Annotated in this window: 83 protein-coding genes and 1 other RNA gene (2 of these 84 only partly in view); 36 read left to right on the top strand and 48 right to left on the bottom strand. The window is 62.5% G+C overall.

Going from position 1 to position 115343, the window contains the following annotated elements; translation table 11 throughout:
• The 4 genes from F7R20_RS05605 to F7R20_RS05590 all read right to left on the bottom strand — a co-directional run.
• On the bottom strand, positions 1–1404 hold the 5' portion of the coding sequence (locus F7R20_RS05605) for an acetyl/propionyl/methylcrotonyl-CoA carboxylase subunit alpha (protein ID WP_003199479.1). 567 nt of this gene lie to the left of the window's left edge; 1404 of the gene's 1971 nt are visible here — the first part of the coding sequence; its start codon is at positions 1402–1404; its stop codon lies beyond the left edge, outside the window.
• A 134-nt stretch (positions 1405–1538) separates the two neighbouring features.
• On the bottom strand, positions 1539–2696 hold the full coding sequence (atuD, locus tag F7R20_RS05600; RefSeq protein ID WP_003199481.1) for a citronellyl-CoA dehydrogenase: 1158 nt from the start codon (positions 2694–2696) through the stop codon (positions 1539–1541).
• A gap of 33 nt (positions 2697–2729) precedes the next feature.
• Positions 2730–4346: a geranyl-CoA carboxylase subunit beta gene (gene atuC, locus F7R20_RS05595; protein ID WP_003199483.1), complete on the bottom strand. Its 1617-nt coding sequence runs from the start codon at positions 4344–4346 to the stop codon at positions 2730–2732.
• A gap of 13 nt (positions 4347–4359) precedes the next feature.
• The gene (locus F7R20_RS05590) at positions 4360–6150 is read right to left on the bottom strand and encodes an acyclic terpene utilization AtuA family protein (protein ID WP_003199485.1); all 1791 of its coding nucleotides are present in this window, start codon (positions 6148–6150) and stop codon (positions 4360–4362) included.
• 180 nt (positions 6151–6330) lie between these two features.
• On the opposite strand from F7R20_RS05590, the gene F7R20_RS05585 reads away from it, so the two are divergent.
• From F7R20_RS05585 to F7R20_RS05575, 3 genes are all read left to right on the top strand, one after another.
• Entirely contained in the window at positions 6331–6957 is a 627-nt protein-coding gene (locus tag F7R20_RS05585; RefSeq protein WP_003199486.1) for a TetR/AcrR family transcriptional regulator, read from the top strand.
• Between the two features lie 115 nt (positions 6958–7072).
• A complete protein-coding gene (locus F7R20_RS05580) occupies positions 7073–7849 on the top strand; it encodes a substrate-binding periplasmic protein (RefSeq protein ID WP_027912685.1) in 777 nt (258 codons plus the stop codon).
• Positions 7850–7919: 70 nt separating this feature from the next.
• Complete coding sequence (locus tag F7R20_RS05575; protein ID WP_003199490.1) at positions 7920–8933, top strand: GNAT family N-acetyltransferase; 1014 nt, start codon at positions 7920–7922, stop codon at positions 8931–8933.
• A 665-nt stretch (positions 8934–9598) separates the two neighbouring features.
• On the opposite strand, the gene F7R20_RS05570 is transcribed toward F7R20_RS05575, so the two are convergent.
• On the bottom strand, positions 9599–10147 hold the full coding sequence (locus F7R20_RS05570; protein ID WP_003199492.1) for an RNA polymerase factor sigma-70: 549 nt from the start codon (positions 10145–10147) through the stop codon (positions 9599–9601).
• 283 nt (positions 10148–10430) lie between these two features.
• On the opposite strand from F7R20_RS05570, the gene F7R20_RS05565 reads away from it, so the two are divergent.
• Complete coding sequence (locus tag F7R20_RS05565) at positions 10431–23417, top strand: non-ribosomal peptide synthetase (protein ID WP_003199494.1); 12987 nt, start codon at positions 10431–10433, stop codon at positions 23415–23417.
• A gap of 215 nt (positions 23418–23632) precedes the next feature.
• Positions 23633–24439, top strand: coding sequence for an alpha/beta fold hydrolase (locus tag F7R20_RS05560; protein WP_003199496.1), 807 nt, complete (start codon positions 23633–23635; stop codon positions 24437–24439).
• Positions 24440–24596: 157 nt separating this feature from the next.
• Here the strand turns inward: F7R20_RS05560 and dsbG are convergent, their stop codons facing one another.
• From dsbG to dsbD, 3 genes are read right to left on the bottom strand one after another with little or no spacing between them, the layout of a single operon-like run.
• On the bottom strand, positions 24597–25364 hold the full coding sequence (gene dsbG, locus F7R20_RS05550) for a thiol:disulfide interchange protein DsbG (RefSeq protein ID WP_003199498.1): 768 nt from the start codon (positions 25362–25364) through the stop codon (positions 24597–24599).
• On the bottom strand, positions 25340–26209 hold the full coding sequence (locus F7R20_RS05545; RefSeq protein ID WP_003199499.1) for a TlpA disulfide reductase family protein: 870 nt from the start codon (positions 26207–26209) through the stop codon (positions 25340–25342). The genes dsbG and F7R20_RS05545 overlap by 25 nt, the downstream gene beginning before the upstream one ends.
• Complete coding sequence (gene dsbD, locus F7R20_RS05540; RefSeq protein ID WP_003199501.1) at positions 26209–27936, bottom strand: protein-disulfide reductase DsbD; 1728 nt, start codon at positions 27934–27936, stop codon at positions 26209–26211. The genes F7R20_RS05545 and dsbD overlap by 1 nt, the downstream gene beginning before the upstream one ends.
• 175 nt (positions 27937–28111) lie before the next feature.
• Between dsbD and F7R20_RS05535 the strand changes: the two genes are divergently transcribed.
• From F7R20_RS05535 to F7R20_RS05520, 4 genes are all read left to right on the top strand, one after another.
• Positions 28112–28792 carry a response regulator gene (locus F7R20_RS05535; RefSeq protein ID WP_003199502.1) on the top strand — a complete coding sequence of 227 codons (681 nt, stop codon included), beginning with the start codon at positions 28112–28114 and terminating at the stop codon, positions 28790–28792.
• A complete protein-coding gene (locus F7R20_RS05530; RefSeq protein WP_013692603.1) occupies positions 28789–30120 on the top strand; it encodes an ATP-binding protein in 1332 nt (443 codons plus the stop codon). Before F7R20_RS05535 ends, F7R20_RS05530 begins: the two co-directional genes overlap by 4 nt.
• A 292-nt stretch (positions 30121–30412) precedes the next feature.
• Complete coding sequence (locus tag F7R20_RS05525; protein ID WP_003199506.1) at positions 30413–31825, top strand: aspartate aminotransferase family protein; 1413 nt, start codon at positions 30413–30415, stop codon at positions 31823–31825.
• A gap of 84 nt (positions 31826–31909) precedes the next feature.
• Positions 31910–32137, top strand: a complete 228-nt coding sequence (locus tag F7R20_RS05520) for an MbtH family protein (RefSeq protein ID WP_003199508.1) — start codon at positions 31910–31912, stop codon at positions 32135–32137.
• Between the two features lie 188 nt (positions 32138–32325).
• On the opposite strand, the gene ppsR is transcribed toward F7R20_RS05520, so the two are convergent.
• Positions 32326–33144: a posphoenolpyruvate synthetase regulatory kinase/phosphorylase PpsR gene (gene ppsR / locus F7R20_RS05510; protein ID WP_003199510.1), complete on the bottom strand. Its 819-nt coding sequence runs from the start codon at positions 33142–33144 to the stop codon at positions 32326–32328.
• A 184-nt stretch (positions 33145–33328) separates the two neighbouring features.
• On the opposite strand from ppsR, the gene ppsA reads away from it, so the two are divergent.
• The 8 genes from ppsA to F7R20_RS05465 all read left to right on the top strand — a co-directional run bounded on the left by ppsA (position 33329) and on the right by F7R20_RS05465 (position 41452).
• Positions 33329–35704, top strand: a complete 2376-nt coding sequence (ppsA, locus tag F7R20_RS05500) for a phosphoenolpyruvate synthase (protein WP_003199513.1) — start codon at positions 33329–33331, stop codon at positions 35702–35704.
• Between the two features lie 158 nt (positions 35705–35862).
• A complete protein-coding gene (locus tag F7R20_RS05495; RefSeq protein ID WP_003199516.1) occupies positions 35863–36852 on the top strand; it encodes an alpha/beta fold hydrolase in 990 nt (329 codons plus the stop codon).
• A gap of 126 nt (positions 36853–36978) precedes the next feature.
• A complete protein-coding gene (gene rraA, locus F7R20_RS05490) occupies positions 36979–37470 on the top strand; it encodes a ribonuclease E activity regulator RraA (RefSeq protein ID WP_003199517.1) in 492 nt (163 codons plus the stop codon).
• Positions 37471–37495: 25 nt separating this feature from the next.
• The gene (locus tag F7R20_RS05485) at positions 37496–38491 is read left to right on the top strand and encodes a zinc transporter ZntB (RefSeq protein WP_003199519.1); all 996 of its coding nucleotides are present in this window, start codon (positions 37496–37498) and stop codon (positions 38489–38491) included.
• Positions 38492–38554: 63 nt separating this feature from the next.
• Positions 38555–38800, top strand: coding sequence for a hypothetical protein (locus tag F7R20_RS05480; RefSeq protein ID WP_003199521.1), 246 nt, complete (start codon positions 38555–38557; stop codon positions 38798–38800).
• A 2-nt stretch (positions 38801–38802) separates the two neighbouring features.
• On the top strand, positions 38803–39627 hold the full coding sequence (locus tag F7R20_RS05475; protein WP_003199523.1) for a mechanosensitive ion channel family protein: 825 nt from the start codon (positions 38803–38805) through the stop codon (positions 39625–39627).
• Positions 39628–39718: 91 nt separating this feature from the next.
• Complete coding sequence (gene sigX, locus F7R20_RS05470) at positions 39719–40309, top strand: RNA polymerase sigma factor SigX (RefSeq protein WP_003183614.1); 591 nt, start codon at positions 39719–39721, stop codon at positions 40307–40309.
• Between the two features lie 108 nt (positions 40310–40417).
• Entirely contained in the window at positions 40418–41452 is a 1035-nt protein-coding gene (locus tag F7R20_RS05465; protein ID WP_003199525.1) for an OmpA family protein, read from the top strand.
• A gap of 587 nt (positions 41453–42039) precedes the next feature.
• Here the strand turns inward: F7R20_RS05465 and cobA are convergent.
• The 8 genes from cobA to F7R20_RS05415 form a co-directional block, all read right to left on the bottom strand.
• Complete coding sequence (cobA, locus tag F7R20_RS05455) at positions 42040–42795, bottom strand: uroporphyrinogen-III C-methyltransferase (RefSeq protein ID WP_003199527.1); 756 nt, start codon at positions 42793–42795, stop codon at positions 42040–42042.
• 10 nt (positions 42796–42805) lie between these two features.
• Positions 42806–45523 carry a nitrate reductase gene (locus F7R20_RS05450; protein ID WP_003199529.1) on the bottom strand — a complete coding sequence of 906 codons (2718 nt, stop codon included), beginning with the start codon at positions 45521–45523 and terminating at the stop codon, positions 42806–42808.
• Complete coding sequence (nirD, locus tag F7R20_RS05445) at positions 45523–45840, bottom strand: nitrite reductase small subunit NirD (protein WP_003199531.1); 318 nt, start codon at positions 45838–45840, stop codon at positions 45523–45525. The genes F7R20_RS05450 and nirD overlap by 1 nt, the downstream gene beginning before the upstream one ends.
• A complete protein-coding gene (gene nirB, locus F7R20_RS05440) occupies positions 45837–48290 on the bottom strand; it encodes a nitrite reductase large subunit NirB (protein ID WP_003199533.1) in 2454 nt (817 codons plus the stop codon). Before nirB ends, nirD begins: the two co-directional genes overlap by 4 nt.
• Positions 48291–48841: 551 nt before the next feature.
• Positions 48842–50512 carry a bifunctional protein-serine/threonine kinase/phosphatase gene (locus tag F7R20_RS05435; RefSeq protein ID WP_003199535.1) on the bottom strand — a complete coding sequence of 557 codons (1671 nt, stop codon included), beginning with the start codon at positions 50510–50512 and terminating at the stop codon, positions 48842–48844.
• Between the two features lie 9 nt (positions 50513–50521).
• Positions 50522–51733 (bottom strand): nitrate/nitrite transporter, encoded by a 1212-nt coding sequence (locus tag F7R20_RS05430; protein ID WP_003199537.1) that lies wholly within the window; start codon positions 51731–51733, stop codon positions 50522–50524.
• A 367-nt stretch (positions 51734–52100) separates the two neighbouring features.
• On the bottom strand, positions 52101–52676 hold the full coding sequence (locus tag F7R20_RS05420; protein ID WP_003199539.1) for an ANTAR domain-containing response regulator: 576 nt from the start codon (positions 52674–52676) through the stop codon (positions 52101–52103).
• A 14-nt stretch (positions 52677–52690) separates the two neighbouring features.
• A complete protein-coding gene (locus F7R20_RS05415) occupies positions 52691–53902 on the bottom strand; it encodes a CmpA/NrtA family ABC transporter substrate-binding protein (RefSeq protein ID WP_003199541.1) in 1212 nt (403 codons plus the stop codon).
• Positions 53903–54134: 232 nt separating this feature from the next.
• On the opposite strand from F7R20_RS05415, the gene F7R20_RS05410 reads away from it, so the two are divergent.
• Positions 54135–55154, top strand: coding sequence for a quinone-dependent dihydroorotate dehydrogenase (locus F7R20_RS05410; protein WP_003199543.1), 1020 nt, complete (start codon positions 54135–54137; stop codon positions 55152–55154).
• A 289-nt stretch (positions 55155–55443) separates the two neighbouring features.
• Here F7R20_RS05410 and rmf read toward each other — a convergent pair whose 3' ends face one another.
• On the bottom strand, positions 55444–55659 hold the full coding sequence (gene rmf / locus F7R20_RS05405) for a ribosome modulation factor (protein ID WP_003223300.1): 216 nt from the start codon (positions 55657–55659) through the stop codon (positions 55444–55446).
• Between the two features lie 531 nt (positions 55660–56190).
• Between rmf and rlmKL the strand changes: the two genes are divergently transcribed.
• Together rlmKL and F7R20_RS05395 are read left to right on the top strand one after the other, a co-directional pair.
• Entirely contained in the window at positions 56191–58461 is a 2271-nt protein-coding gene (gene rlmKL / locus F7R20_RS05400; protein WP_003199545.1) for a bifunctional 23S rRNA (guanine(2069)-N(7))-methyltransferase RlmK/23S rRNA (guanine(2445)-N(2))-methyltransferase RlmL, read from the top strand.
• A 143-nt stretch (positions 58462–58604) separates the two neighbouring features.
• A complete protein-coding gene (locus tag F7R20_RS05395) occupies positions 58605–60989 on the top strand; it encodes a sensor domain-containing diguanylate cyclase (RefSeq protein WP_003199548.1) in 2385 nt (794 codons plus the stop codon).
• 233 nt (positions 60990–61222) lie between these two features.
• Here F7R20_RS05395 and dacB read toward each other — a convergent pair whose 3' ends face one another.
• The gene (dacB, locus tag F7R20_RS05390; RefSeq protein WP_003199550.1) at positions 61223–62689 is read right to left on the bottom strand and encodes a D-alanyl-D-alanine carboxypeptidase/D-alanyl-D-alanine endopeptidase; all 1467 of its coding nucleotides are present in this window, start codon (positions 62687–62689) and stop codon (positions 61223–61225) included.
• A 231-nt stretch (positions 62690–62920) separates the two neighbouring features.
• On the opposite strand from dacB, the gene F7R20_RS05385 reads away from it, so the two are divergent.
• Positions 62921–63265 carry a YggL family protein gene (locus F7R20_RS05385; RefSeq protein WP_003199553.1) on the top strand — a complete coding sequence of 115 codons (345 nt, stop codon included), beginning with the start codon at positions 62921–62923 and terminating at the stop codon, positions 63263–63265.
• Positions 63266–63423: 158 nt separating this feature from the next.
• Here F7R20_RS05385 and F7R20_RS05380 read toward each other — a convergent pair whose 3' ends face one another.
• On the bottom strand, positions 63424–64614 hold the full coding sequence (locus F7R20_RS05380; protein WP_003199555.1) for a benzoate/H(+) symporter BenE family transporter: 1191 nt from the start codon (positions 64612–64614) through the stop codon (positions 63424–63426).
• Positions 64615–64858: 244 nt separating this feature from the next.
• On the opposite strand from F7R20_RS05380, the gene F7R20_RS05375 reads away from it, so the two are divergent.
• A complete protein-coding gene (locus tag F7R20_RS05375) occupies positions 64859–65623 on the top strand; it encodes a GntR family transcriptional regulator (protein WP_003183531.1) in 765 nt (254 codons plus the stop codon).
• Positions 65624–65750: 127 nt separating this feature from the next.
• Here the strand turns inward: F7R20_RS05375 and guaD are convergent, their stop codons facing one another.
• The 4 genes from guaD to xdhA form a co-directional block, all read right to left on the bottom strand.
• A complete protein-coding gene (gene guaD, locus F7R20_RS05370; RefSeq protein WP_003199558.1) occupies positions 65751–67055 on the bottom strand; it encodes a guanine deaminase in 1305 nt (434 codons plus the stop codon).
• Between the two features lie 19 nt (positions 67056–67074).
• Positions 67075–67917, bottom strand: coding sequence for a xanthine dehydrogenase accessory protein XdhC (gene xdhC / locus F7R20_RS05365; RefSeq protein WP_003199560.1), 843 nt, complete (start codon positions 67915–67917; stop codon positions 67075–67077).
• A 123-nt stretch (positions 67918–68040) separates the two neighbouring features.
• Complete coding sequence (gene xdhB / locus F7R20_RS05355) at positions 68041–70440, bottom strand: xanthine dehydrogenase molybdopterin binding subunit (protein WP_003199562.1); 2400 nt, start codon at positions 70438–70440, stop codon at positions 68041–68043.
• Entirely contained in the window at positions 70433–71887 is a 1455-nt protein-coding gene (gene xdhA, locus F7R20_RS05350; protein ID WP_003199564.1) for a xanthine dehydrogenase small subunit, read from the bottom strand. The genes xdhB and xdhA overlap by 8 nt, the downstream gene beginning before the upstream one ends.
• A gap of 382 nt (positions 71888–72269) precedes the next feature.
• Between xdhA and F7R20_RS05345 the strand changes: the two genes are divergently transcribed.
• From F7R20_RS05345 to F7R20_RS05325, 5 genes are all read left to right on the top strand, one after another.
• Complete coding sequence (locus F7R20_RS05345; protein WP_003199566.1) at positions 72270–72929, top strand: GntR family transcriptional regulator; 660 nt, start codon at positions 72270–72272, stop codon at positions 72927–72929.
• A 2-nt stretch (positions 72930–72931) separates the two neighbouring features.
• Positions 72932–76420 (top strand): chromosome segregation protein SMC, encoded by a 3489-nt coding sequence (gene smc, locus F7R20_RS05340; RefSeq protein WP_003199568.1) that lies wholly within the window; start codon positions 72932–72934, stop codon positions 76418–76420.
• 258 nt (positions 76421–76678) lie between these two features.
• Positions 76679–77524: a cell division protein ZipA gene (gene zipA / locus F7R20_RS05335; RefSeq protein ID WP_003199570.1), complete on the top strand. Its 846-nt coding sequence runs from the start codon at positions 76679–76681 to the stop codon at positions 77522–77524.
• Between the two features lie 109 nt (positions 77525–77633).
• The gene (ligA, locus tag F7R20_RS05330) at positions 77634–79991 is read left to right on the top strand and encodes an NAD-dependent DNA ligase LigA (RefSeq protein ID WP_003199572.1); all 2358 of its coding nucleotides are present in this window, start codon (positions 77634–77636) and stop codon (positions 79989–79991) included.
• Positions 79992–80119: 128 nt separating this feature from the next.
• Positions 80120–81280: a zinc-binding metallopeptidase family protein gene (locus F7R20_RS05325; protein ID WP_003199574.1), complete on the top strand. Its 1161-nt coding sequence runs from the start codon at positions 80120–80122 to the stop codon at positions 81278–81280.
• Positions 81281–81349: 69 nt separating this feature from the next.
• Here the strand turns inward: F7R20_RS05325 and F7R20_RS05320 are convergent, their stop codons facing one another.
• Complete coding sequence (locus F7R20_RS05320; RefSeq protein ID WP_145902434.1) at positions 81350–81745, bottom strand: hypothetical protein; 396 nt, start codon at positions 81743–81745, stop codon at positions 81350–81352.
• 482 nt (positions 81746–82227) lie between these two features.
• Between F7R20_RS05320 and ffs the strand changes: the two genes are divergently transcribed.
• Positions 82228–82324, top strand: an RNA gene (gene ffs / locus F7R20_RS05315) — signal recognition particle sRNA small type.
• Between the two features lie 193 nt (positions 82325–82517).
• Here the strand turns inward: ffs and F7R20_RS05310 are convergent.
• A complete protein-coding gene (locus F7R20_RS05310) occupies positions 82518–83024 on the bottom strand; it encodes a DUF4823 domain-containing protein (RefSeq protein WP_003199576.1) in 507 nt (168 codons plus the stop codon).
• Between the two features lie 210 nt (positions 83025–83234).
• Entirely contained in the window at positions 83235–83549 is a 315-nt protein-coding gene (locus tag F7R20_RS05305; protein WP_003199578.1) for a helix-turn-helix domain-containing protein, read from the bottom strand.
• A gap of 338 nt (positions 83550–83887) precedes the next feature.
• Here F7R20_RS05305 and F7R20_RS05300 point away from each other — a divergent pair, with 338 nt between their 5' ends.
• Positions 83888–85636: a putative bifunctional diguanylate cyclase/phosphodiesterase gene (locus F7R20_RS05300; protein ID WP_003199579.1), complete on the top strand. Its 1749-nt coding sequence runs from the start codon at positions 83888–83890 to the stop codon at positions 85634–85636.
• On the opposite strand, the gene F7R20_RS05295 is transcribed toward F7R20_RS05300, so the two are convergent.
• Entirely contained in the window at positions 85582–86352 is a 771-nt protein-coding gene (locus tag F7R20_RS05295; RefSeq protein WP_013692613.1) for a substrate-binding periplasmic protein, read from the bottom strand. The genes F7R20_RS05300 and F7R20_RS05295 overlap by 55 nt on opposite strands.
• A gap of 143 nt (positions 86353–86495) precedes the next feature.
• Here F7R20_RS05295 and dnaX point away from each other — a divergent pair, with 143 nt between their 5' ends.
• The 4 genes from dnaX (at position 86496) to recR (ending at position 90961) form a co-directional block, all read left to right on the top strand.
• The gene (dnaX, locus tag F7R20_RS05290) at positions 86496–88571 is read left to right on the top strand and encodes a DNA polymerase III subunit gamma/tau (protein ID WP_003199582.1); all 2076 of its coding nucleotides are present in this window, start codon (positions 86496–86498) and stop codon (positions 88569–88571) included.
• 64 nt (positions 88572–88635) lie between these two features.
• Entirely contained in the window at positions 88636–88974 is a 339-nt protein-coding gene (locus F7R20_RS05285) for a YbaB/EbfC family nucleoid-associated protein (RefSeq protein ID WP_003183512.1), read from the top strand.
• Between the two features lie 283 nt (positions 88975–89257).
• Positions 89258–90292, top strand: coding sequence for an NADP-dependent oxidoreductase (locus tag F7R20_RS05280; protein WP_003199583.1), 1035 nt, complete (start codon positions 89258–89260; stop codon positions 90290–90292).
• A 66-nt stretch (positions 90293–90358) separates the two neighbouring features.
• Positions 90359–90961: a recombination mediator RecR gene (gene recR / locus F7R20_RS05275; RefSeq protein ID WP_003199585.1), complete on the top strand. Its 603-nt coding sequence runs from the start codon at positions 90359–90361 to the stop codon at positions 90959–90961.
• Positions 90962–91090: 129 nt separating this feature from the next.
• On the opposite strand, the gene F7R20_RS05270 is transcribed toward recR, so the two are convergent.
• The 16 genes from F7R20_RS05270 to ccoN (F7R20_RS05195) form a co-directional block, all read right to left on the bottom strand.
• A complete protein-coding gene (locus F7R20_RS05270; RefSeq protein ID WP_003199587.1) occupies positions 91091–91639 on the bottom strand; it encodes an adenine phosphoribosyltransferase in 549 nt (182 codons plus the stop codon).
• 76 nt (positions 91640–91715) lie between these two features.
• The gene (gene fnr / locus F7R20_RS05265; protein WP_003199588.1) at positions 91716–92450 is read right to left on the bottom strand and encodes a fumarate/nitrate reduction transcriptional regulator Fnr; all 735 of its coding nucleotides are present in this window, start codon (positions 92448–92450) and stop codon (positions 91716–91718) included.
• A 94-nt stretch (positions 92451–92544) separates the two neighbouring features.
• Positions 92545–93927, bottom strand: a complete 1383-nt coding sequence (gene hemN / locus F7R20_RS05260; RefSeq protein ID WP_003199590.1) for an oxygen-independent coproporphyrinogen III oxidase — start codon at positions 93925–93927, stop codon at positions 92545–92547.
• Between the two features lie 178 nt (positions 93928–94105).
• Positions 94106–94789, bottom strand: coding sequence for a sulfite exporter TauE/SafE family protein (locus F7R20_RS05255; protein ID WP_003199592.1), 684 nt, complete (start codon positions 94787–94789; stop codon positions 94106–94108).
• The gene (ccoS, locus tag F7R20_RS05250; protein ID WP_003199594.1) at positions 94782–95000 is read right to left on the bottom strand and encodes a cbb3-type cytochrome oxidase assembly protein CcoS; all 219 of its coding nucleotides are present in this window, start codon (positions 94998–95000) and stop codon (positions 94782–94784) included. The genes F7R20_RS05255 and ccoS overlap by 8 nt, the downstream gene beginning before the upstream one ends.
• A gap of 24 nt (positions 95001–95024) precedes the next feature.
• Positions 95025–97475: a heavy metal translocating P-type ATPase gene (locus tag F7R20_RS05245; RefSeq protein WP_003199596.1), complete on the bottom strand. Its 2451-nt coding sequence runs from the start codon at positions 97473–97475 to the stop codon at positions 95025–95027.
• A 150-nt stretch (positions 97476–97625) separates the two neighbouring features.
• Positions 97626–98165 (bottom strand): FixH family protein, encoded by a 540-nt coding sequence (locus F7R20_RS05240; protein ID WP_003199599.1) that lies wholly within the window; start codon positions 98163–98165, stop codon positions 97626–97628.
• 11 nt (positions 98166–98176) lie between these two features.
• Positions 98177–99592, bottom strand: coding sequence for a cytochrome c oxidase accessory protein CcoG (gene ccoG / locus F7R20_RS05235; protein WP_003199601.1), 1416 nt, complete (start codon positions 99590–99592; stop codon positions 98177–98179).
• Positions 99593–99999: 407 nt separating this feature from the next.
• Positions 100000–100983, bottom strand: coding sequence for a cytochrome-c oxidase, cbb3-type subunit III (gene ccoP / locus F7R20_RS05230; protein ID WP_003199603.1), 984 nt, complete (start codon positions 100981–100983; stop codon positions 100000–100002).
• Complete coding sequence (locus tag F7R20_RS05225) at positions 100980–101165, bottom strand: CcoQ/FixQ family Cbb3-type cytochrome c oxidase assembly chaperone (protein ID WP_003183474.1); 186 nt, start codon at positions 101163–101165, stop codon at positions 100980–100982. The genes ccoP (F7R20_RS05230) and F7R20_RS05225 overlap by 4 nt, the downstream gene beginning before the upstream one ends.
• Positions 101166–101171: 6 nt before the next feature.
• Positions 101172–101780, bottom strand: a complete 609-nt coding sequence (ccoO, locus tag F7R20_RS05220; RefSeq protein WP_003199605.1) for a cytochrome-c oxidase, cbb3-type subunit II — start codon at positions 101778–101780, stop codon at positions 101172–101174.
• Positions 101780–103222 (bottom strand): cytochrome-c oxidase, cbb3-type subunit I, encoded by a 1443-nt coding sequence (gene ccoN / locus F7R20_RS05215; RefSeq protein ID WP_003199607.1) that lies wholly within the window; start codon positions 103220–103222, stop codon positions 101780–101782. Before ccoN (F7R20_RS05215) ends, ccoO (F7R20_RS05220) begins: the two co-directional genes overlap by 1 nt.
• Before the next feature lie 481 nt (positions 103223–103703).
• Positions 103704–104657, bottom strand: coding sequence for a cytochrome-c oxidase, cbb3-type subunit III (gene ccoP, locus F7R20_RS05210; protein ID WP_003199609.1), 954 nt, complete (start codon positions 104655–104657; stop codon positions 103704–103706).
• Positions 104654–104857: a cbb3-type cytochrome oxidase subunit 3 gene (locus F7R20_RS05205; protein ID WP_003199610.1), complete on the bottom strand. Its 204-nt coding sequence runs from the start codon at positions 104855–104857 to the stop codon at positions 104654–104656. The genes ccoP (F7R20_RS05210) and F7R20_RS05205 overlap by 4 nt, the downstream gene beginning before the upstream one ends.
• Positions 104858–104860: 3 nt before the next feature.
• A complete protein-coding gene (ccoO, locus tag F7R20_RS05200) occupies positions 104861–105469 on the bottom strand; it encodes a cytochrome-c oxidase, cbb3-type subunit II (RefSeq protein WP_003199612.1) in 609 nt (202 codons plus the stop codon).
• Between the two features lie 10 nt (positions 105470–105479).
• Complete coding sequence (gene ccoN, locus F7R20_RS05195) at positions 105480–106904, bottom strand: cytochrome-c oxidase, cbb3-type subunit I (RefSeq protein ID WP_003199614.1); 1425 nt, start codon at positions 106902–106904, stop codon at positions 105480–105482.
• Positions 106905–107000: 96 nt separating this feature from the next.
• Between ccoN (F7R20_RS05195) and F7R20_RS05190 the strand changes: the two genes are divergently transcribed.
• Positions 107001–107693, top strand: a complete 693-nt coding sequence (locus tag F7R20_RS05190; RefSeq protein ID WP_003199616.1) for an alpha/beta family hydrolase — start codon at positions 107001–107003, stop codon at positions 107691–107693.
• Positions 107694–107802: 109 nt separating this feature from the next.
• Here the strand turns inward: F7R20_RS05190 and F7R20_RS05185 are convergent, their stop codons facing one another.
• From F7R20_RS05185 to acnA, 3 genes are all read right to left on the bottom strand, one after another.
• Complete coding sequence (locus F7R20_RS05185) at positions 107803–109368, bottom strand: methyl-accepting chemotaxis protein (RefSeq protein ID WP_003199618.1); 1566 nt, start codon at positions 109366–109368, stop codon at positions 107803–107805.
• A gap of 86 nt (positions 109369–109454) precedes the next feature.
• Positions 109455–110243: a CPBP family intramembrane glutamic endopeptidase gene (locus F7R20_RS05180; RefSeq protein ID WP_003199620.1), complete on the bottom strand. Its 789-nt coding sequence runs from the start codon at positions 110241–110243 to the stop codon at positions 109455–109457.
• A 327-nt stretch (positions 110244–110570) separates the two neighbouring features.
• Positions 110571–113312 carry an aconitate hydratase AcnA gene (acnA, locus tag F7R20_RS05175; RefSeq protein WP_003199621.1) on the bottom strand — a complete coding sequence of 914 codons (2742 nt, stop codon included), beginning with the start codon at positions 113310–113312 and terminating at the stop codon, positions 110571–110573.
• A gap of 172 nt (positions 113313–113484) precedes the next feature.
• Between acnA and rlmM the strand changes: the two genes are divergently transcribed.
• Both rlmM and tusA read left to right on the top strand, forming a co-directional pair.
• Positions 113485–114573 carry a 23S rRNA (cytidine(2498)-2'-O)-methyltransferase RlmM gene (rlmM, locus tag F7R20_RS05170; protein WP_003199623.1) on the top strand — a complete coding sequence of 363 codons (1089 nt, stop codon included), beginning with the start codon at positions 113485–113487 and terminating at the stop codon, positions 114571–114573.
• 144 nt (positions 114574–114717) lie between these two features.
• Positions 114718–114969: a sulfurtransferase TusA gene (gene tusA / locus F7R20_RS05165; protein WP_003183455.1), complete on the top strand. Its 252-nt coding sequence runs from the start codon at positions 114718–114720 to the stop codon at positions 114967–114969.
• On the opposite strand, the gene F7R20_RS05160 is transcribed toward tusA, so the two are convergent.
• Positions 114966–115343, bottom strand: the end of a protein-coding gene (locus F7R20_RS05160) for an MATE family efflux transporter (RefSeq protein ID WP_003199625.1). The gene runs 1026 nt beyond the window's last position; only the last 378 of its 1404 coding nucleotides appear in the window; its start codon lies off the right edge, out of view; its stop codon occupies positions 114966–114968. The genes tusA and F7R20_RS05160 overlap by 4 nt on opposite strands.

Here is a 115343-nt window from a genome sequence, read left to right as displayed (position 1 = left end):
CGCCGTGGCGATGGCGAGTTGTTCGGCAGAGGGATCGAGGGGCTGGAGCGCCCCATGATTGGCAAAGTGCTGCCCGATGAATCCGTTGCCGAAGTCGCCGTCGATGAACCGCGGGTGTGCCAGCAACCCGACGAGCAATCGCTGGTTGCTCTGCACGCCAAGCAGTACGCAATCTTCCACCGCTCGCAACAATTTGCGTCGGGCCTCCTCGCGAGTGGCGCCGTGGACGATGAGCTTGCCCAGCATCGAATCGTAGAACGGCGTGATGGCCTGGCCCTCCAGCAGGCCGTGGTCAATTCGCACGCCGTCCCGTATGGGCGGCTCCCAACCGATCAACTGCCCGGTCTGAGGCAGGAAATCGGCCGCCGGGTCCTCGGCGTACAGCCGCACTTGCATGGCATGGCCGCTGAGCGTCACCTGCTCCTGGCGCAGGGGCAGCGGCCTGCCGGCGGCGACGTCCAATTGCCAGGCCACCAGATCCAGGCCGGTGATCAACTCGGTGACCGGGTGTTCGACCTGCAGGCGCGTGTTCATCTCCAGGAAGTAAAACCGACCGTCCGCAGCGAGCAGGAACTCCACGGTCCCGGCCCCGACATATTTCACTGCGCGCCCCACCTTGAGTGCCGCATCGCCCATGGCCTGGCGCAGGTCGGCGGTCATGACCGGGCAGGGCGCTTCCTCGATGACTTTCTGGTGGCGCCGCTGGATCGAGCAGTCCCGTTCGCCCAGATGGATCAGCTGACCGTGGTGGTCGCCGAAAATCTGCACTTCCACATGCCGCGGATCGATCAGGGCCTGTTCGAGGATCAACTCGTCGCTGCCAAAACCGTGCAGGGCTTCCGAGCGCGCGCTGCGCAACTGCTCCAGCAGGTCCTCGGCCCTCTGGACCAGGCGCATGCCTCGGCCCCCGCCACCGGCGCTGGCCTTTATCATCAACGGGTAGCCGATGCGCCCGGCTTCGCGCTGCAGCGTGTCGTCGTCCTGGGCGGCGCCCTGGTAACCGGCGATGCAGGGAACGCCGGCTTCAATCATGGCGATTTTTGCCCGGCGCTTGCTGCCCATCAGGTCGATGGCCTCGGGGCTGGGGCCGATGAACACGATGCTGGCCGCTTCGCAGGCCTTGGCGAACCCGGCATTTTCCGAAAGAAAGCCGTAGCCGGGATGGATCGCATCGGCACCGCAGCGCCGGGCTGCATCGAGAATCGCCGAGGGGTTGAGGTAGGACTGCTGCACCGCGGCCGGGCCGATCGGCACGGCTTCATCGGACATGCGCACGTGCAGTGCATCGGCGTCGGCCTCGCTGAACACCGCCACCGTGCGATAGCCCAGGGCCTGGGCGGTGCGCTGGATCCGGCAGGCGATTTCGCCACGGTTGGCGATGAGGATTTTGCTGAAGGCGGGCATGGGGTCATTCCTGGGTTTTTGCGGTGTCTGTCTGGGCCTCATCGCGAGCAAGCTTTGCTCCCACAATGCCCGGTGAGTGCATTCAGCTGTGGGAGCAAAGCTTGCTCGCGATGGCGGTCTGGCAGGCGATGTACTCAGTTTTTCTTCCCCGGCAAAATCCCCATGAGCTTGCAGATGATGCCCAGCATGATCTCGTCCGCACCGGCACCTATGGACACCAGCCGCACGTCGCGATACGCCCGGGCGACCGGGTTGTCCCACATGAAGCCCATGCCACCCCAGTATTGCAGGCAACTGTCGGTGGTTTCCCGGGCCAGGCGTCCGGCCTTGAGCTTGGCCATCGACGCCAGCCGCGTGACGTCCTGGCCGTTGATGTACTGCTCGGTGGCCTGGTAGACCAGCGCCCGCAGACATTCGATCTCGCTGGCCAGTTCCGCCAGGCGAAAGTGGATCACCTGGTTGTCGATCAGGGCCGTGCCGAAGGTCTTGCGTTCCTTGCAGTACGCGATGGTGCTGGCGATGCAATGCTCCAGGCCCTTGAGCATGTTGGCCGCGCCGAACAGGCGTTCTTCCTGGAACTGCAGCATCTGCATCATGAACCCGGCGCCTTCCTGGCCGATGCGATTGCGTTGTGGCACCCGCACGTCGTCGAAAAACACCTGGGCGGTTTCCGAGCTGCGCATGCCGAGTTTGTCCAGGTGCTGGCCGAGGCTGATGCCGGGGCTGTGCATCGGCACCATGATCAGCGATTTGTTGACGTGGGGCTTGTCGTCCGAGGTGTTGGCCAGCAGGCAAATGAAATCGGCGCTGGGTGCATTGGTGATCCACATCTTGCTGCCGTTGATGACGTAGTCGTCGCCGTCCTTGCGCGCCGTGGTCTTGAGGCCGGCGACGTCGGAGCCGGCGCCGACCTCCGAGACGCCGATGCAGCCGACCTGTTCGCCGCGGATGGCCGGGCGCAGGAATGCTTCACGCAACTCATCGGAGCCGAAGCGGGCCAGGGCCGGGGTGCACATGTCGGTCTGGACGCCGATGGACATGGGCACGCCGCCGCAATGAATGGTGCCGAATTCCTCGGCCGCGACGATCGAATAGCTGTAGTCCAGGCCCATGCCGCCGAAGGCAGCTGGTTTGGAAATGCCCAGCAGGCCCAGCTCGCCGGCCTTGCGGAAAACCTCGTGGATGGGGAAACGCCCGGCCTTCTCCCATTCGTCGACGTAGGGGTTGATATCATGCTCGACAAACTGGCGGACGGTGCGCCGCAGTGCTTCGTGTTCCTGGGTGAAGATCATTTCTAGTGTTCTCCTGTGAGCCGTGGAGCGTCCTCAGAAACGGGCCACGCCGAAGCTGTTGGCTTGCAGTGGCCGCTGCTCGGCCTCGTGACAGATGTCTAGCAGATAGCCCAGCAGTGTGCGGGTGTCGCGCGGGTCGATGAGCCCGTCGTCCCACAGGCTGGCGCTGCCGTAGAGAGCGGTGGACTGGCTGTCGAGTTTCTGCGCGGTGGTTTGCTCGAGCAGGTCCAGCATCTTCGGGTCGGGGGTCAGGCCGTTCTTGATCTGCGTGGCCTCGGTGACCATGCGCAGGACCTTGCCGGCCTGGGCGCCGCCCATCACTGCCGTATGGCTGTTGGGCCAGGCGAAGATGAAACGTGGGTCCAGCCCACGCCCGCACATGGCGTAATTGCCGGCGCCGTAGGAGCCGCCCACCACGACGGTCAGCTTGGGCACTCGGGCATTGGCCACGGCCTGGATCATCTTGGCGCCGTGCTTGATCACCCCTTGTCGCTCCGACTCGGTGCCGACCATGAACCCGGTGGTGTTGTGCAAAAACAGCAACGGCGTGCGGCTCTGGTCGCACAGCTGGATGAACTGCGCGGCCTTGCTGGCGCCTTGCGGCGTGATCGGTCCGTTGTTGCCGATCAGGCCGCAGGCGTGGCCGCGAATGTGCAAGTGGCCGCAAATCGTCTGGGCGTCGAACTCGCTTTTGAAGGCCAGGAAATTCGAGCCGTCGGCGATGCGGGCGATGATTTCCTGCACGTCATAGGGTTTCTTCGGGTCGTCGGGGACCAGTCCCAATAATTCGTCGGCGGGGTAGAGCGGCTCCGTCCACGTCCGTTCGAGCTGTGGCGGTAGTTGCGCATTCCAGGGCAGCAGGCTGAGGATCTCCCGGGCCAGGCGCACGCCGTCGGCGTCGTTCTCGGCCAGGTATTCGGCGGTGCCGGCCACCTGCGCATGCATCTGTGCACCGCCCAGTTCCTCCTCGCTGGCCACTTCGCCGGTCGCGGCCTTGAGCAACGGCGGCCCGGCCAGGAACAACCGCGCCTTGTCGCGTACCACCACCACGTAATCCGACAGCCCTGGCTGATAAGCCCCGCCTGCGGTGGCCGAGCCATGCACCACGGTGATCTGTGGCAGGCCCATGGCCGACATGCGTGCCTGGTTGGCGAAGCAGCGCGCGCCTTCGACGAAAATCTGCGCCGCGTAATTGAGATTGGCGCCGCCACTTTCGGCGAGGGTGATGACCGGCAGTTTGTTCTCCATGGCGATCTGTTGCAGGCGCAGGGTCTTGTACAAGCCGCTGGGGGAAATCGTGCCGCCCTTGATTGCGCTGTTGTTGGCCACCACCAGCGCCCGCACCCCGGACACGTAGCCGATCCCGGCGATCAGGCCGCCGCCGGCCTGGCTGCCGTCCTTGTCGTCATGGAGTTTGTAGCCGGCCAGGCTCGCCAGTTCGAGGAACGGCGCGCCAGGGTCCAGCAGCAGGTTCAGGCGCTGGCGCGGCAACAACTGGCCGCGCTGGTCGAACTTGCCCTGGGCCTGGGCGGCTTTCTCCAGCACGGCCTGTTCGAGGTGGCGCAGCTGTTCGACACCAGCCAGCATCGCCGCGTGGTTGCGTGTGAAATCAGTACTGTGAGGATCAAGGTGCGATTCGATGACTGGCATTGGCGACCGTCCCTTAGTTGACCTGGTCGGCGATGCCTTGCGGCACCGGAATCTGAATCTCCAGCAACTGCTGGGCGAACGCCTTGCCCTGGGGATCGATGCGCAGGCTGGCGACACCGCCGCCGCCGAGGGCGTTTTCCAGCAGGAAATTCAAACTGTGGGTGCCCGGCAGGTACCAGCGTTCGACCCGGCCCAAGCGCGGGTCGAGCACGTGGCTCATCCAGTCGACCATCACCTCCGGTGTCAGCGCTTCGGCGATCCAGGGCAGGTATTCGGGTTCTCGGGCGATCACGCCAATGTTGCTGTGGTTGCCCTTGTCGCCGGAGCGCGCCACCGCCAGTTTGACCAACGGCACGCTGGCATCGGCCCGGCCCTGGGGTTTTGGCAGGTCCGGGGCAACGGGCAGATCGACGGTGTGCAACGGTTCGAACGCGGGCAGGGGGCAAGGGTGACGCTGGCCGTCGAGTTCGATGTCGAGCCGGCAAGTGGTTTTGTCGATCAGGAACGAGAACAGGCGAATCAACGGCGACACCGCCGGCCGGCCACCGACCAGCCCCGTCAGCCCTGGCGCCATGCCGGTGGCGGCTTGGGCGATCTCCCTGGAAAACAGCACCAGCGGCTGTTTGTCCGAGTGCCGTACCGCCAGCTTGATCACCACCTCACGGCTGTCCTGGCGTTGGCCGTGCTGGCCGTAAGTGGCTTCGCTGCCCAGCAGTTCGATGTCCACTTCGCTGTAGGGCGCCCAGCCACGCTGGCTGAACATCTGTGAGGTCTTGGCGACGATTGCCTGGCTGACCCGTTCAGCCTTGGCCACCGCATCAATGCCGGCGATCAGGCAGGTGGCGGTGCAGCGCCAGCCGTCCAGCCAGGTGGCGCTGACCTTGTATTGATCGGTGGGTGGCAAGCCCTTGGCGCCGTGGACGCGCACGGCGTGCTTGCCTTGCTGGATCAACCTGACCTGGCTGAAGTCACAGACCACGTCCGGCAACAGATAGCCTTGCGGGTCGCCGATTTCGTAGAGCAACTGCTCGCCGACGGTCAATGGCGTGACCAACCCGCCGCTGCCTTCGGCTTTGGTGACCGTGAACTGGCCGTCGGCGCTGACCTCGACGATGGGAAAGCCGATGTGCTCGTAATCCGGCACTTGCTGCCAGTCGGTGAAGTTGCCGCCCGTGCACTGGGCGCCGCACTCGATCAGGTGCCCAGCCAGTGCGGCCTGGGCCAATCGGTCGTAATCGTCCCAGGCCCAGCCGAATTCATGCACCAAGGCGGCGCTGACCACGGCGCTGTCCACTACGCGGCCGGTGATCACGATATCGGCCCCCAGGCGCAACGCCTCGACGATGCCGGGCGCGCCAAGGTAGGCGTTGATGGACACGCACGCGCAGGGCATTGGTTCGCCACTGAACATTTCGCGAATGCCCTGGGCGGCGAGTCGATCGAATTGCGGTTGCAGGTCATCGCCCAGCAGCACGGCGATCCTCAACGGCACGCCGGCCTGATCGCAGGCCGCTTGCAGGGCCTTCGCACAGGCTTGGGGGTTGACCCCGCCGGCGTTGCTGATGACACGGATGCCGTGGTCATGCAAACGCCGTAGCAGCGGTGTGAGGACCTCAATGAAGTCCGTGGCATAACCGCTCGAAGAATCCTTCAGGCGCGCCCCGGCCATGATCGATGTCGTCACCTCGGCCAGGTAGTCGAACACCAGGTAATCCAGCGCCCCGCCCTCGACCAGTTGCGCTGCCGCTGTACAGGTATCGCCCCAGAAGGCGCTGGCGCAACCGATACGGATCGTTTTTGGCATGGCGTTCCCTCCGGCAAAGGTGGTTCGAGACTACCAAGCAAGCGCTTGGTTTGTAAACGACCGCTGGTTCTTCTGGCCGAGCGCTTGCTTGGCTGCCTCGGTCAGCTTAAATTGCCCGCGCCACTGATGGTTTGGTGTGCAATGCTCGCGCGTGGGTTGATCGACTGTAGGAGAGAATGGGTGGACGAGCAAAAAGCCCTGGGCGTGATGCGGGAGCTGGTCGACAACGGGCAACTGACCGACCCGGACAGTGCTCGCGGTAAACTGCTCCAGACCGCCGCCCACCTGTTTCGCAACAAAGGCTTCGAGCGCACCACGGTGCGTGACCTGGCCAGTGCCGTGGGCATTCAGTCGGGCAGCATCTTTCACCATTTCAAGAGCAAGGACGAAATCCTGCGGGCGGTGATGGAAGAAACCATCCGCTACAACACCGCATTGATGCGCGCCGCCCTGGCCGAGGCCGACAGCGTGCGTGAGCGGGTATTGGCGCTGATCCGCTGCGAATTGCAGTCGATCATGGGCGGCACCGGCGAGGCCATGGCGGTGCTGGTCTATGAATGGCGTTCGCTATCGCAGGATGGGCAGCGGCATGTGCTGGCCCTGCGTGATATTTATGAGGACTTGTGGCTCGAGGTCCTGGGCCAGGCCAAGGAGGCCGGGTATATTCGTGGAGACGTGTTCATTACCCGGCGGTTCCTCACGGGAGCGCTGTCCTGGACCACCACCTGGTTTCGCGCCGAAGGCAGCCTGAGCCTCGATGAGCTGGCCGAGCAAGCCCTGATCCTGGTGCTTGAAGAAAAACAATAATCGAGCAGTGCCTTGAATGACCGAGTGGCTGGCTAAGTGGCTGAAACCGCCTAGCTTGATTGTTATTGATGGGACTTTTGGGGAGTGGGTTATCTTGACGTTTTCGCCGATGGGGATGACCTCGCGTCTGGTGCTGGCTGCTCTGGCCGTTTTGCTGGCGTTGCCGACCGAGGCAGCGCAACTGGTACGGATCGGCGCGGCGCATTTTCCGCCTTATACCGTTCGTCCCGAGAACGGCGCCGACACCGGCCTGCTGCCGCAAATGGTGGAGGCCTTGAACCAGGCGCAAACCGACTATCAGTTCGTGCTGGTGCCGACATCGATCCCGCGCCGCTTCAATGATTTCAAGCAGGGCCGGGTCGACATGGCGATCTTCGAGAACCCGGCCTGGGGCTGGCAGGACGTGCCGCACACCTCGGTAGACATGGGGCTGGAGGATGCGGAAGTCTTCGTCGCCCAGCGCGAGCCGGATCGACAGCAAAGTTATTTCACCGACCTCAGGGGCAAGCGCCTGGCACTGTTCAGCGGTTATCACTATGCCTTTGCCGAATTCAACGCCGATCCCAAGTTCCTTACCGGCCAATACAACGCCACGCTGACGTACTCCCACGACAGCAACCTGCTGATGGTCTTGCGCGGGCGCGCGGATATCGCCCTGGTGACCCGTTCGTACCTCAACGATTACGTGTTGCGCAACCCCGAAGTCGGCCCGCAATTGCTGGTGTCTGAACGCATCGATCAGGTCTACCACCATTACGCGCTGATCCGCCCACAGGCGCCCATTTCCAGTGAGGCGTTTGCGCAGTTGCTGCAAATGTTGCGGGATAACGGTCAGTTGCTGAAGATTTTCCAGCCCTACCAGATTCATCTGGTGCCCATGCATTCCCATTGAATGCGCCACTAAATTTCCCTTCCTGGCTCACGTCCCACGTTGACTACCGACGAATACGCGAGCCCCTCCCATGTCCAACCTCAACCCCCCGACGACGTTGCCCTTGCCCGGCGGCCGTCGCCTCGGCGCCGATGAAACCGAACGCCACCTGAGCCTGATGCTCGAAGGTGCGCCGCTGATCCGGCTGCGCCTTGCGCGCGGTCCCGAGCTGCACGTGCACTTGCAGGAACTCGACGATCGACCGGTGGGCCCGGCGCTGTGGGCGGCCTGCTATTGGCTGTTTGCTCGCGACTCCGACTGCCAGCGCCTGACCTGGCACCTCGACGAGCGCCCAGGCGAAGCCTTGCTCAGCGGTTTGTTGACAGCCACTGAACGTGCCGGTGAATACATTTGCGAGCGCACGATGTTCTGGCAATTGCCGCAGCCCTGGCTGGGAGTGTCGTTCAACGGCAGTTATCCACAACACATGATCATCACCGATGGCCAGCGCCATCCACGCCGGCCCATCAAGCCTCGTGGCGAGGTGTACCGGCGTTTCGATGCGCGGCTGGGCGCCTGGGTGTCCTTGCGCACCTTGGAAATCGAGCAGGACCTTACGCGTTTCAACCGCTGGCAGAACAGCCCGCGAGTGGCGAGCTTCTGGCAGGAGGAGGGGAGCCTGGAACAGCATCGCGAGTACCTGGGCAAGCTGCAGGCCGATCCCCGGGTCTTGACCCTGATCGGCTGCTTCGATGACCAGCCGTTCGCTTATTTCGAAACCTATTGGGCCAAGGAAGATCGGATCGCGCCGTTCTATGACGCCGGCAACTACGATCGCGGCATCCACATGCTGGTGGGCGAAGAGCAACACCGGGGGCCGCACAAGGTGGCGAGCTGGTTGTCGGCGCTGGTGCATTACCTGTTCCTGGACGACCCGCGCACCCAGCGCGTGGTCGCCGAGCCCCGGGCCGACAATGCCCGGATGATCGGGCACCTGCACAACCAGTGCTTCCATTGTGAAAAGGAATTCGATTTCCCCCACAAGCGCGCGGCGCTGATGATCCTGGGGCGTGAGCGGTTTTTTGATCGGTGTGGATTGATGTGAGGTTTGGCATGGGGCAGGTAGTGGTCATCAGGCCGCCATCGCGGGCAAGCCTTGCTCCCACAGGCTCCGGGCTTCACACACTATTTGCCCGCCAGAAAAACCAGTGGGAGCAAGGCTGCTCCCACAGGCTCCGGGCTTCACACACTATTTGCCTGCCAGAAAAACCAGTGGGAGCAAGGCTGCTCCCACAGGCTCCGGGCTTCACACACTATTTGCCCGCCAGAAAAACCAGTGGGAGCAAGGCTTGCTCCCACAGGCTCCGGGCTTCACACACTATTTGCCCGCCAGAAAAACCAGTGGGAGCAAGGCTTGCTCCCACAGGCTCCGGGCTTCACACTCTATTTGCCCGCCAGAAAAACCAGTGGGAGCAAGGCTGCTCCCACAGGCTTCGGGCTTCACACACTATTTGCCCGCTAGAAAAACCAGTGGGAGCAAGGCTTGCTCCCACAGGCTCCGGGCTTCACACACTATTTGCCCGCCAGAAAAACCAGTGGGAGCAAGGCTGCTCCCACAGGCTTCGGGCTTCACACACTATTTGCCCGCTAGAAAAACCAGTGGGAGCAAGGCTGCTCCCACTGGCTCCGGGCTTCACACACTATTTGCCTGCCAGAAAAACCTGTGGGAGCAAGGCTTGCCCGCGATGGGGCCGGAACTGACACCTCATATCACCGCCGGGCGAAGGTATCCCCCCGAACCCCCGACACCTTGCGGCAATGCACCAGGGCATCGCGGATCATGAAGTTCACCAGGGTCGGCGAGACACCCAGCTCCTTGGCGATGTCCTTCTGCGGCACGCCATGCAGGCGATACATCTCGAAGGCATAGCGGGTGCGGCTGGGCAGTTCGGTCAGCGCGTCGGCGATGTGCTCCAGCGTGGAAAAGTTGATATGGGAGGTTTCTGGCGAAGCACCCTGGATCACCACGTTCAACCCTTCCTCTTCCGGCCCCGAGTATTTCAGTTCCAGCGCCTGCTTGCGGTAGTGGTCGATCGCCAGGTTGCGCACGATCTGGAACAGATAGCTGAGCTGCGCCTTGAACGAGGAGGTGATCTGGGGCGCCGATTGCAGCCGGAAAAACGCGTCCTGCACCACATCTTCGGCACGGGATCGGCAGCCGGTAATGCGTGCCGCGATCTTGACCAGGATCAATCGGTTGTCCACGAATGCCTGGAGTAACGGTGAGTCGCACCTGCTTGTGGATACTTGTTCCGTCATGGAATTCACCTTGCTGCAAAAAGTTAGCAGGACGTCCGGATGCCGCACTCGTCCTACACATCGAGCGCCAAATTAGGCTTAATGATAATGATTGTCAATTGAGAAGAAGAATTATTGATGATGCAGCGTCCAGCCTTGATGCTGCGACTCATTGCCGCGGCGCGTGGCTGGCGGATGCTTCGGTTCGATGCCTCGGTGAGTAGGCTCCTCGACTAATTATTTGTCGGGACTATCCGTTCCCATGGGTGACAACTTGCAAGCCGAATCCAGGCAGGAAACCCCCATGACCGACGCGTTCGAACTCCCCATCACCCTGGCTCATGCCCTCCAGCGCCGCGCCGCGTTGACGCCGGACCGGGTGGCCCTGCGCTTCCTCGCCGACACCCCAGGGCAGGGTGTGGTATTGAGTTATCGCGACCTGGACCTGCGTGCCCGGACCATCGCCGCCACCTTGCAGGCCGAGGCCGCGCTGGGGGATCGCGCCGTGCTGCTGTTCCCCAGCGGCCCGGATTACGTCGCGGCGTTCTTTGGCTGCCTCTATGCCGGGGTGATTGCCGTGCCGGCCTATCCGCCGGAGTCCGCTCGTCGCCATCATCAAGAGCGCTTGCTGTCGATCCTCAAAGACGCCGAACCGCGCCTGCTGCTCACCAGCAGCGATCTGCGCGAGCCGTTGCAAGCCATCGAATCGGCGCCGCCAGTGTTGTGCGTTGATACCCTCGACCCGGCCCGCGCCGGACAATGGCGGATGCCGACGCTGCAGGACGATGACATTGCCTTCCTGCAATACACCTCCGGCTCCACCGCGTTGCCCAAGGGCGTGCAGGTCAGCCACGGCAACCTGGTCGCTAACGAACTGCTGATCCGTCATGGCTTCGGCATCGACCTGAACCCCGATGACGTCATCGTCAGCTGGCTGCCGCTGTACCACGACATGGGGCTGATTGGCGGCTTGCTGCAGCCGGTGTTCAGCGGCGTCCCCTGCGTATTGATGTCGCCGGCCTACTTCCTGGCCCGGCCCCTGCGTTGGCTCGAAGCAATCAGCGAATACGGCGGCACTATCAGCGGTGGCCCGGATTTCGCCTATCGGCTGTGCAGCGAACGGGTCAGTGACTCGGCCCTGCAGCGTCTCGACCTGAGCGGCTGGCGCGTGGCCTATTCCGGTTCCGAGCCGATCCGTCTCGACACGCTGGAGCGGTTTGCCGAGAAGTTCGCCCCGTGCGGCTTCACGCCGGACAATTTCATGGCCTCCTACGGCCTGGCAGAAGCGACCCTGTTCGTCGCCGGTACGCCACGCCGCCACGGCATTCCTTCGCTACGGGTGGATGATGCGGCACTGACGCAAAACCGTGCCGAGCCGGGGCAGGGCAGTGCGGTGATGAGTTGCGGTGTCAGCCAGCCCGGGCACGCGGTGCTGATCGTCGAGCCCGCCACGTTGCAGCCGCTGGCCGACAATCAGGTCGGTGAAGTCTGGGCTGCTGGCCCGAGCATCGCCCTGGGTTACTGGCGCAACCCTGAAGCCAGCGCCAAGACCTTTGTCCAGCACGACGGGCGGACCTGGCTGCGTACCGGTGACCTGGGTTTCCTGCGCGGCGGCGAACTGTTCATCACCGGCCGCCTGAAAGACCTGCTGATCGTGCGCGGGCATAACCTCTATCCCCAGGACATCGAGCAAACCATCGAGCGCGAAGTGGAGGTGGTGCGCAAGGGCCGCGTGGCCGCGTTCGCGGTCAACGATGGCGGCGAGGAAGGCATCGGTATCGCTGCGGAAATCAGCCGCAGCGTGCAGAAAATCCTCCCGCCCGAAGCCTTGATCAAAGCCATTCGCCAGGCCGTGGCCGAGGCCTGCCAGCAAGCCCCGAGCGTGGTGGTGCTGCTCAATCCCGGCGCGTTGCCCAAGACCTCCAGCGGCAAGTTGCAGCGCTCGGCGTGCCGCAGTCGATTGGCCGACGGCAGCTTGGACAGTTATGCACAGTTCCCGTCAGCCGAGGCAGAAGTCGCTGACGAATCTGCGCCGTCATCCGAGCTGCAAACGCTCATCGGCCAAATCTGGCGCGAGCAACTGCAGGTCGAACAGGTCCAGGCTGACGATCATTTCTTCCTGCTGGGCGGTAATTCCATCGCCGCCACCCAGGTGATCGCACGACTACGGGAAACCCTGGGGCTGGAACTGAACCTGCGCCTGCTGTTCGAAGCGCCAACCCTGGCCGCGTTCGCCGCAGCGGTGGCGAACCAGCAACAGGACGGCGGCCAGCCTCAAGGCGCGATCAGCGCATTGTCGCGCGACGATGCGTTGCCGCAATCCCTGGCCCAGAACCGTTTGTGGTTTACCTGGCAGCTCGATCCGACGAGCCATGCCTACAACATTCCTGGCGCCTTGCACCTGCGCGGCGAGCTGGACGAAGACGCGTTGCGCGCCAGTTTCCAGCAATTGATCGAGCGTCATGAGTCCCTGCGCACGCGGTTCCTGGAGCGGGATGGCGTGGCCCTGCAACAGGTCGATCCGGCCGGTGAATTCAAGCTGCATGTCATCGATCTCGGCGACCTGCCTGCCGACTTGCGCGAAGCCCGGGCGCGGCAGGTTCGAGAAGACGAAGCGGCCACGCCGTTCGATCTGGAGAAGGGGCCGCTGCTGCGGGTCAGCCTGTTGCGTCTCGACGAGGATGACCATCAGTTGCTGGTGACACTGCACCACATCATCGCCGACGGCTGGTCGATGAATGTGTTGATTGAAGAATTCTCCCGCTTGTACGCCGCCGCCTCCCAAGGTCAGCTCGCCGAGCTGGCGCCGTTGCCCTTGCAATACGCCGACTACGGCAGTTGGCAGCGCCAGTGGCTCGCCCAAGGCGAGGCCGAGCACCAACTGCGCTTCTGGAAGCAGCAACTGGGCGCGGAACCTTCGGCCCTGGTGCTGGGCACGGATCATCCACGCAGCGCTCAACGCCAGCGCAGTGCCGCGCGGCATAGCCTGCGCCTGGACAAGGGCCTCTGCGATACCTTGCGCCACGTGGCCCAGGCACACGACGCAACGCCGTTCATGCTGTTGCTGGCAGCCTTCCAGGCGCTGTTGCAGCGTTACACCGGCCAATCCGATATCCGCATCGGCGTGCCCAACGCCAACCGTCCGCGCCTGGAAACCCAGGGGCTGATCGGCTTCTTCATCAACACCCAGGTGCTGCGCGGGCAGGTCGATTCACGTCAGCCATTCGCTGCGCTGCTGGCCCAGGCCCGGGAAGCCACACTCGGTGCCCAGGTCCACCAGGACCTGCCGTTCGAACAACTGCTCGAAGCGTTTCCCGAGGCGCGTGAACAAGGCCTGTTCCAGGTGATGTTCAACCACCAGCAGCGTGACTTGAGTGCCTTGCGGCGCCTGCCGGGGTTGCTGGCCGAGGAGTTGCCGTGGCACAGCCGCGAAGCCAAGTTCGACCTGCAACTGCACAGCGAAGAAGATCGCAACGGCCGCTTGACGCTGTCGTTCGACTACGCCGACGAACTGTTCGAGGCGGCGACCATCGAGCGGCTGGCGGCGCATTACTGCAACCTGTTGCGGGCGGTCTGTGCCGATCCGCAGCAAGCCATCGGCGATGTGCCGTTATTGGCCGCCGATGAACACAGCCAACAGCAGCAATGGAGCGCGGCCCCGTGCGCGCCGGCCAGCCAATGGCTGCCGGAGCTGTTGAACGAACAGGCCCGGTGCACGCCGCAACGCACTGCGTTGCGCTGGGACGGTGGTCAACTCGATTATGCCGAGCTGCACACCCAGGCCAATCGCCTGGCCCATTACCTGCGGGACAAGGGCGTTGGCCCGGACGTGTGCGTGGCGATTGCCGCCGAGCGCTCGCCGCAGCTGCTCATCGGTGTGCTGGCCGTCATCAAGGCCGGCGGTGCCTATGTGCCGCTGGATGCGGACTACCCGGCCGAACGCCTGGCCTACATGCTCCACGACAGTGGCGTCGACTTGCTGCTGACCCAAACCGAGCTGCTCGAACGTTTGCCGGTGTGCGACGGCGTCAGTGTCATCGCCATGGACGCCCTGCATCTGGAGCAATGGCCAAGCAATCCGCCGGGCCTGCACCTGCACGGCGACCATCTGGCCTACGTGATCTACACCTCCGGCTCCACCGGCCAGCCCAAAGGCGTCGGCAATACCCACGCGGCCCTGGCCGAGCGCCTGCAATGGATGCAAGCGACCTATGGGCTGGATGCCACCGATGTGCTGATGCAAAAAGCGCCGATCAGTTTCGACGTGTCGGTCTGGGAATGCTTCTGGCCTCTGATCACCGGCAGCGAATTGGTACTGGCCGGCCCCGGCGAACACCGTGACCCGCACCGCATCGCCCAGTTGGTGCAGCAGTTTGGCGTCACCACGCTGCACTTCGTGCCGCCGTTGCTCAGCCTGTTTGTCGATGAGCCGTTGAGCGCCCGCTGCAGCAGCCTGCGTCGGCTGTTCTCCGGTGGCGAAGCCTTGCCCGCCGAACTGCGCAACCGGGTGTTGGTGCAACTGCCGGCGGTGCAATTGCACAACCGCTACGGCCCGACCGAAACCGCGATCAACGTCACCCATTGGCATTGCACCGAGGCCGATGGCGAGCGCTCGCCGATCGGCCGGCCCCTGGGCAACGTCCTGTGCCGGGTACTCGACAGCGACCTCAATCCCGTGCCGGCCGGCGTGCCCGGCGAGCTGTGCATCGGCGGCCTGGGCCTGGCCCGGGGTTACCTCGGTCGTCCGGGCCTGAGCGCCGAGCGTTTTGTCGCTGACCCTCTGGGGCCGGCCGGTGCGCGGTTGTACCGTACCGGCGACCGCGCGCGTTGGAACGCCGACGGCGTGATCGAGTACCTCGGCCGCCTCGACCAGCAGGTCAAGCTGCGCGGTTTTCGGGTCGAGCCGCAGGAAATCGAAGCGCGCCTGCTGGACCAGGACGGCATCGCCCAAGTGGCAGTGCTGGTGCGCGACACCTCGACCGGCCCGCAGTTGATCGGCTATTACACCGCCCCGGATGTCGCCCAGGACCAGGACGCGTTGAACATTCGACTCAAAGCCGCCCTGGCCGCCGAACTGCCGGACTACATGGTGCCCACCCAACTGCTGCGCCTGGACGCCATGCCCCTGGGCCCGAGCGGCAAGCTCGACCGCCGCGCCTTGCCCGAGCCGCAATGGCAGGTGCGCGAGCACGTCGAGCCGGCCAGCGCCCTCGAGCAGCAAATCGCCGGCATCTGGCGCGAGGTACTGGGCCTTGCGCGCATCGGCCTGCGGGACGATTTCTTTGCCCTCGGCGGTCATTCGCTGCTGGCGACCCAGATCATTTCCCGCACCCGCCAGGCCTGCGACGTCGAACTGCCGCTGCGCACTCTGTTCGAGGCCAGCGAGCTGGGCGCCTTCGCCGAACAGGTGCGCTTGATCCAGGCCAGCGGCCAGGCCAACCGCCAGCCACCGATCGAGAAAGTCGACCGTAGCCAACCGGTGCCGCTGTCCTATTCCCAGCAGCGCATGTGGTTCCTCTGGCAGATGGAGCCGGACAGCCCGGCCTACAACGTCGGTGGCATGGCGCGGTTGCGCGGGGTGCTGGATGTCGGGCGTTTCGAGGCGGCCTTGCAGGCGTTGATCCTGCGCCACGAAACCCTGCGCACCACGTTCCCGAGCGTCGACGGCGTGGCTCGCCAGCAAGTGCACGGTGAGACGGGCTTGCGCATGGGTTGGAAGGATTTCTCGAAGCTGGCTGCTGACGTCCGCGAACAGCGGGTGCAGCAACTGGCCGACAGCGAGGCCCACCAGCCCTTTGACCTGGAAACCGGGCCGCTGCTGCGGGCCTGCCTGGTCAAGACCGCCGAGCATGAGCATTACTTTGTCCTGACGTTGCACCACATCGTCACCGAAGGCTGGGCGATGGACATCTTCGCCCGTGAACTGAGCGCGCTGTACGAAGCCTTTATCGACGATCGCGAATCGCCCCTGGAACCCTTGCCGGTGCAGTACCTGGACTACAGCGTCTGGCAGCGTCAGTGGCTGGAGTCCGGCGAGCGTCAGCGACAACTCGACTATTGGACCGCGCAACTGGGCCGCGAACATCCGCTGCTGGAACTGCCCGGCGACCGCCCGCGTCCATCGGTACAAAGTCATCGCGGTGAATTGTTCCGTTTCGACCTCAGTGATGATTTGGCGGCGCGGGTCCGTGCCTTCAACGCGCAACAGGGCCTGACCCTGTTCATGACCATGACCGCCGCCCTGGCCGTGCTGCTCTATCGCTACAGTGGCCAGACCGACCTGCGCATCGGCGCGCCGGTGGCGAACCGCATCCGCCCGGAAAGCGAAGGGCTGATTGGGGCGTTCCTCAACACCCAGGTCCTGCGCTGCCAACTCGACGGGCAGATGTCGGTGGGCGAACTGTTCGAGCAGGTGCGCCACACCGTGATTGAAGGCCAGTCCCATCAGGATTTGCCTTTCGATCACCTGGTAGAAGCCCTGCAGCCGCCGCGCAGTGCGGCCTACAACCCGCTGTTCCAGGTGATGTGCAACGTGCAGCGCTGGGAGTTCCAGCAGAGCCGCACGCTGGCCGGCATGACTGTTGAATACCTGGTCAACGACGCCCGGGCCACCAAGTTCGACCTCAACCTGGAAGTCACCGACCTGGATCAGCGCCTGGGTTGCTGCCTGACCTACAGCACCGACCTGTTCGACGAACCGCGCATCGCGCGCATGGCTGGGCACTGGCGCAATCTGCTGGAAGCGTTGCTGGTCGATCCGGCCCGACGCCTGAGCGAACTGCCGTTGCTGGACACCCGCGAGCAGCAACAGCTGCTCGACAGCCTGGGCGTCGAGCCCGGTGAGCATCGCCTGGACCAATGCCTCCACGAACTGTTCGACGAACAGGCGCGGATGCGTCCCGATGCGCCGGCCCTGACTTTCGCCGGGCAGACCCTGACGTATGCGCAACTGAACAGCCGCGCCAATCGCCTGGCCTGGATGCTGCGTGAGCGAGGCGTCGGGCCGCAGGTGCGGGTCGGCCTGGCCCTGGAGCGTTCGCTGGAAATGGTCATCGGCCTGCTGGCGATCCTCAAGGCTGGCGGTGCCTACGTACCCCTGGACCCGGAATACCCGCTGGACCGCTTGAGCTACATGATCGAGGACAGCGGCGTCAGCCTGCTGCTCAGTGACAGGGCGATGTTCCACGCCCTCGGTGCATTGCCCGAGGGCGTGGGCTGCTGGTGCCTGGAAGATGATTCGGCCGCCCTGGCCCAATACCCGGATCAGCCGCTGCCGCTGATCAACCTGCCGCAACACCAGGCGTACCTGATCTACACCTCCGGCTCCACCGGCAAGCCCAAGGGTGTGGTGGTGTCCCACGGTGAAATCGCCATGCATTGCCAGGCAGTGATCCAGCGTTTCGGCATGCGCCCGGACGATTGCGAGCTGCATTTCTATTCCATCAACTTCGACGCCGCCACCGAACGCCTGCTGGTGCCATTGCTCAGCGGCGCCCACGTGGTGCTGCGGGCCCAGGGCCAATGGGACGCCGAGGAAATCTGCGGGCTGATTCGCCAGCATCGCATCAACATTCTTGGCTTCACCCCCAGCTACGGCAGCCAGTTGGCCCAGTGGTTGGCGACCCAGGGCCAGACCTTGCCGGTGCGCATGTGCATCACCGGCGGCGAAGCCCTGACCGGCGAACACTTGCAACGCATTCGCGCGGCGTTCAACCCGAGCCTGTTCTTCAACGCCTATGGCCCGACCGAAACCGTGGTCATGCCATTGGCGAGCCTGGCTCCGGAGCGACTGGAAGAGGGCGCGGCCAGTGTGCCGATTGGCAGCGTGATTGGCGCCCGCGTGGCGTACATCCTCGACGCCGACCTGGCGTTGGTGCCGCAAGGCGCCACGGGAGAGTTGTATGTGGGCGGCGCCGGTCTGGCCCAGGGTTATCACCAGCGTCCGGGGATGACCGCCGAGCGTTTCGTCGCCGACCCGTTCGCCAACGAGGGTGGACGCCTGTATCGCACCGGCGACCTGGTGCGCCAGCGTGCCGACGGTCTGGTGGAATACCTGGGACGGATCGACCATCAGGTGAAAATCCGCGGCTTCCGCATCGAGCTGGGGGAAATCGAAACCCGCCTGCTGGAACATGACGCGGTGCGCGAGGCCGTGGTACTGGCCCTCGACACGCCCGGCGGCAAGCAACTGGCCGGCTACTTGGTGAGCGACCTCGCCAGCCAGGACGGCGAGCAACAAGCGACCCTGCGCGAAGCCTTGAAAAACCACCTCAAGGCCCAGCTGCCGGACTACATGGTGCCCGCGCACCTGATCCTGCTGGCGAGCATGCCGCTGACCGCCAACGGCAAGCTCGACCGCCGTGCCTTGCCGTTGCCCGATCCCGAACTCAATCGCCAACACTACGTGGCGCCAAGCAATGCCCTGGAGCAGACCCTGGCTGCGATCTGGTGCGACGTGCTGAACGTCGGGCAAGTGGGTCTTAACGATAACTTCTTCGAGCTGGGCGGTGATTCGATCCTGTCCATCCAGGTGGTCAGCCGCGCCCGGCAGCAGGGCATTCACTTCACGCCCCGGGACCTGTTCCAGCACCAGACCGTGCAGACCTTGGCCGCGGTTGCCACGCGCAGCCAGCAGGTGCTTGCCGAGCAGGGCCTGTTGCAGGGGGAGTCCGGGTTGACGCCAATCCAGCACTGGTTCTTCGAGCGCCAGATCCCCAACCAGCACCACTGGAACCAGGCGCTGGTGCTGGCGCCGACCACGGCCCTGGAACCGCAACCTCTGGAACAGGCGCTGCGCAGCGTCTTCCAGCACCACGATGCCTTGCGCCTGGGCTTCGGCGAAACCGCCGGGCACTGGCGTGCCGAGCACCAGCCGTTGTCTGACGCGGCGTTGTTGCAGCACATATCCGTGGCCACCGCGCAGGATTGCGAAGCGTTGTTTGCCCAGACGCAGAGCCGTTTCAATCTATCAACCGGGCCATTGCTGCGCGCAGTACTGGCGCAGTTACCCTACGGCCAGCAACGTTTGCTGATCGTCATCCATCACCTGGTGGTCGACGGCGTGTCGTGGCGGGTGCTGATGGACGATTTGCAAACCGTCTACCGCCAGCTCACCACCGGGCAGCAGGTGCAGTTGCCGGCCAAGACCAGCCCATTGCGCGACTGGGCCGCGCGCTTGCAGGCTTACGCCGGCAGCGAATCCCTGCGCGAAGAACTGGAGTGGTGGCAAGTGCAGTTGAGTGGCGCGCAGCTGCAGTTGCCCAGCGCGAATCCCGAGGGCGGGCTGCAGGAACGTCATGCTGAAACCGTCAGCGTGCGCCTGGACGCCGAGCGCACCCGGCAACTGTTGCAACAGGCGCCGAGCGCCTACCGCACCCAGGTCAACGACCTGCTGCTTACCGCGCTGACCCGGGTGCTGTGCCGTTGGAGCGGGCATGCCTCGGCCTTGGTCCAGCTCGAAGGCCACGGCCGCGAAGCGCTGTTCGACGACATCGACCTGACCCGCACCGTCGGCTGGTTCACCAGCGTCTATCCCGTGCGCCTGAGCCCGGCGGACGAAGGCTTCGGTGCCTCGATCAAGGCCATCAAGGAACAATTGCGCGCGGTGCCCCACAAGGGCCTAGGCCATGGCGTATTGCGCTACATGGCCGACGCGGCGACTCGCCAGACGATGGCCAACTTGCCGCGCGCGGCGATCACCTTCAACTACCTGGGCCAGCTCGACCAGACCCTGGGTCAGGATGCGCTGTTCCAGCCGCTGGATGCGCCGCTGGGCGCGATCCACGATCCCGATGCGCCGCTGCCCAATGAGCTGAGCGTCGACAGCCAGGTCAGCGGTGGCGAGTTGGTGCTGCGCTGGACGTTCAGCCGCGAACGGCATGATCGTCAGGCTATCGCCACCCTGGCCGAGGCCTACCTCGATGAGTTGCAACGCCTGATTGAGCACTGCCTGACGGACGAGGCGGGCGGCCTGACGCCATCGGACTTCCCCCTGGCGAAGATGACCCAGGGCCAACTCGACAGCCTGCCGGTACCGGCCGGGCAGATCGAAGATGTCTACCCGCTGACACCGATGCAGGAAGGCATGCTGTTGCACACCTTGCTGGAACCGGGCACAGGCCTGTACTACATGCAGGATCGCTATCGCATCAACAGCGAACTGGACCCGCAGCGTTTTGCCCAGGCCTGGCAAGCGGTCATCGCCCGGCATGAAGCCTTGCGGGCGTCGTTCTGCTGGAACGTCGGCGAAGACATGCTGCAAATCATCCACAAGCCGGGCCGCACACCGGTGGACTATCTCGACTGGTCCGAGGTGCCCGAAGACGCCCAGGAAGCCAAGCTCCAGGCGCTGCTCAAGAACGAGCGCCAAGCCGGTTTCGATCTGTTGAGCCAGGCGCCGTTTCATCTGCGACTGATTCGGGTCGGCGCGGCACGCTACTGGTTCATGATGAGTAACCACCACATCCTCATCGATGCGTGGTGCCGTTCGCTGCTGATGGACGACTTCTTCGAGATCTACACCGCCCTGGGTGAAAACCGCGAACCGCAGTTGACCGTGCCACCGCGCTATCGCGACTACATCGGCTGGTTGCAGCACCAGAGCCTGGCCGAGGCCCGGCAGTGGTGGCAGCGCAACCTGAAAGGCTTCGAGCGAACCACCCCGATCCCTGGCGACCGGCAGTTTCTGCGCGAGCACGCCGGTGACAGCGGCGGCATGATCGTCGGCGACTGCTACACCCGTCTCGATGTCGAGGATGGCGCACGGCTACGGGAACTGGCCCAGGCCCATCAACTGACGGTCAACACGTTCGCCCAGGCGGCGTGGGCCCTGGTGCTGCGGCGGGTCAGCGGCGACCGCGACGTGCTGTTCGGCGTCACTGTGGCCGGGCGTCCGGTGGAGCTGCCGCAGATGCAACGCACCGTGGGGCTGTTCATCAACAGCATCGCCTTGCGCGTGCAGATGCCTGAAGACCATCAGCGCTGCAGCGTGCGCCAGTGGCTCAGCGATTTGCTGGACAGCAACATGCAACTGCGCGAGTACGAATACCTGCCGCTGGTGAGCATCCAGGAAGTCAGTGAACTGCCCAAGGGCCAGCCTCTGTTCGACAGTTTGTTCGTGTTCGAGAATGCCCCGGTGGAGGTCTCGGTGCTGGACCGCGCCCAAAGTCTCAATGCCACTTCGGACTCGGGCCGGACCCACACCAATTTCCCGCTGACGGCGGTCTGCTACCCGGGGGATGACCTGGGGCTGCACCTTTCATACGACCAGCGCTACTTCGATGAAAGCACCGTCCAGGGGCTGCTGGGCGAGTTCAAGCGGTTGCTGCTGGCATTGATGGCGGGCTTGCACGGCGACATGAGCGAGCTGCCGCTGATCGGTGCCGAAGAACAGGACTTCCTCATCGAGGGCTGCAACCAGAGCGAGCATGCCTATCCGCTGGAGCAGAGTTACGTCGAGCTGTTCGAGGCCCGAGTCGCGGCCCATCCGCAGCGCCCTGCGGTCAGTTGCCTGGACGCGAGCTACAGCTACGCCGAGCTGAATGCGCGCAGCAACCGCCTCGGTCATGCCCTGATCGCGTCCGGTGTCGGCCTGGATCAGCCCGTGGCGCTGCTGGCCGAACGGGATGCCGAGCTGCTGGGCATGATCGTCGGCAGCTTCAAGGCCGGTGCCGGCTACCTGCCGCTGGACCCGGGCCTGCCGAGCCAGCGCCTGAGCCGCATCATCGAATTGAGTCGCACGCCGTTGTTGGTTTGCACCCAGGCCTGCGAGGCCCAGGCGCAGGCTTTGCTGGACGAGTTCGCCTGTTCCGGGCGGCCGAAGTTGCTGGTGTGGGAAGCCGTCCAGGCCAGCGCTCTTTCGCTGGAAAACCCAGGGATCTACAGCGGGCCGGATAACCTGGCCTACGTGATCTACACCTCCGGTTCCACCGGCCTGCCCAAAGGCGTGATGGTGGAACAGCGGGGCATGCTCAACAACCAACTGAGCAAGGTGCCGTACCTGGCGCTGAGCGAGGCGGATGTGATCGCCCAGACGGCGTCCCAGAGCTTCGATATTTCGGTCTGGCAGTTCCTGGCCGCGCCGTTGTTCGGTGCCCGGGTCGACATCGTGCCCAACGCCATTGCCCACGACCCGCAAGGGTTGCTGGAGCATGTACAGCAGCAGGGCATTAGCGTGCTGGAAAGCGTGCCGTCGTTGATCCAGGGCATGCTCGCCCAGGAACGCATCGGTCTGGACGGCTTGCGCTGGATGCTGCCCACCGGCGAAGCGATGCCGCCGGAACTGGCCCACCAGTGGTTGTTGCGTTACCCGGACATTGGTCTGGTCAATGCCTACGGCCCGGCGGAATGCTCCGACGACGTGGCGTTCTTCCGGGTCGACCTGGCCTCGACCCGTGGTACGTATCTGCCGATTGGCACGCCCACCGACAACAATCGTCTGTACCTGCTCGACGGTGCGCTGGACCTGGTGCCGCTGGGTGCGGTGGGGGAGTTGTGCGTGGCGGGCACCGGGGTCGGGCGTGGTTATGTCAGCGATCCGTTGCGCACCGCCCCGGTCTTTGTGCCGAACCCGTTCGGCGCGCCGGGGGAGCGGCTGTACCGCACCGGCGACCTGGCACGGCGGCGCAGCGATGGGGTGTTGGAGTATGTCGGACGCATCGACCATCAGGTAAAGATCCGCGGCTACCGCATCGAACTGGGGGAAATCGAAGCACGCTTGCATGAACAGCCGGAAGTGCGCGATGGGGCGGTGGGTGTGCAGGAGGGCGCCAATGGCAAGCATCTGGTGGGCTACCTCGTGGCCACCGACTCGGCGCTCAAATCCGCCGAACGACTGGAGCGCATCAAGCAGCGCCTGCGGGCCGAACTGCCGGAATACATGGTGCCGCTGCACTGGCTGTGGCTCGAGCGCCTACCCCTCAACGCCAACGGCAAACTCGATCGCAAGGCCTTGCCGACCCTGGAGATCGGTCAGTTGCAAAGCCAGGACTACCAAGCCCCCGGCAATGAACTGGAACAGACCCTGGCAGACATCTGGGCCCAGGTGCTGAAAGTCGAGCGGGTGGGGGTGCGGGACAACTTCTTCGAACTGGGCGGGCATTCCCTGCTGGCGACGCAGATCGCCTCACGGGTGCAAAAGGCCCTGCAACGCAACGTACCGCTGCGGGCGATGTTCGAATGCAGCACGGTGCAGGAACTGGCCGACTACATCGATGGGCTGGCGGCCAGCGAAATCACTGAGGAGAAGGTGGATCGGTTGAATGATTTGATGGCGGAGTTGGAAGGAATGTAGTTTTGCGGCGTCTATAAGGACCCCTTCGCGGGCAAGCCTTGCTCCCACAGGGATCAGCTGTGAACAGAGTATTTGTGTTCGAGCATCAACCCTGTGGGAGCAAGGCTTGCCCGCGATGAGGGCAGCATAGGCACTGCCGGCTCAAAGGTTGACTGCTCAGCCTGCACAGCTCAGTCTCCCAGGGCTTTTTCCAGACACAAACAAGGAGGTCACCCATGCCCTTTTCAATCATTGACGGACAACCGCTTCACTACCTGGACCAAGGCCAGGGCCCGGTGGTGCTGCTGGGCAGCAGCTATCTGTGGGACCACACCATGTGGGCGCCGCAGATCGAGGTGTTGTCCCAACATTACCGGGTCATCGCCCTGGACTTGTGGGGGCACGGCCAGTCCGGGCGTTTGCCTGAGGGCATGACCTCCCTGGACGACCTGGCTCGTCAGGCATTGGCATTGATGGATCACCTGGGCATCGACTGTTTCAACCTGCTCGGGCTCTCAGTGGGCGGGATGTGGGGGGCACGGCTGGCGCTGGCGGCGCCTGAGCGCGTGCTGTCGCTGGTATTGATGGACACCTACGTCGGTGTCGAGCCGGAACCGACCCGCCAGTACTACTTCTCGTTGTTCGACAAGATCGAAGCCAGCGGCAGCGTTCCCGAGCCGTTGCTGGACATCATCGTGCCAATCTTCTTCCGGCCGGGGATCGACCCGCAGTCGGCGCTCTATCAGCAGTTTCGCGCCGCGCTGGCCGCGTTGCCGACCGATCGCCTGCGCGACAGTATCGTGCCGCTGGGGCGGATCATTTTCGGTCGGGACGACATCCTGCCGCGCCTGCATGAACTGGATGCCAAGCGCACGGTGGTGATGTGTGGCGACCAGGACAAACCGCGTCCGCCGTCCGAGTCCATGGAGATGGCCGAGTTGATCGGTTGCCCACATATACTGATTCCGGAGGCGGGGCACATCTCCAACCTGGAGAACCCTGAATTCGTGAATCGGACATTGCTGGGGTTATTGCGCAACTGATCCGCCGTCATCGCGAACAGGGATTTTGTGACCGATGCAAAGCCCCTGTGGGAGCGAGCTTGCTCGCGATTGCGGTGTGTCTGTCATATCAATGCTGACTGATCTGCCGCTATCGCGAGCAAGCTCGCTCCCACAAGGGGTCTGCAGTGGAGGCCAGTCACTTGGGCCCGAGAATCTTCGCCAGTTTGTCCGGTGACGGCGCGCCTTGCTGTTGTTGCAGTTCGCCTTTTTCATCCAGATAGAAAATTGCCGGGGTGGCGGACAGTTCCAGTTCGTCCATCAACTGCTGGTTGGCGTCCAGTTTCGCCTGGATGGCCGGCGGTATGTCCTTGAGCGGTTTGAGCGGGCTGCCCTTGCCGGCCTTTTCATGCTCGGCCAGGGCTTTTTCCGGGTCCTTGGCCGCCAGCAAGGCAGCGGATTTACCCGGGCTGTCTTCGCGGATGATGCCCACCATGATGTGACGCAACTGCACCTTGCCGGCCTTGACCCAGGGCCGTGCCTGTTCCCAGAACATGTTGCAGTACGGGCAGTTCGGATCGCTGAACAGGTACACCGTGCGCGGTGCGTCCTTGTTGCCGTCGGCGATCCAGTTGCTGCCCTCCATCTTCGCCCAGATGGCCTTGGCCATCGGTGCATAAACCAGTTTTTGCAGTGGCTCGGCGCTCAGGTCCTTGCCGTCGGCGTCGTACAGGTTGCCCAGCAGGACGTGTTGCCCATCCGGGGTCAGGTACAGCGCCATGCCACGGTTCTGGTATTGCGCCGCGTAACCGCGCAAGCCGTCCGGCGCGTCGAAGGTGCCAACGATTTTTGCGCCCTTGGCTTCGATCTTCTTGATGGCTGCGGGCAATTCTTCGGCCTGGAGCAGCGGGGCCTGCGACAGTGCGGCGGCAACGGCCAGGGTCAGCAGGTGGCGGAGGCGGGGCATGGCGTTTTCCTTGTGGCGGAGTGGGGCGTCGTGGACGAGTCCGGCGTTTCGAAGTTTTCCAGGGCGCGAGCCAGGCTCGCTTCCGACAATTCCCCCAGGTGGCTGCCCAGCAGGCGGCCATCGGCGCTGTAGAACAGGGTCGTCGGCAGGGCCATGGAGCCGACAGCCTGGCCGAGACGACCGCTGCCATCGAACAACACGTTGTCCAGGCTCAGGCCTTGGGTGGCGAGGTAGGTGCTGACGCTTTGCATGCTTTCGGCCTGATTGACGAACAGGAAGGTCAGGTCTGGACGTTGTTGCTGGGCTTCTTCGAGCACCGGCATTTCACGCCGGCAGGGCGGGCACCAGGTGGCCCATAGATTGATCACCAGGGGGCCGCCCTGGTAATCGGTGAGTTTCACGGTCGCGCCGTCGGCGGTGCGCAGGGTGATGTCCGGCAGCCGGGTGCCTTGTTCATAAATCGTCAATGACAGGGTCGCCACCAGCCAGAACAGCAAGCCGCTGCCGACGCCAAAGCCCAATGGCCGGCGCAGGGGCGGACGGCGCCGGGCCCACAGCAAGGCGCCAATCAGCAGCGCCACGATGCCCGGCCAGGCCAGGAAGCCACCGTCGCGCAGGTCGACGATCTGCCACGGGTCGTCCCGGTAATGTTGCCAATAGGCGACGACGAAGCCGATCCGTGCGGCCAGCAGGCCCAGTAGAAACAGCACGAACAGCACCGACTCGGGGTTTTCGCCACCGCGCTTGGCCACTCGCCAGCCCACGAAGGTCGCCAGCGCCAGGGCGCTGATGAGCAACAGGTGGTTGAGGGCGATGGCAAAGGTGCCCAAGGTAAACGTCAGCATCAGCGCGCGTCCCGGGTGAGGTTCCAGCGCTCCAGGAACGCCTTGGCGTCGACTTCCCCGGTGATCCGCTGGCTGCGGCGCTCTTCACCGTCGGCGCCGATCCACAGCAGGCTCGGCGGCCCCGGCACTTGGTAACGGCCCAGCAGTTCGCGGCTGGCAGGGCTGTCGGCGGTGACGTCCAGGCGCAGCAGGCGCACACCGCTCAGGGCGTCGAGCACTTCGCTGCGGCCGAAGACCTGTTTTTCCATGATCTTGCAGGACACGCACCAATCGGCGTAGTAGTCCAGCAGCACCCACTGGCCCTGGGCCTTGGCGGCATCCAGTTCCCGTTGCAGGGTGGCGGGCTCGTTGACCGTGACGAACGCATCGTGGGCACTGACGGTCGCGCGGCCTTCGGTGCCGGCGTAGACCTTCAGGGGTTGGAAGAAGTCATCGCCGCCGCCTGCTGCGCCAATCACCAGCAGGCTGCCCCACAGGCCGAACAGCAACGAGGCGCTGCCGCAGACATAGGCGATGCGGCCGAACCCTTCGGTCTGGCGCCAGGCGCTGTAGGCGGCAATCAACATCAGCACGCCCCACAGGCCGACCCACAACGAACCGTCGATGATCGGACGAATCATCAGCAGCGCGGTGCCCAGGAACAGGAAGCCGAACACGCCCTTGAGCAGGTCCATCCAGGCACCGGGCTTGGGCAGGAAGCGGTTGCCCACGGTCACCAACAGCAACAGTGGCAGGCCCATGCCGATGCCCATGGTGAACAGGATCAGCCCGCCGTGCAGCGCATTGCCGCTCTGGGCGATATACAACAGCGCGCCAGCCAGCGGCGCGGTCATGCACGGGCCCACCAACAGGCCGGACAGCGCCCCGAGAATACCGGCGCCTACCAGGCTGCCACCGCGCTGCTGGCGCCCGGCGTTTTCCAGGCGGTCACGCAGGGCGGCCGGCAATTGCAATTCGAAGAAGCCGAACATCGGCAGTGCCAGCAACACGAACACGGCCGCGAAGCTGCCCAGCAGCCACGGTTGTTGCAGCAGCGCCTGAAGATTGGCCCCCAACAGCGCGGCGAGCACACCCATGGCGGCGTAAACCAGGGCCATGCTGATCACGTAGCTGCCGGCCAAGGCCAGGCCGCGTCTCGGCCCGGCACCGCTGCCCACCACCAGCCCGGCCAAAATCGGCAGCATCGGCAGCGAACAGGGGGTGAACGCCAGCAGCAGGCCCAGGCCGAAGAACACCAGCAGGCTCCAGCCCAAGGCCCGTTGTTGCAGGCCGCTGGCCAGGGCCTGGTCCGGCGCCTCGCCGCTGGCCGCCACCGGTGCGCTGCCCCCCAGGTCGACCACTTGGGTCTGGGGTGGATAACACAGGCCGGCGTCGGCGCAGCCTTGGAAGCCGACCTTGATCTTGCCCGTGGCACCGGCCGGAATCTTCAGCTCCAGCGCCTGGCGATAGACCTGCTGGTCGCCGAAAAACTCGTCGCTGTGGGCTTCACCCTCCGGCAGCTTGGGTTTCTGCGCCTCGGCCAGGCCATCGAACTTGAGGCGCTGCTGGTACAGGTAGTACCCATCGGCGATCTGCCAGAACAGCTGGGTTTCACCGGAGTCCAGGCGTTCGGAGGTAAACACGAACGCCTTTTCCACCGGCAGGAAATCGGGTTTGGTCTCGAAGGGATTGGCGGCCTGGGCCAGGCCCGAGATCAGGAACAGCCACAGCAAAAACAATCGACGCATGGATAAAGCCTTAGAACGAAGCAAGTGGAAAACACAATGGCGGCTGGCGATTAACCGTCGATTAACCCGACGACGGCCGGCAGGCGCCAATGATCGCCCATGTTGGCCGTACTCGTCGCATAATGTCGGCTTAATCGGCCGGCGGCCTAATGTACCTTTTTCCACGGGGCTTACCATGCGCGTACTGGTCTGCGAAGACGATGAGTTGATTGCCAGCGGGATCGTTGCCGGTCTTGCGGCGCAGGGCCTGACCGTCGAGCACGTCGCCACTGCATCGGCGGCGCGGGCGATGGTCGGCGTGGCGGAATTCGATGTCATGGTGCTGGACTTGGGATTGCCCGACGAGGACGGTCTCAAACTGCTCAGGCAGTTGCGTCAGCAGGGGCTGGAGACGCCGGTGCTGATCCTCACCGCCCGGGACTCGGTGACCGACCGGGTCGACGGCTTGCAGGCCGGCGCCGATGACTACCTGCTCAAACCCTTCGACCTGCGCGAACTTGCGGCGCGCCTGCACACGTTGCTGCGGCGCGTGGCGGGGCGCAGCGTCAACCTGATCGAACACGGTCGCCTGACCTATGACCCCAGCAGTCGGGAAACCACCCTGGACGGCCAACCGGTGGATCTGTCCCGGCGCGAGCAATCGCTGTTGCAGGCACTGTTGCACAGTCGCGGCCGGGTGCTGTCCACTGAACAGCTCAAGGACAGCGTCTACGGGTTCAACGACGAACTGGAAAGCAACGCCCTCAACGTCCATATCCATCACCTGCGGCGCAAGTTGGGTAACGGGATTGTCGAGACCGTGCGTGGCCTGGGCTATCGCCTGGGGCCGGCCGAAGGTGGAGAGTCTTCCAAGTGATGAGCCTGCGACTGCGCCTGAGCCTGACCCTCGGCGCGGCCTTTGCCCTGATCTGGGCCCTGGCCGCGGCGTGGATGCTCAGTGACCTGCGCAACCAGATGATGTTTTCCCTCGACCAGCGCCTGGTGGCTTCGGCGCGGATGGTCGCCGGGTTGCTGGAACAGATGCCACCGTTGCCGAGCAAGGGCGACGGCACGCATTTGAGCTCCGAACAATTGAGCATTCCAGGCGGCATGGCCTGTCAGGTCAGTTCCTTGCGCGGCGAAATTCTCGCCCGCAGCCACGGCACTCCGGAACAAACCCTGGAAGCCGAGAAAATGGGCTTCCACGACCAGATGATCGACGGCGCGCCCTGGCGCAGCTTCACCCTGGCCCGGGGCGATTTGCGCATCACCACCGCCGACCGCCAGATCGAACGCGAAGCCCTGAACATGTCGATACTGTTGGCCGCCTCGGTGCCGGTGGGCGTGGCGCTGCTCGGTTGCCTGTGCCTGTTGTGGCTCGGCATTGGCCAGGGCCTGGCACCGCTCAATCGCATTCGCGATGCGCTGATGCGGCGTAGCGCCGATTCCCTGGAGCCCTTGCAGATCCATCCACTGCCCAGCGAATTGCGACCGCTGCTGGAGACCCAGAACCAGTTGTTCCAGCGCATCGGCAAGACCATCGAGCGTGAGCGCCGGCTGACCGGCGACGCCGCCCACGAGCTGCGCAGCCCGCTGACCGCGATCAAGACGCACCTGCAAGTGGCGCGCATGACCGAAGGCGCCGCCCGCGACCAGTCCCTGGCTCGGGCCGAGGAGGGCGCCGACCGCATGCACCGCACACTCGAACAGTTGCTGTTGCTGGCGCGGGTCGAAGGCAGCCTGTCGTTCGACGATGGCGTGCAATGCAACGCCGAGCAGGTCGCCCGACTGGCGATCCAGGATGCAGTCAGCAGTGATTCGCGGCGGATCAGGCTGCACGTATCCCCAGGGTTGTCCGATGCACCGGTGCAGATGCCGGCGGTGCTCTCCATCGCCGCCTTGCGCAACCTGCTGGATAACGCCCTGCGCCATACCCCGGACGATACCGATGTGGAGTTGAGCCTGGAGATGGTCGGCCAGCGCGTGCGCTTCCAGGTCCGCGACCACGGCCCCGGCATCGCCGCCGACGACATCCAGCACCTGACCCAGCGCTTCTGGCGCAATGGCCAGAGCACCGGCTGCGGACTGGGGCTGGCGATCGTCCAGGCCATCGTCCAGCGTTGCGGCTGCGGCCTGCATTTCGACACGCGCCCGGATGGGTTGCGGGTCGAGTTGACGGTGCCGGTGCAGGTGTTACCGGCCTGATTCACTCCAACAATGGCCTGTGCAACGGCTCTGTGGGAGCAAAGCTTGCTCGCGATGGCATCACCTTGGCCGACAGTCAGGCCGAGGTGCCTGCATCGCGAGCAAGCTTTGCTCCCACAGGCTTCATGAACAAGCCACTGATCGCGTCGACCCGCAAAGTTCTGCCCGAGAGTAAATCCCTGCGTTGCTGATGCGTTTCCACAACAGGAAACCTGCATGTGCGCTCCGACCGGAGATGCACCTGTGCGGTGTGTCGTTGGGTCATTACTTCAGTGTATTGCGGGGTCGAGGGATGTCAGTCGCCAACAGTCTTATCGAAGCACAGCCGGCCCGGGTCAGCCCTGCGCCGGTCGAGACGCTCTACCAGTTCAATGAGTCGCCGCTGCTGGCCCGCCAGAATCGGCAGGAGTCCAACGCCCGCAGCTACCCAAGGCGGATTCCCCTGGCCCTCAAGCGTGCCAAGGGGCTGTATGTCGAGGACGTCGAGGGTCGCACCTTCATCGACTGCCTGGCCGGCGCCGGCACCTTGGCGCTGGGGCATAACCATCCGGTGGTGATCGAAGCGATCCAGCAGGTGCTGGCCGATGAGCTGCCCTTGCATACCCTGGACCTGACCACGCCGGTCAAGGACCGTTTTGTCCAGGACCTGTTCGGCTTGTTGCCGGCAGAGCTGGCCGCCGAGGCGAAGATCCAGTTCTGCGGCCCCACCGGCACCGACGCGGTGGAAGCCGCCCTCAAGCTGGTACGCACCGCCACCGGCCGCAGCACCGTGCTGTCGTTCCAGGGCGGTTATCACGGCATGAGCCAAGGGGCGTTGAGCCTGATGGGCAGCCTGGGGCCGAAGAAACCCTTGGGCGCCTTGCTCAGCAGCGGCGTGCAGTTCATGCCCTATCCCTACGATTACCGCTGCCCGTTCGGACTGGGTGGTGTCGAAGGCGTGAAGGCCAATCTGCATTACCTGGAAAACCTGCTGAATGACCCCGAGGCCGGCGTGCAATTGCCGGCAGCCGTCATCGTCGAAGTGGTGCAGGGCGAGGGCGGGGTGATTCCCGCTGATCTGGACTGGCTACGCGGTTTGCGGCGGATCACCGAGCAGGCGGGGGTGGCGTTGATCGTCGACGAAATCCAGAGCGGCTTTGGCCGTACCGGCAAGATGTTTGCGTTCGAGCACGCCGGGATCATCCCGGACGTGGTCGTGCTGTCCAAGGCCATCGGTGGCAGCCTGCCCCTGGCGGTGGTGGTTTATCGCGATTGGCTCGACACCTGGCTGCCGGGCGCTCACGCCGGGACCTTCCGTGGCAATCAGATGGCCATGGCCGCCGGTTCCGCAGTGATGCGCTATCTGCAGGAGCACGACCTGCCGGCCCACGCCGCGGCCATGGGTGAACGCTTGAGCGAGCACCTGCGCATCCTGCAGCGAGACTTCCCGCAACTGGGCGATATCCGCGGTCGCGGGTTGATGCTCGGCGTCGAACTGGTGGATCCGGCGGGTAAGCCTGACGCCCTGGGCCATCCGCCGGTACATGCACGGCTGGCGCCACAGCTGCAACGTGAATGCCTCAAGCGCGGGCTGATCCTGGAACTGGGTGGCCGGCAAGGCGGCGTGGTGCGGTTCCTGCCACCGCTGATCATCACAAAGGCGGAAATCGACCGGGTTGCCGAGATTTTCGGGCGAGCCCTGCAGGCGGCGGTCGTCGAGGCCTAATTTTCACCCCGGCCCGTACGTTCCTTTCATATCCTGGCTGCGCAGATGCCGCCGCGAACCTCGAGCAAAGATGGAGAGACACCCATGACTTCAGTATTCGACCGCGAGGACATCGTCTTTCAGGTCGTGGTCAACCACGAAGAACAGTATTCGATCTGGCCAGACTACAAGGTCGTCCCAGAAGGCTGGCGCACCGTCGGCAAAAGCGGGTTCAAGAAGGAATGCCTGGCCTACATCGAAGAAGTCTGGACCGACATGCGCCCGCTGAGCCTGCGCAAGAAGATGGAAGAGCAGGCGGCTGTGGCTCATTGAGGTAGAACCTGTGGGAGCAAGCTTCCACAGGAGGAAAGCAGGGGGAATACAAATCCTGAAGTCATACCAGAACCAATGTGGGAGCGAGCTTGCTCGCGATTGGGGAGTGTCAGGCAACATTCATGCGGCTGACACACCGCAATCGCGAGCAAGCTCGCTCCCACAGGTTTTTGCTTCAGGCCTCTACCTCACTTGAACCGCCGCTCCACCCCTTTCTCCACCAGGATCTTCGCCGAAATCTCTTCCACGGAAAAATGCGTGGAATTGATGTGCGGAATATTCTCCCGCCGGAACAGGTTTTCCACCTCGCGCACTTCGAACTCGCACTGGGCATAGCTCGAATAGCGGCTGTTGGGCTTGCGCTCGTTGCGGATCGCGGTAAGGCGGTCCGGGTCGATGGTCAGGCCGAACAGCTTGTGCTGGTGGGCGCGCAGGGCGCTGGGCAGTTGCAGGCGCTCCATGTCGTCTTCGGTCAGCGGGTAGTTGGCCGCACGGATGCCGAACTGCATCGCCATGTACAGACACGTCGGCGTCTTACCACAGCGCGACACCCCCACCAGGATCAGGTCGGCCTTGTCGTAATAATGCGTGCGCGCGCCGTCATCGTTGTCCAGCGCGAAGTTGACCGCCTCGATCCGCTCCATGTAGTTGGAGTTGTGGCCGATGGAGTGGGATTTGCCGACCGAGTAGGAGGAATGCTCGCTCAGTTCCTGCTCCAGGGGAGCCAGGAACGTGGAAAAAATGTCGATCATGAAACCATTGGACGTTGCGAGAATCTCACGGATGTCCTGATTGACGATGGTATCGAAGATAATCGGGCGGAAACCGTCGGTTTCGGCGGCTTTATTGATTTGCTGTACCATGGCCCGCGCCTTGTCGACGCTGTCGATGTACGGCCGTATGAATTTGGCGAAGGTAATGTTTTCGAACTGTGCCAACAGGCTTTGGCCTAGCGTTTCGGCCGTAATGCCGGTGCCGTCGGAGATAAAGAAAGCAGATCGTTTCATTTGCGCCTTGGGCCTTAAGCTAGTGAGCTAGTGACGATTCTTGGATATGATAGGCGCGATTTGCTGGCCGCCAGTGGTCCGCATTCTCACTTATTTTCCAGGTCCAGGCCATATCGCCGGTCATCGCTCCCCTGGAGCCACCGGTGCCTTGAGCTTTTCCAACACAGTTAGTGGAGAGATCACCTTGGTAGAGTACGTAGTTTCCCTCGATAAGCTCGGCGTCCATGATGTGGAGCATGTGGGGGGCAAGAACGCATCCCTGGGCGAGATGATCAGCAACCTCGCCGGTGCCGGCGTATCGGTGCCAGGTGGCTTCGCCACGACCGCCCAGGCTTATCGTGATTTCCTGGAACTGAGCGGCCTGAACAAGCAGATCCACGATGCGCTCGATGCCCTGGACGTCGATGACGTCAATGCCCTGGCCAAGACTGGTGCCCAGATCCGCCAATGGATCATGGAAGCCGAGTTCCCCGAGAAACTGAACGCCGAGATCCGCACCGCTTTCGCCAAGCTGTCCGAAGGTAATCCCGACATCGCCGTCGCCGTGCGTTCCTCGGCCACCGCCGAAGACCTGCCGGACGCCTCCTTCGCCGGCCAGCAGGAAACCTTCCTGAACATTCGTGGCGTGGAAAACGTCATCCGCGCCGCCAAGGAAGTCTTTGCCTCCCTTTTCAACGACCGTGCCATTTCCTACCGCGTGCACCAGGGCTTCGACCACAAGCTGGTTGCCCTGTCCGCCGGTGTGCAGCGCATGGTCCGCTCCGAAACCGGCACCGCCGGCGTGATGTTCACCCTCGACACCGAGTCGGGCTTCCGTGACGTGGTGTTCATCACCGGCGCCTACGGCCTGGGTGAAACCGTCGTGCAGGGCGCGGTGAACCCGGATGAGTTCTACGTCCACAAAGGCACGCTGCAAGCCGGTCGCCCGGCCATCCTGCGCCGCAACCTGGGCAGCAAGGCCATCAAGATGATCTACGGCGACGAAGCCAAGGCCGGTCGTTCGGTGAAGACCGTCGACGTGGACAAGGCCGAGCGCGCGCGTTTCTGCCTGAGTGACGCCGAAGTCAGCGAACTGGCCAAGCAGGCGATGATCATCGAACAGCACTACAAGTGCCCGATGGACATCGAATGGGCCAAGGACGGTGACGACGGCAAGCTGTACATCGTGCAAGCCCGCCCGGAAACCGTGAAGAGCCGCACCCAGGCCAACGTCATGGAGCGCTACCTGCTCAAGGAAACCGGCACCGTGCTGGTGGAAGGCCGCGCCATCGGCCAGCGCATCGGCGCCGGCAAGGTGCGGATCATCAAGGACGTCTCGGAGATGGACAAGGTCCAGGCCGGTGACGTACTGGTCTCCGACATGACCGACCCGGACTGGGAACCGGTGATGAAGCGCGCCAGCGCCATCGTCACCAACCGCGGCGGGCGTACCTGCCACGCGGCGATCATCGCCCGTGAACTGGGGATCCCAGCAGTGGTCGGTTGCGGCAACGCCACCGAATTGCTCAAGGATGGCCAGGGTGTGACCGTGTCCTGCGCCGAAGGCGATACCGGCTACATCTTCGAAGGCGAACTGGGCTTCGACATCAAGAAGAACTCCGTGGACGCCATGCCGGACCTGCCGTTCAAGATCATGATGAACGTCGGCAACCCGGACCGCGCCTTCGACTTCGCGCAGCTGCCGAACGCTGGCGTGGGCCTGGCCCGCCTGGAGTTCATCATCAATCGCATGATCGGCGTGCACCCCAAGGCGCTGCTGAACTACGACGGCCTGCCGCAGGAAATCAAGGACAGCGTCGACAAGCGCATTGCCGGTTACAACGATCCGGTCGGTTTCTACGTCGAGAAGCTGGTGGAAGGCATCAGCACCCTGGCCGCAGCGTTCTGGCCGAAAAAGGTCATCGTGCGCCTGTCGGACTTCAAGTCCAACGAATACGCCAACCTGATCGGCGGCAAGCTTTACGAGCCGGAAGAAGAAAACCCGATGCTGGGCTTCCGTGGCGCTTCGCGCTACATCAGCGAAGCGTTCCGTGACTGCTTCGAACTCGAGTGCCGCGCCCTCAAGCGCGTGCGCAACGAGATGGGCCTGACCAACGTCGAGATCATGGTGCCGTTCGTCCGGACCCTGGGCGAAGCGAGCCAGGTCGTCGACCTGCTGGCGGAAAACGGCCTGGCCCGTGGCGAAAACGGCCTGCGCGTGATCATGATGTGCGAGCTGCCGTCCAACGCGATCCTGGCTGAAGAATTCCTCGAGTTCTTCGACGGCTTCTCCATCGGTTCCAACGACCTGACCCAGCTGACCCTGGGCCTGGACCGCGACTCCGGGATCATCGCGCACCTGTTCGACGAGCGGAATCCGGCGGTCAAGAAGCTGCTGGCCAACGCCATCGCCGCCTGCAACAAGGCTGGCAAGTACATCGGCATCTGCGGCCAGGGCCCTTCGGACCACCCGGACCTGGCCAAGTGGCTGATGGAGCAGGGCATCGAAAGCGTTTCGTTGAACCCGGACTCCGTGTTGGAAACCTGGTTCTTCCTGGCTGAGGGTCAGGCGGCGGTCTGATCGAGTGAAGGGGCCTCACCGGTAATGTAAGCCGGGTAACCTTTGTGGGAGCGAGCTTGCTCGCGATAGCGGAGTGTCAGCCAAGATTGTTTTGCTGATCCACCGCCATCGCGAGCAAGCTCGCTCCCACAGTCGTCTTTTTTTTGTGCAAGAAGATCATGCAAAGCAGCAGCAACCTCTTTCCTGTCGCCCTGATCAGCGCCGAGCGGCGCGGTGATCTGAGCGAAGATGTCTATCGCTTGAAACCCGGCAACAGCCCGGACGCCAGCGTCGAACTGGCCGTCACCCGGCTGGGCATGGCCGACGCCTGCGAAACCCGTGGGGTCCCGGTGATCCTGTTGCACGGCAGTTTTTCCAATCGGCGTTTCTGGTATTCCCCCAAGGGCCTGGGCCTGGGCGCGTACCTGGCACGCCTGGGGTTCGATGTCTGGATTCCCGAGATGCGCGGCCATGGGTTGTCCCAGCGCAACCAGGGCTATCGCAACAATCGCGTGGCCGACTACGCCCGCTACGACTTGCCGGCCATTGGCGCCTTCGTGCGTGAGCAGAGTGGGCAAGTGCCCCACTGGATCGGTCACTCCCTGGGTGGCATCACCCTGGCGGCCGCCTTGGGCGGCCATTACCTGGGCGAGCCGGCGGTGGCTTCGGCGGCGTTCTTTGGTACCCAGGTCAGCCGTACCTACTGGCCGTTGAAGATTCCGCCAGTGGAGTGGAGCGGTCGCTTCATCCTCAAGCGTTTTGCTCAATTGTCCGGTTCAAGGCTCAAGCGCGGCCCCGAGGACGAGCCCATCGGCCTGGCCCTGGAAAGCATGCGCTGGTACGGCCTGTTCGGACGTTTCGGCGATGCCGAGAAGAACTGGTGGGCCGGGTTGGCCGATGTCCAGTTGCCGGTGTTGGCGGTGAGTGCCACAGGCGATCACCAGGACCCGACCTGGGCGTGCCGCAAGCTCTTCGATCAGATTGGTTCCGAGCACAAGCAGTTTGTCTGCCTGGGCCGGGGACAGGGTTTCACCGAAGACTTCGGTCACGTCGAGATGCTGGTCAGCAAGGCTGCGCATCTTGAAGTCTGGCCGCTGGTGGCGCGTTGGCTCAAGGATCAGCAGGCCCCTTTGCTGGCCGAACAGCCCCAGTTGGCCGAGGCGGTTTGAGGCGAAGGCTCTGACAAGGGCATTTCGCTCTGGTCGGCTTGCGGCTAAGATATGACGCTTCAAGCGGTTCCAGTCACAAACGGTTGCTCATTCAGTCCGACGTTCCAGCCTTTCAGGAGTTGTTCGATGAACCATTACCTCACGCCCGACCTGTGCGACGCCTACCCGGAACTGGTACAGGTGTTGGAGCCGATGTTCAGCAATTTCGGCGGCCGCGATTCCTTCGGCGGCGAAATCGTGACCATCAAGTGCTTCGAGGACAACTCGCGGGTCAAGGAGCAGGTTGAACTCAAGGGCAACGGCAAGGTGCTGGTGGTCGATGGCGGCGGTTCCCTGCGTCGGGCGCTGCTGGGGGACATGCTGGCGGAAAAAGCCGCGAAAAACGGCTGGGAAGGGCTGGTGGTCTACGGTTGCATCCGCGACGTCGACATCATCGCCCAGACGGACCTCGGGGTTCAGGCCCTGGCCAGTCACCCGATGAAGACCGACCGGCGTGGCGTCGGCGAGCTCAATGTGCCGGTGACCTTTGCCGGCGTGACGTTTCGCCCGGGCGAGTATGTCTATGCGGACAATAACGGCGTAATCGTCTCGCCAAGCCCGCTGAAAATGCCTGAATGAAGCAGTACAGCCATAAGGGATGAGGATGTTCGAGGAAGAAAACGCGCAATGGGGGCTGGTGCATGCCCTGGTGCTGGACGGTAAAGGCGGCGCGCGTTCCATAGCCCGGACCGAACTGGACGATTTGCAGTTGCAGGCCCATGAAAGCCTGTGGCTGCACTGGGATCGCAGTCATCCGCAAACCCACACCTGGCTGCGCAAATCCAGCGGCCTGAGCGAATTCAACTGCGACTTGCTGCTCGAAGAGAACACCCGGCCGCGCTTGTTGCCGTTGCCCAACGCCGAACTGCTGCTGTTCCTGCGGGGGATCAACCTCAACCCGGGTGCCGAGCCTGAAGACATGGTGTCGGTACGGATCTTTGCGTCTGCCCAGCGGGTGATCTCCCTGCGCCTGCGTCCGTTGCGCGCCACCGATGAGCTGCTGGCGCAGCTGGCCGAGGGCAAGGGTCCGAAAACGGCGTCCGAACTCATCCTCTACATGGCGCAATACCTCACCAATAAGGTGCAGGACCTGGTCACCTGCCTCTCCGAAATCGTCGATACCGAGGAAGAAAAACTCGATACCGACGAACGGTATACCCCTGAGCACGACGCCATTTTGCACATCCGTCGAAGGGCTGCCGGGCTCAAGCGATTCCTGGCGCCACAGCGGGACATCTTCGGCCAGATGACGCGGCTCAAACTGCCATGGTTTTGCGACGATGACGGCGACTACTGGAACGAATTGAACAACAGCCTGACCCGTTACCTCGAGGAGCTGGAATTGACCCGAGAGCGCGTGGGGCTTGTGCTGGAGGCCGAAGACCGGCGCCTTTCGGTGCGCATGAACCGCACCATGTACCGCTTCGGTATCGTCACCGGGATTTTCCTGCCGATGAGTTTTCTCACCGGCCTTCTGGGTATCAATGTCGGCGGCATTCCGTTTTCCGCAAGCCCCTACGGTTTCATGGTCGCCTGCCTGCTGATGATCTGCGTGGCGCTGGGGCAGTGGTGGTTGTTCCGTCGTTTGCGCTGGGTGTGATGGGGTTTCATGTGACCCGACGAAATTTGATCGCGTCTTCCACAGACATCACGAGAGGTGCGTATGCACGATCCGTTTGAACAGTCTTTGCGCGACATGCTCAAGGCTTCGCCGTCCAGCCGGGACGACGATGCATGCCTGGGACGTGTACTGAAAACCGCCAACCGCCAGGTCGGCGCAGGTGATCTGTTCAGCCTGCTGGGCCGCTGGTTGCCCGCGCTGATGATCGCCCTGAATAACGGATCGGCCCATCTCTCGCCGGTTTCCCGCCGTAAACCTGTTACTCGCACCGCTGATAAGGCTGATTGAATATGGAACTTGATCTCTGGACCCAGAGCCTCGTCACGGCGATGACTGCGTTGTGGACCAAAGTAGCTAACTTCATCCCCAACCTCTTCGGCGCCCTGGTGGTACTGCTGTTGGGCTTTGTCGTGGCCAAGCTGCTGGACACGCTGCTGTCCAAGCTGCTTGCCAAGCTGGGCCTCGATCGCCTGATGGGCGGCACCGGCCTGACCAAGTTGCTGTCCCGTGGTGGCATCCAGGTACCGATCTCGACCCTGGTCGGCAAGATCGTGTATTGGTTCGTATTGCTGATTTTCCTGGTTTCGGCAGCAGAATCCCTTGGCCTTGAGCGAGTTTCGGCTACGCTCGATATGCTCGCATTGTATTTGCCGAAGGTTTTTGGTGCTGCGCTGGTGTTGCTGGTCGGCGTTCTGCTGGCGCAACTGGCCAATGGGCTGGTGCGCGGCGCGGCCGAGGGCGTTGGGCTGGACTACGCCGCTGGCGTAGGGCGAATTGCTCAGGGCCTGGTGATCATCATCAGTATTTCGGTGGCGATCAGCCAGTTGGAGGTCAAGACTGACCTGCTCAACCACGTGATCGTGATCGTTTTGATTACCGTTGGTCTGGCGGTTGCGCTGGCAATGGGATTGGGGAGTCGTGAAATCGCCGGTCAGATCCTGGCGGGAATCTATGTGCGTGAATTGTATGAGGTTGGGCAACAAGTGCGTGTTGGCGAGGTCGAAGGCCAGATCGAAGAGATTGGCACGGTGAAGACCACATTGCTGACCGAGGAGGGCGAGCTGGTGTCGCTTTCCAATCGGATCCTGCTGGAACAGCATGTGAGTAGCCGCTAACCCGGCAAACCCTGCTAATGTATGCCGCCGCAAAATGCCTGCTATCGCAGGCTGCGGCGCACATTGACCTAGACTGTCGGCCCGACTTGTTTTGAACAAACCCCAATCGCTATCTACGCGCTACGACCCCCGTGATCTCTCCGATGAGGAGTTGGTCGCGCGCGCGCATACCGAGCTGTTTCACGTAACGCGCGCCTATGAAGAATTGATGCGCCGCTACCAGAGAACATTATTTAACGTTTGTGCACGATATCTTGGGAACGATCGCGATGCTGACGATGTCTGTCAGGAGGTGATGTTGAAGGTGCTGTATGGGTTGAAGAACTTCGAGGGGAAATCGAAGTTCAAGACCTGGCTCTACAGCATCACCTACAACGAATGCATCACGCAGTATCGCAAGGAACGGCGAAAGCGTCGCTTGATGGACGCTTTGAGCCTGGATCCTCTGGAGGAAGCGTCGGAAGATAAGGCGCCCAAGCCCGAGGAGAAGGGGGGACTCGATCGCTGGCTGGTCTATGTGAACCCGATCGATCGGGAAATTCTGGTGCTACGATTTGTCGCAGAGCTGGAATTCCAGGAGATCGCAGACATAATGCATATGGGTTTGAGCGCGACAAAAATGCGTTACAAGCGCGCTCTTGACAAATTGCGTGAGAAATTTGCAGGCATTGCTGAAACTTAAGTTCGGCGCAAATATCTCTTACGTGTAGGCAAGTTCTGTTAGACTTGCCGCCGAGTTGTCCCCCGGTTTGCGGGACTGCTTCACAATCACCAGATGGGGATTTAACGGATGAAACTGAAAAACACCTTGGGCTTTGCCATTGGTTCTTTGATTGCTGCCACTTCGTTCGGCGCTCTGGCACAAGGCCAAGGCGCAGTTGAAATCGAAGGCTTCGCCAAGAAAGAACAATTCGACAGCGCTCGTAACTTCAAGAACAACGGCAACCTGTTCGGCGGTTCGGTTGGTTACTTCCTGACCGACGACGTTGAACTGCGTCTGGCCTACGACGAAGTGCACAACGCCCGTACTGACGACGGCACCAACGTCAAAGGCGCCAACACCGCTCTGGACGCTCTGTACCACTTCAACAACCCAGGCGACATGCTGCGTCCATACGTTTCGGCCGGTTTCTCCGACCAGAGCATCGACCAGAATGGCAGCAACGGCCGTAACCGTTCCACCTTCGCCAACGTTGGCGGCGGCGCCAAGCTGTACTTCACCGAGAACTTCTACGCCCGTGCTGGCGTTGAAGCTCAGTACAACATCGACCAGGGCGACACCGAGTGGGCTCCAAGCGTCGGTATCGGTGTGAACTTCGGTGGCGGCTCCAAGCCTGCTGCTGCTCCAGTTCCAGCTCCGGCTGAAGTCTGCTCCGACAGCGACAACGATGGCGTGTGCGACAACGTCGACAAGTGCCCTGACACCCCAGCCAACGTAACCGTTGACGCTGATGGCTGCCCAGCTGTTGCTGAAGTCGTACGTGTTGAGCTGGACGTGAAGTTCGACTTCGACAAGTCGGTTGTCAAGCCTAACAGCTACGGCGACATCAAGAACCTGGCTGACTTCATGAAGCAGTACCCATCCACCAGCACCACTGTTGAAGGTCACACTGACTCCGTCGGTCCTGACGCTTACAACCAGAAACTGTCTGAGCGTCGTGCAAACGCCGTTAAGCAAGTTCTGACCAACCAGTACGGTGTTGAATCGTCCCGCGTTCAGTCTGTTGGCTACGGCGAATCCCGCCCAGTTGCTGACAACGCCACTGAAGCTGGTCGTGCAGTTAACCGTCGCGTAGAAGCGCAGGTTGAAGCCCAAGCTAAGTAATTAGCCCACAGCTTTGGAAAAGCCCGGCCTAGGCCGGGCTTTTCTTTGCCTGGGATTTATGAAAATCAGCGGGGAAATAGTTTACGGTGGCGGTTTGATTGGGTGCATATCCATTGCTGCGCGATGGCGGTCTGACGGCATGACCGGGTACATATCCATTGCTGCGGTAACGGCTACTTAGGGTTCCGCCCTTACGGCGGCTCACTTTTTTTCAGACGCCAAAAAAAGTAAGCAAAAAAGGCTTGCCCCACCACTCGGTGCCTCGCTTAGGCTCGGCATGCCCTCACTCCGGCATTGCTCCGTGGGCCCGCCGCGAAGGGCCATCCATGGCCCAGCGCGGCTAACCCGGCATCCATGCCGGGTTGCCCACTGCGCAATGCCTGCGTTCGGCCAGCGTGGTTAACGGGGCGTCCCAGATCAAAATCAAAAGCGAGGCGGCCTAACAGCCGGTCTGGTTCTCCCGGTCGAACTCAGATCCCATTGTGGGAGCGAGCTTGCTCGCGATTGCTGTGTGTCAGTCACCATCCAGGCTGCTGATACACCGCCATCGCGAGCAAGCTCGCTCCCACACTGGTAGGGGGTCTATGTCAGAGGGCTGAAACCTGGACCCAGGCAGACGGGGAGGTGGCCAGTTCGGCAGCACCGGCCACCGCGCCAATCACCAGGATCGCCGGGCTCTTGAGTTGAAAGGTGCTGGCATCGGCGTCCATCGAGGCCAGGTCGCTGCGGCAGTCACGTTGATGGGGCAGGGACGCATTTTCGATCATGGCGACAGGCGTGTTCGCGGCCAGGCCACCGGCCAGCAACTGTTCGCGAATTTCGCTCAGTTTCGCCACACCCATGTACACCACCAGCGTCGTGCCGCTTTGCGCCAAGGCTTGCCAGTTCAGGCTGCTGCCATCCTGGGTGTGGGCCGTCACCAGCGTCACGCCCCGGGCAATCCCGCGCAGGGTCAGTGGAATATCGCACTGGGTCGCCCCCGCGAGGCCGGCGGTGATGCCATTGACCATCTCCACTTCGACACCCTGCTCGCGCAGCCACTGCGCCTCTTCACCGCCGCGGCCGAAGATGCATGGGTCGCCACCCTTGAGACGCACCACGCATTTGCCCTGGCGGGCATAGCGCAGCATCAGGCGATGGATAAAGGCCTGGGGCGTGGAGCGGCAGCCGCCGCGCTTGCCCACGGCAATGATGCGCGCGTCGGGGCAATGTTCCAGCACCGCGGCGTTGACCAGATCGTCGATCAGCACCACGTCGGCTTCGCCCAAGGCGCGCACGGCTTTGAGGGTCAGCAATTCAGGGTCACCAGGACCTGCACCCACCAGCCAGACTTTTGCGTTCATAGTGTTTTCCTCACGAGATAGCCGCCAGCGGTTGCGCAGTGGCAACCAGCAGGCGCTTGATTTCCGGTACGCAGGAGCCGCATTGCGTGCCACAGCCCAGCTCCTGTTTGAGCCCCTGCAAGTCCAGGCCGCGTTCAATGCCTGCGCAGATCGCACGCTGGCTGACGTTCATGCAGTTGCACAGCGTTTTACTGCCACCCGTTGCGGCGCCGACATTGCCCGGCGGCGCGCTCAAAGGCGCCAGCAGCCAGCGCCGCAGTTGTTCATCGGCACGACCTTCCAGCCACAGGTTCTGCAACCAGTGCCGGGCCAGAGTTTCGCCGGCCAGGCGAATGGCGGTGATGCGGCCGTTTTCGATGCGCACCCGCTTACCGATGGAGCGACGCGGATCGTCGTAGGCCAGCACCGGCCCATCGATCAGGCCCAATTGTTCATCAATGGCCTGGAGCAGTTGCGGTTCGGGGGCGACAGCGCTGGCAGCGCGAATCAGCAGCGCGGGACGCTCACGGCCAGTCAGGCTCAGGCTGACGTAGGAAAACGCCTCGCACAGGGGGCGCAGGGCCTCCAGATGCTGTTGAACATCGCCTTCGATCAAGGCGAAAAGCTGCCAAGGCAGGTTTACCGGTTCCAGGCGTACGCCGCTGTGCTTGAGTTCCGGTTGTTTCGACAAGGGATCGAAGGCCGGTTGCGTCAGGGTATTCACGCCGCCCTTGAGGAACCGGTCGCCCCAGTGCATGGGCAGGAACGCCTGGCCGGGCCGTACGCTGTCGTCGCTGTCCACGGCCACGATCACGCTGCCGCGACGGCTCTTGAGGCTGACCAGGTCGCCCGCTTGCAGGCGATGGCGTTGCAGTTCGTCGGGGTGCAGGCTGAGGACCGCTTCGTTCACATGACCAAACAACTGCGCGGCGGTACCGGTACGGCTCATGCCGTGCCATTGGTCCCGCAGGCGGCCGGTGTTCAGGGTCAACGGGTAGCGGGCGTCACGCAGTTCCTTGGCGGCGCGATAGGGGTCGGCCACAAACCGCGCCCGGCCGCTGTCAGTAGGAAAAATTCCGTCCACGTACAGGCGCGCCGTCCCGACCGTGGCGCCGTCCGGGAAAGGCCATTGCTGAGGGCCGAGTTGGTCGATCAGGGCATGGCTGATGCCGGACAAGTCCAGGTCGCGGCCACGGGTCAGCTGTTTGTATTCATCGAAGAGTTGGGCCGGGCTTTCAAAGGCGAACAGGCTGGGTTGGCTCGGGCGCAGGTGTTTTTCCAGGCGTTGTGCGAAATCTACCGTGATTGCCCAGTCCGGCCGTGCTTCACCCGGTGCGCCGATGGCCCGGCGGACGTGGGAAATGCGCCGTTCGGAGTTGGTCACCGAACCTTCTTTCTCGCCCCAACTGGCCGCTGGCAGCAGCAGGTCGGCAAACGCGGCGGTTTCGGTGGTCCGGAACGCTTCCTGCAACACCACGAACGGGCAGGCTTGCAGGGCTTCACGTACCGCGGTCTGGTCCGGCATCGATTGGGCAGGGTTGGTACAGGCGATCCACAAGGCCTTGATCTTGCCGCTGCGAACCTGCTCGAACAGCTCGATGGCGCTCAAGCCAGCGGTGGCGGGCAGTTGCTCGACGCCCCAGTAGTGGGCGACTTCGGCACGATGTTCCGGGTTGGCGGCTTCGCGATGGCCCGGCAGCAGGTTCGACAGGCTGCCGGTTTCCCGTCCGCCCATGGCGTTGGGTTGACCGGTCAGCGAGAACGGCCCCGCACCTGGACGGCCGATCTGCCCGGTGGCCAGGTGCAGGTTGATCAGGGCGCTGTTTTTCGCGCTACCGGCGGTGGACTGGTTCAAACCCATGCACCACAACGACAGGAAGCTTGGCGAGGTGCCGACCCATTCGGCGCACTGATGCAGTTGTTCGACACTGATGCCGCACAGCTGGGCGACCATGCTCGGGGTGTAATCGCGCACCAGGTTTTTCAGCTCCGCCAGGCCTTCGGTGTGGGCCTTGATGAAGTCGCGGTCGATCCAGTCTTCCCACAGCAGCAGGTGCAAAATCCCATGGAACAAGGCGACATCGGTGCCCGGCAGGATCGCCAGGTGCAGGTCTGCCAGATCGCAAGTGTCGGTGCGCCGGGGGTCGATGACGATGATTTTCATCTGCGGTCGACGGGATTTCGCCTCTTCGAGACGGCGAAAGAGGATGGGATGGGCGTAGGCCATGTTACTGCCGACGATCATCACGCAGTCGCTCAACTCCAGGTCTTCGTAGCTGCAGGGCGGGGCGTCGGCGCCGAGGCTGCGCTTGTAGCCCACCACGGCGGAGGACATGCACAGCCGCGAATTGCTGTCGATATTATTGGTGCCCACCAATGCCCGGGCGAGCTTGTTGAAGGCGTAGTAGTCCTCGGTCAGCAATTGGCCGGAGATGTAGAACGCCACGCTGTCCGGGCCGTGCTCGGTGATGGTCTCGGCGAAGACGCTGGCGGCGTGATCCAGGGCGCTGTCCCAGTCGGTACGGGCCCGGGCCAGTCCTTTGCCCAGGCGCAGTTCGGGGTAGAGCGCGCGTGCGGCGAGGTCGCCGGTCAGGTGCAGGGTCGAGCCCTTGCTGCACAGTTTGCCAAAGTTGGCCGGATGGGCGGGATCGCCGCTGACGCCGAGGATGCGCTCGCCGTCATGCTCGATCAGGACGCCGCAACCGACCCCGCAATAACAGCAGGTCGAGGCAGTGATCTGGCGGTTCATCAGCTTGCGTCCCGCAGGGCCAACTGCACCCGGCCGTTTTCGACCCGGGCCGAATGATGATGGGCGCAGCCTACGTCCGGGGCCTGGGCCTGACCGCTTTCCAGGTCGATCTGCCAGTTGTGCAGCGGGCAGGCCACGCGTTTGCCATAGACCAACCCTTGGGACAACGGGCCACCCTTGTGCGGGCAACGGTCATCGAGGGCGAACACTTCATCGTCGCTGGTACGAAAAATCGCGATGTCGCCTTTCGGGCCATTGATGATGCGCGAACCCAGGATATTGATGTCTTCCAGTGCGCAGATATCCAGCCAGTTCATGCCGGCACCTCCAGGTTTTTCACGGGGATGACCTCAAACTCTTTCTTCAACTGGGGTTGTTCCAGGCGTTGTTTCCACGGGTCTTGTTCCAGCGACAGGGAAAACTTCAGGCGTTCATGGAGCGCCTTACGTCGAACCGGATCTTCAAGCACGGCTTTCTTGATGTGCTCCATGCCGACCCGCTGCATGTAATGCACGGTGCGTTCGAGGTAGAAGGCTTCCTCGCGGTACAGCTGCAGGAAGGCACCGTTGTATTCACGCACTTCTTCGGCGGTCTTGAGCTTGACGAAAAACTCCGCGACTTCGGTCTTGATCCCGCCGTTGCCGCCGATGTACATCTCCCAGCCGGAGTCGACACCGATAATGCCGACGTCCTTGATGCCGGCTTCCGAACAGTTGCGTGGGCAACCGGAGACGGCCAGTTTCACTTTGTGCGGCGACCACATGTTGAACAGGTCGTGCTCCAGCTCGATACCCAGTTGGGTGGAATTCTGTGTGCCGAAGCGGCAGAACTCGCTGCCCACGCAGGTCTTCACGGTGCGGATGGACTTGCCGTAAGCGTGGCCGGACGGCATGTCGAGGTCTTTCCATACGCCGGGCAGGTCCTGCTTCTTGATGCCCAGCAAATCGATGCGCTGACCGCCGGTGACCTTGACCATGGGCACGTTGTATTTGTCGGCCACGTCGGCGATGCGCCGCAGTTCCGAAGGGTTGGTCACGCCACCCCACATCCGCGGGACCACGGAATAGGTGCCGTCTTTCTGGATGTTGGCGTGGGCGCGTTCGTTGATCAGGCGCGACTGTGGGTCGTCCTGGGCTTCGCCGGGCCAGGTGGAAATCAGGTAGTAGTTCAACGCCGGGCGGCAGGTGGCGCAGCCGTTGGGGGTGCGCCAGTTCAGGTAGCTCATGGCCCCGGCGATGGTCAGCAGGTGCTGGTCGCGGATCGCCTGGCGGATCTGGCCGTGGTTGAGGTCGCTGCAACCGCAGATGGCTTTTTCGCTTTTCGGCTTGACGTCCGCCGCACCGCCGACGGTGTTGATCAGGATCTGCTCCACCAGGCCGGCGCAGGAACCGCAGGAACTGGCGGCTTTGGTGTGTTTTTTCACGTCATCGACGCTGAACAGCCCGTGCTCCTGGATCGCCTTGACGATGGTGCCCTTGCACACGCCGTTGCAGCCGCAGACTTCGGCGCTGTCGGCCATGCTCATGGCTTTGTCCTGGCCCTGGTGGCCTACGTCGCCCAAGGCGTTTTCACCGAACATCAAGTGATCGCGGATCTCGCTGATGCCATGGTTCTCACGGATCTGGCGGAAATACCAGCCGCCATCCGCCGTATCGCCGTACAGGCAGGCACCGACCAGCACGTCATCCTTGATCACCAGCTTTTTGTAGACGCCGCCGATGGGGTCGGAAAGGGTGATGGTCTCGGTGCCTTCGCCGCCCATGAAGTCCCCGGCGGAGAACAGGTCGATGCCGGTGACCTTCAACTTGGTCGAGGTGACCGAACCCTTGTAAGTGGCGAAGCCCAGTTGCGCGAGGTGGTTGGCGCAGACCTTGGCCTGTTCGAACAACGGCGCCACCAGGCCGTAGGCGGTGCCACGGTGGCTGGCGCATTCACCAATGGCGTAGATGCGCGGGTCGTAGGTTTGCATCGTGTCGTTGACCAGGATCCCGCGGTTGCACGGGATGCCGGATTTTTCCGCCAGTTCGGTATTGGGACGGATGCCGGCGGCCATCACCACCAGGTCGGCGGGGATGATGTCGCCGTTCTTGAACTGGACCGAGCCGACCCGGCCATTGCCGGCATCGTGCAAGGCCTGGGTCTGCTCGCTGAGGCGGAATTTCAGGCCACGGTTTTCCAGGGCGGTCTGCAGCAGTTGGCCGCTGGTCTTGTCCAGTTGCCGTTCCAGCAGCCATTCGCCCAGGTGCACCACAGTCACGTCCATGCCCCGCAGCTTCAAGCCGTTGGCGGCTTCCAGGCCGAGCAGGCCGCCACCGATCACCACGGCGTGCTTGTGGGTCTTGGCGGTGTTGATCATCGCCTGGGTGTCGGCGATGTCGCGGTAACCGATCACGCCTTCCAGGGTGTTGCCAGGAATCGGCAGGATGAAGGGTGTGGAGCCGGTGGCGATCAGCAAGCGGTCGTACTCGGCTTCGCTGCCGTCTTCGGCGATGACCCGGCGTTTGACCCGGTCGATTTCCACCACTTTGCGGTTGAGCAGCAGCTTGATGTTGTTGTCCAGGTACCAGCTCAGGTCGTTGAGCACGATCTCTTCGAACGTCTGCTCACCGGCCAGCACCGGCGAGAGCAGGATGCGGTTGTAGTTGGTGTGGGGCTCGGCGCCGAACACCGTGATGTCGTACAGCTCGTTGCTCAGCTTGAGCAGTTCCTCGAGGGTTCGAACCCCGGCCATGCCGTTGCCGATCATCACCAGTTTGAGTTTTTTCATCAGGGTTCTCCGCAAGCTCAGGTCCGCTTTATCACGGCGATCGGACTGGCTCGGTCATTTTTACGAAAACAAAAAAAGGCGTCCCGCTAGCAAGCTAGCGAGGACGCCTTTGTCCTGGTCCCGTTCTCTCGGGAAGCACCGCCTTCATCGTTGGAGGCGTTGCCTTATGTCTGTTGAAAGGGATTATGCAGTGGTTGTGCCAACTGGCGCGAAGGCACGGATTTATTGAGTGGCGGGCTGGTGGAGCGGATTGGGGAGGGATTTATTGCACCGAATCAAAGCGTGTTGCCCGGTAATGGAGCGTGGCAGCCGGCAGCTTGGTATGGCAGGCAGGCCGCCATCGCGAGCAAGCTTTGCTCCCACAGCAGATCCCCTGTGGCAGCAAATTCCCTGTGGGAGCAGGTCCCCTGTGGCAGCAAGTTCCCTGTGGGAGCAGGTCCCCTGTGGCAGCAAATTCCCTGTGGGAGCAGGTCCCCCTGTGGCAGCAAATTCCCTGTGGGAGCAGAGCCCCTGTGGGAGCAAAGCTTGCTCGCGATGGGCGCGACCGGATCTCAGCCATGAAACACTAGAAACAGCAGCACCAGATTCACCACCAGCGACACCAGCGCCAACGTCCGCCAGACCTTCAGCGGCTCCCTTTCCAGCAGCGGCCTGGGCCTGACGCTCAAGCTGCGGCGCTCGCCCTGTTCCAGCAGCAACAACCATTCCTCGGCGGTTTCAAAACGCTGCTCCGGATCCGCCGCGACGGCGCGTTCCAGGCTTTGCCCGAGCCATTCGGGCAGGTCCGGCCGATAGCGGCTGGCACTGACCGGCACGCCAAAGCGCGGGCGCTGGAAGGCTTCGATTTCTCCGTAGGGATAGTGCCCGGTCAGCAGGAAATACAAAGTCACGCCGACGGCATACAAATCCTGTTGCGCCGTTGGCGCGGTGCCGCCGAAGGCTTCCGGGGCAATGTAGCTGGGGGTGCCGGGCAAGACGTTGGCCTGGTCCTCGGACAGGCCCGGGCAGTACGCCAGGCCGAAATCCAGCAGGCGCAATTCCCCGTCGTCGCCCAGGTGCAGGTTTTCCGGCTTGATGTCGCGGTGGTAGATCTGCCTTCGATGCAACAGGCCCACCGCCCGCACCAGCCGTTGCGCCAGGTCCAACCACTGGGCCAGAGGTAGCGGCCCGCCCTGGTTGAACAGCTCGGCCAGGGTCGCACCCGGATATTCCCGCATCACGTAGTACAAATGCTGACGCTGGGGAACGCCATGGACCTCGGGAAACTGCCGCCCGGCGACGCGCTTGAGAAACCATTCTTCCGAAAGCAGGGCCTGTCCGGCCCGGCTGTCGTCCCGTAGATGCACGGGCAGGGTTTTCAGCAGCCAGGGTTGGCCCTGGCCGTCGCGTACCCGGTAGAGCAACGATTGCTGGCTGTGGCCGAGCAGGCTTTCGATCTGCCAGCCCTCGAACACCTGGCCCGGTTTCAGCGCAGGTGGCAGGGGCCATTGCTGCAGCTGGATCAGGGCATCGCCGATGCTGGCTTCGCCCACCGCATCGACCCGCACCAGCAAGGCGCTGGCGTTGTCCTGGCTACCGGCCAGGTGTGCGGCGTTGACCAGCGTCTGCGCGGCCAGGTCCAGGTCCGGCTGGTCGCGCAGGATACCGGCGATGGCCGTATCCCCCAGGACCGCCCAGACGCCGTCGCTGAGCAGCACGAAGGTTTCGTCGGTGCGCAGCTCGCCGTCGAGAAAGTCGAGGATCAGGTGTTGATCCAGGCCCAGGGCGCGCTTGAGCACATGCTGCATGCCTTGCTGTTCCCAGACGTGATCCTCACTGACCCGTTGCAGGTGGTCGGCGTGCCAGCGGTAGACTCGGCAATCGCCGACATGCGCGAGGGTGAAGCGCCGGCCCCGCAGGACCAGGGCGCTGACGGTGGTGAGCAGCGGTTGCCCGCCACCGTTGGCTTGCAGCCAGCGATTCTGCGCCAGCAACAGCCGGTCCAGCGCCTGGGCCACGCCCCAGGTTTGCGGCGTGGAGTAGTAGTCCAGGGCCAGCGCCTGCAAGGTCGAACGGGCGGCCAGCCCGCCGTCGGCGCATTGGCTCACGCCGTCGGCGATGGCGAACAGGTAACCCTTGCTGGCGGCCAGGGCTGGGGCGGGGGTGACCAGGCGCAGGGCGTCCTGGTTTTCCTCCCGCGGGCCGATGGCACTGGCTTCGGCGAAACTCAGTTGCAGGCTCATGGTTGCAGCTTATACCCGAGCAGCGGTGACAGCTGCCGAACCCCAAGTGGTTCTCCAGCGACGCTTGACGCCGTGCAGACCGAACCAGGCCAGGACACCGAGGCTGGCGAACAACCACAGCGCCAGTTGATAGCTGCCGGTGCTTTGCTTGATCGCGCCCATGCCCGCCGCCAGGGCGAAACCGCCGATGCCGCCGGCCATGCCGATCAGCCCGGTCATCACGCCGATCTCGCGACGGAAGCGTTGTGGCACCAGTTGGAACACCGCGCCGTTGCCCGCACCCAAACCGAGCATGGTGCAGACGAACAGGGCCAGGGCCGCGTAGGAACTCGGCAGGTTGAAGCCCACTGCGGCGATGCAGACGGCCGCCACAGTGTACATGCCCAGCAAGGTGCGGATGCCGCCGAAACGGTCCGCCAGGGCGCCGCCCAATGGACGCATCAGGCTGCCACCGAAGACGCAGGCGGCGGTGTAGTAGCCGGCGGTGACCGGGCTCAGGCCATATTGGTCGTTGAAGTAGCCGGGCAGGGCGCTGGCCAGGCCGATGAAGCCGCCGAAGGTCACGCTATAGAAGAACATGAACCACCAGCTGTCGCGGTCGCCCAGGGCCTTGAGGTAATCGGCCATGGATTTGGCTTTTGGCCGCTCGGGGGCGTTCTTGGCCAGCCAGGCGAAAAGCACCAGGGTCAGCACCAGCGGGATCAGCGCGAAGCCGAACACGTTGGTCCAGCCGAAGGCCACGGCCATGACCGGTGCGATCAACGCAGCGAGCACGGTGCCCGAGTTACCAGCACCGGCAATGCCCATGGCCTTGCCTTGATGCTGTGGCGGATACCACTGGGACGCCAGCGGCAGGGCCACGGCGAACGAAGCACCGGCCACACCCAGGAACAGGCCGAGCAGCAGGGCTTGTTCGTAGCTGTGGATACCCAGTTTCCAGGCGCAGAACAGCGCGCTGATCACGATCACCTGGCCCACCATGCCGGCGGTTTTTGGCGAGATCCGGTCGGCCAGCAGGCCCATGAACAAACGCAGCACGGCGCCAGCCAGGATCGGCGTCGCGACCATCAGGCCGCGTTGCTGGGTGGTCAGGTGCAGGTCGGCGGAGATCTGTACCGCCAGTGGGCCGAGCAGGTACCAGACCATGAAGCTCAGGTCGAAGTAGAGGAAGGCCGCGAACAGGGTCGGGGTATGGCCGGATTTCCAGAAGCTTGAATTCATCGCGCACCTCAGCTGTAAAAGTCTCGAGAAATGAGTCAGTGCTTTGAGCAGTGCGCCGTCTGTGGTCGCACCACCGGTCCCGAAGGGCCAAAACAAAAAAACGCCGCAACCCGGATCGCCAGAGAGGCAAGAAGGGTGTGCGACGTCTTTGTCGTAGGTGGGGCAACCGCCGTTGGTTACCTGTGGGTTTGCTTAAGCGAGATCTGTGCCAGGTCTGTCATGATCGTTCCTACGCTCTGCGTGGGAATGCATCCCGTGACGCTCTGCGTCACCTTGTGAAGCGGAACGCGGAGCGTCCCTGGCGGCATTCCCACGCAGAGCGTGGGAACGATCATTAGTAGGGGGCGAGGCAGGCGCTACAAGGCTTTCAGCCCAGCAGCTCATTCATGGCAATGATCTGCTCCGCCACCTGGATCAGCTTCTGCTGGCGGCTCATGGCCTGGCGGCGCATCAGGGTGTAGGCCTGTTCCTCGTTGCATTCCTTCATCTTCATCAGCATGCCCTTGGCCAGTTCGATGCGCTTGCGCTCAGCCAATTGCTGGTCCCGGGCCAGGAGCTGGGCGCGCAGGGCCTGGTCGCTTTCGAAGCGGGCCATGGCCACGTCGAGGATCGGTTGCAGGCGCGCGGCATGGATGCCTTCGACGATGTAGGCGCTGACGCCCGACTTGATCGCCTGGCGCATCACATTGGGGTCGTGCTCGTCGGTAAACATGACGATCGGTCGTGGCTGGTCGCGACTGACCAGCACCACTTGCTCCATCACATCGCGCCCGGGTGACTCGGTATCGATCAGGATCACGTCCGGACGCACCGTTTCGACGCGCGCTGGCAGGTCGATGGTCAGGCCGGATTCGTCGATGACTTCGAACCCGGCTTCAATCAGGGCGGCCTTGAGGCGACCGACTTTTTTCGCGGTGTCGTTGATCAGCAGGATACGCAGCATGGTCGTGGCTCCTGTCAGCGGCTGGCGAGAAGGGGAGCCGCATCGCTCAAGGCGTGCAGTTTGAAGCTGCGGGCGTACCCGGCCGGATCCGAGCCGTCCCAGGTGATGCCGTCGATCAGTTGGCTGCTGCGCATGTCCTGGCGCGGGGACGCGATGTCCAATGCCGCGCAGGCTTCGCGGTACAGCTTGAGTTGCTGGACGTCCTGGGCCACGGCCAGGTAATCCGGGTCTTCGCGCAGCAGGCCCCAGCGGCGGAACTGGGTCATGAACCACATGCCGTCCGACAGGTACGGCAGGTTCACCTCGCCGTTGCCATGAAAGCGCATGGCGTGGGGATCCTGCCAGCTATTGCCCAAGCCGTCGGCATAAATCCCCAGCAGGCGCGGCTCGATGCAGTCCAGCGGGGCGTCGAGGTATTCAGGCGCAGTCAACAGTTGCGCGGTACTGCGACGGTTTTCGCTGCTTTGTTCGATGAAGCGGCTGGCTTCGAGGATCGCCATCACCAGGGCCCGGGCGGTATTGGGGTATTGCTCGACGAACGCGCGGGTGCAACCCAGGACTTTTTCCGGGTGATCGGGCCAGATGGTCTGGGTGGTCGCCAGGGTGAAACCGAGGTTCTGCTTCACCGCGCTGGCGCACCAGGGCTCGCCGACGCAAAACCCGTCGATACGCCCGGCTTGCAGGTGCGCGATCATTTGCGGCGGAGGCACGACCACGCTGTCGACATCCGACAACGGGTGGATGCCCTGGGCGGCGAGCCAGTAATAGAGCCACATGGCGTGGGTGCCGGTGGGGAAGGTCTGGGCGAAGGTCAGTTTCGGGCGAGTTTGGTGCACGTGTTGTTCCAGTGCTTCAGGACTGGTCACGCCCTGGGCCTGCAAGCCATGGGACAGGTTGATGCTCTGGCCGTTCTGGTTCAGCCCCATCAGCACGGCCATGTCACTCGCCGCGACCCCGCCGATGCCCAGGTGCACCGCGTAGATCAACCCATACAGGCTGTGGGCGGCATCGATTTCGCCGCTGACCAGCTTGTCGCGCAGGTTGGCCCAGGAGGCCTGGCGCTTGAGGTTCAGGGTCAGGCCGTAGGGTTGGGCGAAGCCCTGGGTGGCGGCCACGACGAGCGGGGCACAGTCGCTCAAGGCCATGAAACCGAGGTTGACCGCGCTCTTTTCCGGGGCATCGCTGCCGTTGACCCAGGCCAGGGGGTTGGCTGGAACTTCATTCATCGGTATCACCTTCCACATAAAAAAGCGCCGTGTCCGGGCCCAGGAGGCCGGACGACGACGCCGTTGTCCCTTAAAACAGTGTGGCACTCATTCCGTCGTTGGCATGGGCGCTGATGACCAAAAGGGTGCAAGGCATATGCCAGCGCTATCGTTTTGTGCGGGCGCCTCGCTTGAGCCGCCGTTGCCCGGCTATAATCGCCGCCTCATTTCGTCGCCCGAGTCAAAGCCGCCCATGTACACCCTGGCCCGTGAACTGCTGTTCAAACTCTCCCCGGAAACTTCCCACGACCTGTCCCTGGACTTGATCGGCGCGGGCGGACGCCTCGGCCTAAACGGTTTGTTGTGCAAGGCCCCGGCAAAATTGCCGGTGACGGTCATGGGCCTGGAATTCCCCAACCCGGTCGGGTTGGCGGCGGGCCTGGACAAGAATGGCGCGGCCATCGACGGGTTCGCCCAGTTGGGTTTCGGTTTCGTGGAAATCGGCACCGTCACCCCCCGACCGCAGCCGGGCAACCCCAAGCCACGGCTTTTCCGCCTGCCGCAAGCCGAGGCGATCATCAACCGCATGGGGTTCAACAACCTGGGCGTCGATCATCTGTTGGCCCGTGTGGCCGCGGCCAAGTACAAGGGCGTGCTGGGCATCAACATCGGCAAGAATTTCGACACGCCGGTGGAGCGCGCCGTCGACGACTACCTGATCTGCCTGGACAAGGTCTACGCCCACGCCAGCTACGTGACCGTCAACGTCAGCTCCCCCAACACCCCGGGGCTGCGCAGCCTGCAGTTCGGTGATTCGCTCAAGCAACTGCTGGCCGACCTGGCCCGGCGGCGCGCAGAACTGGCGTTGATTCACGGCCGGCACGTGCCGCTGGCGATCAAGATCGCCCCGGACATGACCGACGAAGAGACCACCCAGGTGGCCCAGGCCCTGATCGAGACGGGCATGGACGCAGTAATCGCCACCAACACGACCCTGGGTCGCGAAGGTGTCGAAGGGCTGGAACACGGTGACGAGGCGGGCGGCTTGTCTGGCGCGCCAGTACGTGACAAGAGCACCCACACCGTGAAGGTGCTGGCCGCTGAATTGGCGGGGCGCTTGCCGATCATCGCCGCGGGCGGGATTACCGAAGGCCGCCACGCCGCCGAGAAGATCACCGCCGGGGCGAGCCTGGTGCAGATTTATTCGGGCTTTATCTATAAGGGGCCGGCGTTGATTCGTGAGTCGGTGGATGCCATTGCGGCGTTGGGTTGATTCAGGAACGGTCGGCATCTATTGATGCGAGCAAGTTGTGGGAGCAAAGCTTGCTCGCGATGCAGGCGCCTCGGTTCCAGGTGGACCGCGTCGTCTTCATCGCGGGCAAGCCTTGCTCCCACAGCGTGTCGCCACAACAGTGTTTGCAGCTCAACCTCTTGAAACCCAGGCATTAAAAAGGGCTCCTCGAAGGAGCCCCCTGGGCCGTAGCCCGCCGTCCGGATGGGACGTGCGTGGTTAAATCGATATGAGTGTCAAATTGTCGAGTTCTTGAGTATTAAGCCCTGTGTCAGCCGACGGCGTGAAGTTCGTTGAGTCTATGGATACCCGCAGTGCCGGTCATACCGTCCCAGTTGTCGCCGCGTCCTTCTCGCCAGCCATTGATCCAGGCTTGACGTACCGACGGTAGAGTAAAGGGGCAAAGCTCACGGGATTTACCACCAACGCCATATTGGTAACCACGTAAAAATGCTCTTTCCAACGGATCACGCTTAAGTCTTCTCATAGGGTGTTGCCCTCACTTGTTGACTGTTACTTAGCGTCGACCTCTATCGAGGCCGGGGCAGAATCATTCTGCCGTTGGTGGCTCGTTGCCGGCGTGACGAGCCGAGGTGTTGACGCCGTTGCGACGTCAACCTGTGTTGAGTTCTAACCAAAGCGTCACATGGATGGAATGATCGTTTTGTCATAAGCACGTAACAATAAAGATGTTAGGGCGATAAGTAACTTGATGTTCGTTGACCGCTTTTGAGCAAGACCCCTGTATGATCGGCCCTGCGCCGAAAGGGGTAGGTCTGGCTCGGATGAGAATGTCCTCCCGTTGCACTCGGGTACTATTCGACGAAAGGGTCGAGTTTTCACAATTTGTTGCACAGAATTTTTTTTCTGCCTTCGCATCTAAGCTCTTTTAACCTGAGCGGCGAGGGTGGCACGGCACACTTTCGTGCCACGCGGGTGCTCTTGAGAAAAGCACCTGATTGAACCCGGCCCGGCAATGCGTTGCCCGGTCCACTTAGCCAAAGGCTCTGGAAATCCCATGTCCGATCGTTTCGAACTCTTCCTCACTTGCCCCAAGGGCCTCGAAGGCCTGCTCATCGAGGAAGCCGTCGGGCTTGGCCTTGAAGAGGCGCGCGAGCACACCTCGGCCGTGCGCGGCATGGCCGACATGGAAACGGCGTATCGCCTGTGCCTGTGGTCGCGCTTGGCCAACCGCGTGTTGCTGGTACTCAAGCGCTTCCCGATGAAGGACGCCGAAGACCTGTACCACGGCGTGCTGGATGTCGACTGGCAAGACCACATGCTGGCCGATGGCACCCTGGCGGTGGAGTTCAGCGGCCACGGCTCGGGCATCGACAACACCCATTTCGGCGCCTTGAAGGTCAAGGACGCCATCGTCGACAAGCTGCGCACGCCGACGGGCGAGCGGCCGTCCATCGACAAGCTCAACCCGGACCTGCGCATCCACCTGCGCCTGGACCGCGGCGAAGCGATCCTCTCCCTCGACCTCTCCGGCCACAGCCTGCACCAGCGCGGTTATCGCCTGCAGCAGGGCGCCGCGCCGCTGAAGGAAAACCTCGCCGCCGCGATCCTGATCCGTGCCGGTTGGCCACGCATTGCCGCTGAAGGCGGGGCGCTGGCCGACCCGATGTGCGGTGTGGGCACGTTCCTGGTGGAAGCCGGGATGATCGCCGCCGACATGGCGCCGAACCTGCGCCGCCAGCAGTGGGGTTTCACCGCCTGGCTCGGCCATGTGCCGGCGTTGTGGAAGAAACTCCACGAAGAGGCCAGTGAACGCGCCGCCGCCGGCCTGGCCAAGCCACCGTTGTGGATTCGCGGCTACGAAGCCGACCCACGACTGATCCAGCCGGGGCGTAACAACGTCGAACGTGCCGGCCTGAGCGAATGGATCAAGATCTATCAAGGCGAAGTCGCCACCTTCGAGCCGCGTCCGGACCAGAACCAGAAGGGCCTGGTGATCTGCAACCCACCGTACGGCGAGCGCCTGGGCGATGAAGCCAGCCTGCTTTACCTCTACCAGAACCTTGGCGAGCGTCTGCGCCAGGCCTGCCTGAACTGGGAGGCGGCGGTGTTCACCGGCGCGCCGGACCTGGGCAAGCGCATGGGCATTCGCAGTCACAAGCAGTATTCGTTCTGGAACGGCGCCTTGCCGTGCAAATTGCTGCTGATCAAGGTGTTGCCGGACCAGTTCGTCACGGGTGAGCGTCGTACCCCGGAACAGCGTCAGGCCGAGCGTGAACAGGCCGTCTACGATCAGGCCCCGGAAGTACCGCAGGAGCGCCAGTACAACAAGAACGGCAACCCGATCAAGCCAGCACCGGCGCCGGCCCCTGTGGTCGAGCAGGCGCGGTTGAGCGAAGGCGGGCAGATGTTCGCCAATCGCCTGCAAAAAAACCTCAAGCTGCTGAGTAAATGGGCCAAGCGTGAAGGCGTTGACTGTTATCGGGTCTACGATGCCGACATGCCGGAATATTCCATGGCCATCGACCTGTACCACGACTGGGTGCACGTCCAGGAATACGTCGCGCCGAAGTCCATCGACCCGGAAAAAGCCTCGGCCCGGCTGTTCGACGCCCTGGCGGCGATTCCCCAGGCGCTGAACGTGGACAAGAGCCGCGTGGTGATCAAGCGTCGCGAGCGCCAGAGCGGCACCAAGCAGTACGAGCGCCAGAGCGCCCAGGGCAAGTTCACCGAGGTCAACGAAGGTGGCGTGAAGCTGCTGGTCAACCTCACCGACTACCTGGACACCGGGCTGTTTCTCGACCATCGGCCGATGCGCCTGCGGATCCAGAAAGAGGCGGCCGGCAAGCGTTTCCTCAACCTGTTCTGCTACACCGCGACCGCCAGCGTCCACGCCGCCAAGGGTGGCGCGCGCAGTACCACCAGCGTCGACCTGTCCAAGACCTACCTGGACTGGGCGCGGCGCAACCTGTCGCTCAATGGTTTTTCCGACAAGAACCGCCTGGAGCAGGGCGATGTGATGGCCTGGCTTGAAGCCAGCCGTGACGAATACGACCTGATCTTCATCGACCCGCCGACTTTCTCCAACTCCAAGCGCATGGAAGGCGTGTTCGACGTGCAGCGCGACCATGTGCAGTTGCTGGACCTGGCCATGGCGCGCCTGGCGCCGGGCGGCGTGCTGTATTTCTCCAACAACTTCCGCAAGTTCCAGCTCGAGGACAACCTCGGCGAGCGTTATGCGGTGGAAGAAATCACCGCCAAGACCATTGATCCGGATTTTGCCCGCAACGGCAAGATCCACCGCGCCTGGAAGATCATGGCACGTTGATTTGCAGTTGATTGGATCCACGAAGCCTTGTAATACAAGGCTTCTGGCCTATTTTAAGGGCTGGTCAAAGTGATGGCGAATAGCTATAACTTAGGCTGTGTCCAGGGCTATGCCTATGCCTGGCTCCTTTCTGAGTTGTATTTATGGCATTGCATCAGGTGCGTCCCAGGATCCTGGGCTTTATCAGCGAAGACGTTTCGGCCTGGCTGGTGGCTTCGCTGGTCCTGCTGGCCGGTACGGTCCTGACCGGCTTGCTGACCTGGGCGATGATGAACCTGTTCAATCAGCAATTGCGCCAGCGCTTCGAGCTGCAAGCCGAGGAGCGTTTCAGCCGCATCGAAGAACACTTCCAGGACCAGGAGCAACGCCTCGACAGCCTCAGGCGTTTCTTTGCCAACTCCGAAGGGGTCTCCAACACTGAATTCCGTGGTTACGCCGACGCGCTATTGCGGCGTACTCGCGCCTTCGCCTGGGCGCCCAGGGTGCTGCGCGACGAACGGCAATCGTTCGAACAACACGCGCAGGCCGAAGGGGCCACCCAATTCACGATCCGCGAGGCAGACGGCGACGGTGGCTTGCGGCAGGCCTCCGAACGGGACGAATACGCTCCAATGCTCTACATCCAGAGCCAGGCTTCCTACGGGGCGCCGCTAGGCCTGGACCTGCTTTCCGAACCCTTGCCTCGTGCCGCCCTCGAGCGGGCCCGCCAGCGTGACGGGCTGGTGGCCTCGCAGCCATTGGACCTGATGGGCACCGACCCGGTGTTTGCCCGCGGTGTGCTGCTGGTCGCGCCCGTCACCCGGGAATCGGCCAGCGAACCGTTGGGGTACGTGGTGGCGGCTATCAGCATGCGGCAACTGGCGGGTGATGGGCTGCCAGCGTCCAGTCACGACAATCTGTCGATGCGTGTCATGGACCTGTCTGGCGAAAACGCGGAAGAGGCGTTGTTCGAATCCCACAACCCGCCAGGTCGTAGTGATTTGTCGTCGACCCGCCTGCTGCGTCTGGCTGATCGCGACTACCGGGTGGAATTGCGGCCCAGCCGGGTGTTCCTGGCCACCAATCATTCTTCGGTCACCAGCATGGTGATACTCGGCGGTTTGCTCAGCCTGCTGCTCAGTGCCTTGCTCTATGTGCTGGTCAGCCAGCGGCAGCGGGCCTTGAAACTGGTAGAGCAACGCACCCGTGAACTGCGCGCCCGGGAGCAGGAGCTGCGCGGTACCCACGGCCAGTTGCGCGGTGTACTGGATGCCGCAACCCAAGTCGCGATCATCGCCACTGACCTGCGCGGCGTCATCACCACCTTCAACGCCGGCGCCGAACAGATGCTCGGCTACCCGAGCTGCGAGGTCCTGCAGAGCATGACCCTGGAAAGCCTGCATGTACCGCGCGAACTCCAGGCCCGCGCCGCCCAACTCGGCGCGCGTTTTGGCAAGCCGATCCCGGCGTGCCACGCGATGCTGCTCGAAGGCGGCGAGCAGGGCGGGCAACAGGCGCGGGAGTGGACCCTGGTGCGCCGCGATGGGAGTCACCTGACCGTGAACATGCTCGCCACACCGATGCTCGATGACCAGGGGTTGTGGATCGGGCACCTGGCGATCTGCATCGACATCACTGAACGCAAGCGCGTCTACGAAGCATTGGCTGCCCGTGACCTGTTGCTGAAAAAGCTCAGTGCCCACGTACCCGGGGGGATCTACCAATTCAGAATGGATTTCAACGGTCGCTTCAGCGTCATCTATGCCAGTGACGGCATTCGCGACATCTATGAATTGGAACCCGATGTGCTGGTGCAGAACGCCGAGGCGATTTTCTCGCGCATTCACCCGTTGGACAGCACGCGCGTCCGCGCTTCGATTCGCGCTTCGGCCCACACCTTGAGCCCGTGGCGGGAAGAGTACCGGGTGCAACTGCCTTTGCGCGGCCTGCGCTGGGTACGCGGCGAGGCCACGCCCGAGGAACTGCCCGGCGGCGGGGTGTTGTGGCACGGCTATATCTCGGATATTTCCGACCTCAAGCGCGTAGAAGAAGAGCTGCGGGCCCTGTCCGTGACCGACGCCCTGACCGGCATTCGCAACCGTCGCTATTTCCAGGACCGCCTGACTTCGGAGATGGCTCGGGTCGAGCGCGGTTCCGGAGGGCTGGCGGTCATCATGCTCGACATCGACCACTTCAAGCGCATCAACGACCAGCATGGCCACGCAGTGGGCGACCGGGTGTTGCAGGCCGTCTGTCAGCGCGTCGGCCAACGGTTGCGGCGCACCGATGTGTTCTGCCGGCTGGGCGGAGAAGAGTTCGTGGTGCTGTGCCCGGACACAGACAGCGAGAGTGCCTACACCTTGGCATTGGAGCTGTGGGAAGGCTTGCGGGCGGCGCCCATCGAGGGTGTGGGGTTTGTCACCGCCAGCTTCGGTATCGCCACCTGGCGCATCGGGGAGGGTGCCGATGCGTTGCTGCTAAGGGCTGACTCGGGCGTGTATGCGGCCAAGCAGGCCGGACGGGATCGGGTTGAGGTGCAGTTGGGCTAGCCACATATCATCGCGATATCGGTGGTTCAGTTGATGAATAGACTGAATGACATGCCGCTATCGCGAGCAAGCTCGCTCCCACAGTGGGTCGGCTTCGTACACGAGTTTTGTGCCCGCGGCAGATCAAGTGTGGGAGCGAGCTTGCTCGCGAAAGCGGTGTGTCATTCAGCATCGATGTCTGCTGACCTACCGAATCGCGAGCAGGCTCGCTCCCACATTGGGTTTGTGCTGGATTAGAGCGCCGAAGCCGTCTGTGGCAGTTTCGGCTGGCGATACAGGTCCAGCAGCACCTGGTCCAGCACCGATGAAGCGCCCCAAGGCTTCGGATCGTTGAGAATCGCCACCACCGCCCAGGTGTTGCCATTGATGTCACGGCTGAAGCCGGCGATGGCGCGGACGGTGTTCAGGGTACCGGTCTTGACGTGGGCTTCGCCGGCCATGGCGGTGGTCTTCAGGCGTTTGCGCATGGTGCCGTCGGTGCCGGCAATCGGCATCGAACTGATGAACTCGGCCGAGTACGGGCTGCGCCAGGCAGCCTGCAGCATGGCCGCCATTTCCCGGGCGCTGACCCGTTCGGCACGGGACAAGCCGGAACCATTCTCCATCACCAGGTGCGGCGCGGTGATGCCTTTCTTGGCCAACCACTGGCGCACCACCCGTTGCGCGGCCTTGGCGTCATCACCGTCGGCTTCGTTACGGAACTGCGCACCGAGGCTCAGGAACAGTTGCTGGGCCATGGTGTTGTTACTGTATTTGTTGATGTCGCGGATGATCTCCGCCAGGTCCGGGGAGAACGCCCGGGCCAGCACCTTGGCGTTGCTCGGGGTCGCGGCCAGGCGGTCCGTGCCCTGGATGCTGCCGCCCAGCTCTTTCCAGATCGCCCGCACCGCGCCTGCGGTGTAGGTGGCATGGTCCAGCAGCGACAGATAGGTCTGGGAGCTGCAACCGTCACCGAGCTGGCCGCCGACGGTCACTGTCACGCTGCCGTCCGTCTGGGCCACCGGGTTGTAGCGCACACCGCCGGTGCATTGCTTGGAGTTGACGGCCTTGACCTGGTTGTCGATGCGAATGCTCGCAATCGGCGGCTCCACCGACACCAGCACCCGGCCGCCGTCGTTACGGGCGACGAAGCGCAGGGCCTTGAGGTTGACCAGCAACGAGTCGGGCTTGACCAGGAACGGTTTGTTTTCGTCGTTGCCGTCGTCGTTGAATTCAGGCAGTTGCGGCTGGATGAAGAAGCCTCGGTCCAGTACCAGGTCGCCGGTAACCTGCTGCACGCCGTTGGCCCGCAGGTCGCGCATCAGCAGCCAGAGTTTTTCCATGTTCAGCTTGGGATCGCCGCCGCCCTTGAGATACAGGTTGCCGTTGAGGATCCCGCCGTTGAGGGTGCCGTCGGTGTAGAACTCGGTTTTCCACTGGTGATTGGGGCCGAGCATTTCCAGGGCCGCGTAGGTGGTCACCAGTTTCATGGTGGAAGCGGGGTTAACCGAAACGTCGGCGTTGTGCAGGGTCGGGGTGCCGGGGCCATTGAGCGGCACCATCACGAGGGACAGCGCGTCATCCTGCAGCTTGCTGGCCTTGAGGGCCTTTTGCACGTTGGGCGACAGGGCAGTGTTGATCGTGGCGGCGTGGCTGGTGACAGGGAGGGCCAGGGGAAGAAGAAGGCTGGCCAGAAGCAGTGGACGCAAAGATTTGATCATTTGAAATAAAACCCTACGGGCGAGGGGGAAATAACGAGGACATGAAAATGAACGTCCTCAACGGTCACGAAAGTGTCGGCATTATGCCCCAAGCCGCAGCCGCTTGGGCCGTGCCTGAGCCCTTCGGCTGCTATTTTTTACCGACGGTAGGCCGATACGCCCGATCAGTCGGGCAATCGACGCATCAAACTGGTAAAGTGCCGGCCGTTATTACTTATGAGGATTGTTCCAATGGCGACTAACCGTTCCCAGCGTCTGCGCAAAAAACTGTGCGTGGATGAATTTCAAGAGCTGGGTTTCGAACTGAACCTGGATTTCAAAGAAGATCTGGCCGATGAGGCTATTGACGCTTTCCTCGACGCTTTCCTGAAAGAAGCCATGGAAGCCAACGGCCTGGGCTACGTCGGCGGTGACGACTACGGTCTGGTTTGCCTGCAGAAGCGTGGCTCGGTTTCCGAAGAGCAGCGTGCTGCCGTTGAAGCCTGGCTCAAGGCACGTCCTGAGCTGACCAGCGTTGAAGTCAGCCCACTGATGGACGTCTGGTACCCGGAAAAGCCGATCAATCCGGTCGCTTGATGGTCAGAAACCGGCAGCCCTTTCGGGCGCCGGTTTTTTTGTGCCTGTCTGTTGGGTTGATCGTTCCCACGCTCCGCGTGGGAATGCCTCTAGGGACGCTCCGCGTCCAGTGACGCGGAGCGTCACGGGCTGCATGCCCACGCAGAGCGTGGGAACGATCAGGCGCTACGCCAGTTCAGGATCAGCAAGGTCAACACCCCCGCCACAATCCCCCAGAACGCCGAACCGATGGAGAACAGCGTCAGCCCCGACGCCGTGACCATGAAGGTGATCAACGCCGCTTCCCGCTCCTTCACTTCGCTCATGGCGATGCTCAAGCCATTGATGATCGACCCGAACAGCGCCAAGGCCGCGATGGACAGCACCAGCTCCTTGGGCAGCGCCGCGAACAACGCCGCCAGCGTGGCGCCGAACACCCCGGCAATCCCGTAGAAGATCCCGCACCAGACCGCCGCCGTGTAGCGCTTGTTGCGATCTTCGTGGGCGTGGGGGCCGGTGCAGATGGCCGCGCTGATGGCCGCCAGGTTGATGCCATGGGAGCCGAACGGTGCCAGCAGCAGCGAGGCGATGCCGGTGCTGGTGATCAACGGCGAGGCCGGCACGTTATAACCGTCGGCCCGCAGCACGGCGATGCCGGGCATGTTCTGCGAGGTCATCGCCACCACGAACAGCGGAATGCCGATGCTGATGGTGGCCGCCAGGGAAAAGTGCGGCGTGGTCCAGACCGGCGTCGCGACTTCCAGGGCAAAGCCGCTGAAGTCCAACAGCCCCAGCAGGCCCGACAGCGCCGTACCGATCAACAGTGCCGCCAGTACCGCGTAGCGGGGCGACAGGCGCTTGACGATCAGGTAGGTGAAAAACATCCCCAGCACCAGGCCGGTGCGATGCTGGGTGGCGACGAAGATCTCGCTGCCGATCTTGAACAGGATCCCCGCCAGCAACGCCGCCGCCAGCGAGGCTGGAATACGCTTGACCAGGCGCTCGAAACTGCCGGTCAGGCCGCAGATCGTCACCAATACTGCACAGGTGATATAGGCGCCGATGGCCTCGCCGTAACTCACACCGCCCAGGCTGGTGATCAGCAGCGCCGCGCCGGGTGTCGACCAGGCGATGGTGATGGGCGTGCGATAGCGCAGCGACAACCCGATGGAACACACCGCCATGCCGATGGAAATCGCCCAGATCCACGAAGAAATCTGCCCACTGGTCAGCCCTGCCGCTTGCCCGGCCTGGAACATCAGCACCAGGGAACTGGTGTAGCCGGTCATCATCGCAATGAATCCGGCGACGATGGCTGAAGGCGAGGTATCGGCCAATGGACGAAGTGGTGTGGTCGTGACTTCGGTCATGGTGGGCGGTGGTCCTTGTTGTAGATTGACTGGGCTTGATCGCGCCGCAGGTTTTGGGTTTGAAGCCTAAACTCAACGCAGTAGCCGATTGCAATACAGCCATGCCCGCAAACAGCCGTACAGTCGTGTTGCCATCAGAGGTTGTGTACAATCGAGCTGTTTTTTACGCGATACTTGCCAGCGACCCGCTGTGCCGTATTACAGTCACGGTCAATTCGCCGCAGTTCTCCCGACTCGAGTGCCCATGAACGAACAGTTGCAGCCCCTCAAGAAACAACCGCGAGCCGGTAAAGCCGGCCGCAGCGGAACCCAGGACGATATTGTCTATGCGCATATCTTCGAGGCCATCCTCGAACAACGCCTGGCGCCCGGTACAAAGTTGAGCGAAGAGGCACTGGGGGAGATTTTCGGGGTCAGCCGCACGATCATTCGCCGGGCGCTGTCACGCCTGGCTCACGAAGGCGTGGTGTTGCTGCGGCCCAACCGCGGTGCCGTGGTGGCGAGCCCGAGTGTCGAAGAGGCTCGCCAGGTATTCATGGCCCGGCGCCTGGTGGAAAGGGCGATCACCGAATTGGCGGTGCAGCACGCCACGGCCGAACAATTGGCTGAGCTGCGGCAGATGGTCAGCGATGAGCGCGACAGTTTCTCCCGTGGCGACCGCGGCGCCGGCATCCGTTTGTCGGGCGAGTTCCACCTCAAGCTGGCCGAAGCGGCGAAGAACGCCCCGCTGATCAGCTTCCAGCGCAGCCTGGTGTCCCAGACGTCGCTGATCATCGCCCAGTACGAAAGCGGCAACCGTTCCCACTGTTCCTATGACGAACACACCCAGCTGATCGACGCCATCGAGGCTCGCGATGCGACGCTGGCAGTGGACCTGATGATGCATCACATGGACCACATCGACAGCAAGCTCAACCTCGACGAGGAAAGTGCGTCGGATGACTTGCATGCGGTGTTCTCGCACCTGCTGCAGAGCAAGAAGCCTGGGCGGTCGACCGCTAAGCTCTAACCCCCCCGACCCTGATCGTTCCCATGCTCTGCGTGGGAACGCAGCCCGGGACGCTCCGCGTCCCAAAAGCCGAACGCAGAGCGTCCGTTGAGGCATTCCCACGCAGAGCGTGGGAACGATCAAAAATCTACCGCTGATGCACCAATTTACCGGCCGCATAAGTCTGCGCCACCGTCCGGTCATCCCCCAGCGTCATCAACACGAACAACCGCTCGGCAATGTCCTTGGCCTGCTTGAGGCGATAGCCCAGCAGCGGCGTGGCGTTGTAGTCCAGCACCAGGAAATCCGCATCGGTACCCGGTTGCAACGTCCCGATCTTGTCCTCCAGGCGCAGGGCCCGGGCGCCGCCGAGGGTGGCCAGGTACAGCGACTTGAACGGGCTCAGCCGCGCGCCCTGCAACTGCATCACCTTGTAGGCTTCGTTCAGGGTTTGCAGCAGCGAAAAACTGGTGCCGCCACCCACGTCGGTGCCCAACCCCACGTTCACTTTATGCTTCTGCGCCATCGGCAGGTTGAACAGGCCGCTGCCGAGGAAAAAGTTCGAGGTCGGGCAGAAGGCTATGGCCGAACCGGTCTCGGCCAGGCGAGCGCATTCGTCGTCACATAAGTGCACGCCGTGGGCGAACACCGAACGTTCGCCGAGCAGTTGGTAGTGGTCGTAGACGTCCAGGTAGCCCTTGCGCTCCGGGAACAGCTCTTTGACCCATTGCACCTCCTGCAGGTTTTCACTGATGTGGGTCTGCATGTACAAGTCTGGGTATTCCCCCAGCAACTGACCGGCCAAGGCCAGTTGTTCCGGAGTGCTGGTGGGGGCGAAGCGCGGGGTCACGGCGTAGTGCAGGCGGCCCTTGCCGTGCCAGCGCTCGATCAGCGCCTTGCTCTCGGTGTAGCTGGATTCGGCGGTGTCGACCAGGTAGTCCGGGGCGTTGCGGTCCATCATCACTTTGCCGGCGATCATCCGCAGGTCGAGCTTCTGGGCCACTTCAAAAAACGAATTCACCGATTGCGGGTGCACGCTGCCGAACACCAGTGCGGTGGTGGTGCCGTTGCGCAGCAGTTCCTTGACGAAAATATCGGCCACGGCATCGGCGTGGGCCTTGTCGGCGAACTGGCTTTCGCAGGGGAAGGTGTAGGTGTTGAGCCAGTCCAGCAATTGCTCGCCATAGGCGCCAACCATGCCAGTCTGGGGCAGGTGGATGTGGGTGTCGATCAGGCCGGGGGTGATCAGCGCGTCCGGGTAATGAGTGATTTCGATGTCAGTTGCCAGGGTCGGCAGCAGGTCATGGGCGTGGCCGATGGCACTGATCTGGCCGTTTTCCACCACCAGCAAACCGTCTGCGAAATATTCATAGGACGCCTCGATACCGACTTCGGCCGGGTCGGCGAGGCTGTGGAGCAGGGCGGCGCGGTAGGCTTTGCGTGTCAGGGGCATGGGAATTCTCAACGAGTGTTCAACGGTTCGCCTGGCTGCGGCGCGAGGCCGGCAGCAGCTTGGCAATCGGTTCGGCGCGGGCGGTGTGCTGGCCGAAGTCGGCGTTATAGGTGGCGATGATTTCGCCGGTGATGGAGATGGCGATTTCCACAGGCAACTTGCCTTTGACTTCGCCGATGCCCATCGGGCAACGCATGCGCTGCAAGGTGCTGCTGTCAAAACCACGATCACGCAGGCGATGCTCGAACTTGACCCGTTTGGTCTTCGAGCCGATCAGGCCGAAGTAGGCAAAGTCGTTGCGCTTGAGGATCGCGGCGCTCAGTTCCAGGTCGAGCTGATGGTTGTGGGTCATGACGATGCAGTAGCTGCCGACGGGCAATTCGTCGACTTCATCCAGTGGCTCCTCGGTGACGATCTTGCGCACGCCATGGGGCAGGTGTTCGGGGAATTCCGCCTCCCGTGAGTCGATCCAGCGCACCTTGCAGGGCAGGCTCGCCAGCAGCGGCACCAGGGCACGGCCGACGTGGCCGGCGCCGAACACGGCGATCTGCGCCTGGACCTGGCCCATGGGTTCGAACAACAGTACGGTGACGCCGCCGCAGCACTGGCCCAGGCTCGCACCGAGGCTGAAGCGCTCCAGATGGGTGTTCTGCTGGCCGCTGGCGAGCATGTGCCGGGCGATTTCCATGGCCTTGAATTCCAGGTGTCCGCCACCGATGGTGTCGAACGTCTGGCTGGCGCTGATGACCATCTTCGAACCGGCGTTGCGCGGGGTGGAGCCGAGCTCTTCGATGATCGTCACCAGCACGCACGGTTCACCGCGGGTTTGCAGGTCGGCGAGGGCGCTGATCCAGTTGTACATATTCACCTCGACATCTTTGTTGTCTGTTCCGGCCTCATCGCGAGCAAGCTCGCTCCCACAGGGGATTTGTGAACACCGACCCAATGTGGGAGCGAGCTTGCTCGCGATTGGCCGCGCCGCGGTTTAAAGCGAAGCCAACTCGGTTTCAGCTTCCCCAACCTCCACCGCCCTCAACCCGCGCATCTGCTCACACCCCCACAACACCCGTTCCGGTGTTGCCGGGGCGTCGATGTTCGGTTGGTGCCGGTAATCCCCCAGGCTCGCCACGGCGTCCTTGATGGCGCACCACGCGGCGATGCCGAGCATGAACGGCGGCTCGCCCACGGCCTTGGAGTGGAACACCGTGTCTTCGGGGTTCTTGCGGTTTTCCACCAGCTTGACCCGCAGGTCCAGCGGCATGTCGGCCACGGCGGGGATCTTGTAGCTGGCCGGGCCATTGGTCATCAGCTTGCCCTTGTCGTTCCACACCAGTTCTTCCATGGTCAGCCAGCCCATGCCCTGGATGAAACCACCCTCGACCTGGCCGATGTCGATGGCCGGGTTCAGCGAGGCGCCGACGTCGTGGAGGATGTCAGTGCGCAGCATCTTGTACTCGCCGGTGAGGGTGTCGACGATCACCTCGGCACAGGCCGCGCCATAGGCGTAGTAGTAGAACGGCCGGCCACGGGCCTGGCTGCGGTCGTAGTAGATTTTCGGGGTCTTGTAGAAGCCGGTGCTCGACAGCGAAACCTGGGCGAAATACGCCTGCTGCACCAGCGCCTCGAAGGTCAGGATGTGATCGCGCACCCGCACATGGCCGTTGTGGAATTCCACGTCCTCTTCGCTGACCTTGTACTGTCGCGCGGCGAATTCCACCAGGCGCCGCTTGATGGTTTCGGCGGCGTTCTGCGCGGCCTTGCCGTTCAGGTCGGCACCGCTGGAGGCGGCGGTGGGCGAAGTGTTCGGCACCTTGTCGGTGTTGGTCGCGGTGATTTGCACGCGGTCCATTTCCACCTGGAACACCTCGGCCACCACTTGCGCGACCTTGGTGTTCAAACCCTGGCCCATTTCGGTGCCGCCATGGTTCAGGTGGATGCTGCCGTCGGTGTAGACGTGGATCAGCGCCCCGGCTTGGTTGAGGAAACTGGCGGTAAAGGAAATGCCGAATTTGACCGGGGTCAGCGCCAGGCCCTTTTTCAGGATCGGGCTATTGGCGTTGTAGCGACGGATCGCTTCGCGGCGTTCGGCGTACTGGCTGCTTTCTTCAAGCTCGGCGGTCATTTCCTCGAGCATGTTGTGCTCGACGGTCTGGTAGTAGTGGGTGACGTTGCGTTCGGTCTTGCCGTAATAGTTGGCCTTGCGCACGGCCAGCGGATCGAGCCCCAGGTGCCGGGCGATGGCATCCATCACCTCTTCGATGGCGACCATGCCTTGGGGCCCGCCGAAACCGCGGTAAGCGGTGTTCGACGCGGTGTTGGTCTTGCAGCGGTGGCCGTTGATGGTCGCATCGCCCAGGTAGTAGGCGTTGTCGGCATGGAACATCGCCCGGTCGACGATCGAGGCCGACAGGTCCGGCGAGCAACCGCAGTTGCCGGCCAGTTCCAGGGCGATGCCGTGCAGGCGTCCGGTGCTGTCGAAGCCGACGTCGTATTCGATGTAGAAGGGGTGGCGCTTGCCGGTCATCAGCATGTCTTCGACACGGGGCAGGCGCATCTTGGTCGGCTGGCCGGTGAGGTGCGCGATGACGGCGCACAGGCAAGCCGGGCTGGCGGCCTGGGTTTCCTTGCCGCCAAAGCCGCCGCCCATGCGGCGCATGTCCACCACGACTTTGTTCATCGACACGCCCAGCACCTCGGCCACCAGTTTTTGCACTTCAGTGGGGTTCTGGGTCGAGCAGTAGACGAGCATGCCGCCGTCTTCGGTGGGCATCACCGAGGAAATCTGGGTTTCCAGGTAAAAGTGTTCCTGGCCGCCGATGTGCAGCGAGCCCTGGATGCGATGCTCGGCGCTCGCCAGTGCCGTGGCCGAATCGCCGCGCTGGTGGGTGTGGCTGTCGAGCACGAAGTGCCGCTTGCGCAGGGCCTCGACCACGTCCAGCACCGGTTCCAGGTCTTCGTATTCGACGATGGCCGCCATCGCCGCCTTGCGCGCGGTGTCCAGGTCCTTGGCGGCGACGGCCAGCACTGGTTGGCCGACGAACTGCACGTCATCGATGGCCAGCAATGGATCACCCGGCAACAGCGGGCCAATGTCCTTCAGGCCAGGGATGTCTTGGTGGGTAATGGCGATGCGCACGCCTTCGAAGGCGTAGCAGGGCGTGGTATCGATGCGAATGATCCGGGCGTGGGCGCGGTCCGACAGCCGGGCATAGACGTGCAACTGGTTCGGAAACTCCAGGCGATCATCGATGTACTGGGCCTCGCCGGACACATGCTTGGCGGCGCTGTCGTGCTTGACGCTGCGGCCCACGCCGGTGGTCAGGTCGCGGGCGAACAGCTCGGCGAGTTCGGCTTGGGTCTTCTCTACGGTGTGATGGTTAGACATAAGCGGTCACCCGAGTCTCGATGTGCGGCGTTTGCAGTTCGATGAAGTATTTGCGCAACAGGTTGCGGGCGCTGAGCAGGCGGTATTCCTTGCTGGCGCGGAAGTCCGACAGCGGCGTGAAGTCTTCGGCCAGTGCGAGGCAGGCGCGTTCGACGCTGCTGTCGGTCCACGGCGCACCGATCAATACCGCTTCGCAATGCTTGGCGCGTTTGGGCGTCGCGGCCATGCCGCCGAAGGCCACGCGGGCGTCGCGGACCACGCCGTTGTCGATGCGCAGGTTGAACGCCGCGCACACGGCGGAAATGTCGTCGTCCAGGCGCTTGGAGACCTTGTAGGCGCGGAACGCCTGTTCGGCGCTGGCCCGTGGCACGATGATCTTTTCGATGAATTCGCTTTCCTGGCGGGCGGTGATCCGGTAGTCGATGAAATAGTCTTCCAGGGCCAGGGTGCGGCGGGTCTGGCCCTTGCACAGCACGATCTGCGCGCCGAGGGCGATCAGCAGGGGCGGCGAGTCGCCAATCGGTGAGGCGTTGCCGATGTTGCCGCCCAGGGTGCCCTGGTTGCGGATCTGCAGCGAGGCGAAGCGCTGCAGCAATTCGCCAAAGTCCGGGTATTCGGCTTTCAGGGCTTCGTAGCAATCGGAGAGGGCGGCGGCGGCGCCGATCTCCAGGCGATTGTCGAAGCGTTCGATACGCTTGAGTTCGGCGACGTTGCCCACGTAGATCATCACCGGCAGTGTGCGGTGAAATTGCGTGACTTCCAGGGCCAGGTCCGTGCCGCCGGCCAGCAGGCGCGCCTGGGGATAGGCATCGTAGAGATCGGCCAGGTCGGCGACGGTCAGCGGCACCAGGCAGCGTTTGTCGCCACTGTTAAGCTCGCCGGTCTCGGTCGGCGCAATGGCTTTGAGGCGGGCGATGGTTTCGGTTTCGCGGGCATCGAACTGGTCTGGCTGCTGGCCACAGCAGGCCTGCTCGGCAGCGGCCAGGATCGGCCGGTAGCCGGTGCAACGGCAGAGATTGCCGGCCAGGGCTTCGTGGGCTTTATGGGCGTCGGGTTGCTCGCTGTTCTTTTGCAGGGCGAACAGCGACATGACAAAGCCCGGTGTGCAGAAGCCGCATTGCGAGCCGTGGCAATCGACCATCGCCTGCTGGACGCTGTGCAGTTGGCCCTGGTGCTTGAGGTCTTCGACGCTGATCAGTTGCTTGCCGTGCAGGGACGAGACGAAGGTCAGGCACGCGTTGAGGCTGCGATAGCGAATGCGTTCGCGGCCATCGGCGCCCGTTTCCAATTCGCCCACCACCACGGTGCACGCGCCACAATCGCCGCTGGCGCAGCCTTCTTTGGTGCCTGGTTTACCAACGTGTTCGCGTAAATAGTTGAGCACGGTCAGGTTCGGGTCCAGGGCGTGCTCGCTACGGAGTTCCTGGTTGAGTAAAAACTGGATCACGGAAGGCCTCGCAGACTCATTATTGTTGTATCGACGTGGGCTGAATTTATCAGTTCTGACTTTTCGGTCAATGATTTTCTGACTTAAAGGTCAAGAAATTCCACTTGGTCGATGAACAACGATCTATGGACACTGTAGAACCCTGTGGGAGCCGAGCTTGCTCGCGATGACAGCGGTACATTCAGTATGGATGCAAGATGACAGACCGCTATCGCGAGCAAGCTCGCTCCCACAGGTTCTTCCACAGGTTCTGTTTCAGCAGGAAAGCTCAAACTTTTTTTGCTTGAATCGTGCCAAAAACCCGGTACAGGCCCTGCGCCATGACGTATCGAGTGCGCTACACTGCGCCGCTTGTGCAAATCGAAGAGTTTGAAGGACAACCATGACGTTCAAGGCCCCGGACAGCCTCGCCGAGCAAATCGCCCATCACCTCGCCGAACGCATCATTCGCGGCGAAATGAAACCGGGAGAGCGCATCCAGGAGCAGAAGGTCACGCTGGCACTCAACGTCAGCCGCGGCTCGGTCCGCGAGGCCTTGCTGATCCTGGAACGACGCCACTTGATCGCGATCCTGCCGCGCCGTGGCGCCCACGTCACCGAACTCACCGAACACAAGGTGCGCAGCCTCTGCACGCTGATGAGCGAGCTGTACATCCTGCTGGGCAACGCCGTGGCCCATGGCTGGAAAGAGCAGGCCGACATGGCGCCGTTCGTAGCGATCCAGCAGCGTCTCAACGACGCCTACGCGCGCCAGGATATCCGTACCTTCGTCGATGAAAGCTTCAGCGTGATGCGCGCCGCCTATCCCTTTGCCGACAACCCGTACTTGCAGGAAACCGTCGAGAACCTGCAACCGGCCATGAGCCGTGCCTATTTCCTGGCCCTGGACCAGCGCAAGGCGGAAATGAGCGAGTTCCTCGACCTGTTCCAGCGCCTGCTCGCCGCTGTGCTGGCCCGTGATTTACCGCAGATCCGCATCGTGCTCACGGCCTACGCCCAGCGCAGTTGCGACCTGGTGGTCTCTGCCTTGACGAAGGCCTGAACGTGCGGCTCAAGTGCATCAAGCTGGCGGGGTTCAAATCCTTCGTCGACCCGACCACGGTGAACTTCCCCAGTAACATGGCGGCGGTGGTCGGGCCCAATGGTTGCGGCAAGTCGAACATCATCGATGCCGTGCGTTGGGTGATGGGCGAGAGCTCGGCCAAGAACCTGCGCGGCGAGTCGATGACCGACGTCATCTTCAACGGCTCCACCAGCCGCAAGCCGGTGAGCCAGGCCAGCATCGAGCTGGTGTTCGATAACTCCGACGGTACCCTGGTCGGCGAGTACGCGGCGTATGCGGAAATCTCCATTCGTCGCAAAGTGACCCGCGACAGCCAGAACAGCTATTTCCTCAACGGCGCCAAGTGCCGGCGTCGTGACATCACCGATATCTTCCTCGGTACCGGCCTGGGCCCGCGCAGCTACTCGATCATCGAACAGGGCATGATCTCCAAGCTGATCGAGGCCAAGCCCGAAGACCTGCGCAACTTCATTGAAGAAGCCGCCGGTATTTCCAAATACAAGGAGCGGCGGCGCGAGACTGAAAACCGCATTCGTCGCACCCACGAGAACCTCGCGCGCCTGACCGATCTGCGCGAAGAACTCGAACGCCAACTCGAGCGTTTGCACCGTCAGGCCGAGGCCGCGAAGAAGTACCAGGAATACAAGGGTGAGGAGCGCCAGCTCAAGGCCCAGCTGTCGGCCCTGCGCTGGCAAGCGTTGAACGAGCAGGTCGGCCAGCGTGAGGCGATCATCGGCAACCAGGAAGTCAGCTTCGAAGCCCTGGTGGCCGAGCAACGCAACGCCGACGCCGCCATCGAACGCCTGCGTGACGGACACCACGACCTGTCCGAGCGCTTCAATCTGGTGCAGGGGCGCTTCTATTCCGTGGGGGGCGACATCGCCCGGGTCGAGCAGAGCATCCAGCATGGTCAACAACGACTGCGGCAGTTGCAGGATGACTTGAAGGAAGCCGAGCGGGCGCGCCTGGAAACCGAATCGCACCTGGGTCACGACCGCACGCTGCTGCTGACCCTTGGCGAAGAACTGGACCGGCTCACGCCAGAGCAGGAAATCACCAGCGCCGCCGCCGAAGAGGCCGCCGCAGCCCTGGAGGAAGCCGAGCTGACCATGCACGGCTGGCAAGAGCAGTGGGACAGTTTCAACCTGACCTCGGCCGAGCCGCGGCGCCAGGCTGAAGTCCAGCAGTCGCGCATCCAGCAGTTGGAAACCAGCATGGAGCGCCTGGCCGAACGTCAGCGCCGCCTGTCCGAAGAGCGCGCCTTGCTCGCGGCGGATCCGGAGGACGCGGCGATTCTGGATCTGAGCGAGCAACTGGCGGCCAGTGAAGCCACCCTCGAAGACTTGCAGGCCAGCGAAGATGCCCAGGTCGAACGGCTCGAGCAACTGCGCCAGGCCTTGCAACTGGCCTTGCAGAACCAGCAGCAGGGCCAGGGCGAATTGCAGCGACTCAATGGACGCCTGGCCTCGCTGGAAGCCCTGCAGCAAGCCGCGCTGGACCCAGGCACCGGCACCGCCGAATGGCTGCGCGATCAGCATCTGGCCGAGCGTCCGCGACTGGCCGAGGGCCTGAAGGTCGATGCCGGTTGGGAGCTGGCGGTGGAAACCGTGCTGGGTGCCGATCTGCAGGCGGTGCTGGTGGATGACTTTGGCGGCTTCGATTTGTCGGGTTTCACCCAGGGCGATCTGCGCCTGCTCAGCCCGGCTGGTGACGGCGTGCGAATCCCCGGCAGCTTGCTGGACAAGGTCGAGGCCCAGGTTGACCTGTCGCCCTGGCTCGGGCAGGTCAAACCGGTGGATAGCCTTGAGCAGGCCTTGGCCCTGCGTGGGCAATTGGCGGTCGGCGAAAGCCTGATCAGCCGTGACGGGTATTGGGTCGGCCGGCATTTCCTGCGGGTACGCCGGGCCAGCGAAGCCGAGAGCGGCATGCTTGCCCGTGGTCAGGAAATCCAGCGCCTGAGCGAAGAGCGCGAAGAGCGCGAGGCCAGCGTCGAAGCCCTGGAAACCGAATTGCAGAACCTGCGGGCGCAACAGCGTCAGCAGGAGAACGGCCGCGAACACCTGCGGCGGCTATTGCAGGATGAAGCGCGCCAGCAAGGCGAGCTCAAGGCGCAGTTGTCGGCCGGCAAGGCCAAGGTTGAACAGCTGGCGCTGCGCCGCACCCGCCTGGAAGAAGAAATCGCCGAACTGGGCGAGCAGCGGGCGTTGGAGCACGAACAGATCGGCGAGGCGCGCTTGCAACTGCAGGAAGCCCTCGATGCCATGGCGCTGGACACCGAGCAGCGCGAACTGCTGCTGGCCCAGCGCGACAGCCTGCGCGAGCGCCTGGACCGGGTGCGTCAGGAAGCACGCCAGCACAAGGACCATGCCCATCAGTTGGCGGTGCGCCTGGGCTCGCTCAAGGCTCAGCACGATTCCACGCGCCAGGCGTTGGAACGGCTGGAAATGCAGTCCGAACGCCTGACCGAAAAACGCGAGCAGTTGAGCCTCAATCTGGAGGAGGGTGAAGCGCCGCTGGAGGAGCTGCGCCTCAAGCTCGAAGAGTTGCTCGACAAGCGCATGAGCGTCGACGAAGAGCTCAAGACGGCGCAGATCGCCCTGGAGGACGCCGACCGTGAACTGCGCGACGCCGAAAAGCGCCGCAGCCAGGCCGAGCAGCAATCGCAACTGATTCGCGGCCAGATGGAACAGCAGCGCATGGAGTGGCAGGCCCTGACGGTGCGGCGCAAAGCCTTGCAGGACCAGTTGCTGGAAGACGGCTACGACCTCGACGGCGTGCTGGCCACCCTGGTGGCCGGGGCGAACGAGAAGGACGCCGAGGAGGAGCTGGAACGCATTGCCCAGCGCATCCAGCGCCTGGGGGCAATCAACCTGGCGGCCATCGACGAGTACCAGCAGCAGTCCGAGCGCAAGCGCTACCTGGACGCTCAGAACGACGATCTGGTGGAGGCGCTGGAGACCCTGGAAAACGTCATTCGCAAGATCGACAAGGAAACCCGCAATCGCTTCAAGGATACCTTTGATCAGATCAACGGCGGTTTGCAGGCACTTTTCCCAAAAGTTTTCGGTGGCGGCAGCGCTTACTTGGAACTGACGGGCGAAGATTTACTCGATACAGGGGTGACAATCATGGCGCGTCCTCCTGGCAAGAAGAACAGCACCATCCATTTGCTCTCCGGTGGCGAAAAGGCGCTGACCGCGTTGGCCCTGGTCTTTGCCATCTTCAAATTGAACCCGGCGCCGTTCTGCATGCTCGACGAAGTCGACGCACCACTGGACGACGCCAACGTAGGCCGTTACGCACGGCTGGTGAAGGAGATGTCTGAAACGGTGCAGTTCATCTACATCACCCACAACAAGATCGCCATGGAAATGGCCGATCAGTTGATGGGGGTGACCATGCATGAGCCGGGCTGTTCGCGGCTGGTGGCGGTGGATGTGGAGGAGGCCATGGCAATGGTGGATGCCTGAAGAACGGTTTGTAGGGCTTCTACTTGGAACGCTGTAGGTATTTTTTACCCTGGGGCCTGTTGTTCAAATCACAGATTGGACACAAGCCTGTGCGACAGACGGTGTAAAGTTATCTTTGGTCGTGCTAGTTTAATGTCAATTTTTCGTATGCGTGGGCAAAACGCCATTCAGAACATAGAGTTGGCGCCACGTTTTAAAGCGGTTTGCAAATAGCTAAGCCCCTTATTTTTCAGCATTTTTATAGAGGCACGGGATTACATGGAAATCGGTCTGCGCGAGTGGCTGATCGTCATCGGCATCATTGTCATTGCCGGTATTCTTTTCGACGGCTGGCGCCGCATGCGCGGCGGTAAGGGGAAACTGAAGTTTCGCCTGGACCGCAGCCTGTCGAACCTGCCCGATGAGGATGACAGCGCCGAACTGCTAGGCCCGCCCCGGGTGCTGGACACCCACAAGGAGCCGCAGCTGGACGAACACGACTTGCCGTCGATGAGCGCGCCTGCCCGTGAGCCACGGGAGTCGAGTTCCAAGCGCGGCAAGCGCAACAGCGAGCCGTCCCAGGGTGATTTGAACCTGAACCTCGACCTGGATGGTGGCCCGAGTTTCAGCAGTCGCGACAGCGATTTCCCGGACGAGAACAAAACCTCGAGCGCCGACAAAGACCAGGCCCAGGCTGAAGAAGTGCTGGTGATCAGCGTGATCTGCCGCGACCCGGCCGGCTTCAAGGGCCCGGCGTTGCTGCAGAACATCCTGGAAAGCGGCCTGCGTTTCGGCGAGATGGACATTTTCCATCGTCACGAGAGCATGGCCGGCAACGGCGAGGTGCTGTTCTCCATGGCCAACGCCGTCAAGCCTGGCGTGTTCGACCTGGACGACATCGATCATTTCAGCACGCCGGCGGTGAGTTTCTTCCTCGGCCTGCCGGGCCCGCGTCATCCCAAGCAGGCCTTCGACGTGATGGTGGCCGCGGCTCGCAAGCTGTCCCAGGAGCTCAATGGCGAACTCAAGGATGACCAGCGCAGTGTGCTGACTGCCCAGACCATCGAGCACTATCGCCAGCGCATCGTCGAATTCGAGCGCCGGGCATTGACCCAGAAGCGCTGAGGCCAAAGATCGCTGGCCTGCAGGAGCTGACGAGTGCAGCTCCTGCACGCGATCGAAGTATTGAGAATGAGCAGCCTAGGCTGCTCTTTTGCTTTATGAGAGAACACCCATGAACGCCGTTGAAACCCGCATCCAACAGCTGCGCACCGAGCTGGATCAGCACAACTACCGCTACCACGTCCTCGACGAACCGAGCATCCCGGACGCCGAGTACGACCGCTTGTTCCACGAGCTCAAGGCCCTGGAAGAGCAACACCCGGAGCTGGTGACCAGCGATTCCCCGACCCAGCGCGTCGGCAGCGTGGCGCTGTCGGCGTTTAGCCAGGTGCGTCATGAGATCCCGATGCTCAGCCTGGGCAACGCCTTCGACGAAACCACCATGCGCGAATTCGACCGGCGGGTGACCGAAGGCCTCGACCTGCCCATGGGCGATTTGCTGGGCGGTGGCGCGGCGGTTGAATACAGCTGCGAGCCGAAACTCGATGGCCTGGCGGTCAGCCTGTTGTATCAGGACGGCATGCTGGTGCGCGGTGCCACGCGCGGTGATGGCACCACGGGCGAAGACATCAGCGTCAACGTGCGTACCGTGCGCAATATTCCCCTCAAGCTGCAGGGCAGCGGCTGGCCGCCATTGCTGGAAGTGCGCGGCGAGGTGTACATGTCCAAGGCCGGCTTCGAGCGCCTCAACGCCACGCAACTGGAAGCGGGTGGCAAGACCTTCGCCAACCCGCGCAACGCGGCGGCGGGGAGCCTGCGCCAGCTGGATTCGAAGATCACCGCCAACCGCCCGCTGGAATTCTGCTGCTACGGTATCGGTCAGGTGACCGCGGACATTGCCGATACCCATATCGGCAATCTCAAGCAGCTCAAGGCCTGGGGCCTGCCCATCAGCCGTGAATTGAAGCTGGCCCACGGTATTGATGAGTGCCTGGATTACTACCGTGACATCGGCGAGCGGCGCAACGCATTGCCGTATGAAATCGATGGTGTGGTGTTCAAGGTCAACAGCATCGCTTCTCAGCGCGAACTGGGTTTCCGCGCCCGGGAACCACGCTGGGCCATCGCTCATAAATTCCCGGCCTCTGAAGAACTCACCGAGTTGCTGGACGTCGAGTTCCAGGTCGGCCGCACTGGCGCCGTGACGCCCGTGGCGCGCCTCAAGCCGGTCAAGGTCGCTGGCGTGACCGTGGCCAACGCCACGTTGCACAACATGGACGAAGTGGCGCGCCTGGGCCTGATGATCGGCGACACCGTGATCATCCGCCGTGCCGGCGACGTGATCCCGCAAGTGGTGCAAGTGATCACCGAGCGCCGCCCGGACGATGCCCGCCCCGTGGAGATCCCCCGGCAGTGTCCGGTGTGTGGTTCCCATGTCGAGCGCACGCAACTGATCAAGCGCAGCAAGGGCCGTGAAACCATCAGCGAAGGTGCGGTGTACCGTTGCGTCGGTCGCCTGGCCTGTGGCGCGCAGCTCAAGCAGGCGATCATCCATTTCGTGTCGCGCCGGGCCATGGACATCGAGGGCCTGGGCGAGAAGAGCGTCGAGCAACTGGTGGATGAGGGGCTGGTGGGTTCGCCCGCCGATCTGTATGCCCTGACCTTCGAGCAGGTGGTCGACCTGGAAGGTTTCGCCGAACTGTCGAGCAAGAACTTGCTGGCGGCCATCGTCGACAGCAAGAAGCCGAGCCTGGCGCGTTTCATCTACGCCCTCGGTATCCCGGACGTGGGCGAGGAGACCGCCAAGGTCCTGGCTCGCTCTCTTGGTTCGCTGGAGCGCGTACAAGCGGCTGTGCCCCAGGTGCTCACCTACTTGCCCGATGTCGGCCTGGAAGTGGCCCACGAGATCCACAGCTTCTTCGAAGACCCACACAACCGCCAGGTGATCAAGGACCTGCTGCGCCACGGTCTCGAGATCCAGGACCAGGGCGAGTTGGGCGCCGAGTTCTCCGCCAGCACGACCCTGGGTGGCTTTCTCGACAAGCTGAACATCCCCTCGGTCGGGCCGGGCGGGGCGCAGAAACTGGCAGACAAGTTCGGTTCACTCGAGGCGGTGATGAACGCCGACTGGCTGGACATGCGTCAGGCGTTGCCGGAAAAGCAGGCCAACGCCGTGCGCGAGTTTTTCGCCGTTGCCGCCAACCGTCAGCAGGCCGAGGCAGCGGAGCAACAGTTGCGCGACTTTGGCATGCATTGGCAGAGCGAGAAGAAGGTCGTCGAAGGCTTGCCCGAGGCAGGTCACACCTGGGTGCTGACCGGTTCGCTGGAGTTGATGAGTCGCGACGTCGCCAAGGACAAGCTGGAGAGCCTGGGGGCCAAGGTCGCCGGTTCCGTGTCGGCGAAAACCCACTGCGTGGTGGCGGGGCCGGGTGCCGGTTCGAAATTGACCAAGGCCAATGAGCTGGGGCTCAAGGTGCTGGATGAAGAGGCGTTTGTCGTCTTTCTGAGTCAGCATGGCATCACGGTTTAGCCGGGTTGGCTCTTGTGGCGAGGGAGCTTGCTCCCTCGCCACGGTTTATCGGGCACTATGACGCAACGCGTGGGAACGATCATGGAAGTGGGGTGATCTAGTCTTGCAGGCTCCAGGGAGAGATCGCCATGTACCGCTTCTTCGAACAACTGAGCTCACGCATCGCCGCGCCGTTCGTGGGCGATCGGTCACGTAACAGCAAGGTCTGGCCGTGCCGCTGTGGCCAGTCGTTGTTTTTTCGCAATAGCCAATGCCTGGCCTGCCTGGCGGCGCTGGGTTATCAACCTGAGCAGAGTCGCCTGACGTCCTTGCAACCCGGCGAGCAAGCCGGGACCTGGACGCTGGACGCCGATCCCCAAGCCGGGCTGTTCCGCCGTTGCGCCAACCTTGACACCGCGGCGGCCTGCAATTGGCTGCTGCCGGACAATGGGCGCGATACCCTGTGCATCGCCTGTAGCCTGAACCGTACTATTCCCGACCTGTCGATCCCGGAAAATCCCGAACGCTGGCGCAAGGTCGAGACCGCCAAGCGTCGTCTGGTAGCGCAGTTGATTACTTTCGGCTTGCCGGTCATCCCGAAAACCGTCGACGAAAATATTGGCTTGGCGTTTGATTTCATCGGTGTCGATCCCGACGGCACGCCACCCACCACCGGTCACGCCAGCGGGCTGATCACCCTCGACATCAAGGAAGCTGACGATGCCCATCGCGAATACGTGCGCCAGCAGATGCGCGAGCCGTATCGCACCTTGCTCGGGCATTTCCGGCATGAGGTGGGGCACTACTACTGGGACCGGCTGGTCGCCAACAGCCATTGGCTCGAGGCTTTTCGCGAGCTGTTCGGCGATGAGCGCGCCAGCTACGCCGACGCCCTGGAGCAGCACTACCAGCAAGGCGCGCCGCTGGACTGGCAAACCCGCTACGTCAGCGCCTATGCGACCATGCACCCGTGGGAGGACTGGGCCGAAACCTGGGCCCATTACCTGCACATGATGGACGCGGTGGACACCGCCCTGGGTTTCGGCATGAGCGCTCGGGAAATGGATTTCGACTACCAGCCGTTCCCGCCCGAGACCTTGTACGACGCCGAACATGCAGGCGGTGCGGCTTTTCTTTCGTTCGTCAACGCCTGGATCGAACTGGCTGGCATGCTCAACGAACTGTCCCGCAGCATGGGCCAGCCGGATTTCTACCCGTTCGTCGTACCGGCGGCAGTGATCACCAAGCTGCACTTCATCCATCTGGTGATCCAGGAGGAGGGTGGTCGGGCGGATGAGGTGTTGTTGTAGTTTTGCTCACACAGCGAATGATTGAACGTCCAAGTCGGTATTGAACTCATCTGATGCATTGCCAGCTCTTCATAAAAGGCTGGCAAAGTTAAGTGATACCATTTGTTTTGATTGTGCCTGCCATTCATATTTTCCTCTAGCATGAAAACCGCCATGGATGATGGCTTTTTTATTATGGAAGATACGATGGAAAATCATGATATGGATAAAGCGGCGATAGTGCCCAATGCACCACGGAGGCTTTCCCAGGCCGGGCAAAGCCGATACACGATCATATTGGCCTGGCAGATCCCGGATAATATCCGCCCTGACCAGATTGCCGCGCACACCTTCAGGGTGACGGCCGTGGCAGGTGGACAGGGGCAGTTTGTCCCTGCAACCAGAGTGCAGCCGGATCACCGTGGTTGGTATCGACATGAGATCGGTGTCAGCGGGGCAGCCCAGCCAGTTTATTTCAATGTTCAAGTTCGAACTCAGGCTGTTAATGGCCAATATGGACCGTTCTGTCCGGTGGTGGTTTGTAATACTTCGTCGTGATTGGGGGCAAGCAATAACCTGGATACAAAAAGTTTTAATCAGTTATGAGTGCTTGGTGTAAGCCTTCAATCTACTAAAGGTTCACTTCATGCGGACAAGCTCATTCCCACACGGGCTCTCGGATATTCACAGATCCAACCTCCACCCCGATCCCTGTGGGAGCGAGCTTGCTCGCGATAGCGGTAGATCAGCTTGCATCAATATTGAATGTACCGAGGCCTTCGCGAACAAGCTCGCTCCCACACAGGCACTTGGATGTCCGCAGAATCGACGCCCACCCCCGGATCCCCCTGTGGGAGCAAGTGCTTGAACATCTTCAGTTTTTTAATCCGGCACGAACGGTTGTAACTTCTTGCCAGATAGGTACAATGGCGCGGCTCGCCGTCAGGCGGGCGTCGTTATGGTGACCCCATCGGTCCCCCCGCAACGATTACCCGTGAACCTGGTCAGATCCGGAAGGAAGCAGCCACAGCGGGAACATTGTGTGCCGGGGTGTGGCTGGTGGGGTTGCCTCCATAACGCCCAAACCTTCGTTCGCAAGGTTTGTCAAATTCCAATCATTTCTTTTGTTTCGCTGATCGATATCGGTCGTTGCTTTCTGCTATCCGGATTTTGCCGCGGCCAGGGCAAACGAGTGCTGAAGGGGAAGTCCGGCCCGTCCTGCATCGACGGACCGAGTTTCTATCGTAGACCGATTGGATCAGTATTGAGCTTTCACATACTCAGCAATCGGCTCATGCAGCAAATCCTGTGGATGATCCCCGCCAAAGGTCGCCCATTTGCTTTTGCCGGACAGGACCGCGGACCCCAGCGGCTGCTCTCCTGTCGGGCCATAAATGGCGAGTTTTACTTCAATCTTGTCGGGAAGCCCCGACCATTCTGTGGCGCGTTCTTCCCAATGCAGGATTTCCGGGATGACGTAGTAACCAGAAGGTCTGTTCTGTCTCAGGCAGCTCAATTCACGGCACGCGCCCATTACCGTCACGCGGTTGGTGTAATAAGAAAAGGCTGTTTTAACGGCGGCAGCTGTCATATCGCCGGATGCAGGGTAAGGCGTTGTTTCGTAGCTGCCGTCGACCGGTGTGGCGATGGTGACGGGCATTTGTCGATCAAGTTTTGCCTGGTTGGAGAATATGTCTTGCTGTGCGTATTTGGCGGTGCAGCCGGTAGCGAGTATCGAGACAAGAATGATCGAAAATTTATGCACAGTGTCCCCTTGGATTTATTGTGTCGACGAGTCATAGGCGTCATAGGGACGCAGGAATCAGCGCGTTGATAGTCGAGGTTCGTGGCAGGCGATGTCAACGTGACATTATGTCTTGCGTCACCCTCGGAATTAGGCGAGCGGGCAAACGAACGCCAAAGAAAAGCCCGGCCTACCTCCCCTCGGCAGCCCGGCTTTTCTTTCACATCTGCATCAAGGCTTGGACAAGGCCTGGTCGACCGCTGCGATCAGCTTGCCCAGGTCCTTGGAGGTGGCTTTGTGTATGACGCCGAACAGATACGCCCGCTGTTCATCCTCATCGCCCATGTCGGCAAAAAAGGCTTTCAGTTGTACATCCAGCACATTGGCAAGCAGGAACAAGGCTTCGACGCTGGGGGTGTAGGTGCCGGTTTCGAAGCGGCTGATGGTTTTGGGGTCAAAACCGGTTTTTTCGCCAAGTTCAGCCTGAGTAAGCCCCGCTACTTTGCGGTAGCGTCTGATGGCTGGACCCAAACTTGAAATTTGCATCGCTTAATTCCCATTTAGAATCAAGAACTTAACGATAGATTTTTGCATTAGGCAACCACGCAATCCATCACCTTGCTTTGCAAAGTGTGATGTGTTTCGTAGAATCGGCCTTTGGCACGGGTATTTGGTGACCTGCTTCAGAAGCCGGGGTGTGTGCAGAGACCGGGCCTTGCGTTTCTTGCCGCGATACATGGCAAGGGCTGAAGCTCTCCCTTAGCACCGCCAGGGCCCGCGCTCCAGCTTCCCTCAAAGTGTTTGAGCCTAGTTGATTTTCGCCTGTCTTGAAGGCGGTGCAACCGCGCGCGACAAATGAGCCTGACTCATGGATGACTGCTTCGATGGATAAGAAGTACCGCAGAGCCGTTGACGCCGCCGCGATTTTTTCCGAAACCGATCTGAGCGGGCGCATCACCTACGTCAACGATCAATTTTGCAGCCTTTTTGGTTACCGGCGCGATGAGTTGCTGGGTGGGAACCATCGCCTGCTCAATTCCGGCCAGCACCCTGACGAGTTCTTCGGCGACATGTGGCGCACCATTGCCCTGGGCCAGGTCTGGAAAGGGGAAATCTGCAACCGGGCCAAGGACGGTACGCTGCACTGGGTCGACACGACCCTGGTGCCAGTAATCGATGACGATACAGGACAAATCGAACGCTACCTGGCAATTCGCTTCGATGTCAGCGAAAAGCGTCGCCTGCTGCATTCCCTGCAATGGCGGGTCGGTCACGATGTGCTGACCGGGTTGCCCAACCGCACTTATCTGTCCGATCTGCTGGACCAGGCCCTGGAGTTTTCCCGTGCGGAAAACTTGCCTCTGGCGGTGTGCATGCTCGATCTCGATGGCTTCAAGGCGGTCAATGACGGTTATGGTCACGCCAGTGGCGATCGGCTGCTGGTGGAGGTCGCCAGGCGCCTGCGCAGTATCGTGCGTGGCGAGGACGTGGTGGCGCGGCTGGGTGGGGACGAGTTCGTGCTGGTGCTGCGCCATGTGCGTGGGATGGATGAGTTGCATGCCGCGTTGAGCCGGGTGTTGATCGCCGTTTCCATGCCGTATGGCATTGACGGTAAGGACATCAAGGTCTTCGCCAGCATTGGCGTCACATTGTTCCCATGGGATAACGACGACGCCGAGACCTTGTTGCGCCACGCCGACCAGGCGATGTACGTGGCCAAGCAAAGCGGTCGCAATCGTTTCCACTTGTTCGATGTGTCCCGGGACAAGGAAGTGCGAGCCACTTACCAGACCGTCGAGCGGGTCCGCCAGGCACTGGCCGGTAACGAGTTGCGGCTGCATTTCCAGCCCAAGGTCAACATGCGTCATGGCACCGTGGTCGGCATGGAGGCGCTGCTGCGCTGGAAGCATCCGCAACGTGGCCTGGTGCCGCCACGGGAGTTCCTGCCGCTGGTGGAAGAGACCGACCTGATTGTCGAGATCGGCGAGTGGGTCATGGAGCAGGTACTGACCCAGTTGCAGCAATGGCAGCAAGCGGGGCAGGGCTGGCCGGTGAGCATCAATATCTCGGCGCGGCATTTCCAGCGGGCGGATTTTGTCGAGCGGTTGCGACAGGTGTTGGAACGGCATCCGGCGGTACCGCCACGCCTGTTGGATCTGCAGATTGTCGAATCGGTCGCATTGGAAAACCTTGCCCACGTCAGCGCCTGCCTCCAGGCCTGCCATGCCTTGGGCGTGGGGTTTTCGCTGGGTGGTTTCGGCACGGGCTACTGCTCGCTCAACGACCTCAAGCACCTGCGCACGCAAACCATCAAGATCGACAAGACCTTTGTCCGCGACATTCTCCATGACCGCGACGACCTGGCACTGACCGAAGCGGTGATCGGCCTGGCCCGGGCGTTTGGCCGTGAGGTGGTCGCCGAAGGGTTGGACAGCCTTGAGCATGGCCAACTGTTGCTGAACCTGGGCTGTGAGGTGGCACAAGGTTATTTCATCGCCCGGCCCATGCCGCCCGAACGGATACCCGGCTGGGTGCAGGGGTTCATCCCGCCGTCGCAATGGCAGCAGCAGCCAGGCGATCAGGGGGAGGGTGCCTCGCTCCTGGCCTGCGATGCGTCACTGCGGCCCGTGTAAAGCTGGATGATCGCGTCGATCTCCCCGGAGGTTTTCATGTTCAACAAGGTCCTCAGAATGCGTTGTGCTGGAATGTTCGGGTCGTTGCGCACATAACAGCTCAACTGCTGTTCCTGAAGCACTGCCACCTCATGGAGTTGCCGATCAGCGGTATGACGTTGATTGAACCAGTCCAGCGCCCATTGGTTGCTGATCCCGTAGCGATAACGTCCGGCCAGCAGTTTCGCCAGCACTTGTTCCTGGCTGCGGGCGTCGTCGCGGTGCAGTTGGCTGCGGTCGAACAAGGGTTGCAAGGTCGGGTAGGTATAGCCGAGCACCGTGCCGATGGGCTGTTCCGGCAACGTGGCTAGTGTGACCGCCACAGGGGCGCTTGCCGTGGCGACGAGCAGGTCGCGCTGGAAAAACAACGGGACGCTCCAGAGGTAATCGCCACTGTCCTTTACCCAGTCGGGGCTGACGTAGCAACGCATGTCGATCTCGCCGTGTTTCATGGCGCCGTCCAGCCGGGCGCGGGACAGCACATGGAATTGCGCCGGCAGTCCCATCCGGGTCGCCAGGCTGGTCATTATGTCGGGAAGGATGCCCTGGGTCGGGCGACCCCGTTCGATCTGCACCATGGGCATCGCCCAGCCGTCGGTAACGGCAAAACGCAAAGGTACTTCATCAGCAAAACAACCTGTACCCAACAACAGCAAAGCCCCCATGGCTGAGCGCATAAACTCTCCTGACTGTGCAAAACCGCGTCGACAACCGAGTCCCTGATCCAATCTTAGTCAGATTAGACGAGCACACCGGATGCAATTTCGCCCCTGCTCCGCTAGCATTAGCCGCTTATGTTCCTTCGATGCGACGGTTTTCGATGAGTTATCAGGTTCTTGCACGTAAATGGCGTCCGCGCTCGTTCCGCGAAATGGTCGGCCAGACCCATGTGCTCAAGGCCCTGATCAATGCCTTGGACAGCCAGCGGCTGCACCATGCCTACCTGTTCACCGGCACCCGCGGCGTGGGCAAGACCACCATCGCGCGGATCATTGCCAAGTGCCTGAACTGTGAAACCGGCATTACCTCCACGCCCTGCGGCGAGTGTTCGGTCTGCCGGGAAATCGACGAGGGCCGTTTCGTCGACCTGATCGAGATCGACGCCGCCAGCCGTACCAAGGTCGAAGACACCCGCGAGCTGCTCGACAACGTGCAGTACGCGCCGAGCCGTGGGCGCTTCAAGGTCTACCTGATCGACGAAGTGCACATGCTCTCCAGCCATTCCTTCAATGCGCTGCTCAAGACCCTTGAGGAGCCGCCACCCTACGTCAAGTTCATCCTGGCGACCACCGACCCGCAGAAACTTCCTGCAACGATTTTGTCGCGGTGCCTGCAGTTCTCCCTGAAGAACATGACGCCGGAACGGGTCGTCGAGCACCTGACGCATGTACTGGGCGTCGAGAACGTGCCCTTCGAGGACGATGCGCTGTGGCTGTTGGGCCGCGCCGCCGATGGTTCGATGCGCGACGCCATGAGCCTGACCGACCAGGCCATCGCTTTCGGTGAAGGCAAGGTCATGGCCGCGGATGTCCGGGCCATGCTCGGTACCCTCGATCACGGCCAGGTCTATGACGTTTTGCATGCGCTGATCGAAGGCGACGCGAAGGCGTTGCTCGAAGCGGTGCGTCACCTGGCCGAGCAGGGCCCGGACTGGAATGGCGTGCTCTCGGAAATTCTCAATGTGCTGCACCGGGTCGCCATCGCCCAGGCCTTGCCTGATGGCGTCGACAACGGCCACGGCGACCGTGATCGCGTACTGGCCCTGGCCCAGGCGTTGCCGGCCGAAGACGTGCAGTTCTATTACCAGATGGGCCTGATTGGTCGTCGCGACCTGCCCCTGGCACCGGATCCGCGCGGCGGCTTTGAAATGGTCCTGCTGCGAATGCTGGCGTTCCGGCCAGCCGATACGACGGACGTCCCGAGGCAAGCGCTAAAGCCAGTGGGGATCAGCCAGGCCACAGCTGATTCCGCCAAGCCAGTGGCTGCCGCGCCCGTCGTTGCGCCGGCAGTGGCTTCGGCTCCGGTAGCGCCGGCACCTGTGGCAGCACCGGCTCCGACACCCGTTGTCGCGGCCCCTGAGCCAGAACCTGAACCGGTCGTCGAGGCGCTGCCCGAACCGGTCGCTGAAGCCGTTGTCGATCTGCCCTGGAACGATCCGATCGAGCCCGAGGTTGTCCAGCAACCTGCCGTGGAGCCGGTTCTGGAGACCATCGCCGAGCAACCCGAGTTGCCGCCGATGCCTTTGCCGACGCCCGACAGTGTGGTGCCTGATGCGCCGGAGTGGGTCGCCGCGCCGGTACCCGAACCGACAGTGGCCGACGTCGATGTCGCCACGCCAGGCCTCGATCAGGACGACGAACCGCCGCTGGACGAGGATTACATCGAGCCAGACATGGATTCGGCCTACAGCTACCTGGACGACCTGGCCAGCGAGCACGCCGCTGAGCCGGCCCCGGAGCCCGAGCCGGAACCCGCGGCGATGCCGGCCACCGGGCTGGCCCTGCAATGGCTGGAGCTGTTTCCTAAACTGCCGATCAGCGGCATGACCGGCAGTATTGCCGCCAACTGCACGCTGATGGCCGTGGAAGGCGACCACTGGCTGCTGCACCTGGACCCGGCCCACAGCGCACTGTTCAACGCGACCCAGCAACGTCGCCTCAACGATGCGCTGAACCAGTATCACCAGCGCGCCCTGACGCTGACCATCGAGCTGATCAAGCCCGAGCAGGAGACCCCGGCCCAGGCCGCGTCCCGGCGCCGTGCCGACCGTCAGCGCGAAGCCGAGGAGTCGATCCACGGTGATCCATTCATCCAGCAGATGATGCAACAGTTCGGCGCCGTGGTCCGTCACGATACTATCGAACCTGTCGAGGCCCCGGTCACCCAGAGCTCATAACTGAAGGCGCCGGGCCGAACGGGCCGGGCGCGTTGTTTATCCAAGTACTTTCGAGGTGATTCCCATGATGAAAGGTGGCATGGCCGGCCTGATGAAGCAGGCGCAGCAGATGCAGGAAAAAATGGCCAAGATGCAGGAAGAACTGGCCAACGCCGAAGTCACCGGCAAGTCCGGCGGCGACATGGTGACCGTGGTCATGACCGGTCGCCACGACATCAAGCGCGTCAGCATCGACCCAAGCGTGGTCGAAGGCCTGAGCGAAGACGACAAGGAAATGCTCGAAGCCCTGTTCGCCGCCGCCGTCAATGACGCGGTGCGCAAGATCGAAGCCAACAGCCAGGACAAGATGTCTGGCATGACGGCCGGCATGCAACTGCCGCCGGGCATGAAACTGCCGTTCTGATTCGCCATCCCGGTCGGGATGGGCTACACACAATGCCAGGCATCGCGCCTGGCATTTTTGTTTCTGTCTAGGGGCGAGCGAAACCTTGCCTGTGAGAGCAAGGCTCTGTGGGAGCAAGGCTTGCCCGCGATGCAGACGCCTCGATTTGTCGGAACTGCGCGCCATCGTTCATCGCGGGCAAGCCTTGCTCCCACAAGTACCCGCTGAACAAACATCGAACGCCGCCCCCTCGGCAATGGTCTGCTCCCTATACGTGCCACTCAACGATCAAGGAGACGCTTCCATGTCACAAGCATCGACCTCCAACCAGCGCATCGTCCTTGCCTCCCGTCCTCACGGCGCCCCAACCGCGGACAATTTCCGCCTGGAGCACGTGACGCTGCCGGACCTGGCGCAGGGGCAGATCCTGCTCAAGACGCAGTTTTTGTCCTTGGACCCTTACATGCGCGGGCGAATGAGTGACGCGCCTTCCTACGCTGCTCCGGTAAAAATCGACGAGGTGATGACCGGCGGCGCCGTGAGCCGCGTGGAGCGCTCGATGCACCCGAAATTCCAGGAGGGTGATCTGGTGGTGGGGGCCACCGGTTGGCAGAGCCACAGCATCAGCGACGGGCGCAACGTGATGCCCGTCCCTTCGGGGCTGCCGAGCCCGTCGATGGCCCTGGGTGTGCTGGGCATGCCGGGCATGACCGCTTACATGGGGCTGATGGACATTGGCCAGCCCAAGGCCGGGGAAACCCTGGTGGTCGCGGCGGCCTCGGGTGCGGTGGGCTCGGTGGTTGGCCAGGTGGCGAAGATCAAGGGCCTGCGTGTCGTCGGCGTCGCGGGTGGCAGCGAGAAATGCAAGTACGTGGTCGACGAGCTGGGGTTTGACGCCTGTGTCGATCACAAGAGCGCACGTTTTGCCGAGGAGCTGGCGCAGGCTTGCGACAAGGGCATCGACATCTATTACGAAAACGTCGGTGGCAAGGTCTTCGATGCCGTCGTGCCGCTGCTCAACGCCAAGGCGCGGATCCCGCTCTGTGGCCTGATCGCTTCCTACAACGATCATCAAGCACCGAGCGGCCCGGATCGCTTGCCGCAGTTGCAGCGCACTTTGCTCAACAAGCGTGTGCGGATCCAGGGGTTTATCGTGTTTGATGACTACGGTGACCGTCAGCCGGAGTTCATCAGCGCCATGGCCCCTTGGGTGCGTGATGGCAAGGTCAAGTTCCGTGAGGATGTGGTCGATGGCCTTGAGAATGCGCCACAGGCGTTTATCGGGCTGTTGGAGGGGCGCAACTTCGGCAAGTTGGTGGTGCGGGTCGCGCAGGATTGAGTATTTGACGCTAATCGGAGGCACGGGTATAAACCGCGTCTCGTTGTTATGTCGGACATTTCCTCCATGAGCTTCAGCCCTTTGATTCGCCAACTGATCGATGCCCTGCGAACGTTGCCGGGTGTAGGTCAGAAAACTGCCCAGCGCATGGCGTTGCAATTGCTCGAGCGTGATCGCAGCGGCGGTTCGCGCCTGGCCCAGGCCCTGAGCCAGGCCATGGAAGGCGTAGGGCATTGCCGTTTGTGCCGCACCCTCACCGAAGACGACCTCTGCCCGCAATGTGCCGACCCGCGTCGGGACGACAGCCTGCTCTGCGTGGTGGAAGGGCCGATGGATGTGTATGCGGTAGAGCAGACCGGTTTTCGTGGCCGTTATTTCGTGCTCAAGGGCCATTTGTCACCGCTCGACGGCTTGGGGCCTGAAGCCATCGGCATTCCGCAGTTGATCGCGCGGATCGAAGAAGCGGGTACGTTCACGGAAGTCATCCTCGCTACGAACCCGACGGTCGAAGGCGAAGCCACCGCCCATTACATCGCCCAACTGCTCAACAACAAAGGCCTGATCGCCTCGCGCATCGCCCACGGCGTGCCGCTGGGTGGGGAGCTTGAGTTGGTGGATGGCGGGACACTGGCGCATTCGTTTGCGGGGCGCAAGCCGATCGCGTTGTAACAGCAACCAATCCCTTGTGGGAGCGAGCTTGCTCGCGATAGCGGTAGATCAGCCAATATCTATGCTGGCTGACACATCGCTATCGCGAGCAGGCTCGCTCCCACAGGGGTTGTGTTTCGTTGCCGAGGATTATTTTTCGCTGAGCGAGAACTGCGTCAGGCAGAACGTGGGAATCCCCATGTCTTCCAGGCGCTGGGAGCCGAGCAGCTCCGGCAGGTCGATGATCGCCGCGGCTTCGTGGACCTTGGCGCCCATGCGGCGGATCAGGTTGGCGGCGGCGATCAGCGTGCCGCCAGTGGCAATCAGGTCATCGAACATCACCACCGAATCACCCTCGCACAAGCTGTCGGCATGCACTTCAAGGAAGGCTTCGCCGTATTCGGTCTGGTAACCCTCGGCCAGCACATCGGCCGGCAGCTTGCCTTGCTTGCGGAACAAGATCAGCGGCTTGTTCAGCTGGTAGGCCAGGATCGAGCCAATCAGGAAACCCCGCGCATCCATCGCGCCGATGTGAGTGAACTCGGCCTCGACATACCGGTGGGCGAAACTGTCCATGACCAGTCGCAGGGCGGTCGGGGATTGGAACAGGGGGGTAATGTCGCGAAAGATCACGCCGGGCTTGGGGAAATCGATCACGGGGCGGATCAGGGATTTGATATCGAAGGAGTCAAAGACCATCGTGGAGGTGTCCTGGCTGAGCTGCAAACGCGGCAGTATAGCGCGGCTGGGAACATCCCTCAGCCGCGCGCGGCCATCAGCCTTCGATCGATCCGCCGGCCAGGGCGCAGAGCTGGATCGGGTCGAGAATGTGAATTTCCTTGCCTTCGGCGGCAATCAACTCGTTCTGCTGGAAGCGGGTGAAGACCCTGGACACGGTTTCCACCGCCAGGCCCAGGTAATTGCCGATTTCGTTGCGCGACATGCTCAAGCGGAACTGGTTGGCCGAGAACCCACGGGCGCGGAAGCGCGCCGAGAGGTTGACCAGGAACGTGGCGATACGCTCGTCGGCGGTTTTTTTCGAAAGCAGCAGCATCATTTGCTGATCGTCACGGATTTCCCGGCTCATGACCCGCATCAACTGGCGGCGCAGTTGCGGCAGCTGTATGGCCAGCTCGTCCAGGCGATCGAAGGGAATTTCGCACACCGAGGTGGTTTCCAGCGCCTGGGCCGAGACCGGATGGGACTCGGTGTCCATGCCGGACAGGCCCACCAGTTCGCTGGGCAGGTGGAAGCCGGTGAGCTGTTCTTCGCCGCCATCGCTCAGGTTGAAGGTCTTCAAGGCGCCCGAGCGCACCGCATAGACCGAATCGAAGGTATCGCCCTGGCGAAACAGGAATTCACCTTTTTTCAACGGGCGGCCCCGTTTAACGATGTCATCCAGCGCGTCCATGTCCTCCAGGTTCAGCGAAAGCGGCAGGCAGAGGGGGGCCAGGCTGCAATCCTTGCAATGGGCCTGGTTGTGGGCGCGCAGTTTGACTGGCTCGGACATTTCTTAAATCCTTGTGGGAAATCACGCATAAGGCGTAAGGGTACCCCAGAGATGGCACTCCGGCCAGTGCGATGTCGTCGTCAAATTGTCGCGCTCAAATGACTCGGGAGAAGCGTTGGCGATTGTGCTGGTCCAAGTAGGCATCGAATACCATGCACACGGATCGCACCAGCAGGCGCCCGGCGGGCAATACCCGGATATGGGTGTCATCCAGCTCGATCAGCCCATCCGCGGCCATGGCCTGCAATTGCGGCCATTGCGGCGCGAAGTAACCACGAAAGTCGATGTTGAAGGTTTGCTCGATCTCGGCGAAGGGCAGGTGGAAATGACAGATCAACTGCTGGATCACCGCGCGCCGCAACCGGTCGTCGGCATTGCAGATCAGCCCGCGACTGGTCGCCAGTTGCCCGTCGGCGAGGGTGTTCTGGTAATGGTTCAGGTCACTGCTGTTCTGGCAATACAAATCGCCGATCTGGCTGATGGCTGACACGCCAAGGCCGATCAGGTCGCAATGGCCATGGGTGGTGTAGCCCTGGAAGTTGCGCTGCAACGTGGCCTCTTCCTGAGCGATTGCCAGTTCTTCGTCGGGCAGAGCGAAGTGGTCCATGCCGACGTAGCGGTAGCCGGCGGCGGTCAGTTGTTCGATGGTGCCTTGCAGCATCGCCAGTTTCTGCTCCGGGGTCGGCAAGTCCTGGCTGTTGATGCGCCGCTGGGGCATGAAGCGTTCCGGCAGGTGGGCGTAGTTGAACACCGAGAGCCGGTCCGGTTGCAGGTGGATGACTTCCTGGACGGTGCGGGCGAAGTTTTCCGGGGTCTGCTTGGGCAGGCCGTAGATCAGGTCAATGTTGATCGAGCGGAATTGCAAGGTCCGGGCGGCTTCGACCACTGCGCGGGTTTCCTCGAGGCTTTGCAGGCGATTGACGGCCCGCTGCACCGCTGGATCAAGGTCTTGCAGGCCGATACTGACCCGGTTGAAACCCAGTTCGCGCAACAGGCCCATGGTCGACCAGTCGGCTTCCCTGGGGTCGATTTCGATGCCGTAGTCGCCAGAATCGTCGTCCAGCAGGTTCAGGTGCTGGCGCAGCTTGGCCATCAGTTGGCGCAGCTCATCGTGGCTGAGGAACGTCGGGGTACCGCCGCCAAAGTGCAACTGTTCTACGCGCTGGGTGGGGTCCAGGTGGCAGCCGATCAGTTGGATTTCCTGTTCCAGGCGTTGCAGGTAGGCGTGGGCGCGGCCGCGGTCCTTGGTGATGACCTTGTTGCAGGCGCAGTAGTAGCAAATGTTCGCGCAGAACGGTATGTGCACGTACAGCGACAGCGGCCGCAGGGCCTTGCGGCTGTCGCGCAGGGCGTGGAGCAGGTCGAAGGTACCCACCTGGCTGCCGAACTGCGCCGCCGTGGGGTACGAGGTGTAGCGTGGTCCCGCCAGGTCGTAACGGCGGATAAGATTTGAGTCCCAACAAATGGTGTCGAGCATGCGGGCATTCCCCGGATAGACTGGCATGGGGCGAGTCTAGGGGCGCGTGGGCGTGGCCGTTTTGATTTGCGTCAACAGGGCATCGGAGTTGTCGATGCAGGCCTCATCGCGAGCAAGCTCGCTCCCACAGGAGACTTTCCATGTGGGAGCGAGCTTGCTCGCGATTGGGGCAACTCGGTCAGTGCCCCATGAGCCAATGTTGATGCGGCCCCGGCAGTGTCCATACCCCGAAAATAATCACCAACAAACCACCGGCCATGCGCACGCTGCGTTTGCGCAGCAGGGCGGTGACGCGTTCGGCGGCCAGGCCCGTGGCGAGCAGCACCGGCCAGGTGCCCAGGCCGAAGGCGAGCATCAGCAGCGCGCTGTCCAGTGCATTGCCTTGGCTGGCGGACCAGAGCAGGGTGCTGTAGACCAGGCCGCACGGTAGCCAGCCCCACAGCGCGCCGAGCAGCAAGGCCCGAGGCAGGCTCGACACCGGCAGCAAACGGTTGGCGACGGGCTGGATGTGTCGCCACAAGCCACGCCCCACACCTTCGATGCGAGTCAGGCCGCTCCACCAGCCCGCCAGGTACAGGCCCATGGCAATCAACAGCAAGCCGGCCAGCACCCGCATGATCATCGCTGCCGGGCTGTTGGACACGGCCCAACCGGCCAGGCCGATCAGCAACCCGGCGGTGGCGTAGCTCAGGATCCGTCCCAGGTTGTACGCCAGCAGCAACCGGAAGCGGCTGCTGCGCTGTTCCTTGGGAATCGCCAGGGTCAGGGCGCCCATCAGGCCGCCGCACATGCCCAGGCAGTGTCCACCGCCGAGCAGGCCAAGGATGACCGCAGAAACCAACAGGGGTGCCAGGTCAAGCATGGGGCGGGGCCTTGTCGTCCGGCTTGCGGGCTTCGCCGCTGGCTTCGTTCACCGCTGCCTTGTGGTTCGGGTCCTGATCGTCGAACAGAATGCTGTGGGCCGGACCGTCGAGGTCGTCGTACTGGCCGCTGTCCACGGCCCAGAAGAAAATGTACACGGCGATGGCCACGATCAGCAGCGCGGCCGGGATCATCACGTAGAGAGCTGGCATGTCGGAACTCCATGCCCGCGCGGCTCAGGCCGGCAGCGGGCGGGTATCGGGCGTGGCGTCGAAAACCTGCGTCTTGGGCTGACGTGTCAGCCTCAGCGCATTCAACACCACGGTCAACGAACTGATGGACATGCCGACCGCCGCCCACACCGGGGTAATCCAGCCAAGGGCGGCGAACGGCAACATGAGGCCATTGTACAACCCTGCCCACACCAGGTTCTCAATGATCACCCGGCGGGTGCGTCGAGCCAGACTGAAGGCGTGGATCAGGGCGTCGAGGCGGTTGGACAGCAGCACCGCGTCGGCGCTGGTCTTGGCCAGGTCGGTGGCCGAGCCCATGGCGACACTGATGTCCGCTGCCGCCAGCACGGGCACGTCGTTCACCCCATCGCCGAGCATCAGCACCTTGCGGCCCTGTTGATGCAACTGCTGCAACACGGCCAGTTTGTCGTCCGGGCGCAGGCCGCCGCGAGCCTCATCGATGCCCAGTTCGGCGGCGACGCTGGCAACCATGGGCGAACTGTCACCCGACAACAGCAGCGTCCGCCAGCCCCGTGCCTTGCAGGCCGCCAGCAGCGCCGGGGCATCGACGCGCAAGCGGTCATCGAGGACGAACCAGGCCAAGGGCCCGATCTCATCGCCCAGCAACAGCCATTGCCCGGGTTCGTCCGGCATTTGCGGTACCGCGGCGCCACTCAGTTCGCAGACAAAACCCGGCTGACCGATGCGCAGGTGCTGTTCCGCCACGAGGCCTTCCAGCCCCAGCCCGGGGGTGCTTTGCACCTGTTCGGCGGCCAATGGCGCGCGGCCGAAGGCGCGGGCGATGGGGTGTTCCGAGCGGTTCTCCAGGGCAGCGGCCAAGCCCAGGCATTGATCACTGTCGAGGGCCGCCAATGGCCGAATGGCGCGCAACGCCAGGCGGCCTTCGGTGAGGGTACCGGTCTTGTCGAAAATCACCGTATCGATCTGGTTCAGGCCTTCCAGCACATGCCCGCGCGTCAGCAGCAGGCCGAGCTTGTGCAAGGTGCCGGTAGCGGCGGTGAGGGCGGTCGGCGTGGCGAGTGACAACGCGCAAGGGCAGGTGGCGACGAGCATCGCCAGGACGATCCAGAACGCGCGCGAAGCGTCCAGTTGCCACCACACCAGCCCGATGACGGCAGCGGCGACCAAGGAGAACAGCAAGAACCATTGGGCGGCGCGGTCGGCGATTTCCGCCAGTCGCGGCTTCTCGGCCTGGGCCCGCTCCAGCAGCCGCACGATGGCGGACAACCGGGTGTCTTGCCCGAGGGCCAGCACCTCGACCGTCAAGGCCCCTTCGACGTTCAGCGTGCCGGCGGTGACCGCGTCGCCCACCTGGCGAGGTTGTGGCAGGTATTCACCGGTCAGCAGCGATTCGTCGATGCTGGACTGGCCATCCAGGATCTTGCCATCGGCCGGCAGGACTGCCCCGGGATGCACCAGCACCCGGTCACCGGTGCGCAATTCGCTGAGCAGGATGCGTTCACTCTGGCCGTTATCCTCCAGGCGCAGGCACGAGGCCGGCAACAGATTGACCAGTTGGGCGGTGGCGGCAGCCGTGCGTTCCCGAGCCCGGCGTTCCAGGTAACGGCCGGCCAGCAGGAACAGGGCGAACATGCCAACGGCATCGAAGTACAACTCGCCGACCCCGGTGATCGACGTCCAGATCCCGGCAACGTAGGCACTGCCGATGGCCAGGGACACGGAAACGTCCATGGTCAGGTGGCGGGTGCGCAGGTCGCGCATGGCGCCTTTGAAGAACGGCGCGCAGCTATAGAAGACGATGGGCGTGGTGAGGAACAGGGCAACCCAGCGCAGGATGGTGTGCATCTCCGGGCTCAGGTCGATGTTGAATTCCGGCCAGGTGGCCATGGTCGCCATCATCGCCTGGAACCACAACAGACCGGCCACGCCCAATTGGCGCAGGGCCAGGCGGTTTTGTGCGGCGAGTTGTTCACAGGCCTGGTCGGCCTGGTACGGGTGCGCTACGTAGCCGATCTGGCGCAATTCGGCGAGCAGCGTGCTCAGCGGTAGTTGAGCGTCGGCCCAACGTACATGCAGGCGATGATTGGACAGGTTCAATCGCGCTTCGGCCACGGCCGGCAGGCTGCGTAATTGTTTTTCAATCAGCCAGCCGCAGGCGGCGCAACTGATGCCTTCCATCAACAGGGTGGTTTCGGCCAGTTCGCCTTCATGGCGCACGAATGATTGCTGTACGTCAGGGCGATCGTAGAGCGCCAGTTCATCGGTCAACTGGACGGGCAGGGATTCGGGATTGGCCGACGCTTCGCTGCGATGCTGGTAATAACTTTCCAGGCCTCCGGCGACAATGGCCTCGGCCACCGCCTGGCAGCCCGGGCAGCACAGCTCGCGGGTTTCACCGAGGACAACGGCGGTGAAGCGACTGCCCGGGGGGACGGGCAGGGCGCAGTGGTAGCAGGGCTGTGGAGTGGTCATTGCGTGTTCACAGAACGTTGTCCAATGATCGTTCCCACGCTCTGCGTGGGAATGCATCCTGTGACGCTCCGCGTCACGCTTAGAAGGGACGCAGAGCGTCCCGGGCCGCGTTTCCACGCGGAGCGTGGGAACGATCAGAAGCGCCGTCGTTTATTTCTTCAGGTCTTCAGCGCCTTGCAGCGGTTCATCGCCAAGCAAGAGGTCCTGGCCGTGATTGATCTGTTCTTCTTCGAACAGGCGCCAGGTCTTGTCGTTCTCCACACCCAGCAATTCGACAAAGCGCCGGCCTTCGACCTTGTCGGTCAACTGGCCGACGTAGCGCCCCGGTTCACTGTCGTTGCGGGTCAGGACGATCTTGCGGTCCTTCTCCGGCTGGGTCGGCGAGATCAGGCTCAGTTCCAGGGTCTGGGGACGGCTGTTGCCGTTCAGGCGCAGGTTCACTTCACCGGTGAGCTCGTCCAGTTGCACGTTGGCACGCAGTTGCAGGGTCTGGGCCAGCAATTCGCGCTCCAGCGAGCGGTTGATACCCTTGCCGGCTTCGTAATAGTTGTCGTTGACCAGGTTGTCCGGGTTCTTCACCGCAATGGTCACCATCGTCAGGCTCAGTGTCACCGAACAGGTCAGGATCGCGATGATGATCCACGGCCAGAGGTGCTTGTACCAAGGGCTGGAGGCGGTTGCTGCAGGCATGTTCAGTTCTCTCAACGAGTTTGTGGGCCGATGAACCGGCTCTTGGCTTCGACATGTACGCTTTCGTCATCGGCATCCTTGAGGATGAAGGTCACCTCGTTGGTGCTCGATGGCAGTTGTTCCGGTGCGCTGGACAGCTCGACCGGCTGGCTGTAGATCTCGCCGGCCGCGACCTTGATTTCCCGCCGGCCTTGCAGCTTGAGGTCGGGTAGGCCGGCGGCTTCCAGGACATACGTGTGGTCGCGTTGGTCTTTGTTCATGATCTTCAGGCTGTAGACGTTCTCGATCCGGCCTTCGGCGTTTTCACGGTAGAGCACGCGGTCCTTGCTGACGTCGAAACCCACCAGCGAGCGCATGAAGAACGCCGCCGCCAACAGGCTCATCATGGTCAGCAGCACCAAGGCATAGCCGATCAGGCGCGGGCGCAGTTTATGGGTTTTCTGCCCCGAAAGGTTGTGTTCGGTGGTGTAGCTGATCAGGCCGCGTGGATAATCCATTTTGTCCATGATGTTGTCGCAGGCATCGATACAGGCCGCGCAGCCGATGCACTCGATCTGCAGGCCGTCGCGGATGTCGATACCGGTAGGGCAGACCTGGACGCACATGGTGCAGTCGATGCAATCCCCCAGGCCCAGGGCTTTGTAGTCAACGCCCTTCTTGCGCGGGCCACGGCTTTCGCCACGACGCGGGTCGTAGGAAACGATCAAGGTGTCCTTGTCGAACATCACGCTCTGGAAGCGTGCGTAAGGGCACATGTAGATACACACTTGCTCACGCAGCCAGCCAGCGTTGCCGTAGGTGGCGAGGGTGAAGAAACCCACCCAGAAATACGACCAGCCATCGGCCTGGCCGGTAAAGAACTCGAACACCAGTTCGCGGATTGGCGTGAAGTAACCGACAAAGGTCATGCCGGTGACGAAACCTATCAGCAGCCACAGGCTGTGCTTGGCGAGCTTGCGCAGGAATTTGTTGGCGCCCATGGGGGCCTTGTCGAGCTTGATGCGCTGGTTGCGGTCGCCTTCGGTGACTTTTTCGCACCACATGAAGATCCAGGTCCACACGCTCTGTGGGCAGGTATAGCCACACCACACTCGTCCGGCATAGACCGTGATGAAAAACAGGCCAAAGGCGGCAATGATCAACATCCCCGAGAGCAGGATGAAATCCTGGGGCCAGAAGGTGGCGCCGAAAATAAAGAATTTGCGCTCTGGCAAGTTCCACCAGACGGCCTGATGACCACCCCAGTTCAGCCAGACCGTACCGAAATACAGCAGGAACAATAGCGCGCCGCCAGCCATTCGCAGGTTGCGGAACAGGCCAGTGAAGGCGCGGGTGTAGATTTTTTCCCGAGAGGCATACAGGTCGACGCTTTTGTTCGCGTCCTTGGCAGGCGGGGTGACGTCATGTACCGGAATCTGGTTACTCATCGAATGCATCCCACGGCAGTGGAAAAGTGCCGGGGCCAGTACGTGCCGACCACGGTCAGAAAGGGTGTTGCGGTGGCGCAATGATACGCCTGTCGCTCTAGCCCAAGGGTGCGACCTTTGGTCGCGTTGGGGGTCTGCATAGAATGGTGTAGCGGATGTAACAAGTCATGACTCAGATCAATTGACTATAGACTTTCTGTGGCGTTGGCGAGCCGAAGGGCATCTTGTGATGACTGCCGAATATGCATCAGCCAACCCACGGGTCGAGCACTGCCACGCCGATGTAGGCATGTTGCTACCGGGGCGGGTGGCCGACAGGCGAAACAGATTTACCCAGGTTTTCGGCCGGTAACAAAAAGGCCCCGCCAATCAGATTGGCGGGGCCTTTGGTGTATCAGCTACTCGTCTTACTGGGCGTCAGCGGCCGGAGCCTTTTCGCCATGAGACAGGCTATAGACATAGGCGGCCAGCAAGTGGACCTTGTCGTTGCCTTGCAGGTCAGCCTGGGCAGGCATCTGGCCCTGGCGGCCGTAGCGGATGGTCTGCTGCAGTTGAGCGAAGCTCGAACCGTAGATGAACGCCGCAGGGTGCGTCAGGTCAGGTGCGCCCATGGCGGGCGTGCCTTTGCCGGCTGGGCCATGGCAGGCCACGCAGTTGGCCGCGAACAGTTTCTGGCCGTTGGCCGGATCGGCCTTGGCGCCTTCCGGCAGTTTGCGGCCGTGCAGGCTGGTCACCAGGTAGGAAGCCACGTCAGCGACGCCTTGCTCGCCAACCACGGCAGCCCAGCCCGGCATCACGGCGTGACGACCGCCCATGATGGTGGTCTTGATGGTTTCCGGCTCACCGCCCCAGCGCCAGTCGGCGTCGGTCAGGTTGGGGAAGCCATAGGCACCCTTGGCGTCGGAACCATGGCAAACCGAGCAGTTGGAGGCGAACAGGCGGCCACCCATCTTCAGGGCTTGCGGGTCCTTGGCGACTTCTTCGATCGGCATGGAGGCGAACTTGGCGAAGATCGGACCGAACTTGGCGTCCGAGCGAGCCATTTCCTTTTCCCACTCGTGAACACCTGTCCAGCCGGTCTGGCCGTTGGCGAAGGCGGTCTGCTTTTCGGTGTCCAGGTAGTTATAGCCTGGCAGCAGGCCTTTCCAGTTGCCCAGGCCAGGGTAGAGCACCAGGTAACCGAGGGCGAACACGATGGTGCCCACGAACAGCATGAACCACCATTTCGGCAGTGGGTTGTCGTATTCCTCGATCCCGTCGAACGAGTGGCCGACGGTCTCGTCCGTCTGCTCGGCGCGCTGGCCCTTGCGGGTCGACAGCAGCAGCCAGGTCAGGGAGAAGATCGTTCCCAGGCTGAGGACTGTGACGTACAGACTCCAGAATGTAGTCATTCTTTGTTACTCCTAGAAGCTTGCTCGACGTGCTTGATGGCTTCGGGATCATCCGCGAACGGCAGCAAGGTCGCGTCGTCAAACTCCGACTTGCGCTTGGGGCTGAACACCCACAGGGCCAGACCGATGAAGGCCACCATCACGACGACGGTGCCCAGGCCGCGAATCATCCCGATATCCATAAAGAATCACCGTTTGCTTTTGATGATGGTGCCCAGGCCTTGCAGATAGGCCACCAGCGCGTCCATTTCAGTCTTGCCCTTGACGGCATCCTTGGCACCGGCGATGTCTTCGTCGGTGTAAGGCACGCCCAGGGTGCGCAGGACTTCCATTTTCTTGGCGGTGTCTTTGCCGTCGAGCTTGTTTTCTACGAGGAACGGGTAGGCCGGCATTTTCGACTCAGGCACTACGTTGCGCGGATTGTACAAGTGCGCACGGTGCCAGTCGTCGGAGTAGCGGCCGCCAACGCGGGCCAGGTCCGGACCGGTACGCTTGGAACCCCACAGGAATGGGTGGTCCCAGACGCTTTCACCGGCGACCGAATAGTGGCCATAGCGTTCGGTTTCGGCGCGGAACGGACGGATCATCTGCGAGTGGCAGCCGACACAACCGTTGGCGATATAGATGTCACGGCCTTCCAGCTCAAGGGCGGTACGTGGCTTCATGCCTTCGACCGGCTTGTTGGTCACGTCCTGGAAGAACAGCGGAACGATCTGGGTCAGGCCGCCGATGCTCACGGCGATGACCATGAAGAAGGCCAGCAGGCCGATATTCTTCTCTACTGCTTCGTGCTTCATCAGTGAGCTCCAACTACGGCGATCTTGGCGGCGGCTTCAGCTTCAGCCGGGTCAGAGGCACGAACGGTGCGGTACACGTTGTAGGCCATGAACAGCATGCCGCTGGCGAAGAACGCGCCGCCCAGGGCTCGGACGATATAGCCCGGGTGGCTGGCTTGCAGGGCTTCGACGAACGAGTAGGTCAGGGTGCCGTCGTCGTTGATCGCACGCCACATCAGGCCTTGGGTGATTCCGTTGACCCACATCGAGGCGATGTAGAGCACGGTGCCGATGGTCGCGAGCCAGAAGTGCGCGTTGATCAGGCCGGTGCTGTGCATCTGCGCACGACCGAACAGTTTCGGGATCATGTGGTAGATGGCGCCGATGGAAATCATCGCAACCCAGCCGAGCGCACCAGCGTGTACGTGGCCGATGGTCCAGTCGGTGTAGTGGCTCAGGGAGTTGACGGTCTTGATCGCCATCATCGGGCCTTCGAAGGTCGACATGCCGTAGAACGCCAGCGACACAACCAGGAACCGCAGGATCGGGTCGGTGCGCAGCTTATGCCAGGCGCCCGACAGGGTCATCATGCCGTTGATCATGCCGCCCCAGCTTGGCGCCAGCAGGATGATCGACATCGCCATGCCCAGGGACTGCGCCCAGTCTGGCAGTGCGGTGTAGTGCAGGTGGTGGGGACCGGCCCAGATGTACAGGGTGATCAGCGCCCAGAAGTGGACGATGGACAGGCGATAGGAATAGATCGGACGCTCGGCCTGTTTCGGCACGAAGTAGTACATCATCCCCAGGAAGCCTGTGGTCAGGAAGAAGCCTACGGCGTTGTGGCCGTACCACCACTGGATCATCGCATCCGTCGCGCCCGAATAGGCCGAGTACGACTTGAAGAAGCTGACCGGCAGGGAAGCGTGGTTGACGATGTGCAGCATGGCTGTCACGACGATGAACGCACCGTAGAACCAGTTACCGACGTAGATGTGCTTGGTCTTGCGCTTGACGATGGTGCCGAAGAACACCAGACCGTAGGTCACCCAGACGATGGCCAGCAGGATAGCCAGGGGCCATTCCAGCTCAGCGTATTCCTTGGTGGTGGTGTAACCCAGTGGCAAGGTCACGATCGCACCGACGATGACCGCTTGCCAGCCCCAGAAGGTGAAGGCGGCGAGGCTGTCGGAGATCAGTCGCGTTTGGCAGGTTCGCTGCACGACGTAGTAAGAAGTGGCAAACAATGCACAACCACCGAAGGCGAAGATCACCAGGTTGGTGTGCAGCGGGCGCAGGCGTCCAAATGTCGTCCATGGCAGATCGAAGTTCAACTCCGGCCAGACCAGTTGCGAGGCGATGAAGACACCGAGCCCCATGCCAAGGATCCCCCAGACCACCGTCATGATGGCGAACTGGCGGACTACCTTATAGTTATAAGCAGTCGGACTGATTGCTGTGCTCATTCTAAGGTTCCACGGTTTGGGTGTTTTATTAGGATAAAAATCGGTCGCAAGTATGGAGAAAGCGGGGGGTCATTGCAACGCGCCATGACCTGGGTCAATGCTTTCCAAAGCTGATTCTGCGGCCTTTCCATGTTCCTTGTAGGGACAAAAATGGCCCACGGCAAAATGTCGCAACGAAGGAATGAGGCGAGGGGGTCAGGTCGGTTGTAACGGGGTGTGTTCAAACACAGCGTTCGGGTGATGCCAGGCAACTGTCGCAACAGCCGGTATTCACCTGCCTTTGCGGCCTTTTTGACGAACGATTGTCGAACGCATCGGGTCGGGTCGACCTGAAACCGGCAGTCGCCAGCGCACGCAAAGGCAAGCTTAGACCCGATTCCGGGGAACCGAAAGAAAGACTATGGGAGGGTGCGACAATGCGTCGCGCAGGGACACGGAGCAGCCGCATCCAGACGGATGCGGCTGTTCACGCGGTCAAGATTTATTCGCTTTTGTGTTCGGCTTGCAGGCGCTCGGCACCGGCGGTGTGGGACAGACTGTAGACGTAGGCGGCCAGCAGCTGCACCTTGTCATTGCCCAGCAACTCATTCTGCGCTGGCATGTGGCCCTGGCGACCATGGCGAATGGTCTGCTGCAACTGTGCCAGGCTGGTGCCGTAGATGAAGCCGGCCGGTTTCGTCAGGTTCGGCGCGCCCATGGCTTCGGTTCCCTGGCCGTTGGCGCCGTGGCAGGCGACACAGGTGGTGCTGAAGGCCTGTTGGCCGGCTTGCAGGTCGGCACCACTGTCCGCCGGCAGAGGCAGACCGGCCAAATCGTGGCGTACGTACGCGGCCACGTTCTTGACCCCGGCCTCTCCCAGCACTTCACCCCAGGCCGGCATCGCCGCCATGCGGCCGCCCATGATGGTGGTCTTGATGGTGTCGGCAGCGCCGCCCCAGCGCCAGTTGCTGTCGACCAGGTTCGGGAAGCCGAAGGCACCCTTGGCGTCCGAACCGTGGCAGACCGAGCAGTTGGAGGCGAACAGGCGGCCACCCATCTTCAAGGCTTGTGGGTCCTTGGCCACTTCCTCCACGGGCATGGCGGCGAATTTGGCGAAGATCGGCCCGAACTTGGCGTCGGCCTTGGCCATTTCCTTTTCCCATTCATGGGCGCCGGTCCAGCCGTTCTCGTAGCCTGGCAGGATGCCTTTCCAGTTGCCCAGGCCCGGATAGAGGACCAGGTAGCCGACGGAAAACACCAGGGTGCCGGCGAACAACAGGAACCACCACTGCGGCAGCGGGTTGTCGTACTCCTCGATGCCGTCGAAGCTGTGGCCCATGGTCTGGTCGACGCTGCCCTTGGTCTCGCCCTTGCGAGTGCCGATCAGCAACCAAGTCAGGCCGATGAGGCTGCCGATGGTCAGTACGCAGATCCACGTACTCCAGAAGGTGGTCATGGCCGGGTACTCCTTGTTGCAGGGTCTTGGGGGGTGGCGATGTCGGCAGGTGGCTCGTCGGCGAACGGCAGCAGGCGCGCTTCGGCGAACTCTGGACGACGTTTGCTGCTGAATACCCACAGGGTCAGGCCGATGAAGGCGATGAACACCACGACCGTGCCCAGGCCGCGGATCATTCCAGTACTCATTTCAAGAACCATGGCTCACCTCTTGCTCTTGATGGCAGTGCCGAGCACTTGCAGGTAGGCCACCAGCGCGTCCATTTCGGTCTTGCCCTTGAGCGAGGCCGTCGCGCCTGCGATGTCGTCATCGGTATACGGCACGCCCAGGGTGCGCATGGCGCGCAGCTTGCCTTCGGTGTGGCTGCTGTCTACCGCGTGGGTCACCAGCCACGGGTAGGCCGGCATTTTCGACTCGGGCACGACGTTGCGCGGGTTGTACAAGTGGGCGCGGTGCCAATCATCGGAGTAGCGCGCGCCGACCCGTGCCAGGTCCGGCCCGGTGCGCTTGGAGCCCCACAGGAATGGATGGTCCCAGACGCTTTCGCCGGCGACGGAGTAGTGGCCGTAGCGCTCGGTCTCGGCGCGGAACGGACGGATCATCTGCGAGTGGCAGCCGACGCAGCCTTCACGGATGTAGATGTCGCGGCCTTCCAGTTGCAGGGCGGTGTAGGGCTTCATGCCGTCTACCGGTTTATTGGTCACGTCCTGGAAGAACAGCGGCACGATCTGGGTCAGGCCGCCAATGCTCACGGCCAGGACCATCAGCAGCATCAGCAGGCCGACGTTTTTTTCGATTGTTTCGTGTTTCATGGTGGACTCCTCAGGCCATCTGCGCGGCAGCGGCGGCTTCGGCAGGCTGGTAGGCCCGCACGGTGCGCCAGGTGTTGTAGGCCATCAGCAGCATGCCGAGGAGGAAGATCGACCCGCCCGCCAGCCGCACGACGAAGCCTGGGTGGCTGGCCACCAGGGTTTCGACGAAGGAGTAGGTGAGCGTGCCGTCCTCGTTCACCGCACGCCACATCAGGCCCTGGGCGATGCCGTTGACCCACATCGAGGCGATGTAGAGCACGGTGCCGATGGTTGCGAGCCAGAAGTGCGCGTTGATCAGGCCGATGCTGTGCATCTGTGGCCGGCCGAAGACTTTCGGGATCATGTGGTACAGCGCGCCGATGGAAATCATTGCCACCCAGCCGAGCGCGCCGGCATGTACGTGGCCGATGGTCCAGTCGGTGTAGTGGGAGAGGGCGTTGACGGTCTTGATCGCCATCATCGGACCTTCGAAGGTCGACATGCCGTAGAACGCCAGGGACACTACCAGGAACCGCAGGATCGGGTCGCTGCGCAGCTTATGCCAGGCGCCCGACAGGGTCATCATGCCGTTGATCATGCCGCCCCAGCTTGGCGCCAGCAGGATCAGCGACATCACCATACCCAGCGACTGTGCCCAGTCCGGCAGTGCGGTGTAGTGCAGGTGGTGGGGACCGGCCCAGATGTACAGGGTGATCAGCGCCCAGAAGTGCACGATGGACAAGCGATAGGAATACACCGGGCGCTCGGCCTGCTTCGGCACGAAGTAGTACATCATCCCCAGGAAGCCTGCGGTGAGGAAGAAGCCCACGGCGTTGTGGCCGTACCACCATTGCACCATCGCGTCCGTGGCCCCGGCGTACACCGAGTAGGATTTGGTGAAGCTCACTGGCAGTTCCAGGTTGTTGACGATGTGCAGGATCGCCACGGTCAGGATGAACCCGCCGAAGAACCAGTTACCGACGTAGATGTGCTTGGTGTTGCGCTTGGCCACGGTGCCGAAGAACACGATGGCGTAGGCCACCCAGACGATGGTGATCAGGATGTCGATCGGCCATTCCAGCTCGGCGTATTCCTTGGAACTGGTGTAGCCCAGTGGCAGGCTGATGGCCGCCAGCAGGATCACCAGTTGCCAGCCCCAGAAGCAGAACGCGGCGATTTTCGGCGCGAACAGCTGCGTCTGGCAGGTGCGTTGCACCGAATAGAACGAACTGGCGAACAGGGCGCAACCGCCGAAAGCGAAGATCACTGCGTTGGTGTGCAGTGGGCGCAGGCGGCCGAAGCTGGTCCATGGCAAATCGAAGTTGAGTTGTGGCCAGACCAATTGGGCGGCGAGAAAAACCCCGAGCCCCATGCCGACGATGCCCCACACCACCGTCATAATGGCGAATTGGCGGACCACCTTGTAGTTGTAGGCGGTACTGATAGAAGTGTTCATGGTTCCCCATCCACGGTTCAGCCGAAGTGAGCGCCTGCGCAAGGCAGTGCGGCGTTCTTCGCCTGGAGTTATAGGCAGACTAAAAGCGAGGTCAGCATGGACAAACAGCACAAGGCCAGTATTGACGGGGATCAATGGGCGCGATGTGTAGCCGAACATGGCTGGTTATGGACAGCCGGACAATCGGTCGCTGGCGCCAAGGCGCCAACCCTGATCCTGGCCCATGGTGCCGGTGCGCCAATGGACAGTGGCTTTATGGAGGAAATGGCCGCGCGCCTTGCCGCGCATGGTGTCAACGTGTTGCGTTTCGAGTTTCCCTACATGGCCCAACGGCGCCAGGACGGGGGCAAGCGTCCGCCCAACCCGGCACCTAAGCTGCTGGAATGCTGGCGGGAGGTGTACACCACGGTGCGGCCTTATGTCGCTGGGCGGCTGGCGGTGGGGGGCAAGTCCATGGGCGGGCGCATGGCGAGCCTGCTGGCCGATGAGTTGGGCGCCGATGCGCTGGTGTGCCTGGGGTATCCCTTCTATGCGGTGGGCAAGCCGGAGAAACCACGGGTTGAGCACCTGGCGGCGTTGAAAACCCGGACCATGATCGTCCAGGGCGAGCGCGATGCGCTGGGCAATCGGGAGGCGGTGCAGGGCTACACCTTGTCACCGAGCATCGAGGTGTTGTGGTTGGTGGCGGGGGATCATGACCTCAAGCCGCTGAAGGCTTCGGGGTTCAGTCATGAGCAGCATCTGGAGGCGGCGGCGCAGAGAGTGGCCGGGTTTCTTCTTCAGAAATGATGATGCTGTTGCCGGCCTTATCGCGAGCTTGCTCGCGATAGCGATCTATCAGGCAACAAAAAACCCGGAAGCTTTCGCTGTCCGGGTTTTTTGATCAAGCCAACATCTATCAGCGATTAAACCGCTCCACCAACGAATACTGCGTGTTGGCCGTGCGGGTCAGCTCTTCGCTCAGCAGCGCCGAGCTGTGAGCCTGGCCAGAGGTCTGGTCGGCGAGAGCCGAGATGTTGCTGATGTTGCGGCTGATCTCCTCGGCCACTGAGCTTTGCTCCTCGGTGGCGGCGGCGATCTGGGTGGTCATGTCGGTGATGTGGGCCACCGCTTCGCTGATCCCCACCAGCGCCTCGTCCGCTTCCATGACCCGGGCCACGCCTTCTTCGGCCTGGCGATGGCCAGCGTCCATGGTCTGCACGGCGTTGGTGGCGGTCTGCTGGAGCTTGGCGATCAGGGCGTGGATCTGCCCGGTGGATTCGCTGGTGCGTTGTGCCAGTTGCCGCACTTCGTCAGCCACCACGGCAAAACCACGGCCCATCTCCCCGGCACGGGCCGCTTCGATGGCGGCGTTGAGGGCCAGCAGGTTGGTCTGGTCGGCGATGCCTTTGATCACGTCTACCACGCCACCGATCTCGTCGCTGTCCTTGGCCAACTGGGTCACGGTCTGCCCGGTTTCGCCGACCACCACCGACAGGCGCTCGATGGCTTCGCGGGTTTCGCCGGCGATGTCGCGGCCGCGGCTGGTCAGGCGGTTGGCTTCCTGGGTGGCATCGGCGGTGCGCTGCACGTGGCTGGCGACTTCCTGGGTCGTTGCGGCCATCTGGTTGACGGCCGTGGCGACCTGTTCGGTTTCCACCCGCTGGCGCTCCAGACCGCTGGAACTGTCATGGGCCAGGGTGTTGGACTGGCGAGCCTGGTCGTTAAGGTGCTCGGCGGTGTCCTGCAGGCGGGTCAGGCAGGTTTTCAGGCGCGCCTCCTGGCTGAGGATCGACATCTCCAGGCGTGCCTGGACGCCGCGGCTGTCGGTGTACATCCGGGCGATCAGCGGGTCGGACGTGGTCTGTTCGGCCAGGCGCAGCAGGCGCTTGATCCCGCGTTGCTGCCATTGCAGGCCCATCAGCCCCAAGGGCACCGCCAGCACGGCCGCCAGGGCAAAGCCCCAGGAGGAATCCAGGAACGCGCCGACGACGAAACTCAACTGGCTGACCAGGATAAACGGTAGCCAGTCCTGCAGCATGGGCACCCATTTGTCGCTGCCCGGAACCGCGGACTTGCCTTGGTTGATGCGTTGATAAAGCGCTTCGGCCCGGGCGATCTGTTCGGCGGAGGGCTTGACCCGCACCGATTCGTAGCCGACCACCTGATTGCCCTCGAACACAGGCGTGACATAGGCGTTGACCCAGTAATGGTCGCCGTTCTTGCTGCGATTCTTGACGATGCCCATCCATGGCAAGCCTTGTTTCAGCGTACCCCACATGTGTGCGAACACCGCGGATGGGACGTCGGGATGGCGCACGAGATTGTGCGGCGAACGAATCAGTTCTTCCTTCGAATACCCGCTGATGTCAACGAATGCGTCGTTGCAGTAGGTGATCACGCCCTTGGCGTCGGTGGTCGAAATCAATCGTTGCTGGGCCGGGAAGGTCCTTTCGCGTTGTGTGACGGGTTGGTTGTTACGCATGTGTGTAGATCCGCAAGGCTTTGAAAGGCTATGAAAGGTTGTCGGCGGTGTCAGGTTTAAATTGAAGTTATTTTTGCCTGTCGCTATCACGCCAGCATCGGGTAGGTAAATAGGGCGAAATGAAGCAGATTGAGGAGAAAATGCGTGGCAATCGCCGCACCCAGGCCGCCAAAACGATATGCCAGGCCGTAGCCGACCCCCGCCAGGCCCGACAGCAGCACCCATTGCCAACCTGCGCCAGCGTGTACCAGGCCGAACAGCAGCGAGGTCAGGAGCAGCGCCAGGTTGTCGCCGTAACTCAGGTGTTTGAAGCGCTGGCTCAAGCCTCCCTGAATGTAGCCGCGAAACAGCGCTTCCTCCACGAGCGTCACCAATAAAAGATTATTGAACACCCACAGCCAGGCGTGCTCCGGCCACTTTGGTGCCCAGTGGATCATGCCCAGCAGCATCGCCCCGCCGAGGGCCAGCACCGCGCTCAGCGCCAGACCCAGGGCCGTGGCATAGACCGACAGGCGCAACGAGCGCCGACCGACAATCCAGGGGCAGGCCAGCAGCAGCCAGAATCCGATCAGGGGCTTGTCCTGGTTGAGGTACATGGCAAATGGCGCCGCGTCGTCGGTCAAGCGTTGCGCGGGGATCACCCGCCCGTTGAAGAAGCCGGGCATCCAATGCAAGGCCAACGCCAGGGCCATTACCACAAATAGAATGTGACCGAGAAACCGGCCGATTGGCATGGGTTGCTGGCGAACGGCATACCCGGCGAACAGCAATAGCGCGACTGAGATGAGGGCGGTCCAGGCCAACTGACCGTAAGCCAGGGCCAGGCCATAGCCGATGGCGAGCATGGCCAGGTAGGGCCAAGGTAAAGCGGGCATATAACATCCTTTTAGACGGTAGAGCTTTGGGCGAAAGTGGCCGCCGCGTCTATGACGCCGCCAGGTCGCGCAAAGAACACGTTTTGTATCCATGCAGGTTCATGCGTAGGAGGGTGCAAGCCGTTGGCTGACTCTGTTCCGTGAGTGCCGACGGGATTATAGGCAGGCTCGTGCAAAAACGCCGCCTGTTAAAACACTAATGACGGTCAGGCAGCCGCAGAACCTGTGGGAGCGAGCTTGCTCGCGATAGAGGGTTGTCAGACAACATCGATGTTGGCTGTTCTACCGCTATCGCGAGCAAGCTCGCTCCCACAGGGGTGCTTATCTTTAACTGGCAATCAATTGCCGCAACACATAGTGAAGGATCCCGCCGGCCTTGAAATATTCCACTTCATTCAAGGTATCGATCCGGCACAACACTTCGATTCGCTCCTGGCTGCCGTCCTCGCGGGTAATGACCAGGGGCAGGTTCATGCGCGGCGTCAGTTCGACGTTGTTGAGCCCGAGGATGTCCAGGGTTTCCTTGCCCGTGAGGTTCAGGCTCTTGCGGTTCTGGTCGAGCTTGAACTGCAACGGCAGCACGCCCATGCCCACCAGGTTGGAGCGATGGATACGCTCGAAGCTTTCGGCGATCACCGCCTTGACCCCCAGCAGGTTCGTGCCCTTGGCTGCCCAGTCCCGGCTCGACCCGGTGCCATATTCCTGGCCGGCGATCACCACCAATGGTGTGCCCGCGGCCTGGTACAGCATGGCGGCGTCGTAGATCGGCATTCGTTCGCCACTGGGAATGTAGATCGTGTTGCCGCCTTCTTCGCCGTCGAGCATTTCGTTGCGAATGCGGATATTGGCGAAGGTGCCGCGCATCATCACCTGGTGGTTGCCGCGCCTGGACCCGTAGGAGTTGAAGTCTCGCGGCTCCACGCCTTGTTCGCGCAGGTAGCGACCGGCCGGGCTGTCCGCCTTGATATTGCCAGCCGGGGAGATGTGGTCGGTGGTCACCGAGTCTCCCAGCAGGGCCAGGACCCGGGCGCCTTCGACGTTCCTGACAGCCGGTGGCGGCCCGTCGATGTCGTCGAAGAACGGCGGGTGCTGGATGTAGGTCGAGTCGTCCTGCCAGACGTAAGTCGCCGCTTGCGGCACTTCGATGGCTTGCCATTGCTCGTCACCGGCAAACACGGCGGCGTATTCCTTGTGGAACATGCTGGTGTTGACCTGGGCCACGGCGGCGGCCACTTCCTGGCTGCTGGGCCAGATGTCCCGCAGGTACACCGGCTTGCCGTCCCGGTCGTTGCCCAGCGGCTCGCTACTGATATCGATACGCACCGTGCCGGCCAGGGCATAGGCGACCACCAGTGGCGGCGAGGCCAGCCAGTTGGTCTTCACCAGTGGATGCACCCGGCCTTCGAAGTTGCGGTTGCCTGACAATACCGAGGCCACCGTCAGGTCGGCTTTCTGGATGGCTTTTTCGATGGGCTCCGGCAATGGTCCGGAGTTGCCGATGCAGGTGGTGCAACCATAGCCCACCAAGTCGAAACCAAGTTTATCCAGGTACTCGGTCAGGCCGGCCGCCTTGTAGTAGTCGGTGACCACCTTGGAGCCCGGCGCCAGGGAACTCTTGACCCAAGGCTTGCGGGTCAGGCCTTTCTCCACGGCTTTTTTCGCCAGCAGCCCGGCGGCCATCATCACGCTGGGGTTGGAGGTGTTGGTGCACGAAGTAATGGCGGCAATCACCACCGCGCCGTTTTTCAGGCGATGGGTGTGGCCTTCGAATTCATATTCGGCTTCGCCCACCTGATCGGCATTGCCCACCGCGACGCCACCGCCACCTTCACTTTCCAGGCGACCTTCTTCTTTGCTGGTGGGTTTGACCTGCAACCCCAGGAAGTCGCTGAAAGCCTGGCCGACATTCGGCAACGAGACCCGGTCCTGCGGGCGTTTCGGTCCGGCGAGGCTGGCTTCGACGCTGCTCATGTCCAGCTCCAGGGTGTCGGTGAACACCGGTTCCTGGCCGGGCAAGCGCCACAGGCCCTGGGCCTTGCAATAGGCCTCGACCAATTTCACCGTTTCCGCTGGGCGTCCCGACAGGCGCAAGTAATCCAGGGTCACATCGTCCACCGGGAAGAAACCGCAGGTGGCGCCATATTCCGGGGCCATGTTGGCGATGGTGGCGCGGTCGGCCAGGGGCAGGTCGGCAAGGCCGTCGCCATAGAACTCGACGAATTTGCCCACCACGCCTTTCTTGCGCAGCATCTGCGTGACGGTCAGCACCAGGTCGGTGGCGGTGATGCCTTCGCGCAGCTTGCCGATGAGTTTGAAGCCGATGACCTCGGGAATCAGCATCGACACCGGTTGGCCGAGCATGGCGGCTTCCGCCTCGATCCCGCCGACGCCCCAGCCCAGCACGCCGAGGCCATTGATCATGGTGGTGTGGGAGTCGGTGCCCACCAGGGTGTCGGGGAACGCGTAGGTGCGACCGTCTTCCTCTTTGGTCCACACGGTGCGGCCCAGGTATTCGAGGTTGACCTGATGGCAGATGCCAGTGCCCGGCGGCACCACGCTGAAGTTGTCGAAAGCGCTCTGGCCCCAACGCAGGAAGGCGTAGCGTTCGCCGTTGCGTTGCATTTCGATGTCGACGTTCTGCTCGAACGCCTGGCTGCTGGCGAATTTGTCCACCATCACCGAGTGGTCGATCACCAGGTCCACCGGCGACAGCGGGTTGATCCGCTGGGGATCGCCGCCGGCCTTTTCCACGGCGGCGCGCATGGCGGCCAGGTCGACCACGGCGGGGACGCCGGTGAAGTCTTGCATCAACACCCGGGCGGGGCGGTATTGAATCTCGCGGTCGGAACGGCGCTCCTTGAGCCACCCGGCCAGGGCCTTGAGGTCGGTGCCGGTGACGGTTTTTTCATCTTCCCAGCGCAGCAGGTTTTCCAGCAGTACCTTCAACGACATGGGCAGTTTGTCCAGGTCGCCCAGGCTTCGGGCGGCATCCGGCAGGCTGAAGTAGTGGTAGGTCCTGGCGTCGACTTGCAGTGTTTTAAGGGTTTTCAGGCTATCGAGGGACGGCATTGAAATCACTCCTTTGAGTCCGCACGGCTACGGACTGACGGAACGGACAGAGCCTTTAACCTAGCCCTGTTTTGAGCGTATGACTAATCACTGGACTCTATGGGCAGGTTCGCGGTTCCGAACTCCGCTATCATGCGGCGGTTTTCGTGACAGGCTTTGCTACGGAGTTTCAATGAACACGCTTTTCATGCACTGCCGGCCAGGCTTCGAAGGCGAGGTCTGTTCCGAGATCGCCGAACACGCGGCCCGGCTCAACGTGGCCGGCTACGCCAAGGCCAAACCGGCCAGTGCCTGCGCTGAATTTGTCTGCACCGAAGACGACGGCGCCGAGCGGCTGATGGGCGGCCAGCGTTTCGCCGAACTGATTTTTCCGCGCCAGTGGGCGCGCGGTACGTTCATCGATTTGCCGGAAACCGATCGCATCAGCGTCATCCTGGCCCACATGGCCGCTTTCCCGACCTGTGGCAGCCTGTGGCTGGAAGTGGTGGATACCAACGACGGCAAGGAACTGTCGAACTTCTGCAAAAAATTCGAAGGCCCGTTGCGCAAGGCGCTGATTGGCGCCGGCAAGCTGGTGGACGACTCGCGCAAGCCGCGCCTGCTGCTGACTTTCAAGAGTGGCCGCGAAGTGTTCCTGGGCCTGGCCGAATCCGATAACTCGGCGATGTGGCCCATGGGCATTCCCCGCCTGAAGTTTCCCCGGGAAGCGCCGAGTCGTTCCACCCTCAAGCTTGAAGAGGCCTGGCACCATTTCATTCCCCGGGATCAGTGGGACGAGCGCCTGCACAGCGACATGACCGGCGTGGACCTCGGCGCCGCGCCGGGTGGCTGGACCTGGCAACTGGTCAACCGGGGCATGCTGGTGACCGCCATCGACAATGGCCCGATGGCCGAAAGCCTGATGGACACCGGCCTGGTGCAGCATCTGATGGCAGACGGCTTCACGTTCAAGCCCAAGCAGCCGGTGGACTGGATGGTCTGCGATATCGTCGAGAAACCGGCACGCAACGCGGCGATGCTGGAAGAGTGGATTGGCGAAGGGCATTGCCGCGAGGCCGTGGTCAACCTCAAGCTGCCGATGAAACAGCGTTATGCCGAGGTCAAGCGCCTGCTCGAACGCATCGCCGAGGGGTTCAAGGCTCGGGGGATCAAGGTCGAGATCGGTTGCAAGCAGCTGTACCACGACCGCGAGGAAGTGACGTGCCATCTGCGGCGGTTGGACACGAAAAAGCCCCGTGGGAGCAAAGCTTGCTCGCGATGAACGATGACGCGGTCCGGAGATCGAGGTGCCTGCATCGCGGGCAAGCCTTGCTCCCATAGTCTTGCTCTCACATGTTTGCCGCCCCACAGGCTTTGCTCAGAACCGACATTGCGCGACAATGCCGGCCAGTTTCAGGAGTAGAACATGAGTGAAATGAACGACACGCCGGTCGACGGCACGCTGGATGCCACGGGGCTCAATTGCCCGGAACCGGTGATGATGCTGCACCAGCACATCCGCGACCTGGCCCCCGGTGGCCTGCTGAAAGTCATCGCCACCGACCCCTCGACTCGCCGCGACATCCCCAAGTTTTGCGTGTTCCTGGACCACGAACTGGTGGCCCAGCAGGAGGAAGCGGGCACTTACCTCTACTGGATCCGCAAGAAACTCGCTTAATCCGTCGAGCGGCTGATGCGGATCTGCTTGCGCGCGCTGCGTGCCAGGCGGATCGACAGCATCAGCGCCGCGCAGCTCAAGCCCACGATCAGGCCTTGCCACAATCCGCTCGGGCCGCTGGCGGCACCGAGCCAGTCGGTCAGGCCCAGGGCGTAACCCACCGGCAGGCCGATGCCCCAATAGGCGAACAGGGTCAGGATCATCGTTACCCGGGTGTCCTGGAAGCCGCGCAACGCGCCTGCCGCCGTGACCTGGATCGCATCGGAAAACTGAAACAGCGCCGCGTAGACGATCAGCATCGAAGCCACGTCGATCACCACCGGATCGGCGGTATAGATCGCCGCGATAGGCCCGCGCAGCGCGAACATCAGGCT

The sequence above is a fragment of the Pseudomonas brassicacearum subsp. brassicacearum genome, from assembly GCF_008801605.1.
GTDB classification, from domain to species: Bacteria; Pseudomonadota; Gammaproteobacteria; order Pseudomonadales; family Pseudomonadaceae; genus Aquipseudomonas; species Aquipseudomonas brassicacearum.
The sequence above is the reverse complement of the archived record's forward strand: the minus strand, read 5'-3'. Positions and strand labels throughout refer to the sequence as shown.

Excerpts from the sequence above, each read along its gene's own strand:
- atuD (WP_003199481.1), bottom strand. The coding sequence starts at position 2,696 with ATGATCTTCACCCAGGAACACGAAGCACTGCGGCGCACCGTCCGCCAG.
- atuC (WP_003199483.1), bottom strand. The coding sequence starts at position 4,346 with ATGCCAGTCATCGAATCGCACCTTGATCCTCACAGTACTGATTTCACA.
- F7R20_RS05590 (WP_003199485.1), bottom strand. The coding sequence starts at position 6,150 with ATGCCAAAAACGATCCGTATCGGTTGCGCCAGCGCCTTCTGGGGCGAT.
- F7R20_RS05580 (WP_027912685.1), top strand. The coding sequence starts at position 7,073 with ATGACCTCGCGTCTGGTGCTGGCTGCTCTGGCCGTTTTGCTGGCGTTG.
- F7R20_RS05575 (WP_003199490.1), top strand. The coding sequence starts at position 7,920 with ATGTCCAACCTCAACCCCCCGACGACGTTGCCCTTGCCCGGCGGCCGT.
- F7R20_RS05570 (WP_003199492.1), bottom strand. The coding sequence starts at position 10,147 with ATGACGGAACAAGTATCCACAAGCAGGTGCGACTCACCGTTACTCCAG.
- F7R20_RS05565 (WP_003199494.1), top strand. The coding sequence starts at position 10,431 with ATGACCGACGCGTTCGAACTCCCCATCACCCTGGCTCATGCCCTCCAG.
- F7R20_RS05560 (WP_003199496.1), top strand. The coding sequence starts at position 23,633 with ATGCCCTTTTCAATCATTGACGGACAACCGCTTCACTACCTGGACCAA.
- dsbG (WP_003199498.1), bottom strand. The coding sequence starts at position 25,364 with ATGCCCCGCCTCCGCCACCTGCTGACCCTGGCCGTTGCCGCCGCACTG.
- F7R20_RS05545 (WP_003199499.1), bottom strand. The coding sequence starts at position 26,209 with ATGCTGACGTTTACCTTGGGCACCTTTGCCATCGCCCTCAACCACCTG.
- dsbD (WP_003199501.1), bottom strand. The coding sequence starts at position 27,936 with ATGCGTCGATTGTTTTTGCTGTGGCTGTTCCTGATCTCGGGCCTGGCC.
- F7R20_RS05535 (WP_003199502.1), top strand. The coding sequence starts at position 28,112 with ATGCGCGTACTGGTCTGCGAAGACGATGAGTTGATTGCCAGCGGGATC.
- F7R20_RS05525 (WP_003199506.1), top strand. The coding sequence starts at position 30,413 with ATGTCAGTCGCCAACAGTCTTATCGAAGCACAGCCGGCCCGGGTCAGC.
- F7R20_RS05520 (WP_003199508.1), top strand. The coding sequence starts at position 31,910 with ATGACTTCAGTATTCGACCGCGAGGACATCGTCTTTCAGGTCGTGGTC.
- ppsR (WP_003199510.1), bottom strand. The coding sequence starts at position 33,144 with ATGAAACGATCTGCTTTCTTTATCTCCGACGGCACCGGCATTACGGCC.
- F7R20_RS05495 (WP_003199516.1), top strand. The coding sequence starts at position 35,863 with ATGCAAAGCAGCAGCAACCTCTTTCCTGTCGCCCTGATCAGCGCCGAG.
- rraA (WP_003199517.1), top strand. The coding sequence starts at position 36,979 with ATGAACCATTACCTCACGCCCGACCTGTGCGACGCCTACCCGGAACTG.
- F7R20_RS05485 (WP_003199519.1), top strand. The coding sequence starts at position 37,496 with ATGTTCGAGGAAGAAAACGCGCAATGGGGGCTGGTGCATGCCCTGGTG.
- F7R20_RS05480 (WP_003199521.1), top strand. The coding sequence starts at position 38,555 with ATGCACGATCCGTTTGAACAGTCTTTGCGCGACATGCTCAAGGCTTCG.
- F7R20_RS05475 (WP_003199523.1), top strand. The coding sequence starts at position 38,803 with ATGGAACTTGATCTCTGGACCCAGAGCCTCGTCACGGCGATGACTGCG.
- F7R20_RS05465 (WP_003199525.1), top strand. The coding sequence starts at position 40,418 with ATGAAACTGAAAAACACCTTGGGCTTTGCCATTGGTTCTTTGATTGCT.
- cobA (WP_003199527.1), bottom strand. The coding sequence starts at position 42,795 with ATGAACGCAAAAGTCTGGCTGGTGGGTGCAGGTCCTGGTGACCCTGAA.
- F7R20_RS05450 (WP_003199529.1), bottom strand. The coding sequence starts at position 45,523 with ATGAACCGCCAGATCACTGCCTCGACCTGCTGTTATTGCGGGGTCGGT.
- nirD (WP_003199531.1), bottom strand. The coding sequence starts at position 45,840 with ATGAACTGGCTGGATATCTGCGCACTGGAAGACATCAATATCCTGGGT.
- nirB (WP_003199533.1), bottom strand. The coding sequence starts at position 48,290 with ATGAAAAAACTCAAACTGGTGATGATCGGCAACGGCATGGCCGGGGTT.
- F7R20_RS05435 (WP_003199535.1), bottom strand. The coding sequence starts at position 50,512 with ATGAGCCTGCAACTGAGTTTCGCCGAAGCCAGTGCCATCGGCCCGCGG.
- F7R20_RS05430 (WP_003199537.1), bottom strand. The coding sequence starts at position 51,733 with ATGAATTCAAGCTTCTGGAAATCCGGCCATACCCCGACCCTGTTCGCG.
- F7R20_RS05420 (WP_003199539.1), bottom strand. The coding sequence starts at position 52,676 with ATGCTGCGTATCCTGCTGATCAACGACACCGCGAAAAAAGTCGGTCGC.
- F7R20_RS05415 (WP_003199541.1), bottom strand. The coding sequence starts at position 53,902 with ATGAATGAAGTTCCAGCCAACCCCCTGGCCTGGGTCAACGGCAGCGAT.
- F7R20_RS05410 (WP_003199543.1), top strand. The coding sequence starts at position 54,135 with ATGTACACCCTGGCCCGTGAACTGCTGTTCAAACTCTCCCCGGAAACT.
- rmf (WP_003223300.1), bottom strand. The coding sequence starts at position 55,659 with ATGAGAAGACTTAAGCGTGATCCGTTGGAAAGAGCATTTTTACGTGGT.
- rlmKL (WP_003199545.1), top strand. The coding sequence starts at position 56,191 with ATGTCCGATCGTTTCGAACTCTTCCTCACTTGCCCCAAGGGCCTCGAA.
- F7R20_RS05395 (WP_003199548.1), top strand. The coding sequence starts at position 58,605 with ATGGCATTGCATCAGGTGCGTCCCAGGATCCTGGGCTTTATCAGCGAA.
- dacB (WP_003199550.1), bottom strand. The coding sequence starts at position 62,689 with ATGATCAAATCTTTGCGTCCACTGCTTCTGGCCAGCCTTCTTCTTCCC.
- F7R20_RS05385 (WP_003199553.1), top strand. The coding sequence starts at position 62,921 with ATGGCGACTAACCGTTCCCAGCGTCTGCGCAAAAAACTGTGCGTGGAT.
- F7R20_RS05380 (WP_003199555.1), bottom strand. The coding sequence starts at position 64,614 with ATGACCGAAGTCACGACCACACCACTTCGTCCATTGGCCGATACCTCG.
- F7R20_RS05375 (WP_003183531.1), top strand. The coding sequence starts at position 64,859 with ATGAACGAACAGTTGCAGCCCCTCAAGAAACAACCGCGAGCCGGTAAA.
- guaD (WP_003199558.1), bottom strand. The coding sequence starts at position 67,055 with ATGCCCCTGACACGCAAAGCCTACCGCGCCGCCCTGCTCCACAGCCTC.
- xdhC (WP_003199560.1), bottom strand. The coding sequence starts at position 67,917 with ATGTACAACTGGATCAGCGCCCTCGCCGACCTGCAAACCCGCGGTGAA.
- xdhB (WP_003199562.1), bottom strand. The coding sequence starts at position 70,440 with ATGTCTAACCATCACACCGTAGAGAAGACCCAAGCCGAACTCGCCGAG.
- F7R20_RS05345 (WP_003199566.1), top strand. The coding sequence starts at position 72,270 with ATGACGTTCAAGGCCCCGGACAGCCTCGCCGAGCAAATCGCCCATCAC.
- zipA (WP_003199570.1), top strand. The coding sequence starts at position 76,679 with ATGGAAATCGGTCTGCGCGAGTGGCTGATCGTCATCGGCATCATTGTC.
- ligA (WP_003199572.1), top strand. The coding sequence starts at position 77,634 with ATGAACGCCGTTGAAACCCGCATCCAACAGCTGCGCACCGAGCTGGAT.
- F7R20_RS05325 (WP_003199574.1), top strand. The coding sequence starts at position 80,120 with ATGTACCGCTTCTTCGAACAACTGAGCTCACGCATCGCCGCGCCGTTC.
- F7R20_RS05305 (WP_003199578.1), bottom strand. The coding sequence starts at position 83,549 with ATGCAAATTTCAAGTTTGGGTCCAGCCATCAGACGCTACCGCAAAGTA.
- F7R20_RS05300 (WP_003199579.1), top strand. The coding sequence starts at position 83,888 with ATGGATAAGAAGTACCGCAGAGCCGTTGACGCCGCCGCGATTTTTTCC.
- F7R20_RS05295 (WP_013692613.1), bottom strand. The coding sequence starts at position 86,352 with ATGCGCTCAGCCATGGGGGCTTTGCTGTTGTTGGGTACAGGTTGTTTT.
- dnaX (WP_003199582.1), top strand. The coding sequence starts at position 86,496 with ATGAGTTATCAGGTTCTTGCACGTAAATGGCGTCCGCGCTCGTTCCGC.
- F7R20_RS05285 (WP_003183512.1), top strand. The coding sequence starts at position 88,636 with ATGATGAAAGGTGGCATGGCCGGCCTGATGAAGCAGGCGCAGCAGATG.
- F7R20_RS05280 (WP_003199583.1), top strand. The coding sequence starts at position 89,258 with ATGTCACAAGCATCGACCTCCAACCAGCGCATCGTCCTTGCCTCCCGT.
- recR (WP_003199585.1), top strand. The coding sequence starts at position 90,359 with ATGAGCTTCAGCCCTTTGATTCGCCAACTGATCGATGCCCTGCGAACG.
- F7R20_RS05270 (WP_003199587.1), bottom strand. The coding sequence starts at position 91,639 with ATGGTCTTTGACTCCTTCGATATCAAATCCCTGATCCGCCCCGTGATC.
- fnr (WP_003199588.1), bottom strand. The coding sequence starts at position 92,450 with ATGTCCGAGCCAGTCAAACTGCGCGCCCACAACCAGGCCCATTGCAAG.
- hemN (WP_003199590.1), bottom strand. The coding sequence starts at position 93,927 with ATGCTCGACACCATTTGTTGGGACTCAAATCTTATCCGCCGTTACGAC.
- F7R20_RS05255 (WP_003199592.1), bottom strand. The coding sequence starts at position 94,789 with ATGCTTGACCTGGCACCCCTGTTGGTTTCTGCGGTCATCCTTGGCCTG.
- ccoS (WP_003199594.1), bottom strand. The coding sequence starts at position 95,000 with ATGCCAGCTCTCTACGTGATGATCCCGGCCGCGCTGCTGATCGTGGCC.
- F7R20_RS05245 (WP_003199596.1), bottom strand. The coding sequence starts at position 97,475 with ATGACCACTCCACAGCCCTGCTACCACTGCGCCCTGCCCGTCCCCCCG.
- F7R20_RS05240 (WP_003199599.1), bottom strand. The coding sequence starts at position 98,165 with ATGCCTGCAGCAACCGCCTCCAGCCCTTGGTACAAGCACCTCTGGCCG.
- ccoG (WP_003199601.1), bottom strand. The coding sequence starts at position 99,592 with ATGAGTAACCAGATTCCGGTACATGACGTCACCCCGCCTGCCAAGGAC.
- ccoP (WP_003199603.1), bottom strand. The coding sequence starts at position 100,983 with ATGACTACATTCTGGAGTCTGTACGTCACAGTCCTCAGCCTGGGAACG.
- F7R20_RS05225 (WP_003183474.1), bottom strand. The coding sequence starts at position 101,165 with ATGGATATCGGGATGATTCGCGGCCTGGGCACCGTCGTCGTGATGGTG.
- ccoO (WP_003199605.1), bottom strand. The coding sequence starts at position 101,780 with ATGAAGCACGAAGCAGTAGAGAAGAATATCGGCCTGCTGGCCTTCTTC.
- ccoN (WP_003199607.1), bottom strand. The coding sequence starts at position 103,222 with ATGAGCACAGCAATCAGTCCGACTGCTTATAACTATAAGGTAGTCCGC.
- ccoP (WP_003199609.1), bottom strand. The coding sequence starts at position 104,657 with ATGACCACCTTCTGGAGTACGTGGATCTGCGTACTGACCATCGGCAGC.
- F7R20_RS05205 (WP_003199610.1), bottom strand. The coding sequence starts at position 104,857 with ATGGTTCTTGAAATGAGTACTGGAATGATCCGCGGCCTGGGCACGGTC.
- ccoO (WP_003199612.1), bottom strand. The coding sequence starts at position 105,469 with ATGAAACACGAAACAATCGAAAAAAACGTCGGCCTGCTGATGCTGCTG.
- ccoN (WP_003199614.1), bottom strand. The coding sequence starts at position 106,904 with ATGAACACTTCTATCAGTACCGCCTACAACTACAAGGTGGTCCGCCAA.
- F7R20_RS05190 (WP_003199616.1), top strand. The coding sequence starts at position 107,001 with ATGGACAAACAGCACAAGGCCAGTATTGACGGGGATCAATGGGCGCGA.
- F7R20_RS05185 (WP_003199618.1), bottom strand. The coding sequence starts at position 109,368 with ATGCGTAACAACCAACCCGTCACACAACGCGAAAGGACCTTCCCGGCC.
- F7R20_RS05180 (WP_003199620.1), bottom strand. The coding sequence starts at position 110,243 with ATGCCCGCTTTACCTTGGCCCTACCTGGCCATGCTCGCCATCGGCTAT.
- acnA (WP_003199621.1), bottom strand. The coding sequence starts at position 113,312 with ATGCCGTCCCTCGATAGCCTGAAAACCCTTAAAACACTGCAAGTCGAC.
- rlmM (WP_003199623.1), top strand. The coding sequence starts at position 113,485 with ATGAACACGCTTTTCATGCACTGCCGGCCAGGCTTCGAAGGCGAGGTC.
- tusA (WP_003183455.1), top strand. The coding sequence starts at position 114,718 with ATGAGTGAAATGAACGACACGCCGGTCGACGGCACGCTGGATGCCACG.